Source organism: Tropicibacter alexandrii (genome assembly GCF_003667315.2).
Classification (GTDB): domain Bacteria; phylum Pseudomonadota; class Alphaproteobacteria; order Rhodobacterales; family Rhodobacteraceae; genus Tropicibacter; species Tropicibacter alexandrii.
Window position 1 is genome coordinate 1 of the sequence record NZ_RCTZ02000003.1, and the last position, 110,534, is coordinate 110,534.

General features: G+C 63.6%; 117 protein-coding genes and 1 tRNA gene (1 of these 118 running past the window's edge). 66 read left to right on the forward strand and 52 right to left on the reverse strand.

Annotated elements, in window-relative coordinates; all coding sequences use genetic code 11:
• Window positions 1-54: 54 nt before the first annotated feature.
• The 9 genes from D8Z78_RS04325 to D8Z78_RS04365 all read right to left on the reverse strand — a co-directional run bounded on the left by D8Z78_RS04325 (window position 55) and on the right by D8Z78_RS04365 (window position 4,687).
• Window positions 55-837, reverse strand: a complete 783-nt coding sequence (locus D8Z78_RS04325) for a hypothetical protein (protein ID WP_121631430.1) — start codon at window positions 835-837, stop codon at window positions 55-57.
• Window positions 830-1,108 (reverse strand): hypothetical protein, encoded by a 279-nt coding sequence (locus D8Z78_RS04330; RefSeq protein WP_121631429.1) that lies wholly within the window; start codon window positions 1,106-1,108, stop codon window positions 830-832. The genes D8Z78_RS04325 and D8Z78_RS04330 overlap by 8 nt, the downstream gene beginning before the upstream one ends.
• 285 nt (window positions 1,109-1,393) lie before the next feature.
• Window positions 1,394-1,762 carry a hypothetical protein gene (locus D8Z78_RS04335; RefSeq protein ID WP_121631428.1) on the reverse strand — a complete coding sequence of 123 codons (369 nt, stop codon included), beginning with the start codon at window positions 1,760-1,762 and terminating at the stop codon, window positions 1,394-1,396.
• A 191-nt stretch (window positions 1,763-1,953) separates the two neighbouring features.
• The gene (locus D8Z78_RS04340) at window positions 1,954-2,307 is read right to left on the reverse strand and encodes a hypothetical protein (RefSeq protein WP_128910601.1); all 354 of its coding nucleotides are present in this window, start codon (window positions 2,305-2,307) and stop codon (window positions 1,954-1,956) included.
• Window positions 2,300-2,806: a hypothetical protein gene (locus tag D8Z78_RS04345; protein WP_121631426.1), complete on the reverse strand. Its 507-nt coding sequence runs from the start codon at window positions 2,804-2,806 to the stop codon at window positions 2,300-2,302. The genes D8Z78_RS04340 and D8Z78_RS04345 overlap by 8 nt, the downstream gene beginning before the upstream one ends.
• Window positions 2,803-3,318: a hypothetical protein gene (locus D8Z78_RS04350; protein ID WP_128910602.1), complete on the reverse strand. Its 516-nt coding sequence runs from the start codon at window positions 3,316-3,318 to the stop codon at window positions 2,803-2,805. The genes D8Z78_RS04345 and D8Z78_RS04350 overlap by 4 nt, the downstream gene beginning before the upstream one ends.
• A 2-nt stretch (window positions 3,319-3,320) precedes the next feature.
• The gene (locus D8Z78_RS04355; RefSeq protein ID WP_121631424.1) at window positions 3,321-3,776 is read right to left on the reverse strand and encodes a hypothetical protein; all 456 of its coding nucleotides are present in this window, start codon (window positions 3,774-3,776) and stop codon (window positions 3,321-3,323) included.
• Window position 3,777: 1 nt separating this feature from the next.
• A complete protein-coding gene (locus D8Z78_RS04360) occupies window positions 3,778-4,338 on the reverse strand; it encodes a hypothetical protein (protein ID WP_121631423.1) in 561 nt (186 codons plus the stop codon).
• A 274-nt stretch (window positions 4,339-4,612) separates the two neighbouring features.
• Window positions 4,613-4,687, reverse strand: a tRNA-Phe gene (locus D8Z78_RS04365).
• Window positions 4,688-4,835: 148 nt separating this feature from the next.
• On the opposite strand from D8Z78_RS04365, the gene mnmH reads away from it, so the two are divergent.
• On the forward strand, window positions 4,836-5,894 hold the full coding sequence (mnmH, locus tag D8Z78_RS04370) for a tRNA 2-selenouridine(34) synthase MnmH (protein WP_121631422.1): 1,059 nt from the start codon (window positions 4,836-4,838) through the stop codon (window positions 5,892-5,894).
• Here the strand turns inward: mnmH and selD are convergent.
• Complete coding sequence (selD, locus tag D8Z78_RS04375) at window positions 5,876-8,026, reverse strand: selenide, water dikinase SelD (protein ID WP_121631421.1); 2,151 nt, start codon at window positions 8,024-8,026, stop codon at window positions 5,876-5,878. The genes mnmH and selD overlap by 19 nt on opposite strands.
• 57 nt (window positions 8,027-8,083) lie before the next feature.
• On the reverse strand, window positions 8,084-9,829 hold the full coding sequence (locus tag D8Z78_RS04380; RefSeq protein WP_121631420.1) for an alpha-amylase family glycosyl hydrolase: 1,746 nt from the start codon (window positions 9,827-9,829) through the stop codon (window positions 8,084-8,086).
• Between the two features lie 189 nt (window positions 9,830-10,018).
• On the opposite strand from D8Z78_RS04380, the gene D8Z78_RS04385 reads away from it, so the two are divergent.
• The 7 genes from D8Z78_RS04385 (at window position 10,019) to D8Z78_RS04415 (ending at window position 16,356) form a co-directional block, all read left to right on the forward strand.
• Complete coding sequence (locus D8Z78_RS04385; protein ID WP_121631419.1) at window positions 10,019-10,720, forward strand: sensor histidine kinase; 702 nt, start codon at window positions 10,019-10,021, stop codon at window positions 10,718-10,720.
• A gap of 60 nt (window positions 10,721-10,780) precedes the next feature.
• Window positions 10,781-11,218, forward strand: coding sequence for a response regulator (locus D8Z78_RS04390; protein WP_121631418.1), 438 nt, complete (start codon window positions 10,781-10,783; stop codon window positions 11,216-11,218).
• Between the two features lie 217 nt (window positions 11,219-11,435).
• Complete coding sequence (locus D8Z78_RS04395; RefSeq protein ID WP_121631417.1) at window positions 11,436-11,708, forward strand: DUF5665 domain-containing protein; 273 nt, start codon at window positions 11,436-11,438, stop codon at window positions 11,706-11,708.
• 101 nt (window positions 11,709-11,809) lie between these two features.
• On the forward strand, window positions 11,810-12,928 hold the full coding sequence (locus D8Z78_RS04400) for a calcium-binding protein (protein WP_121631416.1): 1,119 nt from the start codon (window positions 11,810-11,812) through the stop codon (window positions 12,926-12,928).
• 129 nt (window positions 12,929-13,057) lie between these two features.
• On the forward strand, window positions 13,058-13,327 hold the full coding sequence (gene rpsO / locus D8Z78_RS04405; RefSeq protein WP_121631415.1) for a 30S ribosomal protein S15: 270 nt from the start codon (window positions 13,058-13,060) through the stop codon (window positions 13,325-13,327).
• A 276-nt stretch (window positions 13,328-13,603) separates the two neighbouring features.
• Entirely contained in the window at window positions 13,604-15,745 is a 2,142-nt protein-coding gene (pnp, locus tag D8Z78_RS04410; protein WP_121631414.1) for a polyribonucleotide nucleotidyltransferase, read from the forward strand.
• A 260-nt stretch (window positions 15,746-16,005) separates the two neighbouring features.
• Window positions 16,006-16,356, forward strand: a complete 351-nt coding sequence (locus D8Z78_RS04415) for a YigZ family protein (RefSeq protein WP_121631440.1) — start codon at window positions 16,006-16,008, stop codon at window positions 16,354-16,356.
• 141 nt (window positions 16,357-16,497) lie between these two features.
• Here the strand turns inward: D8Z78_RS04415 and D8Z78_RS04420 are convergent, their stop codons facing one another.
• Entirely contained in the window at window positions 16,498-17,184 is a 687-nt protein-coding gene (locus D8Z78_RS04420) for a response regulator transcription factor (RefSeq protein WP_121631439.1), read from the reverse strand.
• A 148-nt stretch (window positions 17,185-17,332) separates the two neighbouring features.
• Here D8Z78_RS04420 and ribA point away from each other — a divergent pair, with 148 nt between their 5' ends.
• The 3 genes from ribA to D8Z78_RS04435 are packed head-to-tail and all read left to right on the forward strand — an operon-like array spanning window position 17,333 to window position 19,970.
• Window positions 17,333-18,418 (forward strand): GTP cyclohydrolase II, encoded by a 1,086-nt coding sequence (gene ribA / locus D8Z78_RS04425; protein WP_121631413.1) that lies wholly within the window; start codon window positions 17,333-17,335, stop codon window positions 18,416-18,418.
• Window positions 18,419-18,465: 47 nt separating this feature from the next.
• Window positions 18,466-19,461 (forward strand): LLM class flavin-dependent oxidoreductase, encoded by a 996-nt coding sequence (locus tag D8Z78_RS04430; protein ID WP_121631412.1) that lies wholly within the window; start codon window positions 18,466-18,468, stop codon window positions 19,459-19,461.
• Complete coding sequence (locus D8Z78_RS04435) at window positions 19,458-19,970, forward strand: L,D-transpeptidase family protein (RefSeq protein WP_121631411.1); 513 nt, start codon at window positions 19,458-19,460, stop codon at window positions 19,968-19,970. The genes D8Z78_RS04430 and D8Z78_RS04435 overlap by 4 nt, the downstream gene beginning before the upstream one ends.
• A gap of 38 nt (window positions 19,971-20,008) precedes the next feature.
• Here the strand turns inward: D8Z78_RS04435 and D8Z78_RS04440 are convergent, their stop codons facing one another.
• The 3 genes from D8Z78_RS04440 to D8Z78_RS04450 all read right to left on the reverse strand — a co-directional run bounded on the left by D8Z78_RS04440 (window position 20,009) and on the right by D8Z78_RS04450 (window position 23,082).
• The gene (locus D8Z78_RS04440) at window positions 20,009-20,653 is read right to left on the reverse strand and encodes a GntR family transcriptional regulator (RefSeq protein WP_121631410.1); all 645 of its coding nucleotides are present in this window, start codon (window positions 20,651-20,653) and stop codon (window positions 20,009-20,011) included.
• Entirely contained in the window at window positions 20,650-21,810 is a 1,161-nt protein-coding gene (gene argE / locus D8Z78_RS04445; protein WP_121631409.1) for an acetylornithine deacetylase, read from the reverse strand. The genes D8Z78_RS04440 and argE overlap by 4 nt, the downstream gene beginning before the upstream one ends.
• A gap of 75 nt (window positions 21,811-21,885) precedes the next feature.
• Entirely contained in the window at window positions 21,886-23,082 is a 1,197-nt protein-coding gene (locus tag D8Z78_RS04450; protein ID WP_121631408.1) for a M24 family metallopeptidase, read from the reverse strand.
• A gap of 534 nt (window positions 23,083-23,616) precedes the next feature.
• On the opposite strand from D8Z78_RS04450, the gene D8Z78_RS04455 reads away from it, so the two are divergent.
• From D8Z78_RS04455 to D8Z78_RS04485, 7 genes are all read left to right on the forward strand, one after another.
• Complete coding sequence (locus tag D8Z78_RS04455) at window positions 23,617-24,717, forward strand: ABC transporter ATP-binding protein (protein ID WP_121631407.1); 1,101 nt, start codon at window positions 23,617-23,619, stop codon at window positions 24,715-24,717.
• Window positions 24,718-24,827: 110 nt separating this feature from the next.
• A complete protein-coding gene (locus D8Z78_RS04460) occupies window positions 24,828-25,931 on the forward strand; it encodes an extracellular solute-binding protein (protein ID WP_121631438.1) in 1,104 nt (367 codons plus the stop codon).
• A 98-nt stretch (window positions 25,932-26,029) separates the two neighbouring features.
• Window positions 26,030-26,317 (forward strand): DUF1330 domain-containing protein, encoded by a 288-nt coding sequence (locus D8Z78_RS04465; RefSeq protein ID WP_121631406.1) that lies wholly within the window; start codon window positions 26,030-26,032, stop codon window positions 26,315-26,317.
• The gene (locus D8Z78_RS04470; protein ID WP_121631405.1) at window positions 26,318-28,006 is read left to right on the forward strand and encodes an ABC transporter permease; all 1,689 of its coding nucleotides are present in this window, start codon (window positions 26,318-26,320) and stop codon (window positions 28,004-28,006) included. It begins immediately after the preceding gene.
• Between the two features lie 5 nt (window positions 28,007-28,011).
• Window positions 28,012-29,238, forward strand: a complete 1,227-nt coding sequence (locus D8Z78_RS04475; RefSeq protein ID WP_121631404.1) for an ABC transporter permease — start codon at window positions 28,012-28,014, stop codon at window positions 29,236-29,238.
• Window positions 29,239-29,355: 117 nt separating this feature from the next.
• Complete coding sequence (locus tag D8Z78_RS04480) at window positions 29,356-30,603, forward strand: PAS domain-containing protein (protein ID WP_121631403.1); 1,248 nt, start codon at window positions 29,356-29,358, stop codon at window positions 30,601-30,603.
• Between the two features lie 26 nt (window positions 30,604-30,629).
• Window positions 30,630-31,877 (forward strand): PAS domain-containing protein, encoded by a 1,248-nt coding sequence (locus D8Z78_RS04485; protein ID WP_121631402.1) that lies wholly within the window; start codon window positions 30,630-30,632, stop codon window positions 31,875-31,877.
• Window positions 31,878-31,923: 46 nt separating this feature from the next.
• Here the strand turns inward: D8Z78_RS04485 and D8Z78_RS04490 are convergent, their stop codons facing one another.
• Complete coding sequence (locus D8Z78_RS04490; RefSeq protein WP_121631401.1) at window positions 31,924-32,796, reverse strand: branched-chain amino acid aminotransferase; 873 nt, start codon at window positions 32,794-32,796, stop codon at window positions 31,924-31,926.
• A 157-nt stretch (window positions 32,797-32,953) separates the two neighbouring features.
• On the opposite strand from D8Z78_RS04490, the gene D8Z78_RS04495 reads away from it, so the two are divergent.
• Genes D8Z78_RS04495 through dxs form a run of 6 tightly spaced genes read left to right on the forward strand, consistent with a single transcriptional unit; the run spans window position 32,954 to window position 38,170 of the window.
• On the forward strand, window positions 32,954-33,457 hold the full coding sequence (locus D8Z78_RS04495; RefSeq protein ID WP_121631400.1) for a MarR family winged helix-turn-helix transcriptional regulator: 504 nt from the start codon (window positions 32,954-32,956) through the stop codon (window positions 33,455-33,457).
• Window positions 33,454-34,155 (forward strand): response regulator, encoded by a 702-nt coding sequence (locus D8Z78_RS04500; protein ID WP_121631399.1) that lies wholly within the window; start codon window positions 33,454-33,456, stop codon window positions 34,153-34,155. Before D8Z78_RS04495 ends, D8Z78_RS04500 begins: the two co-directional genes overlap by 4 nt.
• Window positions 34,156-34,196: 41 nt before the next feature.
• A complete protein-coding gene (locus tag D8Z78_RS04505; protein ID WP_121631398.1) occupies window positions 34,197-35,117 on the forward strand; it encodes a histone deacetylase family protein in 921 nt (306 codons plus the stop codon).
• Window positions 35,114-35,356, forward strand: a complete 243-nt coding sequence (locus D8Z78_RS04510) for an exodeoxyribonuclease VII small subunit (RefSeq protein WP_121631397.1) — start codon at window positions 35,114-35,116, stop codon at window positions 35,354-35,356. Before D8Z78_RS04505 ends, D8Z78_RS04510 begins: the two co-directional genes overlap by 4 nt.
• On the forward strand, window positions 35,356-36,228 hold the full coding sequence (locus tag D8Z78_RS04515) for a polyprenyl synthetase family protein (protein ID WP_121631396.1): 873 nt from the start codon (window positions 35,356-35,358) through the stop codon (window positions 36,226-36,228). Before D8Z78_RS04510 ends, D8Z78_RS04515 begins: the two co-directional genes overlap by 1 nt.
• 16 nt (window positions 36,229-36,244) lie before the next feature.
• On the forward strand, window positions 36,245-38,170 hold the full coding sequence (gene dxs / locus D8Z78_RS04520) for a 1-deoxy-D-xylulose-5-phosphate synthase (protein WP_121631395.1): 1,926 nt from the start codon (window positions 36,245-36,247) through the stop codon (window positions 38,168-38,170).
• 28 nt (window positions 38,171-38,198) lie between these two features.
• On the opposite strand, the gene D8Z78_RS04525 is transcribed toward dxs, so the two are convergent.
• Together D8Z78_RS04525 and D8Z78_RS04530 are read right to left on the reverse strand one after the other, a co-directional pair.
• Complete coding sequence (locus D8Z78_RS04525; RefSeq protein WP_121631394.1) at window positions 38,199-38,807, reverse strand: exopolysaccharide biosynthesis protein; 609 nt, start codon at window positions 38,805-38,807, stop codon at window positions 38,199-38,201.
• Entirely contained in the window at window positions 38,791-39,663 is an 873-nt protein-coding gene (locus tag D8Z78_RS04530; RefSeq protein ID WP_121631393.1) for an SDR family oxidoreductase, read from the reverse strand. The genes D8Z78_RS04525 and D8Z78_RS04530 overlap by 17 nt, the downstream gene beginning before the upstream one ends.
• A gap of 110 nt (window positions 39,664-39,773) precedes the next feature.
• On the opposite strand from D8Z78_RS04530, the gene paaA reads away from it, so the two are divergent.
• From paaA to D8Z78_RS04565, 7 genes are all read left to right on the forward strand, one after another.
• Window positions 39,774-40,763 (forward strand): 1,2-phenylacetyl-CoA epoxidase subunit PaaA, encoded by a 990-nt coding sequence (gene paaA / locus D8Z78_RS04535; protein ID WP_121631392.1) that lies wholly within the window; start codon window positions 39,774-39,776, stop codon window positions 40,761-40,763.
• 144 nt (window positions 40,764-40,907) lie between these two features.
• Window positions 40,908-41,195, forward strand: a complete 288-nt coding sequence (gene paaB, locus D8Z78_RS04540) for a 1,2-phenylacetyl-CoA epoxidase subunit PaaB (RefSeq protein WP_121631391.1) — start codon at window positions 40,908-40,910, stop codon at window positions 41,193-41,195.
• Window positions 41,195-41,923, forward strand: coding sequence for a 1,2-phenylacetyl-CoA epoxidase subunit PaaC (paaC, locus tag D8Z78_RS04545; RefSeq protein WP_121631390.1), 729 nt, complete (start codon window positions 41,195-41,197; stop codon window positions 41,921-41,923). Before paaB ends, paaC begins: the two co-directional genes overlap by 1 nt.
• Window positions 41,917-42,399 (forward strand): 1,2-phenylacetyl-CoA epoxidase subunit PaaD, encoded by a 483-nt coding sequence (gene paaD / locus D8Z78_RS04550; RefSeq protein ID WP_121631389.1) that lies wholly within the window; start codon window positions 41,917-41,919, stop codon window positions 42,397-42,399. Before paaC ends, paaD begins: the two co-directional genes overlap by 7 nt.
• A gap of 10 nt (window positions 42,400-42,409) precedes the next feature.
• On the forward strand, window positions 42,410-43,453 hold the full coding sequence (locus D8Z78_RS04555) for a 2Fe-2S iron-sulfur cluster-binding protein (protein WP_121631388.1): 1,044 nt from the start codon (window positions 42,410-42,412) through the stop codon (window positions 43,451-43,453).
• A 93-nt stretch (window positions 43,454-43,546) separates the two neighbouring features.
• Window positions 43,547-44,011, forward strand: a complete 465-nt coding sequence (locus tag D8Z78_RS04560) for a transglycosylase SLT domain-containing protein (protein WP_206169633.1) — start codon at window positions 43,547-43,549, stop codon at window positions 44,009-44,011.
• 71 nt (window positions 44,012-44,082) lie between these two features.
• The gene (locus tag D8Z78_RS04565) at window positions 44,083-44,703 is read left to right on the forward strand and encodes a class I SAM-dependent DNA methyltransferase (protein WP_121631387.1); all 621 of its coding nucleotides are present in this window, start codon (window positions 44,083-44,085) and stop codon (window positions 44,701-44,703) included.
• Window positions 44,704-44,715: 12 nt separating this feature from the next.
• Here the strand turns inward: D8Z78_RS04565 and D8Z78_RS04570 are convergent, their stop codons facing one another.
• Entirely contained in the window at window positions 44,716-45,471 is a 756-nt protein-coding gene (locus tag D8Z78_RS04570) for a class II aldolase and adducin N-terminal domain-containing protein (RefSeq protein WP_121631386.1), read from the reverse strand.
• A gap of 131 nt (window positions 45,472-45,602) precedes the next feature.
• On the opposite strand from D8Z78_RS04570, the gene D8Z78_RS04575 reads away from it, so the two are divergent.
• Window positions 45,603-47,087: an AMP nucleosidase gene (locus D8Z78_RS04575; RefSeq protein WP_121631436.1), complete on the forward strand. Its 1,485-nt coding sequence runs from the start codon at window positions 45,603-45,605 to the stop codon at window positions 47,085-47,087.
• Window positions 47,088-47,264: 177 nt separating this feature from the next.
• On the forward strand, window positions 47,265-47,555 hold the full coding sequence (locus tag D8Z78_RS04580) for an HU family DNA-binding protein (protein ID WP_121631385.1): 291 nt from the start codon (window positions 47,265-47,267) through the stop codon (window positions 47,553-47,555).
• A 131-nt stretch (window positions 47,556-47,686) separates the two neighbouring features.
• Here the strand turns inward: D8Z78_RS04580 and D8Z78_RS04585 are convergent, their stop codons facing one another.
• From D8Z78_RS04585 to D8Z78_RS04595, 3 genes are all read right to left on the reverse strand, one after another.
• Window positions 47,687-48,865, reverse strand: a complete 1,179-nt coding sequence (locus D8Z78_RS04585) for a calcium-binding protein (protein WP_121631384.1) — start codon at window positions 48,863-48,865, stop codon at window positions 47,687-47,689.
• 129 nt (window positions 48,866-48,994) lie between these two features.
• Complete coding sequence (locus D8Z78_RS04590) at window positions 48,995-49,681, reverse strand: GNAT family N-acetyltransferase (RefSeq protein ID WP_121631383.1); 687 nt, start codon at window positions 49,679-49,681, stop codon at window positions 48,995-48,997.
• A complete protein-coding gene (locus tag D8Z78_RS04595) occupies window positions 49,678-51,066 on the reverse strand; it encodes an aminotransferase family protein (RefSeq protein ID WP_121631382.1) in 1,389 nt (462 codons plus the stop codon). The genes D8Z78_RS04590 and D8Z78_RS04595 overlap by 4 nt, the downstream gene beginning before the upstream one ends.
• Before the next feature lie 320 nt (window positions 51,067-51,386).
• On the opposite strand from D8Z78_RS04595, the gene D8Z78_RS04600 reads away from it, so the two are divergent.
• The 3 genes from D8Z78_RS04600 (at window position 51,387) to D8Z78_RS04610 (ending at window position 54,577) form a co-directional block, all read left to right on the forward strand.
• Window positions 51,387-52,385 (forward strand): taurine ABC transporter substrate-binding protein, encoded by a 999-nt coding sequence (locus tag D8Z78_RS04600; protein WP_121631381.1) that lies wholly within the window; start codon window positions 51,387-51,389, stop codon window positions 52,383-52,385.
• A 118-nt stretch (window positions 52,386-52,503) separates the two neighbouring features.
• Window positions 52,504-53,313 (forward strand): ABC transporter ATP-binding protein, encoded by an 810-nt coding sequence (locus D8Z78_RS04605; protein ID WP_121631380.1) that lies wholly within the window; start codon window positions 52,504-52,506, stop codon window positions 53,311-53,313.
• Between the two features lies 1 nt (window position 53,314).
• Entirely contained in the window at window positions 53,315-54,577 is a 1,263-nt protein-coding gene (locus D8Z78_RS04610; RefSeq protein ID WP_121631379.1) for an ABC transporter permease, read from the forward strand.
• Between the two features lie 64 nt (window positions 54,578-54,641).
• Here the strand turns inward: D8Z78_RS04610 and D8Z78_RS04615 are convergent, their stop codons facing one another.
• Window positions 54,642-55,571, reverse strand: coding sequence for a zinc-ribbon domain-containing protein (locus D8Z78_RS04615; protein ID WP_121631378.1), 930 nt, complete (start codon window positions 55,569-55,571; stop codon window positions 54,642-54,644).
• 157 nt (window positions 55,572-55,728) lie between these two features.
• Between D8Z78_RS04615 and D8Z78_RS04620 the strand changes: the two genes are divergently transcribed.
• Genes D8Z78_RS04620 through D8Z78_RS04635 form a run of 4 tightly spaced genes read left to right on the forward strand, consistent with a single transcriptional unit; the run spans window position 55,729 to window position 58,613 of the window.
• Entirely contained in the window at window positions 55,729-56,406 is a 678-nt protein-coding gene (locus tag D8Z78_RS04620; protein ID WP_121631377.1) for a cell division ATP-binding protein FtsE, read from the forward strand.
• Entirely contained in the window at window positions 56,403-57,305 is a 903-nt protein-coding gene (locus tag D8Z78_RS04625; protein WP_121631376.1) for a cell division protein FtsX, read from the forward strand. Before D8Z78_RS04620 ends, D8Z78_RS04625 begins: the two co-directional genes overlap by 4 nt.
• The gene (locus D8Z78_RS04630) at window positions 57,305-58,027 is read left to right on the forward strand and encodes a lysophospholipid acyltransferase family protein (RefSeq protein WP_121631375.1); all 723 of its coding nucleotides are present in this window, start codon (window positions 57,305-57,307) and stop codon (window positions 58,025-58,027) included. Before D8Z78_RS04625 ends, D8Z78_RS04630 begins: the two co-directional genes overlap by 1 nt.
• The gene (locus D8Z78_RS04635; protein WP_121631374.1) at window positions 58,014-58,613 is read left to right on the forward strand and encodes a pyridoxamine 5'-phosphate oxidase family protein; all 600 of its coding nucleotides are present in this window, start codon (window positions 58,014-58,016) and stop codon (window positions 58,611-58,613) included. The genes D8Z78_RS04630 and D8Z78_RS04635 overlap by 14 nt, the downstream gene beginning before the upstream one ends.
• 52 nt (window positions 58,614-58,665) lie before the next feature.
• On the opposite strand, the gene lpdA is transcribed toward D8Z78_RS04635, so the two are convergent.
• The 12 genes from lpdA to mdh all read right to left on the reverse strand — a co-directional run bounded on the left by lpdA (window position 58,666) and on the right by mdh (window position 72,215).
• On the reverse strand, window positions 58,666-60,066 hold the full coding sequence (gene lpdA, locus D8Z78_RS04640) for a dihydrolipoyl dehydrogenase (RefSeq protein WP_121631373.1): 1,401 nt from the start codon (window positions 60,064-60,066) through the stop codon (window positions 58,666-58,668).
• Between the two features lie 73 nt (window positions 60,067-60,139).
• On the reverse strand, window positions 60,140-60,535 hold the full coding sequence (locus tag D8Z78_RS04645) for an MAPEG family protein (protein ID WP_121631372.1): 396 nt from the start codon (window positions 60,533-60,535) through the stop codon (window positions 60,140-60,142).
• Window positions 60,532-61,491: a glycosyltransferase family 2 protein gene (locus D8Z78_RS04650; protein ID WP_121631371.1), complete on the reverse strand. Its 960-nt coding sequence runs from the start codon at window positions 61,489-61,491 to the stop codon at window positions 60,532-60,534. The genes D8Z78_RS04645 and D8Z78_RS04650 overlap by 4 nt, the downstream gene beginning before the upstream one ends.
• 86 nt (window positions 61,492-61,577) lie before the next feature.
• Complete coding sequence (gene odhB, locus D8Z78_RS04655; protein WP_121631370.1) at window positions 61,578-63,086, reverse strand: 2-oxoglutarate dehydrogenase complex dihydrolipoyllysine-residue succinyltransferase; 1,509 nt, start codon at window positions 63,084-63,086, stop codon at window positions 61,578-61,580.
• A gap of 4 nt (window positions 63,087-63,090) precedes the next feature.
• Window positions 63,091-66,063, reverse strand: coding sequence for a 2-oxoglutarate dehydrogenase E1 component (locus tag D8Z78_RS04660; protein ID WP_121631369.1), 2,973 nt, complete (start codon window positions 66,061-66,063; stop codon window positions 63,091-63,093).
• A 100-nt stretch (window positions 66,064-66,163) separates the two neighbouring features.
• Window positions 66,164-66,886 carry a hypothetical protein gene (locus tag D8Z78_RS04665; RefSeq protein ID WP_121631368.1) on the reverse strand — a complete coding sequence of 241 codons (723 nt, stop codon included), beginning with the start codon at window positions 66,884-66,886 and terminating at the stop codon, window positions 66,164-66,166.
• 19 nt (window positions 66,887-66,905) lie between these two features.
• A complete protein-coding gene (locus D8Z78_RS04670) occupies window positions 66,906-67,181 on the reverse strand; it encodes a hypothetical protein (protein ID WP_121631367.1) in 276 nt (91 codons plus the stop codon).
• A 61-nt stretch (window positions 67,182-67,242) separates the two neighbouring features.
• A complete protein-coding gene (locus D8Z78_RS04675; protein WP_121631366.1) occupies window positions 67,243-67,953 on the reverse strand; it encodes a sulfotransferase family protein in 711 nt (236 codons plus the stop codon).
• A 184-nt stretch (window positions 67,954-68,137) separates the two neighbouring features.
• A complete protein-coding gene (sucD, locus tag D8Z78_RS04680) occupies window positions 68,138-69,025 on the reverse strand; it encodes a succinate--CoA ligase subunit alpha (RefSeq protein ID WP_121631365.1) in 888 nt (295 codons plus the stop codon).
• A gap of 79 nt (window positions 69,026-69,104) precedes the next feature.
• On the reverse strand, window positions 69,105-69,785 hold the full coding sequence (locus tag D8Z78_RS04685; RefSeq protein ID WP_121631364.1) for a sulfotransferase family 2 domain-containing protein: 681 nt from the start codon (window positions 69,783-69,785) through the stop codon (window positions 69,105-69,107).
• Window positions 69,786-69,790: 5 nt separating this feature from the next.
• A complete protein-coding gene (gene sucC, locus D8Z78_RS04690) occupies window positions 69,791-70,984 on the reverse strand; it encodes an ADP-forming succinate--CoA ligase subunit beta (protein WP_121631363.1) in 1,194 nt (397 codons plus the stop codon).
• 268 nt (window positions 70,985-71,252) lie between these two features.
• Window positions 71,253-72,215: a malate dehydrogenase gene (gene mdh / locus D8Z78_RS04695; RefSeq protein ID WP_121631362.1), complete on the reverse strand. Its 963-nt coding sequence runs from the start codon at window positions 72,213-72,215 to the stop codon at window positions 71,253-71,255.
• Window positions 72,216-72,374: 159 nt separating this feature from the next.
• On the opposite strand from mdh, the gene D8Z78_RS04700 reads away from it, so the two are divergent.
• On the forward strand, window positions 72,375-73,130 hold the full coding sequence (locus D8Z78_RS04700; RefSeq protein WP_420824301.1) for a sulfite exporter TauE/SafE family protein: 756 nt from the start codon (window positions 72,375-72,377) through the stop codon (window positions 73,128-73,130).
• Window positions 73,131-73,190: 60 nt separating this feature from the next.
• Here the strand turns inward: D8Z78_RS04700 and D8Z78_RS04705 are convergent, their stop codons facing one another.
• Entirely contained in the window at window positions 73,191-73,511 is a 321-nt protein-coding gene (locus tag D8Z78_RS04705; RefSeq protein ID WP_240671993.1) for a hypothetical protein, read from the reverse strand.
• A 319-nt stretch (window positions 73,512-73,830) separates the two neighbouring features.
• On the opposite strand from D8Z78_RS04705, the gene D8Z78_RS04710 reads away from it, so the two are divergent.
• The 15 genes from D8Z78_RS04710 (at window position 73,831) to rpe (ending at window position 83,308) form a co-directional block, all read left to right on the forward strand.
• Complete coding sequence (locus D8Z78_RS04710; RefSeq protein ID WP_121631361.1) at window positions 73,831-74,679, forward strand: HpcH/HpaI aldolase/citrate lyase family protein; 849 nt, start codon at window positions 73,831-73,833, stop codon at window positions 74,677-74,679.
• 36 nt (window positions 74,680-74,715) lie between these two features.
• Entirely contained in the window at window positions 74,716-75,261 is a 546-nt protein-coding gene (locus tag D8Z78_RS04715) for an NnrU family protein (protein WP_121631360.1), read from the forward strand.
• Between the two features lie 16 nt (window positions 75,262-75,277).
• Window positions 75,278-75,481, forward strand: coding sequence for a DUF1737 domain-containing protein (locus D8Z78_RS04720; RefSeq protein ID WP_121631359.1), 204 nt, complete (start codon window positions 75,278-75,280; stop codon window positions 75,479-75,481).
• 2 nt (window positions 75,482-75,483) lie between these two features.
• On the forward strand, window positions 75,484-76,512 hold the full coding sequence (locus D8Z78_RS04725; RefSeq protein WP_121631358.1) for a MaoC family dehydratase: 1,029 nt from the start codon (window positions 75,484-75,486) through the stop codon (window positions 76,510-76,512).
• A gap of 129 nt (window positions 76,513-76,641) precedes the next feature.
• Entirely contained in the window at window positions 76,642-76,836 is a 195-nt protein-coding gene (locus tag D8Z78_RS04730) for a hypothetical protein (protein ID WP_206169634.1), read from the forward strand.
• A gap of 249 nt (window positions 76,837-77,085) precedes the next feature.
• Complete coding sequence (gene sdhC / locus D8Z78_RS04735; protein WP_121631356.1) at window positions 77,086-77,469, forward strand: succinate dehydrogenase, cytochrome b556 subunit; 384 nt, start codon at window positions 77,086-77,088, stop codon at window positions 77,467-77,469.
• Between the two features lie 10 nt (window positions 77,470-77,479).
• The gene (sdhD, locus tag D8Z78_RS04740) at window positions 77,480-77,851 is read left to right on the forward strand and encodes a succinate dehydrogenase, hydrophobic membrane anchor protein (protein WP_121631355.1); all 372 of its coding nucleotides are present in this window, start codon (window positions 77,480-77,482) and stop codon (window positions 77,849-77,851) included.
• Window positions 77,852-77,866: 15 nt separating this feature from the next.
• Window positions 77,867-79,669, forward strand: coding sequence for a succinate dehydrogenase flavoprotein subunit (gene sdhA, locus D8Z78_RS04745; protein WP_121631354.1), 1,803 nt, complete (start codon window positions 77,867-77,869; stop codon window positions 79,667-79,669).
• Complete coding sequence (locus D8Z78_RS04750) at window positions 79,669-79,968, forward strand: hypothetical protein (RefSeq protein ID WP_121631353.1); 300 nt, start codon at window positions 79,669-79,671, stop codon at window positions 79,966-79,968. The genes sdhA and D8Z78_RS04750 overlap by 1 nt, the downstream gene beginning before the upstream one ends.
• Complete coding sequence (locus D8Z78_RS04755; RefSeq protein WP_121631433.1) at window positions 79,968-80,285, forward strand: hypothetical protein; 318 nt, start codon at window positions 79,968-79,970, stop codon at window positions 80,283-80,285. The genes D8Z78_RS04750 and D8Z78_RS04755 overlap by 1 nt, the downstream gene beginning before the upstream one ends.
• Window positions 80,286-80,294: 9 nt before the next feature.
• Window positions 80,295-81,071 (forward strand): succinate dehydrogenase iron-sulfur subunit, encoded by a 777-nt coding sequence (locus D8Z78_RS04760; protein WP_121631352.1) that lies wholly within the window; start codon window positions 80,295-80,297, stop codon window positions 81,069-81,071.
• A gap of 176 nt (window positions 81,072-81,247) precedes the next feature.
• Window positions 81,248-81,379 carry a hypothetical protein gene (locus D8Z78_RS25195; protein WP_255446333.1) on the forward strand — a complete coding sequence of 44 codons (132 nt, stop codon included), beginning with the start codon at window positions 81,248-81,250 and terminating at the stop codon, window positions 81,377-81,379.
• A 42-nt stretch (window positions 81,380-81,421) separates the two neighbouring features.
• Window positions 81,422-81,616, forward strand: coding sequence for a hypothetical protein (locus tag D8Z78_RS04765; protein ID WP_121631351.1), 195 nt, complete (start codon window positions 81,422-81,424; stop codon window positions 81,614-81,616).
• A gap of 60 nt (window positions 81,617-81,676) precedes the next feature.
• Entirely contained in the window at window positions 81,677-82,606 is a 930-nt protein-coding gene (locus tag D8Z78_RS04770; protein WP_121631350.1) for a 2-hydroxyacid dehydrogenase, read from the forward strand.
• 24 nt (window positions 82,607-82,630) lie between these two features.
• The gene (gene rpe, locus D8Z78_RS04775) at window positions 82,631-83,308 is read left to right on the forward strand and encodes a ribulose-phosphate 3-epimerase (protein ID WP_121631349.1); all 678 of its coding nucleotides are present in this window, start codon (window positions 82,631-82,633) and stop codon (window positions 83,306-83,308) included.
• On the opposite strand, the gene D8Z78_RS04780 is transcribed toward rpe, so the two are convergent.
• Together D8Z78_RS04780 and D8Z78_RS04785 are read right to left on the reverse strand one after the other, a co-directional pair.
• Window positions 83,305-83,742, reverse strand: coding sequence for a MaoC family dehydratase (locus tag D8Z78_RS04780; RefSeq protein ID WP_121631348.1), 438 nt, complete (start codon window positions 83,740-83,742; stop codon window positions 83,305-83,307). The two genes, rpe and D8Z78_RS04780, sit on opposite strands and share 4 nt — an antisense overlap.
• Complete coding sequence (locus D8Z78_RS04785; protein WP_121631347.1) at window positions 83,732-85,360, reverse strand: long-chain fatty acid--CoA ligase; 1,629 nt, start codon at window positions 85,358-85,360, stop codon at window positions 83,732-83,734. Before D8Z78_RS04785 ends, D8Z78_RS04780 begins: the two co-directional genes overlap by 11 nt.
• A gap of 97 nt (window positions 85,361-85,457) precedes the next feature.
• Between D8Z78_RS04785 and D8Z78_RS04790 the strand changes: the two genes are divergently transcribed.
• Complete coding sequence (locus tag D8Z78_RS04790; protein ID WP_121631346.1) at window positions 85,458-86,474, forward strand: NADP-dependent oxidoreductase; 1,017 nt, start codon at window positions 85,458-85,460, stop codon at window positions 86,472-86,474.
• On the opposite strand, the gene D8Z78_RS04795 is transcribed toward D8Z78_RS04790, so the two are convergent.
• The 6 genes from D8Z78_RS04795 to D8Z78_RS04820 all read right to left on the reverse strand — a co-directional run bounded on the left by D8Z78_RS04795 (window position 86,469) and on the right by D8Z78_RS04820 (window position 92,703).
• Window positions 86,469-88,004: an ATP-dependent DNA helicase gene (locus D8Z78_RS04795; protein WP_121631345.1), complete on the reverse strand. Its 1,536-nt coding sequence runs from the start codon at window positions 88,002-88,004 to the stop codon at window positions 86,469-86,471. The genes D8Z78_RS04790 and D8Z78_RS04795 overlap by 6 nt on opposite strands.
• Window positions 88,005-88,098: 94 nt before the next feature.
• Window positions 88,099-88,737, reverse strand: coding sequence for an acyl-homoserine-lactone synthase (locus D8Z78_RS04800; RefSeq protein ID WP_121631344.1), 639 nt, complete (start codon window positions 88,735-88,737; stop codon window positions 88,099-88,101).
• Window positions 88,738-88,848: 111 nt separating this feature from the next.
• Window positions 88,849-89,583, reverse strand: a complete 735-nt coding sequence (locus D8Z78_RS04805; RefSeq protein ID WP_121631343.1) for a helix-turn-helix transcriptional regulator — start codon at window positions 89,581-89,583, stop codon at window positions 88,849-88,851.
• Window positions 89,516-89,722 (reverse strand): hypothetical protein, encoded by a 207-nt coding sequence (locus D8Z78_RS04810; RefSeq protein ID WP_121631342.1) that lies wholly within the window; start codon window positions 89,720-89,722, stop codon window positions 89,516-89,518. The genes D8Z78_RS04805 and D8Z78_RS04810 overlap by 68 nt, the downstream gene beginning before the upstream one ends.
• A 228-nt stretch (window positions 89,723-89,950) precedes the next feature.
• Complete coding sequence (gene ccrA / locus D8Z78_RS04815; protein WP_121631341.1) at window positions 89,951-91,237, reverse strand: crotonyl-CoA carboxylase/reductase; 1,287 nt, start codon at window positions 91,235-91,237, stop codon at window positions 89,951-89,953.
• A 173-nt stretch (window positions 91,238-91,410) separates the two neighbouring features.
• Window positions 91,411-92,703 carry a 1-acyl-sn-glycerol-3-phosphate acyltransferase gene (locus tag D8Z78_RS04820; protein ID WP_420824302.1) on the reverse strand — a complete coding sequence of 431 codons (1,293 nt, stop codon included), beginning with the start codon at window positions 92,701-92,703 and terminating at the stop codon, window positions 91,411-91,413.
• 241 nt (window positions 92,704-92,944) lie between these two features.
• On the opposite strand from D8Z78_RS04820, the gene D8Z78_RS04825 reads away from it, so the two are divergent.
• The 3 genes from D8Z78_RS04825 to deoD all read left to right on the forward strand — a co-directional run bounded on the left by D8Z78_RS04825 (window position 92,945) and on the right by deoD (window position 96,118).
• Window positions 92,945-94,909, forward strand: coding sequence for a protein meaA (locus D8Z78_RS04825; RefSeq protein WP_121631339.1), 1,965 nt, complete (start codon window positions 92,945-92,947; stop codon window positions 94,907-94,909).
• Between the two features lie 196 nt (window positions 94,910-95,105).
• On the forward strand, window positions 95,106-95,414 hold the full coding sequence (locus D8Z78_RS04830) for an H-NS histone family protein (protein WP_121631338.1): 309 nt from the start codon (window positions 95,106-95,108) through the stop codon (window positions 95,412-95,414).
• Window positions 95,414-96,118 (forward strand): purine-nucleoside phosphorylase, encoded by a 705-nt coding sequence (gene deoD, locus D8Z78_RS04835; RefSeq protein WP_121631337.1) that lies wholly within the window; start codon window positions 95,414-95,416, stop codon window positions 96,116-96,118. Before D8Z78_RS04830 ends, deoD begins: the two co-directional genes overlap by 1 nt.
• A 26-nt stretch (window positions 96,119-96,144) precedes the next feature.
• Here deoD and D8Z78_RS04840 read toward each other — a convergent pair whose 3' ends face one another.
• From D8Z78_RS04840 to D8Z78_RS04865, 6 genes are all read right to left on the reverse strand, one after another.
• Window positions 96,145-96,987 carry an urea carboxylase-associated family protein gene (locus tag D8Z78_RS04840; protein WP_121631336.1) on the reverse strand — a complete coding sequence of 281 codons (843 nt, stop codon included), beginning with the start codon at window positions 96,985-96,987 and terminating at the stop codon, window positions 96,145-96,147.
• Window positions 96,987-98,126, reverse strand: a complete 1,140-nt coding sequence (gene rodA, locus D8Z78_RS04845; protein ID WP_121631335.1) for a rod shape-determining protein RodA — start codon at window positions 98,124-98,126, stop codon at window positions 96,987-96,989. Before rodA ends, D8Z78_RS04840 begins: the two co-directional genes overlap by 1 nt.
• Window positions 98,123-100,066, reverse strand: a complete 1,944-nt coding sequence (mrdA, locus tag D8Z78_RS04850; protein ID WP_121631334.1) for a penicillin-binding protein 2 — start codon at window positions 100,064-100,066, stop codon at window positions 98,123-98,125. The genes rodA and mrdA overlap by 4 nt, the downstream gene beginning before the upstream one ends.
• Complete coding sequence (locus tag D8Z78_RS04855) at window positions 100,063-100,602, reverse strand: rod shape-determining protein MreD (protein WP_121631333.1); 540 nt, start codon at window positions 100,600-100,602, stop codon at window positions 100,063-100,065. Before D8Z78_RS04855 ends, mrdA begins: the two co-directional genes overlap by 4 nt.
• Entirely contained in the window at window positions 100,595-101,518 is a 924-nt protein-coding gene (mreC, locus tag D8Z78_RS04860) for a rod shape-determining protein MreC (protein WP_121631332.1), read from the reverse strand. Before mreC ends, D8Z78_RS04855 begins: the two co-directional genes overlap by 8 nt.
• A 91-nt stretch (window positions 101,519-101,609) precedes the next feature.
• Window positions 101,610-102,656 (reverse strand): rod shape-determining protein, encoded by a 1,047-nt coding sequence (locus D8Z78_RS04865; RefSeq protein ID WP_121631331.1) that lies wholly within the window; start codon window positions 102,654-102,656, stop codon window positions 101,610-101,612.
• Window positions 102,657-102,882: 226 nt separating this feature from the next.
• Between D8Z78_RS04865 and D8Z78_RS04870 the strand changes: the two genes are divergently transcribed.
• From D8Z78_RS04870 to D8Z78_RS04880, 3 genes are all read left to right on the forward strand, one after another.
• Window positions 102,883-103,284: a hypothetical protein gene (locus D8Z78_RS04870; protein ID WP_121631330.1), complete on the forward strand. Its 402-nt coding sequence runs from the start codon at window positions 102,883-102,885 to the stop codon at window positions 103,282-103,284.
• 171 nt (window positions 103,285-103,455) lie between these two features.
• Window positions 103,456-105,963, forward strand: coding sequence for a GcvT family protein (locus D8Z78_RS04875; protein WP_121631329.1), 2,508 nt, complete (start codon window positions 103,456-103,458; stop codon window positions 105,961-105,963).
• Between the two features lie 201 nt (window positions 105,964-106,164).
• The gene (locus D8Z78_RS04880; RefSeq protein WP_121631328.1) at window positions 106,165-106,614 is read left to right on the forward strand and encodes a YtoQ family protein; all 450 of its coding nucleotides are present in this window, start codon (window positions 106,165-106,167) and stop codon (window positions 106,612-106,614) included.
• 25 nt (window positions 106,615-106,639) lie between these two features.
• Here D8Z78_RS04880 and D8Z78_RS04885 read toward each other — a convergent pair whose 3' ends face one another.
• A complete protein-coding gene (locus D8Z78_RS04885; protein WP_121631327.1) occupies window positions 106,640-107,341 on the reverse strand; it encodes a glutathione S-transferase family protein in 702 nt (233 codons plus the stop codon).
• A 140-nt stretch (window positions 107,342-107,481) separates the two neighbouring features.
• Between D8Z78_RS04885 and mscL the strand changes: the two genes are divergently transcribed.
• On the forward strand, window positions 107,482-107,904 hold the full coding sequence (gene mscL, locus D8Z78_RS04890) for a large conductance mechanosensitive channel protein MscL (RefSeq protein WP_121631326.1): 423 nt from the start codon (window positions 107,482-107,484) through the stop codon (window positions 107,902-107,904).
• Window positions 107,905-108,011: 107 nt separating this feature from the next.
• Window positions 108,012-108,899 carry a cation diffusion facilitator family transporter gene (locus D8Z78_RS04895; RefSeq protein ID WP_121631325.1) on the forward strand — a complete coding sequence of 296 codons (888 nt, stop codon included), beginning with the start codon at window positions 108,012-108,014 and terminating at the stop codon, window positions 108,897-108,899.
• Window positions 108,900-109,085: 186 nt separating this feature from the next.
• Here D8Z78_RS04895 and ald read toward each other — a convergent pair whose 3' ends face one another.
• Complete coding sequence (ald, locus tag D8Z78_RS04900) at window positions 109,086-110,201, reverse strand: alanine dehydrogenase (protein WP_121631324.1); 1,116 nt, start codon at window positions 110,199-110,201, stop codon at window positions 109,086-109,088.
• Between the two features lie 150 nt (window positions 110,202-110,351).
• Here ald and D8Z78_RS04905 point away from each other — a divergent pair, with 150 nt between their 5' ends.
• Window positions 110,352-110,534, forward strand: the start of a protein-coding gene (locus tag D8Z78_RS04905; protein ID WP_121631323.1) for an Lrp/AsnC family transcriptional regulator. 276 nt of this gene lie beyond the right edge of the window; 183 of the gene's 459 nt are visible here — the first part of the coding sequence; it begins with the start codon at window positions 110,352-110,354; the stop codon falls past the right edge of the window.

The following is a 110,534-nucleotide window of genomic DNA, read 5'->3' on the forward strand; positions in this document are numbered from 1 at the left end:
AAGTGGCAAAGTTTTACTCTGCCCGCAGCAAGACTATCCCGCCACTTCCGTGGCTCACTTTTGCACTGACGTTCTCAGGGGAGGCTTTGCGACGTACAGGTCCTCCGGCGGCGCGTAATAGTACCCCGAGTTGCGGTGATAGCCGCGCTCTGAGATCAGTTCGCCCTGTCCGGTAAACATGGGCGCATGCGCTACCCCTACGAGGTCGGGCACCGGCTTATCGGGGTGAGCGTAGAGCTGCTTTACCACGTCAGTAGGAGCGCTGACGCCGAGATACGGTCCATCTCCGTTCGCCTTGCGCCAGTCCGTGATCAGGTTCAGCCGCGCCTCGAAAGTATCCCGATCCAGACGGATTGCCACACCGTCGCGAAATTCCGTCCACTCGCCCTGCCGCTCAAACAGCATGGGGTCGTGAAGGTTCTCGGTCTCCAAGCGCTTGAGGCCGTAGTTACACAGCATCTTGAAGTCATCCTCTCCGACGACGTTCGTCGTGCCACCCTTGGCCTCAGCGCGTTCGTCCGCCTTCTGGATGTGGCGAACTGCTTCGAAGAGGCCATTGAGGTAGTGCCGCGGCAGCTTCCAGCGAGTGTGGAGATTATTGATGAAGTTCTGCTCGACGTGCTTCCCCTCCTTCGCCTTAACGAGACTTGATGCCATGATCGCGAGATCAAGGGTCTTGGGAGTCGTCGTCCACTCGGTCCCACTCAACTCGGAATAGGTCTTCTTGGGGGCCTTCTGGATATCCTTCCAAGACTCGTAAGACAGGTCGTCGAGCACCTCCTTCGCACCCTTGCCGAGCTTCGAAGACGTGATCTGGATTGCCGGTGCTTCAGTCATTGATAGCCTCCCCCCAATCGGAGGCCACGGCAGCGACGACAGGATCATCGGACAGGTCTGCGAGATACCTCGCGTCCGCGTTGCCGCGCAACCAGATCGGCGAGTTTTCCTGCGTGGGGACCATGTCGGCGAGGATCACGACACGGCGTGCGAGGCGCTTGCTGCCAATGACATCTGCGAGATCATCAACGTCAATGATGGCATGTGGATAGTTTGAGATGTAGCGAGACAGCGTCTCGACAAGAATACCGTGTGCGGTATTTGAGGGCATGTTTGTGCTCCAGTTTGGACAGCGTCCAACTGGACGCTGCTAATTCGTTATTATTTCCATGGCTTGCGCCTCTCGTCGGGGGCCGTGCTTACATCGCTGAGCCAGCAGCGAACGGCGGCGTACAAAACGGTCTCTTCTTGCTGCGCGCGAATGCCCGCTTCTCGCGATGACCGAATAGAACGCGATGGTCGAATTATGTGCGCTATATTACTACGCTGTCAATCCCCTTTGGGTTTTAGCACATGACCCACCCCGCGTTGACAATTAGTGCCCCTTACGAATACATTATGCAGCCAGAGCGGCAGCAAGAGAGTACAGCCCATCATCACCGCCACGGCGGTCGATCTCGTTGTTCCATGCGTTGATCTTAGCGAGCCGCCCCGCGTAGCTTTCAGTGGTGTCTTCGTAATACTCAACAAGCTCACGAAGCCCAGTTCGCGGGTCCCACCAGCGACTTTCCTTCGGAATCGCGCGCATTTCCTCCGCGATCACCTCTTCGAGGTCGGTCCTATTTCGATACGGTCGGGGGTCCGACTTGCCATGCTGCGCCATGATGTAGCAGCGCGCCTCGCCGCCTACCGGCTGCGGCAGGTCGCCTTCGCCCTGCTGTGAACGGAAGATCATATCTGCGCCGATCTTAAACACACTCGCCATTTTTGCCTCGTCTTTGTGCTCTTTTCGCGCATTATATCACAAGGATAATTTTGCTCCTAATCACCACGGTAACTTGACGTATGTGAGTCAATCGACTACACTGTCTATATCGTTAATCCTTCGGGCGGCGCTCCACCGCCTCGTCGGAATTTCATGGCTGAAGACCCACCGTTCGCGGTGGGTCTTTTCTGTTAAAGAGGGCGGTGGATGTCGACGAGGCTGACCAATGCGTCGCCCAGATCGGCGAGGTCAGCCACCTTCGACAGCGGCCAAACCCCGCGCCGCCACACCCAATCCCCGCTCTTGTTGAGGGCAAAGCCCGCCGCGGTGAGGACCTTCTGAGTCAACACTTCATCCTCATCGAGGTGGCGCTTGAACCAGTCAAAATCGGCGCGGAACCCGCCAGCCGCGGACCATCGCTTCTGGCGCGTGATGATGCCGCGCAGGACGGAAGCAGCTTCGTAAACGAGCGCATTGTCGTTCCGGACGCGCTCGCCATTATTGTTCTTGGTGATGGGCAGTCGGCCCATGATGTGGCTATTCATTCTTTGCTCCAGTGAGCTGACGGAGGTCAGCCTGTTCTGCTTCATTGAGGCCGCGGTAGCGGCGCAGGATTTCGTACCAGTCGCGCAAATCAAGCACGTCTCCGTCCGGCGCGAGGATATGATCGCGCTGGCGCTGGTAGTCGCCCTCGCGCCAGTCGCCTGAGAGCGCCTCGACGTGATGCTGAATCCGCTCCTCGCGTCCGGGCATGACGTCGCGCATGATGTTCAAAAAGTTGTCGCGCATCTGATCCAGCTCGGGATCGCGGCGCGGGGTGATGTTCTTGTTTACCTCGGCAGGATTCTCGGCAGCGTATGCGGAGATCGCCTGCGAGAGCCGCACGCAGGTCTTGGATGCGGTTTCAGCTTCGGATACAGCGAGGCGCACGATGGACGGGTCCTTGTCCGCGCGCGCGACCTTCATCAGCTCTTCGAGGGCTGACAGAGAGCCAAGGAGCACGTCCAGCATGTGCTTCACCTCAGGAAGCGAAAGAGCGCTCATCCCAGCACCTCCTTCAAGCTGACCTTGGCCTTCGGGGTCTCGAACCGCCCCTGCTGATCGGCCTTGGTCATGTTGTCGCGATGTGTAAACGTCCGGCCCGCCAAGGACCCCAAAGCGCCGCGTGCAGCGGTGGCTTCGCGAGCGAGACCTTCGAGGCGGCACAGCTCCACCAGCTCGGCGATGGCCTCCATGGTGCGCTCGGTCGCGGCGATGAAGCCCTCGAAGATTCCCTCTTCGGAGGCGAAAGTGCGACCCCGTTCTTCGCGCAACCAGCGAATGCGCCGCTTGACCTGTTCCTTGTCGGCGATGCGCTTCCCAGACTGGATCGGGGTGGCGAGCTTGTCGCCATTGGGGTGCGCGCGCTTGATCGCCGAGGCATAGGTGGCCCCCGATGCTACGAGCTGCGCGAACTTTTCATGCTTGCCGTCAGGCAGCTCCCAGCTCCCGTCGTAGTCGCCGGGGACGCCGCGCGCGAGGTAGCCCTCGGGGAGGGCTGCGGTCTTCTTAGCCACGGTCAAATCCAGCCGCGCTGGCGCGCGACAGCGATACGCTGCTGCGGGTTAAGTGACGACAGGAGGGCCTCCCGCTCGTTCATCGTCAGGCTGTCATTGGTATCCTGCCGCGGCTTGTCGAGGCCACGCTCGCGGGCGTAGTTCATCCGCTCGATGCGCGACATGTTCTTAGTGTCCTCGGCGATGCGGTTCGCTTCTGCGACCTTCACCTGTGCAGCGATCAGCTTGTTCGTGACCGCAGGGACGTCCTGCAGCTCCTTCATCGCCGATGCGAGGTCCAGCTCGACCTCCCCGCCGCTGAGAACGTGATCGCGAACGGCGGCGAGGCCGATGATCGCATCCGGCTCGACGGCGACGCCGGTCTGCGCCTCGAAGGCCTGTCCGATTGCGGAGATCGACTGACGGAAGCGCTCGTTGTCTTCGTCCGAAAGGTGGGTGAGGATATTTTCGATGCTCATTTTATGCTGCTACCTGTGCAAGATTGGGGACGTTGACGATGCAGAAAGCGCGGGACCACGACGCCCAGCCTTCGAGCGTCGGAAGTTCAGAGCGGTCACCGGTCAAAACGTAGCGAATGATCGCCGGATGTCGGGCGAGGCGGTCCATGTAGAGGTCGGGCGAAAAGCCGCAGGCCACGGCGGTGTACCTGAATGCTGCGCGCATCTCGGCGAGTCGCTCATTCTCTGCGTCCGTCAGGACGTTCAGGAGCGGCGACGCACCTTCGCAGTACATATCATCCTGCATCGCCTCCAAGCGGCGCTCAGCGTCGATCTGAACCAGCGAGGCCAGCTCATCACCATAGAGGCCGCGCGGGCGCACACTCTTGGGGCCGGTATCGGCGGACGACCCATTTCCCCCGCGCAGCCGCGCGACGACGTCGTCGAGACGATAGAAGATGACCTTCTTGTCGGTGATGTGAGGTGGATGTCCTTCCGGATGGTTCTTGAACCACCGAACCAGCGTCTGCGGCGAGACGCCAAGGACAGCCCGGATGTCGGGGCCGGAGATCGTATAGTGCATGGAGGTGAAGGTTCTTTCTGCTCGTTTGTCGGAACTATAACCGATCTGGAGCAAAAAAGCGAATCACCAACGGTCACGGTTCACACATTATGATGTGTGTCAAGAGAAATTCAGCTCGCAGCCATTCGTCCGCGAGGACGGATGCTTGAAGCTGAATTCAAAGATTCGACGTGGAGCGGGACTCCATCGAGACAAAAATGGTCCATAAACTGGACCCTGCTCGGTGACATAAGTCGCCTAAGCTCTTGATACTTATGTAGTATTTCAGAAAAAGTGGTGCCCGGGGGCGGAATCGAACCACCGACACGAGGATTTTCAATCCACTGCTCTACCCCTGAGCTACCCGGGCACGGGAGAAGGCATCGCCTTCGGGTAGGGCGCGGTCTAAACGAGCCGAAATCCGGTGGCAAGAGGATTTTTCGCCTCTTTTCAACTTTCTTCACCTGCGTCGACGGCAACTCTTTTACAGCCTCACGATCCAAGCTAAGCGGAACCGCATGGCCCTTTCCTTGTCCTCCCTCACGCAGATCCTCGACCATGGTTTCGACACCGTGATCGATGTGCGCAGCCCGGCCGAATTCGCCGAGGATCACGTCCCCGGCGCCATCAACCTGCCGGTGCTCGACAACGAAGAACGCGCTCGGGTCGGCACCATGTATAAGCAGCAAAGCCCGTTCCTCGCGCGGAAACTCGGTGCGGCTCTGGTCTTTCGCAACGCGGCCGATCATATCGCCGGGCCGCTGGCCCATCATGAGGGCGGTTGGCGGCCACTGGTCTATTGCTGGCGCGGTGGTCAAAGGTCAGGGTCCTTTGCATGGATGCTCAGGGAAATCGGCTGGCGGTCCGAGCTGATCGAGGGCGGCTACCGGACCTATCGGCGGCTGGTGACGCGCGCGCTGTATGATGACCCGCTGCCGTTTCAATTCGTGCAACTTGGCGGTTATACCGGCACGGCCAAGACCCAACTTCTGCCGCTTCTGTCAAAGCGCGGCGTGCAAGTGATCGATCTGGAAGGGTTGGCGCGGCATCGGGGCTCTCTGTTGGGGGACATGCCGGGTGGGCAACCCAGCCAGAAGGGGTTCGAGACGGCGCTTGTGCAGGCCTTGCACGGGCTCGACCCGGCGCGCCCCGTTCTGGTCGAGGCCGAAAGCAGCAAGATCGGCGGGCTGAACCTGCCGCCCTCGCTGTGGGACGGGATGAAGGCCGCGCCCTGGGTCGAGGTGGCCGCGCCGTTGGAGGCACGGGCGCGATACCTGTCCGAAGCCTATGCGGATATTCTGGCCGACCATGATGTCCTGACCGAGAAGCTGGCGCCGTTGCGGTATCACCGGGGGCATGCCTTGGTCGATCACTGGCAGGATTTGATGGCCGGGGGGGATATGGTGGCGCTGTGCCGGTCGCTTGCGGCGGATCACTACGATCCGGCTTATGACAAGTCGATGCAGGCGGTGGCCCCGCAGGTGCTGGCACGGGTCGAGGCACCGGGCCTCGGGCAGGCCGAACTGGAGGCGCTGGCGGACCGGGTGGCAGAGGTGGTTCAGACCACGTCGATCTGATCCGGGTTGGCAGTGATCTGGCCGATGATGGCGGCGTCGAAGCCGCTCGCGGTCAGGGTATCAAGCAGCGCATGGGCATCCCCGGGCACGGCGGCCAGCAGGCCGCCCGCGGTTTGCGGATCGAAGAGCAGATCGTTCACGCGCGACTCTGGCAGGTCCGGCAGGGCCGCGCGGTTGTCGGGGTAGATGGTCGAGCGGATGCCCTGTTCGGACAGGGGTAGCGCACCGGGCATGAGCGGAATTTCCGACAGGTCGAGGCGCGCGCCGACACCGGAGGCCCGGCAGATATTGCGCAAATGGCCGAGCAATCCGAACCCGGTGACATCGGTCATGGCATGGGCCTCCGCCAGCAGGCGGGCGGCGGGGCCTTGGGGCTGGCACATCAGGCTCAGCGCGGCTTCCACCCACTCCCCCCGGGCGCGACCGGCCATTTCGGCAGCCATGACCACGCCCGAGCCGATGGGTTTGGTCAGGATCAGCGCATCGCCGGGCTTTGCGCCGGACAGGGAAATCGGCTCGCGCGCGCACAACCCGGTCAGGGTGAATCCGATGGTCAGCTCGGCGCCCAGCGTGCTGTGGCCGCCGACGATCTGCGCGCCGGCCTCGGCCATGACCTCTTGCGCGGTGGCCATGATCTCGGCCATCTGGCGTTCGGCCAAGGCGCGCGATTGCGGCGGCAGGATGAGGTTGACGGTGGCGGCTTGTGGGTCTGCCCCCATGGCCCAGATGTCGCCCAACGCATGCAGGGCGGTGATGCGCGTCATCACCACCGGGTCCAGCACCATGGCGCGCAAATGGTCGGTGGTCATCACCTGTCGCGCGCCGCCGGTCTTCAGGTAGGCGGCATCGTCGCCGGGCAGGGTGACCACGTCATCGCGGGTCGCGGTGACGCAGGAAATCGCGCGGGCCAGCGCGCCTTGGCCCAGCTTTGACCCGCAGCCGCCGCACATCGGTTTCGGTCCGATGGCCTCGATCATCCCGGCGGCGTGGTCGGCGGGCAGGGCGGGGGTGGCCATCTGGGGCAGGTGGCGGAACTGGTCCATGAATTTCTGGTCGATATGGTTCTTCCACTGCCAGAGCCACGCGCCCGACAGCGCCACCCCGTAGCGATCCACCAGCGCGCGTTTCCCGCCAAGGGAGACTAGTTTCAGGTAATCCTCCTGCGCTGTGTAAGGTTTCATCGCGCCTTTGCCGGACAGCGCCGCGCGCAGGTTGTGCAACAGGATCGGGGCCTGACGGACGGCATAGACCCCGGCCTTGGGGCGGGGCTGGTCGGTCATATGGGCGCAGTCCCCCACCGCGAAGATCGCTGGGTCCGAGGTCAGCAAGTGTTTGTCGACATTGATGAAACCATCGGTCTGCGCCAGCGCCAGATCGGCGACCCAAGGGTGTGGCCGCGTGCCAGCGGCACCGCAGATGAATCCGGCCTCGATGGTCTGGTCTTGCAGGACGACCCGACCATCTTCGATCCGCGCGACCTGAGCGCCTTCGATCAGGTCGATGCCGTAGGCCGCCATGGCGGCGCGCAGCTTGCGCGCGGCGGGTTTGCGCAGCGCGGTCAGGGCGCTGTCACGTTCGAGCACGGTGATGCGCGCCGCGCGCCCGCGTTGCCCCAAGGCATGGGCGAAGGCGAGCGCGATCTCACAGCCCGCCACACCGCCGCCGATCACCGCCACGCTGGCCGGGCCGGTGCCGGTGCGATAGGACTCCCAAGCCGAAGCAAAGGGCGCCAGAGGTTTGACCGGCACCGCGTGCTCGGCAAAGCCGGGCAGGGCGGGCATCCGGCTGTGGATGCCGATATCGATCGAGGCGTAGTCATAGGCGATGGGCGGACGGCCCGGCACATGCACCTGTTTCGCCTGAACGTCGATCCCGGTGACCGAGCCCTGCACGACCCGCGCGCCCGCAAAGCGCGCCAGTTTCACCAGATCGATATCCAGCGCGGCGCGGTCGTAGTGCCCCGCCAGATGCCCCGGCAACATGCCGGAATACGGCGCGGTGGGGCCGGGGTTGATGACCGTGATCCGCACGCCAGGCAGCGGCGTCATCCCCCACATGCGCAGCACCAGCGCATGCGTATGGCCGCCACCGATCAGGACGAGGTCTTGGGTATCGGGCAGGGGCATGTGCATCGGCGGACTCCTTTACCCCGGCTCTAGCACGGCCCGCGCGAAACGCCCATGCGACGCTCAGCGCCGGTTGGTGATCCAGCGGCACTGGTAGGGGGCCAGTGTCACGCCATCCTCTTCGGGGTGCATCGCCTCGCCCGAGAGCAGGTCATACCAGTCCTCGTCGGCGATCAGATTCAGCGCGCGCGGCGGCAGGTCGACCGTCTCGGCCGACACGTTGTGCAGGGCAAAGATCGACTGGCTGCGATCCGGCGATTGCCGCCATATGCCAAAGACCCGATCATCGAGGTTCAGCGTGAAGTTCACCGCGCTGGGGTGAAAGGCGGGCTGTTTCGCGCGCAGTTTCAGGCGGTCCGACAGAGCGGTGAGCACGATGGATTGGTCGCTGTCCGGGTCGGCCAGAAGGGCGTTCAACTCGGGGTAGTCCCAGCGATGGCGGTTGATGGCGCGGTTCATGCCGCGCCGTGCCACACCCTCGTGATCGTTGGGCGTGGCCAGCATGGCGTGAATGTAGAAGGCCGGGACCCCTTCGAGCGACATGACGATGGTCTGCGAGGCCAGCATCCGCGCGATCTGGTGATCATCCGTCCCCTGATAGGTCCGCGCCATGGCGGAGAACCACGTGGTGTTCAGCTCGTACACGGCGGTCCCGCCCCCCGGCAGGGCGCGCATCGAGGCAAGGCCTCCGGCCTCCTGCACCGTCTGGATCACCTTGGCGATCTGGTCGTCGGGCAAGAGCCCCTCGGCGGGGCGCATACCAACGCCATCGTGCGAGGCGGTGAAGTTCAGATAGGTGCAGCCCTGCGGCGCGGGCGGCATGGCGCGCGACCAGTTGGACAGATGCCGCGCTTCGCCCGACATCATTGCATGCAGGATCAGCGGCGGCAGGGGGAAGTTGTAGATCCAATGCGCCTCGTTGCACTGTCCGAAATAGGACAGGTTTTCGGCCTTGGGCACGTTCGTCTCGGTCAGCAGGATCACGGGTTCTGTCGCGAAATCCGTCAGCACGCGGAGCAGTTGGATGATCGCGTGGGTCTCCGGCAGGTGGATCGACGGGGTCCCCACTACCTTCCAGATGAAGGCCACCGCATCCAGCCGGATGATCCGCACGCCCATATCCACGTGCAGGCGGATGATGCGCAGGATCTCCAGCAGCACCTCGGGGTTGCGGAAATCCAGATCGACCTGATCGTGGCTGAAGGTACACCAGACATGGCGCTTGCCGTTCACCGTCTCGATTTCCTGCAACAAGGGCGTGGTGCGCGGGCGGACGACGGCGCTCAGGTCGTCGTCTGGCGAGGCCTCGAAGAAGAACTTGTCGTAGGGTTCCTGACCTTGCCGGTAGGCGTTGAACCATGTGCCTTGGGATGAGACATGGTTGAGCACGAGATCCGACATCAGGTGGAAATCCTCGCCGATGCGGGTGATGTCGGGCCAATCTCCGAGGGAAGGGTTGACCTTGCGATAATCCGTCACGGCAAAGCCGTCATCCGAGGTGAACGGAAAGAAGGGCAGGATGTGCACACCGTTCACCACGCCCGCCATCCGGGTGTTCAGGAAATCTCGCAACAGGTCGAGCGGCTTGTAGACCCCGTCGCGCAAACTGTCGCCATAGGTGATGAGCACCGAATCCTTTTGCGACCACAGCACCGCCTCGGCGCGGCGGGCGCGCGCGCGCGGGTGGCGCCCCTCGGGCCAGAAGGCGCGCAGGACCTCGTCGGTCAAGGCATCCGGGTCACGGTCGAGATAAATGCGCTGCAACAGGTCCCGCAGGCGGTGACGGAGCTTTACGGCGATTTTCGGCATGGTGCGTTCGTTCCTGATCCCTCCTTGGTAGCTACACCGTCATCGGGCGCGTCGAAACCCATCTGCCTGATTTGCCGTCCTCTTTGCGTCGAATTGCCGATAATTTAGGCAGGCCCTGCGGGCGTGTCGCGTTGCGCGGCGGCGAGAGCGGCTTAAGTTCAGGACAAGCCGTTGTCATCAAGGTGCCCGATGGATCGAGACAGCCCCGAGACATGGGATAGAGAAACCCTCTTGCGCGTCACGCGCCGCGCGATCCACGACCTCGCGGAACCGGTGCGCGGGATGTCGACCGTTCTTGCGATGATCCAAGACCCCGAGATGCCAGAGGACGAGCGTCGGGACTTGCTGGACTTGGCGGGCGTTGCCGCGACGCGGGCGACGGACCTGCTGGCCGGCCTACGGCGCCTCGTGGCCGCGTTGGAGGACCCGCTCGACTGCGGGCCGGTGGACCTTGCGCCGCTATGTGCCACGGTCTGGAGCGATGTCGGCGGCGGCACTGGCGACCTGTCGTGCGATGTCGATCTGCGCGTGCAAGCCGATGCGAGGGCCTTGGCGCAGGTGCTGGCCGAACTGTTCCGCAACGTGCTTGCCCACGGGGGCGGGTGCGCGCATGTGACGGCCCACGCGGAGGACGGGTGGGGCGTGATCCTCGTGCGTGACCGCGGGCCGGGTCTCGACCACGATCAGGCGCAGGCGGTCTTTGCCCCGTTTCACCGGCTGCGGCCCAAATCCGAGATCGAGGGGGCGGGGCTGGGGCTGAGCGTGGCGCGCGCGCTGGTGACGCGCATGGGCGGCCAGATACGGATCATCGCGACAGACGAGGGCGGCGGTGTTCGGGTGGACCTGCCGCTGCCGGGCGCCGCAATTGGTGACGACCGAGGCCAAAATTAACCGTCCATTAAGGGTAACAAAGTATTACGCGGAACGCGTGGCCATAAAATGGAGTAGGGTATGCGGGTCTTGCTGTTGGAAGATGACGGGATCGACGCAAAGTTCATTGATCGGAGCATCCGGCGCGCCTTTCCCGAGGCACAGGTCGATCTTGCCGCCACGGCAGAGGCCGCGCTTGCGCTGATCACCGGGCTGCCGCAGGGCAGCTATGATTTCATCCTCGTCGACCAGCACCTTCCCGGACAGGCGGGCGCCGACTTCGTGCGGCAGATCCAGCAGTTGGGGTTGCGTGGCAAGGCGGTGACCGTGATGATGACCGGCGACCTGTCCGAGCAGGCGCGGTCTGCGGCGCTGGCCTGCGACTTCGACACCTTCATCGGCAAGCCGGTGCAGGTGTCCCGCTTGACCGAAATCCTGTCCGGGCGCGGCATCTACTGGGAAAACACCGATATTCCCAAGGACCTCGGGCTGTATCGAGAGTTGCGCAAGCAGGCATGACCCGGCCGTCCGGCCCGGGAAAATCCAAGGCATTCGAGACATTTCATCCGGTCCGGAGCACCCTTCCGTGGGCCGATGCCAATTGCCCCCGTCAATTGCGCGCTTTCGGGGCGCGGCTCGGGGCACTGGCCCTACCGACAGGCCGAGATGGTTGACCGTGGCGCTGGACGACGTAAGTCAATACCTGCGCAAAGGACATTTCGTAAAGGGGCAGGGTATGGCAAGCGAACAGGAATTGAGCCGCGAAATCAATCGTCTGGCCGACGAGGTCGCAACCCTGAACAAGCACCGCTTCGTACGGTTGCACAACCGGCCCGGGCGGATGGTGATGTTCCAGTTTGCGCGCGGTCTGGCCTTTGGGCTGGGCACCGCGATCGGCGCGACCGCGCTGGTGTCGCTGGTCGCCTTGGTGCTGGCTCAGTTCGAATTCGTCCCCTATCTGGGCGATCTGGCGGGGCGCATCATCCAGGAAATCCAAGAGTCGAATTGACCCCGGAGCAGCAAGATTCGTTAACCTAATCCGGGCAATTCATTTGCTCGGCGCAGGGCGATCTGAGATAGTCGCCGGGTCTTACTGGATGGTGTGGACACATGTTTTTTCTGACGGGCTTGCTGGGCATGATGGCGCTTGGATCGGTTGCGATCCTGGGCACGACCGTCGCCGAGGACGACATGGACGAACCCGGTGAAGACGGGGTGGGGCAGTCGGGGTCCGATTACTTCGACGACGCCGAGGCGGACCCATCCGATGACACCTCGCTCTTTGCGCGACTGGGTCTGACGGACGACACGGATGACAGTCCGGACGAGACGGTCTCGCCCGAGCCCAGCCCAGACGACGAAACTGCCTTGCAGGACCCGGAGGATGGGCCTTTCTACGCACCGGAACCGGGGCTGACCGAGGTCGGCGGACCGGACGACGACACGCTCGACGGGACGGAGGCCACGGATTTCCTTGGTGGTGGCGATGGGGACGACGTGGTGTCGGGGGCGGGCGGCTCGGATGAACTGACCGGCGGTTCGGGCCTCGACACGCTGGACGGCGGCGATGGCGACGACACGTTGCACGGCGAGTCGGGCAATGACTCGCTGCGCGGGGCTGGCGGTGCCGATACGCTTTACGGCTACGATGGCAATGACGTTCTTGACGGCGGTGAGGGCCGGGATTCCCTCGAAGGCGGGCTTGGCAACGACTTTGCAAGCGGCGGCGGCGAGGCGGATGCTCTGCATGGGCGCGAGGGGGCAGATACGCTGATCGGCGGTCACGGGGCCGACACCCTGTTCGGGGGGTGGGACAACGATCTGCTGATCGGGGTCGAACGCGACGACGACGGCGTTGACCGGGACGTGGCCGATTATCTCAACGGTGGCGATGGCGATGACATGATCGTTGCGGGCAACGGCGATGTCGTCGGCGGCGGCAATGGCAGCGATACGCTGGTCCTCGGGGACTGGATCACCGACCAATCCGCGGAACTCTGGGACTTCGACGCGGCAGAGGACCAGATCGTGATCGTGTTCGATGACAGCGATACGGAGGCCGATCCGGACCTGACCATTCGTATCTCCGAGGCCGATCCGGCCCTGTCCGAGATCGTCGTCGACGGGCAGGTGTTGGGCACTGTCGCCACAGCGCATGCGCCATCGCCTGACATGATCGTGCTCGTTGGCGAAAGCGTCGCGGGTAGCCTGCAGATGGGCACCTTCTAGGCTTTATCCCTTTTCAAATCCGCCCGAATCGCGTATGGGCGCACATCCGCACTCGCGGACTTCTCCAAGGGCCTTGCTGGACGACATCCCGGCTTGCGCCATAACCCCTTTTCTCGAAAGGAGACCCCGATGTCGATCACTGCGGAAGAAAAGAACCGCCTGATGAAGGAATTCGCAACCAAGGAAGGCGACACCGGTTCGCCCGAAATTCAGGTTGCCATTCTGACCTCGCGCATTTCCACCCTGACCGAGCACTTCAAGACCCACAAGAAGGACAACCACTCGCGTCGTGGCCTTCTGAAGCTGGTTGCTCAGCGCCGCAAGCTGCTGGACTACCTGAAGGGCAAGGAAGAGGCCCGTTACCAGGACCTGATCAAGCGTCTGGGCATCCGCCGCTAAGGTGTGATGGACCCCGTCGAGGGACGGACGCCCGCTTGCCAGACCGGCAGGCGGGCGTTTTCTTTTGCTTCGACCCGGCCAAACGGCGGCTTTTCGGTGCGTCGAACCGCAGGCAATGCTTTCCAAACGCCTTGAAAACCTGTATGGCGCAGGCACATCTGAGACGTGACGCCCGGACCCCGGCGCATGACATGATTGAGAGGGGTCGGCGGCAATGGGGCCGCCATTTGGATCGGAGGACCGGCAGGGGCCGGAGCGCCTCCAAGAGGATACATGATGTTCAAAGAAGTGAAGAAGACGATGCAGTGGGGCGAGGAAACGCTCACACTGGAAACGGGCAAGGTTGCCCGTCAGGCCGATGGTTCCGTGATCGCCACGCTGGGCGAGACCTCGGTCATGGCGAACGTGACGTTCGCCAAGCAGCAAAAAGAAGGCCAGGACTTCTTTCCGCTGACCGTCCACTACCAGGAAAAATACTATGCCGCGGGCAAGGTGCCCGGCGGTTTCTTCAAGCGTGAAGCCCGCCCGACCGAGAAGGAAACGCTGACCGCGCGCCTGATCGACCGTCCCATTCGCCCGCTCTTCGTGCCCGGCTTCAAGAACGAAGTTCTGGTGATGTGCACCGTGCTGAGCCACGATCTGGTCAACGATCCCGACATCGTCGCGATGATCGCCGCATCCGCTGCGCTGACCATTTCCGGCGCGCCCTTCATGGGCCCGATCGCCGGTGCGCGCGTTGGTTTCGAGGATGGCGAATACGTCCTGAACCCGACCGTCGAAGACATGGACCAGCTGCGCAACAACCCCGAGCAGCGTCTGGACCTCGTCGTCGCGGGCACCAAGGACGCCGTGATGATGGTGGAATCCGAGGCCTATGAGCTGACCGAGGACGAGATGCTGGGCGCGGTTCTGTTCGCGCATGAGCAGATCCAGCCGGTCATCGACCTGATCATCGATCTGGCCGAAGAGTCCGCCAAGGAACCCTTCGACTTCACCCCGCCGGATTACTCTGACCTCTACGCTGCCGTGAAGGCCGCCGGTGAGGACAAGATGAAGGCCGCCTACGCGATCACCGACAAGCAGGAACGCGTTGCCGCGGTTTCCGCCGCCAAGGAAGGGATCAAGGCGGCGCTGACCGAAGAGCAGCTGGCCGACACCAATCTCGGCTCGGCCCTGAAAAAGCTGGAATCGACCGTTCTGCGCTCGGACGTGGTCAAGAACAAGCGCCGCATCGACGGTCGCGCGCTGGATCAGGTCCGCCCGATCGTGTGCGAAACCGGCCTGCTGCCGCGGACCCACGGTTCGGCCCTGTTCACCCGGGGCGAGACCCAAGGTCTGGTCGTGACCACGCTGGGCACCGGCGACGATGAGCAGATCATCGACGCGCTGCACGGCAACTACCGCTCGAACTTCCTGCTGCACTACAACTTCCCCCCGTATTCGGTGGGTGAGGTTGGCCGCGTGGGCAGCCCGGGCCGTCGTGAAATCGGTCACGGTAAACTCGCTTGGCGCGCGCTTCAGGCGGTTCTGCCGGCGGCGACCGACTTCCCCTACACGATCCGCGTCGTGTCCGAGATCACCGAGTCGAACGGTTCGTCCTCGATGGCGTCGGTCTGCGGTGGCTCGCTGTCGATGATGGATGCGGGCGTTCCGCTCAAGGCGCCGGTGGCCGGTGTGGCCATGGGTCTGGTGCTGGAAGACGATGGCGACTATGCCGTTCTGACCGACATCCTTGGCGACGAGGATCACCTCGGCGACATGGACTTCAAGGTGGCTGGCACCGAGAAGGGCATCACCTCGCTGCAGATGGATATCAAGGTCGCAGGCATCACGCCCGAGATCATGAAGACCGCGCTGGCTCAGGCCAAGGAAGGCCGTCTACATATCCTCGGCGAGATGGGCAAGGCCCTGTCCTCGGCCGGTGAATTCAGCGTCCACGCGCCGCGCATCGAGACCATGCAGATCCCGACCGACAAGATCCGCGAAGTGATCGGCTCGGGCGGCAAGGTGATCCGCGAGATCGTCGAACTGTCGGGTGCCAAGGTCGACATCAACGATGACGGCATCATCAAGATCGCCAGCCCGAACGGCGAAGCCATTCAGAAGGCCTATGACATGATCTATTCGATCGTGGCAGAGCCGGAAGAAGGCCAGATCTACAAGGGCAAGGTCGTGAAGATCGTCGATTTCGGCGCCTTCGTGAACTTCTTTGGCAAGCGCGACGGTCTGGTGCACGTGTCCCAGATCGAGAACCGCCGCCTGAACCATCCGTCGGATGTGCTGAAGGAAGGGCAGGAAGTCTATGTCAAGCTGCTGGGCTTCGACGACCGCGGCAAGGTGCGCCTTGCAATGAAGATGGTCGATCAGGAGACCGGCAAGGAACTGGAAAAAGAAGCCAAGGAAGAGACCGCCGAATAATCGGTCGCACCTTTGCAAATCGACAGGAGGGCGCCTTTCGGGGCGCCCTTTTCTTTTTGGCGCCAGCGGAAATTGCGTGGAAAATTAGGACTTTGTTTACATGTTTCTGCCAAGCTCGAAGCCGGCAATGGAACATCAAAGGCACGGTACTTCGCCGACTCACGGGATGCCCCGCTTTGGGCCTTGGCATGGGGATGTCAGGGCCCAATTCCATGTCTGACCTGTTGCGACCCGGCGGAGCTGGGGGTAAGCAGGTGGGCGTGCTGATCTTCGAGAATATCATATCCGACCGGGGGTCGCGTTACGCGGTGTCCGGTGGCGCCTGCGCCAATGCCGATGACGCGGCCGCTTTCCTCAAAGCCTTGAAGCGGAAAAAGAAATTCGCCAAGGCCACCCATAACACATGGGCTTGCCTGACAGCGGATGGCCCGTTGAAAAACGATGACGGCGAAAGCGGCGCGGGCATGGTGATCCTGCGGATGCTGGAACGCGACGACGTACGAGACGAGATCGTCGTGGTCACCCGCTGGTATGGCGGCAAGCATCTGGGCGGCGACCGGTTTCGCCACGTGCAGGACGCCGTACGGTACTATCTCGACAACCGCCAATAAAAATGCCGGGCACAGGGCCCGGCCAGTCCAACAGGGAGGTTGCGCTTGATCACCCGCAAGCGCGCCCGGGTCGTCTCTATGATCGACGTTTAAAGGTGATGACGCAATGCGACTTTGATCTGTGTCAAACGCATGCATCTTTCATGCGACCAGCCGATAGCCACCTGATTCCGTCACCAAAAGCCGTGCGTTCGAGGGATCGGGCTCGATCTTCTGGCGCAGGCGGTAGATGTGGGTTTCCAGCGTGTGGGTCGTGACCCCGGCATTGTAGCCCCAGACCTCGTGCAGCAGCGTATCGCGCGGCACCACGCCCTCGGTCGAGCGGTAGAGGAACTTGAGGATGTTCGTCTCTTTCTCGGTCAGGCGGATCTTGCGGTCATCCTCAGTGATCAGCATCTTCATCGAGGGTTTGAACGTGTAAGGACCGACGGTAAACACCGCGTCCTCGGACTGCTCGTGCTGCCGCAATTGGGCACGGATACGCGCGAGAAGGACCGGGAACTTGAAGGGCTTGGTGACATAGTCATTCGCCCCTGCATCAAGGCCAAGGATCGTGTCCGCATCGCTGTCATGCCCGGTCAGCATGATGATCGGCGCCTTGATCCCCTGCTTTCGCATCAGGCGGCACAGTTCGCGCCCGTCAGTGTCGGGCAGGCCGACATCGAGAATGATCAGGTCGTAGATCTGTTCCTTGGACCGGGACATCGCGCTGGCGCCGCTTTCGGCCTCGAAGACCTCGAAATCCTCGGTCATGACCAATTGCTCGGCCAGCGCCTCGCGCAGGTCGTCGTCGTCATCGACAAGCAGGATGTTTCTCAGCTGTGCCATGAAAGCGCACTCCTCGTGTTGCCTTTTCGTCGAGATGTGGACATTTTGCGCCTTGGGCAAGAAATGCTGCATCCCGCTCACGGTCTCGTGTCCTGTAGAGCGAATTGTTACAGCAATTGCAGAGATTTGGAATGAGAAGGGGCGCGTCGTGGGCCTGAAGGCTGATCTGAACGAGACGCTCGCACGGGCACGTGGCGACCTGCGCATGGGCGTGCCGGTGGTGCTGGCGGACGCAGCCGGGCGTTGCGTCCTGATGGCGGGCGCAGAAACGGTGGCGCCCGATCGCATGACCCTGATGGCCGACCTCGACGATCTTGTGCTGGTTCTGACCGCACGCCGGGCCACGACCCTGAAGGCGATCGCCTATGATGGCGACCTTGCGCGCATCGCGGTGCCCGAGGGCGCGGGTCTGGGCTGGGTGCGGCAATTGGCGGACCCGGCGGATGATCTGGACTATCCGATGAAAGGGCCGCTCCGTGCGCTGCGCGGGGGCGAGCCTGCGTTGGAGCGGCTGGCTTTGGCCCTGTGCAAGGCGGCGCGGCTGTTGCCCGCCGCGTTGGTCGTCGAGGTTGCGCCGGGCTTTGCGGCGCAGCACGGGCTGATCGAGGTCGCCGCCGCCGAGGCTGCACCGCGCATGGCCGAGCTTCCGCCGCTGGATCACGTGGTTTCGGCCAAGGTCCCCTTGCGCGCGGCCGAAGACGCGCGGCTGCACATCTTTCGCCCCGAGGACGGCTCGGACGAGCATTACGCCATCGAGATCGGACGCCCGGACCGGGACGCGCCGGTTCTGGCGCGGCTGCATTCGGCCTGTTTTACCGGCGACCTGCTGGGATCGCTGAAATGTGACTGCGGCCCACAGTTGAACGCGGCGCTTGCCCAGATGGGGCAGGAGGGGGCGGGCGTGCTGCTATACCTGAACCAAGAGGGGCGCGGGATCGGGCTGGCCAACAAGATGCGGGCCTATGCCTTGCAGGATCAGGGGTTTGACACGGTCGAAGCCAATCATAGATTGGGGTTCGAGGATGACGAACGGGACTTTCGCCTTGGCGCGCAGATACTGGGTGAGCTTGGCTTCGGCGCGGTGCGCTTGATGACGAACAACCCCGCGAAGATCGCGATGATGGAACGCAGCGGTGTCACGGTTTCGGAGCGCGTGCCTCTGAAGGTCGGCGAGACGCCTTACAATGCGCGCTATCTTGCGGTGAAGGCTGCGAAGTCCGGTCACATGCTTTGAAGAGTAGGATGGGTGATCACCCATCCTACACAGGGTCAAGGGGAAACATGCGCTATTCACTGCTCGATCTGGCGCCCGTGCGCGAAGGCGCCGATGCGGCGGACGCCTTTCGCAACACCGGCGATCTCGCCGTGCATGCCGAGCGTTGGGGTTACCATCGCTACTGGCTGGCCGAACATCACAACATGCCGGGCATTGCCTCGGCCGCGACGCCGGTTCTGATCGGCCACGTGGCTGGCTTGACCCGGACCATGCGGGTTGGCGCGGGCGGCATCATGCTGCCCAACCACGCGCCGCTGGCCGTGGCCGAGACCTTTGGCACCTTGGCAACGCTTTATCCCGGTCGCATTGATTTGGGCCTTGGGCGCGCGCCGGGCGGGGACGGGGCCGTGATGCAGGCGCTGGGCGTGCATCCCAGCCGGTCCGAGCGGTTTCACGAAGAGGTGGCAGACCTGCGCGACATGTTCGGCCCGCCGAACCCCGACCGCGCCGTCCGCGCCCTGCCGGGCGAGGGGACGGGTGTGCCGCTGTATATCCTCGGCTCGTCCTTGCACGGGGCGCAGGTTGCGGCGCTGCTCGGGCTGCCCTATGCGTTTGCGTCGCATTTCGCCCCGGCGGCGTTGGAGCAGGCGCTGGCCGTCTACCGCCGCTATTACCAGCCGTCCGAGGCACATCCAAAGCCACATGCGATGATGGCCATCAACGTCTTTGCCGCCGATACCGAGGCCGAGGCGCATTACGTCCGCACAAGCCAGCAGCAGGCGTTCTACAGGCTCCGCAGCAATCAGCGCGGCAAGTTGCCGCCGCCGGTCGCAGATCTGGACAGTGTCATCCCGGCCGCTTGGCAATCCGCCGTCGAGGACAGCCTGCGCGTGACGGCCGTCGGCACTGCAGGGCAGGTTGCAACGCAGATCAACGACTTCGTGGCACAGTATCGTCCCGACGAAATCATCCTGACCGGCAACATCTACGATCATGCCGCCCGGCTGCGCTCGTTCGAGATCGCGGCAGAGGTGATGCAGGGCGTGGCGCAGGCGGCATGAGCGGTCGCGACATGGCCCTGACGCCGCTGGGCCTGAGGTTCGCCGGTCGACTTTGGCCCTGCACCATCGGGCGCGGCGGTGTATCGACGCGCAAGCGCGAAGGGGATGGCGCGACCCCGGCCGGCATCCATGCGATCACCGGCTGCCTTTATCGTCCGGATCGGACGGTGCGGCCCGTGCCATGGGCCGTTCCGATCCGCCCGGGCGATCTATGGTCCGACGATCCGACCCATGCGGATTACAACCTCATGGTGAGGTCGCCCTATCCGCATTCGCATGAGCGGTTGCGACGGGCCGACCCCCTCTATGATCTTGTGCTATTGACTGACTGGAATTGGCCGCAAGCCGTGCGCGGGCGGGGGTCGGCCATTTTTCTGCACCGCTGGCGCAGGCCGGGTTTTCCGACCGAAGGCTGCATCGCCTTCGCGCCTGACGACCTGCACAGCATCGTGCGCCGGATCACCCCGGCAACGCGCCTGATCGTCCCTGCAACCATGTCGCGCACCTGAGTCGTGTGCGTAGGCCGGGGCTGGGCCCCGGCGCCCCTTCAGGCATAAAGCCGCGCCATGCTCATCGAGATATGCGCGCGCCGGATCAGGGCCGCCGCCTGCACATCGCCCGCCGCAAGCGCCGTTCGGGTCTGGTGCAACTCCTCGACGAAGGTCTCGCATTCCGCGGCAAGGTCCATGCGGGGAATGGATTGCAGCCAGATCCGCGCGGTTCGGAAATACAGCCGCTCTGACGCCTCGCGCAGCGCACGATTGCCGGTCAGCGACAGGCCAAAGGCGAAATACTCCATGTTCAGCCGGGCAAAGCCGCGCGGGCTGGGATGCCGGGCCAGATCCTCGGCCCGCAGGATGAAGCTTTCGAGGTCCGACCGCGTCTCATCCGTGACGGGCAGGGGGGACAAAACACCTGCCAGCCCGGCCAGTTCCAGCCGCAGGGCATAGACCTCGCGCAGTTCCTCGGGGTCGACATCGGTGACGAGCGTGCCGACGCCATGGCGGCTTTCGACCAGCCCCTCGTCCTCCAATCGCGCCAGAACCCGGCGCAAGGGCGTGCGCGACGTGCCGAACTCGGCGGCGAGCGCCTCTTCGGACAGGCGCGTGCCCGGCGGTGCATCCAGCAGGCAGATGCGTTCACGCAACTCTTGATACAGCCGTTGAAACCGCGCTGCGGCCTCGGTGGTCATGCGGCGAGGTTTCCGGCCAGCCCGTGCAGCATGTCGATGCAGGCCTTCAGTTCCGAGCGGGCGATGAACTCATCGGGCTTGTGCGCCTGTGCGATCGAACCGGGGCCACACACCACGGTCGATGTGCCAAGCCCTTGGAACAACCCGGCTTCGGTGCCGAACGGCACCAGTTCGCAGGCGTTCTGCCCGGTCAGACGACGCACAAGGTCGCGCGCCTCGTTATGTTCCATCGGCTCCAGTCCCACGACCTCGCCGATCACGTCGGTCTGGATGTCGGCCTTCGGGTAGACCGAGCGCATGGCGGGCAAAAGGGTGTCGGCGACGAAGCTGTTGATATGCGCCTTGACGAAATCCGCATCGTCCCACGCGACGGGGCGCATTTCCCATTCCACCTCGGCGCGGCCGGGGATCACGTTATGCGCGACGCCACCGGCCAGACGGCCGATGTTCACGGTGGTCCATGGCGGATCGAAGCGGGAATTGGCGGGCGTGCGCGCCTTCAGCTCTTCTTCCAGTTCCATCAGGCGGGCGACGTAGCGGACGGCGTATTTCACCGCGTTCACGCCACGATCGGGGGCTGACCCGTGGCCTTCCAGCCCGGTGAAGCGCGCGGTGTATTCGCAGCAGCCCTTGTGGCCCTCGATGATGCGCATCTCTGTCGGCTCGCCGATGATCGCCATCGTCGGGCGGATGCCGCGCTTTTCCAGTTCCGGCACCAACGCGCGCGCGCCGAGGCAGCCGACCTCTTCGTCGTGGGTAAAGCAGAAATGCACCGGGCGGCGCAGGTTCATGTTGGCGAACTGCGGACCCATGGCCAGACAGGCGGCGATGAAGCCCTTCATATCGCACGTGCCGCGCCCGAAAAGCTTGTCGTTCTCTTCCCACATGCCGAACGGGTCGCGGCTCCACGGCTGTTCCTCGACCGGCACGACGTCGGAATGGCCCGACAGCAGCACGCCGCCATCGGTGGCCGGGCCAAAGGTCGCCCAGAGGTTCGCCTTGCGCCCGGTTTCGTCGTGGAACAGATCGACGCGCGCGCCAAAGCCTTCGAGCCAGTTGGCCATATAGGCCATCATGTCGAGGTTGCTGTCGGTCGACACGGTCGGAAAGGCGATCAGGTCGCGCAGCAGCGTTTCGGTCTGTTTCAGCGAGGTCATACAGGCATACCTAACGTCGAAAGGGTGGGTTTGCAGGGGGCGCACGACAATCGTGATCGCGCGCCCCGGCTTGGATCAGGTCTTGACGAACATCTTGCGCGGGCGGTCGCAGAAGCATTCTGCCGCGCCATTTTCGGTGATGAGGATCGATTCCGTGATCTCCATCCCCCAATCCGACATCCACAGGCCCGGCATGAAATGGAAGGTCATGCCCGGTTGCAGCACGGTTTCGTCCTCGGCGCGCAAAGACACGGTGCGCTCGCCCCAGTCGGGCGGGTAGGACAGGCCGATCGGATAGCCGCAGCGCGCGCCGCGTTCGATCCCGGCGCGCTCCAGCGGGGCGGCAAGGGCCTGCGCGATATCGCAGGCGCGGTTCCCGGCGCGGGCGACTTCGAGGCCCGCCTCCAAGCCCTCGACCAGCGCGTTTTCGGCGGCGCGGAAGATTTCCGGCGGCTCGCCCAGAAAGATCGTCCGGCAGAACGGCGCGTGGTAGCGGCGATAGCAACCCGAAATTTCAAAGAACGTCGCCTCGCCCTTGTTGAAGGGGCGGCCATCCCATGTCAGGTGCGGCGCGGCGGCGTCGGACCCGGAGGGCAGCAGCGGCACGATGGCGGCGTAATCACCCCAATGGCCATCCGCGCCCATGATCGCGTCATGCTGGATCTGCGCGACCACTTCGTTCTTGGCCACGCCCGGCTCGACCTTTTCCAACAGCATGTCGACGATCTTTTCCGAGATCTTCGCCGCGCGCCGCATGAAGGTGATTTCCTCGGCGGATTTGATGCCGCGCTGCCAGTTCACAAGTGCTGTGGCGTCGATCAGCTCGATCCCCGGCGCGGCCTCTTTCAGGGCCAGATACGCCTTGGCGGAGAAATAGTAGTTCTCCATCTCGACACCCAGACGCGGGGCCTCGAACCCCATGCCCTTCAGGCGCAGGACGAGGTCCTCCATCGGGTGCTTTTCGGGGTTCTGGACATAGGTGTCCTCGTAACCCATGACGCGCTCGTCGCCCATCCAGACGGTGCGCAGCGCGCCGTTGGTGTCCTGATTGCGGCCCCACCAGCTGGGATCGCGGTCGTGGAAGACCAGCACGCCCTGATGGACGTAGAAGGACCAGCCGTCATAGCCGGTGAGCCACGCCATGTTGGACGGGTCCGTGACCAGCAGCACCTCGATGCCCTTGGCGTCCATCGCGGCGCGGGTCAGATTGAGGCGGCGCATATACTCGGCCTCGGTAAAGGGGATGTCCTTGTCGAAACGGTGCTGACGCATCGCTGTCTCCGTGAAATAGGGGAGGGCCGTTCGGGGCGGCTGTGAGTCCAGATAGACAGTTGTGCACATCTATGGCTGTCGAAAAGCGACATGACCGGTCTCATAGGGACATCGTGGCTGTATTTTTGGGCGCCATGGCCGCCGCTGTGCACATCAATGCGGCGCGCAGGCACCATGCGGATCGCAGGGCCGGTGGCCTGCGCCGATTCTCCGGGGGCTGGAAATCGGCGAGATCGGCCTGCGCGCATAGGTAGAACAGCATATGACGCTGGGGCGAGTCGGCACTGCCAACCCGCCGCTTCGATCTGGATTGAGTGAAAAATAGGCGCTTTTCCAAAAGGTCAAATTCCCGAACGGCGCTTTTTCATGACGCAAATGTTCGGCGAAGTGCCGATTTTCTGCCCGGTCCACCCTTAGTCGCACAAAGGACAAGCATTTTTTCGGCATAGCAGTTGCAACCTGATGCGGTTGTCGGTTTAGTTTGTGCCCAGACAAGCGGTGCCAAAACCGCGAGCAACAAACAGGGAGCCTGCTTTGGCCGAGACGGACACCGGCGACGCGTTTGTCGCCTTTGAGCGCGTGCAGAAGAGCTATGACGGCGAGACACTGGTCGTCAAAGATCTCAACCTGACCATGCCGAAAGGCGAATTCCTGACGATGCTAGGGCCGTCCGGATCTGGTAAGACAACCTGCCTGATGATGCTTGCGGGCTTCGAGACCGCCACGCATGGCGAGATCAAGATCGGCGGCGTCAGCATCAACAACATTCCGCCCCACAAGCGCGGCATCGGCATGGTCTTTCAAAACTATGCCCTGTTCCCGCACATGACGGTGGCAGAGAACCTCGCCTTCCCGCTGGAAGTCCGCAAGCTGGGCAAGTCCGAGCGCGAGAAGAAGGTCAAGCGCGCCTTGGACATGGTGCAGATGGGCGCCTTTGGCGGCCGCCGTCCGGCGCAGCTTTCTGGTGGTCAGCAGCAGCGGATCGCACTCGCCCGCGCGCTGGTCTTCGAGCCCGAGCTGGTCTTGATGGACGAACCGCTGGGCGCGCTGGACAAGCAGCTGCGCGAACACATGCAGTTCGAGATCACCCGCCTTGCGCATGATCTGGGCATCACCACCGTTTACGTGACGCACGACCAGACCGAGGCGCTGACCATGTCGGACCGCGTCGCGGTGTTCGACGATGGCCGCATCCAGCAGCTCGATCCGCCGGATACGCTGTACGAAGAGCCCAAGAATAGCTTTGTCGCGCAGTTCATCGGCGAGAACAACACGCTGGAAGGCGTGGTGACGGAGATCAAGGGCGATACCTGCATGGTCAAGCTGGACGATGGACAGGTGATCGACGCCAAGCCGGTCAACGTGTCCAAGGTCGGCGACCGCACGCTGGTCTCGATCCGCCCCGAGCGCGTCGAGATCAACAAGGAGCGCCTGCAAGAGGGCGCGCATACCTTGAAGGCCGAAGTTCTGGAATTCGTCTACATGGGCGATATCTTCAGGACACGGCTGCGGGTCGCGGGCAACGATGACTTCGTCATCAAGACGCGGAACGCGCCGGATCAGGTGCGCCTGAAGCCCGGAACCCAGATCGATATCGGATGGCTGCCCTCCGACTGCCGCGCGCTGGACGCCTGACACTCGAATTCCTTGCACCCCCTTTATGGGCGGTGCAGGGTCACGACGAGGGGTCGGCTGACACCCGGATCCGGCCTCCGCACTCAAACGGGTAACTAGGGAGTATGAATATGAAACTCACCAAGACTCTTCTTGCGACCACGGCGCTGACTGTTGCAGCAGGTGCCGCAGTGGCAGAGAGCCATGGCAACATGGCGAACAGCATGACGCTCGTGTCCTGGGGCGGTGCTTACCAGTCCTCGCAGGATAACGCCTATGTGAAGCCTTACGTCGAGATGCATCCCGACGTGTCGGTCTCCTGGGACGAAAGCTCGGCCGAGGCCGTGGCCAAGCTGCGCGCCATGAACGAAGCCGGCAACATCACTTGGGACCTCGTGGACGTGGTGGCTTCCGACGCCATCCGCCTGTGTGACGAAGGTCTGGCGATGGAAATCGACCATGACGAGATGCTGGCGCCGGGCGATGACGGTTCGGACGCGTCCGACGACTTCGGCGACCTGATCGTCTCCGACTGCTACATCCCGCAGATCGTCTACTCGACCACCTTCGGCTACCGCACCGACATGGTTCCGGAAGGCGTCGATGCGCCGTCCGACATCTGCTCGGTCTTCGACCTGGAAACCTATCCGGGCAAGCGCGCGCTGGAAAAGCGCCCGATCAACAACATGGAATGGGCTCTGCTCTGCGATGGTGTTGAAAAGGCCGACGTCTATGACGTGCTGGAGACCGAAGAAGGTCAGGACCGCGCGCTGGCGAAGCTGGACACCATCAAGGATCAGGTCGTCTGGTGGAATGCCGGCGCCGACACGCCGCAGCTGCTGGCCGATGGCGAGGTCTTCATGGGTTCGACCTATAACGGTCGTCTGTACTCGGCCATCGTCGAGCAGGATCAGCCGATCGGCATGATGTGGGACGCGCAGGTGTTCGACCTTGACGGCTGGATCATCCCCGCCGGTCTGCCCGAGGATCGTCTGGCGCGCGTGATGGACTTCGTCCGCTTCGCAACCGACACCCAGCGTCTGGCCGATCAGGCCAAGTACATCTCCTACGGTCCGGCGCGTGCCTCTTCGGCACCGAAGGTTCCCGAAGACATGAAGATGCACATGCCGACCGACCCGGCCAACGCGGAGAACACGTTCCTCTACAACTACGAGTTCTGGGCTGACTATCGCGACGATATCGACGCGAAGTTCCAGGCCTGGCTGGCGCAGTAATCCAAACGGGGGCGGGGGTCAGCCCCGCCCTACGCTTTATTCCGATCCGTGGCGGATGTCAGTGACAGGCCGCCGCGGATTCACCGTAGGGAAACGGCATGCCCAAGGGCTATATCATCGGACATATCACCGTCACCGACCCGGACGCCTACCAGGAGTATATCGATCGCGATACGCCGATCCTTCTGGGCCTTGGGGGCAAGTTCATCGTCCGGGGGGGACAGGCACAGGTGATGGAGGGCGAGACCCTGCAACGTCACGTGGTGATCGAGTTTCCCAGCTACGACGCGGCCTTGGCCGCCTATAATGATCCGAATTATCAGGAAGTCGCCGAGATCCGCCGCCGCACCGCGGACAGCGTGATCCTGGTTGTCGAGGGGACATAAATGAGCGACGCATCCAACGACCCCGCCCAGATGGAAGGGCCGACGCCCGAAAAGGGCCTCGCCGCCGCAGAAAAGACGGGGCCGATGCTGGCCGCCGATGGCACACCGCTGAAACGCAGCCTTGCGCGCGCCCTGCGCCGTCAGAAGATCCGCGCGCTGATGCTGATCGCGCCGCTGCTGCTGTTTGTCCTTGTGACGTTCATCGCGCCGATCCTCGACATGCTGTTCCGCTCGGTCGAGAACCAGATCGTGTCCGAGACCCTGCCGCGCACCGTCGTGGTGCTGGAAGACTGGGATGGCACGTCCGGAGAGTTGCCCGGCGACCCGGTGTTTCGCGCGGCATATGAGGACATCTTCCTTGCGGCGGAATACAAGCTGCACACCCGACTGGGCACGCGCCTCAATTATGAGTTGACCGGCGTGTCCTCGCTGTTCCGTAAATCTGGCCGTGGGCTGGATGATATCGGCGAAGTCTATCAGGACCAGTTCGAGGACCTGAACGAGAACTGGGACGAGGGCCTGTTCTGGGCCGAACTGATGGGGTCGGACAGCTGGCTTGCGGATGCGCAAGGCTGGCAGGAGGGGCAGCCGCTGCCCGAATTCGAACTGCGCGAGGGCATGGCCGACCTGCTGCCCCGCACCTCTGCCGCCTATCAGGACTTTGCGCGCTTCACCCGTGTCGAAGACGAGGAAAACCTGATTGACGAAGAGCCTTGGACGCTGGTCCATACCGCTCTGTACGAAGACCTCTCTGCCGGTGACGTGTCTGGCTATTCCGGCCCGCACGCGGCGGAATTGCAGGCCGCGGCCGACCTGGTTGCTTCGCCCGATTTCGAGACCGCCGATATCCGCGCCGTCTTCGAGGAGATCGACGAGGACTGGCTGGACATCGAGGTTTGGCAGACGATCAAGACCTATTCGCCGAATTACACCTCGGGTTACTTCCTGAACGCCGTCGACATGCAGAAGACCCCCGAAGGTCCGGCCCTGCGCGACGAGGACGAACGCATCTACGGCCTGCTGTTCAAGCGCACGCTGTTCATGTCGATGGTCATCACCTTCAGCTGTATCGCGCTGGCCTATCCGATCGCCTACCTGCTGGCGACGCTGCCGTCGCGCACCGCCAACCTGCTGATGATCCTCGTGCTGCTGCCCTTCTGGACGTCGCTTCTGGTGCGGACGAGCGCTTGGAAGGTGATGCTGCAACAGCAGGGTGTCATCAACGACGTGCTGGTCTGGATCGGGCTTGTGGACGATGCGAACCGATTGGTCATGATCAACAACCAGTTCGGTACGATCGTGGCGATGACCCACATCCTGCTGCCCTTCATGATCCTGCCGATGTATTCGGTCATGGCGACGATCCCGCCCAGCTATGTGCGCGCGGCCAAGTCGATGGGGGCGACAAACTTCACCGCCTTCCGTCGGGTCTATTTCCCGCAATCCATTCCGGGCATCGGCGCGGGTTCGATCCTCGTGTTCATCCTGTCGATCGGCTACTACATCACGCCGGAAATCGTCGGCGGCACCACGGGCACGTTCATTTCGAACCGGATCGCCTATCACATCTCGTCCTCGCTCAACTGGGGCCTTGCGGCCGCGCTGGGGACGATCCTGCTGGCGGTCGTGCTGCTCCTTTACTGGGCCTATGACAAGATCGTCGGCATCGACAACGTGAAGCTGGGGTAAGAGACATGGCTGTTCTGACTGCAAAAAAGAAAATGCCGCTAAGCTTTACCCTGCCCGTGGTGGGGGCCTTCGGGGCCTTTGCCGGGATATTCGTCGGGGCGTCGGTCTTTGGATCGTCTCTGCTGGGGATCGTGGTTGGCTTCGTCATCGCCGCCGCGCTGGCCTTTGTCGGTGTCGGGATCATGGGCGAGGCGCAGGAAAAGCCGACCCGCTGGGGGATCGCGGCGCTGATGGCGATCGGCGGCTTCCTTGCCGGCGGTGTCATGGGGCTGATCGTCGGCGGGCTGTTCGGCTGGTTCTTTGGCTGGGTGATCTATTGGATCGGTTACCGGCGCTACCGCATGCCGCTGGTGCCCTACCTGACCGCGGGGCAGGTGCTGTGGCATTACGGGTTCCGGGTGCTGTGCGGGGCGATCTTCGTCTTTCTGATCACGCCGATCATCGTGGTCATGCCGCTGTCGTTCAACGCCGAGGACTTCTTTACCTTCACGCCGGAAATGCTGCGGCTCGATCCCGAAGGCTACAGCCTGAAGCATTACCGGGACTTCCTGACCAATTCGGAATGGACCAGCGCGGTCTGGAACTCGATCACCATCGCGATCCCGGCGACCATCGTGTCGGTCAGCCTTGGGACCTTGGCGGCCATCGGCCTGAGCCAATCCCACGTGCCGGGCAAGCGGGCCATCATGGCGATCCTGATCTCGCCGATGATCGTGCCGCTGATCATTTCCGCCACGGGGATGTATTTCTTCTACTCGAACCCCTACATCCCGACGCCGTTCGGCAAGATCGAGCTTCCGTTTACCCTGACGGGGACGTGGGTGGGCATCGTTCTGGCGCATGCCGTGCTGGGCATTCCCTTCGTCATCATCACCGTGACGGCAACGCTGGTGGGCTTTGACCGCTCGCTGACCCGCGCCGCGGCGAATATGGGGGCCGATCCGGTGACGACCTTCTTCAAGGTGCAGATGCCGCTGATCCTGCCGGGGGTGATCTCGGGTGGCCTGTTCGCCTTCATCACGTCTTTCGACGAGGTGGTCGTCGTGATCTTCGTCGGCTCGGCCGAGTTGCAGACGCTGCCATGGCAGATGTTCACCGGTCTGCGCGAACAGATCAGCCCGACGATCCTTGCGGCGGCGACGATCCTTGTCGGCATCTCCATCGCGCTGCTGACGACGGTGGAAATCCTGCGGCGCCGGTCCGAACGCCTGCGCGGGATGAGCCCGGGCTGATAGGGCAATCGATTTAAAATCGACTTAAAACCGGCGGTCATGGCTGCCGGTTTTTCATTTTTTGACAACTGTGTTCCGTCATCTTCGGCCCATCGGCATCATGCAAGGAGTGGGTGGATGAGCCAGCATGACGACTCCCTCGTAGCGCAGGCGCGTAGCCTGACGGGCGAGGTCCCCTTTGAACCGGGTGAGATCTTTTATTCGCGCACCGACAAGCGCGGTGTCATCATCGAGGGGAACCGCACCTTCCGCCGTGTTTCGGGCTATGGCTGGAGCGAACTCAAGGGCGCTCCGCACAAGCTGGTGCGGCACCCGGACATGCCCAAGGGTGTGTTCAGCCTGTTCTGGCAACGTCTGCAGGCGGGCAAACGCATGGTGGCCTATGTCAAGAACCGCTCGAAGGACGGGCGGTATTACTGGGTTCTCGCCCTGACATGGCCCATCGAGGAAGGGTATCTTTCCGTTCGGATCAAGCCGACATCGGACCTGTTCGCCAAGGTGCAGGCCCTTTATGCCGACCTGCGCGAGGCGGAAAAGACCAAGGGGCTGTTGCCCGAGCAAAGCGCCGAACTCCTGCTCAAGCGCATCGGCGAGATGGGCTATCGCGACTATGAAAGCTTCATGGCGGATGCCCTGACCGCCGAGGTCAAGGCGCTGAAACGTCTGACCGGCGAGGCGCTGTCGCCAGTCGAAAAGCGCTTTTTCGCGATGGATGAGACGATTGGCGAATTGAATGCCGAGATCGACTCGCTCGTCGGTGTCATCCATTCGATCCGGACGGTGCCGATGAATATGCGCATTCTGGCCTCGCGGCTGGAAAATGCCGGGGGGCCGATCAGCGCCATCTCCGTGAACTACAGCCAGATGCTCGAAGAGATGTCGACCTGGGTTCAGAAATTCGTCGACGGCCCGGACAGCACCTACGCGCGCATCCATGCGGCGATCATGAATGGGCAGTTCCTTGTCTGCGCCTCGTCTGTCCAAAGCCGGATGTCGACCCAGTTCGCACAGGATCTCGAAGGGATCGCAGACGCCACGCGCCTGTTGGAAGACAAGGGAACGCTGGAGCGCGAGGCAGAGCGGTACCAAGCCGCCGCGCGGGACTCGCTCAAGCTCGTCGATACCGAGATGCGCCGCCTTGGCCGCTCCGTGCTCGATATGAAACGCTACGTGACCGGCCTCAGCTCGACCCGGATGATGTGCAAGATCGAAAGCGCGGCCCTCGCCCATGAGGGCAAGTCCTTGGCCGGGATCGTCGAGCAGCTGGACCAGTGTCAAAAGGACATCGAGCGCAGCCTTGCGAAAGTGGTGGAACTGAATTCGGTCATCCAGACGAATTCCTCGATGCTGGGGACCTTGCTGTGAGGGGCGTGCGATGAGGAGGGGCTGCAATGACTGACATGACGTCGAATTTCAGCCTTGCGACAGGCGCGTCGGCCAACGAGGCCACGTTTCAGCTGTCGGAACTTTTCTATTCCCGCACGGATCGGCGCGGGGTCATCGCCGCGGGGAACACGGTGTTCCAGCGGGTGGCCGGCTTCGACTGGGACGAGATGCTGGGCGCGCCGCACAAGATCATCCGGCACCCGGACATGCCCAAGGGGGTGTTCCAGCTGCTCTGGGACAATATCCTCGCCGGTCGGGCAACGGGCGCGTATGTCAAGAACCGGGCCAAGTCCGGGCGCTATTACTGGGTTTTCGCGCTTGTGGTGCCGATCGAGGGTGGTTTCATCTCGACCCGGATGAAGCCGAGCACGCCGATCTTCGACACGGTGCAAGAGCTGTACAAGGACCTGCTGGAGGCAGAGGCTCGCGACAGGCTGAGCCCGTCCGACAGCGCCCGCATCCTGCTGGAGCGCGTGCGCGACTTAGGCTTTGCCAATTACGAAACCTTCCAGAGCCACGCGCTTGCAACCGAATACGCAGCGCGCAACAAGGCGCTGGGGAGGACCGGCGAAACCCTGCAACGCCGTTTCGTCGAGATGGGTCAGGCGATCATGCAGGTGCAGGTCGAAACCTCGGAACTGACCGAGGCGTTCAAGTCGATCCGCACCGTCCCGATGAACATGCGCATCATCGCCTCGCGGCTGGAAAATGCCGGGGGACCCATCAGCGCGATTTCGGTGAACTACAGCCAGATGCTTGAAGAAATGTCGACTTGGGTCGATACCTTTGTCGATGGCGACAACTGCGTCTTTGCCCGCATCCGCGATGCCATCCTGCGCGGCCAGTTCCTGAGCTTTGCCGAAGCGCTGCAGTGCGAAATGCACCGTCTCTTCGAGGATACCGACGGGGACTATCCCGAACGTATCGACATCGCCCGCGAAAGCCGCGAACTCAAGGCGCTTGGCCAGCAGTTCAGCCGGGAAATGACCCAGTCGCTGGAACATGTCGAAGCCGAGGCCAAGCGGTTCGCGCGGTCTGTTCTGGACATGAAGCGTTACGTGACCGGGCTCAGTTCGACGCGGATGATGTGCAAGATCGAAAGCGCGGCTCTGGGGGATAGCGGGACGGCCCTCGCGGGGATCGTCGAACAACTCGACACCTGTCAGACGGATATCGAGAAGCGTCTGGCCCGGATCGTCGAGCTGAACTCCGTCATCCAGTCAAATACGGCGATGCTGCGCACGCTGATCTGAGCCATCGGCAAATGTCGGGCGGGGCTGATCCCCGCCCATTTTTGGATCAGCTGCGGACCAGCTTTTCATAGCTTTCGGCGATGTCGCGCGTCAGCGCGCCGACCTCGAAGGTGTAGTCGCCGATCTGGCCGACAGGGGTCACCTCGGCGGCGGTGCCGGTCAGCCAGCACTGTTCGAACCCTTCCAGCTCTTCCGGCATAATGTGGCGTTCATGCACGGTGATGCCCTTTTCCTTCAGCATCCGGATGACGGTCTGACGGGTCAGCCCGTTCAGGAAGCAATCGGGCTTGGGCGTGTGGACCTCGCCATCCTTCACGAAGAAGATGTTGGCGCCGGTGCATTCCGCGACGTAGCCGCGATAATCCATGAACAGCGCATCCGAACAGCCCTTGGCCTCGGCCTCGTGCTTGGAATGGGTGCAGATCATGTAAAGGCCGGCGGCCTTGGCATGCACGGGGATGGTTTCGGGCGAGGGGCGCTTCCACTTGGCGATGTCGATCTTCGCGCCCTTGAACTTGGCGTCTCCATAATAGTTGCCCCAAGCCCAAACGGCGATGGCGAGGCGAACCGGGTTGCGTGCCGAAGCGACACCCATATCGGGACCGGCCCCGCGCCATGCGACAGCGCGCACATAGGCGTCGGTCAGGCCGTTGGCCTCCAGCGTGGCTTTCTTCGCCGCTTCGATTTCATCGACGGTGTAGGGGATCTGGAAGCCCAGCTCACCGGCAGAGAAATGCAGCCGCTCCGAATGCTCGCGCGACAGGAAAATCTTGCCGTTATAGGCGCGCTCGCCCTCGAAGACGGACGAGGCATAGTGCAGCGCATGGGTCAGGACATGCACCTGCGCCGACCGCCATTCGACCAGTTGGCCATCCATCCAGATCTTGCCGTCGCGGTCGTCATATGATCCATCAGCCATCGCAGTTCTCCTCAGGGCGATTTTCACTTGTTGCGCCAGACAGGTCCGAAACGGACATAATGTTGCGCCAAAACTGAGATTCTCTACCAATCCTCACTTGGAATGTCAACAAGACTGACTTAAACTGCCGAAAAAGGCGACAAGGGGCACGAGGTCGATGGCCGAAAGCCAGAATTTGCAAGGCGAGACGCTGCTATATCTCACGGATGAGCAGTTGCGGCAGGGAATCGAGGCCATGTTCTTTGCCTATCGCGGGTTCACCGACGATCCCGACCGCATCCTTGCCGGGCTCAGCTATGGGCGCGCCCACCATCGCGCGCTGCATTTCATCAATTGCGCGCCGGGCACCACGGTCAACAATTTGCTCAGTATTCTGGGGGTGACCAAGCAATCTCTGAACCGTGTCTTGCGTACATTGGTCGAGGATGGTCTGGTCGAAAGCCGGGTCGGGCGAAACGACAAGCGCGAACGGCATCTCTATCTGACCGAGGCCGGCGCTGCGCTGGAGCGCGACCTGTCGGATGCGCAACGCGCCCGCATGCGCGCGGCCTATCGACAGGCCGGGCCGGAGGCGGTCGCAGGCTTCCGCAAGGTACTGGAGGCGATGATGGATCCGGACATGCGCCGGGCCTATCAGAAACTGAGGGAGGGACGAGGATGAGCGATGCCGATGCGCATCTGTTGATCGTCGATGACGACGAGCGGATCCGGGGCCTTCTGCAGAAGTTCCTGATCCGGAACGGGTTTCTGGTCAGCGCCGCGCGGGATGCGGCGCATGCGCGGCGTATTCTCGCGGGGCTCGACTTTGACCTGATCGTGCTCGACGTGATGATGCCGGGCGAGGACGGGGTCAGCCTGACCGCGGGCATCCGCGAGACGCGGACCACGCCGATCCTGCTGCTGACCGCCCGGGCCGAAACCGAGGACCGGATCAAGGGGCTGGAAGCGGGGGCGGACGATTACCTCGCCAAGCCGTTCGAGCCAAAGGAACTGCTGCTCCGGATCAACGCCATCCTCCGCCGCATGCCGGAAACCAAACCGGAGGAAAGCGCACCCAAGCTGTTGACCCTTGGCGACATCCGCTATGACATCGAGCGCGGCGAGATGTGGCAGGGCGAGGACATGATCCGCCTGACGGCCACCGAGGCGCAGCTGATGCGGATTTTCTCCAGCCGACCGGGCGTGGCACTCAGCCGCACGGAATTGGTCGAGGAGTTGGGGCGCGACAAGGGGCAGGCGCAGGAGCGCGCCGTCGATGTGCAGATCACCCGCCTGCGCCGCAAGCTGGAGGCGGACCCGAAACAGCCACGCTATCTTCAGACGGTGCGCGGTGCCGGATACATGCTGGCACCGGATTGAACACAGCCACGATTTTTCAGGGAAAATCGGAAGGGGGAGCCATGACAACCGCATTGATCACACATGCCGACGGGTTGGAGCACCGCACGCCCGAGGGCCACCCGGAACGGGTCGCGCGTCTGGAACATGTCTTGCATGCGCTGGCCGGGCTGGATTTGAAGCGCGAAAGCGCGCCCGAAGCCGGGGATGACCTGCTGCGGCTTTGCCATCCGCAGCGCTATATCGACCGGATCGTCGCGGCAGAACCCGCCGAGGGCATCCATCAGCTGGACGCCGATACGTGGATGTCACCGGGCTCGGTCCGGGCGGCAAGGCGCGCGGCGGGCGGGGCGGCGTTGGCCGTCGATCTGGTGCTGGATGGCGCGGTCGGCAATGCCTTTTGCGCGACGCGCCCGCCGGGCCACCATGCCGAGCGCGAGACCCCGATGGGCTTTTGCCTGTTCGGCACGGCGGCTTTGGCGGCGAAACACGCGCTGGAGCGTGGGCTGGACCGTGTGGCCGTCGTCGATTTCGACGTGCATCATGGCAATGGCACGCAGGACCTGCTGTGGGACGAGGCGCGCGCGCTGTTCATAGGCAGCCACCAGATGCCGCTCTGGCCCGGAACGGGCAGCGCGGAGGAGCGCGGCGCCCATGACAACGTGGTCAACATGCCCTTGCCGCCCGACTCGGGCGGGGCCGAGATGCGCGCGGCGTGGAGCGCGGCGTTCGACCGGCTGCGGGCCTTCAGGCCAGAGCTGATCGTGATCTCGGCCGGGTTCGACGCCCATGCGGATGACCCTCTGGCGCAGCTGAACTGGCAGGTTGAGGATTTCGTCTGGGTGACGCGCGGGCTGTGCGATGTCGCGGCGGATATCTGCGGGGGCAAGGTGGTCTCGACTTTGGAGGGCGGCTATGATTTGTCCGCGCTCAGCGCCAGCGCAAAGGCGCATGTCGAGACATTGATGGAGGCCAGCGCATGAGCGAGACACCGGTTGACGAGATGAGCTTTGAACAGGCCATGGCCGAGCTGGAACGCGTCGTCGGCGCGCTGGAGCGCGGCGATGTGGCGCTGGAGGAGTCGATCAAGCTGTACGAACGCGGGGCCGAGTTGCGCAAGCGTTGCGAGGCCAAGCTGAAAGAGGCCGAGGAAAAGGTTCACGCGATCACGCTGGACGCCGAGGGCAACCCGACGGGCACGAAGCCGGTCGAGGGGCTCTGATGCAGTTTCCCGACGGGCTGGCGGCTGCCGCGCGGGCCGTCGAGGCGCATTTTCAACGTATACTTGATGCATACAATCCGCTGCCGGTCGTCGAGGCCATGGGCTATGCCGCCTCGGGTGGCAAGCGGCTGCGGGCTTATCTCGTGCTCGAAAGCGCGCGTATACATGATGTCGACCCTGTGCATGCAATATGGCCAGCCACGGCGATCGAGGCCATTCACGCCTATTCGCTGGTCCATGACGACTTGCCATGCATGGATGATGACGACCTGCGCCGGGGTCTGCCCACCCTCCACCGGAAATGGGACGAGGCGACAGCCGTTCTGGCAGGTGATGCCCTGCAAACGCTGGGCTTCGAACTGTGCCTTGACCCCTCGGGACATCCGCAGGCAGGCGTGCGCGCCGATCTTGCGCTGAGCCTTGCCCGCGCCGCTGGCGCGCGCGGGATGGTGCTGGGGCAGGCGCTGGACATGGCTGCCGAAGCCGCCGACGGCCCGCTGACGCTCGACCAGATCACCGCGTTGCAGGCGGGCAAGACGGGTGCGCTGATCACGTGGTCCGCGCAGGCGGGCGCGCGGCTGGCGCAGGCGGATATCGCGCCCCTGACGGCCTATGCCGATGCGGTGGGGCTGGCCTTTCAGATCTGGGACGATGTGCTGGATGTCGAGGGGGATGCCGCCACCGTCGGCAAGGCCGTGGGCAAGGATGCGGGCCGCGGCAAGGCGACTTTTGTCAGCCTGCTGGGCCTCGAAGAGGCAAAACGACGCGCTGCACATCTCGTGCACGAAGCCTGCACAGCCCTAGATGTATACGGTGACAAGGCTGATGGCTTGCGGGACTGCGCCCGTTTCGTTATCTCGCGCGACAGCTAATTTCGAAAGGACCGACATGTCCGACAGGCCCGCAACGCCGCTTTTGGACCGGGTGAACAGCCCGGCCGACCTGAAGCATTTCTCCGATGCCGAGCTTCTGCGTCTGGCGGATGAATTGCGCGCAGAGACGATATCAGCCGTGTCCGAGACCGGCGGGCATCTGGGCGCCGGGCTGGGGGTGGTTGAACTTACCGTGGCCTTGCACAGCGTCTTTGACACCCCGCGTGACAAGATCATCTGGGACGTCAGCCACCAGTGCTATCCGCACAAAATCCTAACCGGGCGGCGCGACCGCATGCGGACCCTGCGCCAGAAGGACGGTCTGTCGGGCTTCACGAAGCGGTCCGAGTCGCCCTATGACCCGTTCGGCGCGGCGCATTCCAGCACCTCGATCAGCGCGGCGCTGGGCTTTGCCGTGGCGCGCGATCTGGGCGGCAATTGCGACACCGGCCATGGCGATGCGATCGCGGTGATCGGTGATGGCGCGATGAGCGCGGGCATGGCCTTCGAGGCCTTGAACAATGCGGGCCATCTGAAAAAGCGCCTGATCGTCATCCTGAACGACAACGAGATGAGCATCGCGCCGCCCACCGGCGCGCTGTCCTCCTACCTGTCGCGGCTTTATGCCGAGGCGCCCTTTCAGGATTTCAAGGCTGCCGCCAAGGGCGCGGTGTCGATGCTGCCCGAACCCTTCCGCGAGGGCGCCAAGCGCGCGAAGGAGATGCTCAAGGGCATGACCGTGGGCGGCACCTTGTTCGAGGAGTTGGGCTTCAGCTATCTCGGTCCCATCGACGGGCATGATCTGGGACAATTGCTGCCGATCCTGCGCACCGTGCGCCAGCGCGCGACCGGGCCGATCCTGATCCACGCCCTGACGAAAAAGGGCAAGGGCTACAGCCATGCCGAACACGCCCCCGACAAGGGCCACGCGCGGGCAAAGTTCGACGTGGTCACCGGCAAGCAGAAGAAGGCGCCGTCGAACGCGCCGTCCTATACCCGGGTCTTTGCCGATGCGCTGATGGCGGAGGCCGCCGACGATCCCATGGTCTGCGCGGTGACGGCGGCGATGCCCGACGGCACGGGGCTGGACCTCTTTGCCGAACGGTATCCCTCGCGCTGTTTCGACGTGGGCATTGCCGAGCAGCATGGCGTGACCTTCTGCGCCGGTCTGGCCGCGGGCGGGCTGAAACCGTTTTGCGCAATGTATTCGACCTTCCTGCAACGCGGCTATGATCAGGTCGTGCATGATGTGGCGATCCAGCGCCTGCCGGTGCGCTTTGCCATCGACCGCGCGGGCTTGGTCGGGGCCGATGGCGCGACCCATGCCGGGTCGTTCGACGTGGCCTATCTGGCGAACCTGCCCGGGTTCGTGGTGATGGCAGCCGCCGATGAGGCGGAACTGAAACACATGGTGGCGACGGCTGTCGCGCATGACGCGGGGCCGATTGCCTTCCGCTACCCGCGCGGCGAGGGCGAGGGCGTCGAGATGCCCGCCCGCGGCATCCCGCTGGAGATCGGCAAGGGCCGGATGATCCAAGAGGGCAGCCGCGTCGCGATCCTCTCCTTCGGCACCCGTCTGGGCGAGGTGATGAAGGCGTCCGAGGCGCTTGGCGCGCGTGGCATCACGCCGACTGTGGCGGATGCGCGCTTTGCCAAGCCGCTGGACCGGGACTTGATCCTGAAGCTGGCCGCCGGTCACGATGCGCTGATCACTGTCGAAGAAGGGGCCGTCGGGGGCTTTGGCTCGCATGTGGCGCAGTTGCTGGCCGAGGAAGGCGTGTTTGACCACGGGTTGAAGTATCGGTCGATGGTGCTACCGGATATCTTCATCGACCAGTCTTCGCCCAAGGACATGTACGACACGGCGGCGATGAATGCCGAGCATATCGAGGCCAAAGTGCTTGATGTGCTGGGTGTGGGTGTTCTGGACAAGCGCGCCTGAGGTAGGATGGGTGATCACCCATCCTACTTTAGATCAGCCCCGACCAAATCGTCAGCAGGATCAGGTAGATCGCCGCGCCTTGCAGATAGCCGGCCAGCAGGTACGCCCCGTCGCGGGTCATCAGCCCGAACATCATCATCGACACGGCCCCCGCGCCGAATGACGTGACAAACGGCAAGAGCTCCAGCACGGGCCAACCGATCGCCAGTACGATCACGCTCAAATAGGTCAGCGGTTGCGCGGCTTTGGAACTGAGCGGCCGCCATCTCGGGCGCGAAAACCGATCCATCCAGGAGGATGGCCTTGCCAGCCAATCAAGCGCCTTGCTCATCCGCCGACTCGACACCGAGCGGCGCATCAGAAAGCCCGGAAGCCACAGGTGTTTGCGCCCGAACAGCGCCTGCGCCGCGATCAGGGTGATCAGCAGCCCACCCAAGGTGGGCACGCTGGGGATGCCGGATAGCGGCGACACCAGCAACACGGCCGGGACAAGGATCACCGCCGGAAAGGAGCGCCCGCCGACCCGTTCGACCATGTCGTGGACGGACATCTGGTCCTGACTCTCATGCGGGCGCAGGGCGTCGAGCAGTTCGGTCAACGAACCGGGCGAGGGCCTGTCCTCAGGCTCGGTCGTCATCTGCGGCTTGCTCCTGCGCCAGCAGCGCGGCAAGGCCGCTGCGGTAATCCGGGTAGGTCAGGGTCAGGCCCAGTTCACGCTTGATCCGCGCATTCGAGACGCGCTTGCTTTCGGCGTAGAAGCTGCGGGCCATCGGCGTGAAATCGGCCTCCTCAAAGGGGATCGCGGGCGGTACGGGCAGGCCCAGCAACCGGGCGCCATATGCGATCACGTCTTGCGGCGGCGCGGGGTCGTCGTCGCACAGGTTGTAGATCGCACCGGGGCGGGGGGCCTTGATCGAGGCCTCCAACGCCTGCGCGATGTCCTCCACATGGATGCGCGAAAACACTTGGCCGCCCTTGATGATGCGCCGCGCCGTCCCGTTGCGAAGCTTGGAAAAGGGGCCGCGGCCGGGGCCGTAGATCCCGGCAAGGCGAAAGATGTGCAGCGGCAGATCGGTGATCGCCTGCCACTGGGCCTCGGCCTCGGCGCGGGCCTTGCCGCGCTTCGTCGACGGGGCGAGGGGGGTGGTCTCATCGACCCAGCCGCCTTGGTGGTCGCCGTAAACGCCGGTGGTCGAGAGGTAGCCCGCCCATGTCAGCTCCGGCGCACGGGCGGAGATGGCATCGCCCACCAGCGCCAGCGAGGGGTCGCCGTCCTGCGGACCGGCCGAGACCAGCACATGGCTGGCATCCGCGAGGGCCTCGGTCACGGCCTCGGGCTGCCATAGCACCGGCGTGACCCCTTGCGCGCGCAGCGATTCGGCCTTCGCCGGATCGCGTGTGGTGCCCAGAACGGTCCAGCCTTGCGGCAACAGGCGGCGGGCCAGCGCCTGCGCGCAATAGCCATGTCCCAGAGATAACAGCGTGTTTTCCATGCGCTATAGGTGGCGCTGCGCCTCGTGAAAGGCAAGCGTTACAAAAAGTTCTTTTCTGTATGCCTTTCGTAACATATACTGCCGGTGCAGGTTCACGGAGGAGAAGACGCATGTATTCCCAAGGACTGATCGGCGCGGACAGCCGGACCGAGGAAACGCCAGAGTTTCTGGAGCGTTTTCAGGCGCGTATCGATGCCGAGGAAAAGATCGAGCCGAATGACGCGATGCCAGAAGGCTATCGCCGCACGCTGGTGCGCCAGATCGGTCAGCACGCCCATTCCGAGATCGTCGGTATGCTGCCCGAGGGCAACTGGATCACCCGCGCGCCGTCCCTGCGCCGCAAGGCCGCGCTGCTGGCCAAGGTGCAGGACGAGGGCGGGCACGGGCTTTACCTCTATTCCGCCGCCGAGACGCTGGGTGTCTCGCGCGAGCAGATGACCGAGGAATTGCTGTCGGGCAAGGCCAAGTATTCCTCGATCTTCAACTATCCCACGCTGTCCTGGGCCGATATCGGCATCATCGGCTGGCTTGTCGATGGCGCGGCGATCATGAACCAGATCCCGCTGTGCCGCTGTTCCTTTGGGCCGTATGCCCGCGCGATGATCCGGGTTTGCAAGGAGGAGTCGTTCCACCAGCGGCAGGGCTATGAGATCGTCATGACCTTGGCGCGCGGGACAGACGCGCAGCGCGAGATGGTTCAGGATGCCCTGAACCGCTGGTGGTGGCCGTCGATCATGATGTTCGGACCGCATGACAGCGACAGCCAGCATTCGGATCAGAACATGGCGTGGAAGATCAAGCGCTTCTCCAATGACGAGCTGCGGCAGAAATTCATCGACGCGACCGTGCCGCAGGCGGAGTATCTAGGCCTGACGATCCCCGACCCGGACCTGACATGGAACGAGGAGAAGGGTGGCTATGACCACGGGCCGATCGACTGGGACGAGTTCTGGCGCGTGGTGAAAGGCCATGGCCCGATGGCGCGCGACCGGATCAAGGCGCGGCGTAAGGCTTGGGACGACGGCGCTTGGGTGCGCGAGGCGGCCTTGGCCCATGCGGAGAAGCGTCGGGCGCGCAAGCAGACGATGGCCGCGGAATAGGGTTTCGCCCCGGGCTGCGCCCGGGCCGACCCGCGCGGGCTGCGCCCGCGTTGCGCGCCTGCGGCGCGATGGGGGCTCTGCCCCCCAAACCCCCGCGGTATTTCGGGCCAGAAGAAGCAGGGCCCTTTCGAGACTTTTGGAGGAATGAACATGGCCGAGACGCCGCTTTGGGAAGTTTTCATTCGGCCCCGCAACGGGTTGTCGCACAAGCATGTGGGCTCGATCCACGCCGCCGACGAGGTGCTGGCCGTGCAGGCGGCGCGCGATGTCTATACGCGGCGGGGTGAGGGGACCTCGATCTGGGTGGTCCGGTCGGCGGATATCGTGGCGTCGGACCCGGATCAGGCGGCGGAGAATTTCGAGCCGACGGCGGGAAAGGTGTATCGCCACCCGACCTTCTACGAGATTCCCGAGGAAGTGGGGCATATGTGATGGCCCTTTTCGACGCAATTCTGGAACTGGCGGACGATCATCTGGTCTTGGGGCACCGGCTGTCGGAATGGTGCGGCCATGCGCCGATGCTGGAGGAAGACCTCGCCATGCCGAACATGGCGCTGGACCTGATCGGCACGGCACGGACGCTGTATGACCATGCGGGCAAGCTGGAAGGGGCCGGGCGCGACGAGGATGCGCTGGCCTATACGCGCGGCGAGCGGGAGTATCGCAACCTGCTGCTGGTCGAACGCCCCAATGAGGATTTCGCCCACACCATGCTGCGGCAACTGTATTTTGCCGCCTTCATGGAGCCCTATTGGCAGGCCTGTCTGGACCACGAGGATGAGGTGGTGCGCGGCGTCGCGGGCAAGGCGATCAAGGAGATGGCCTATCACATCCGCCATGCGGGCGAATGGGTGATCCGGCTGGGTGACGGCACCGAGGAGAGCGCGCGGCGGATGCGCGAAGCGGTCGATGCGCTGCACCTGTATACCGGCGAGTTGTTTGAGGAGGGTGCCGCCGAGGGGGTCTTGCCCGCGCGGGCGGCGATGCGGCCTGTTTGGGAGGACACCGTGGGGCGCATCTTTGCCGAGGCCGGGTTGGACATGCCCGAGGGCGCGATTGCGCTGTCCGGCGGGCGGCGCGGTGAGCATGGTGAGGGGCTGGGCCACTTGCTGGCCGAGATGCAGTCGCTGCACCGGGCGCATATCGGCGCGACATGGTAGTCTTGGACGATACCCGCGCCTGGGAGGCGGCGGCCTCGGTCCCCGACCCGGAGGTGCCCTGCGTCAGCGTGGCCGAACTGGGCATCCTGCGCTGGGTCCGGATGGAGGGTGGCGTGGCCGTGGCCGGTGTGACGCCGACCTATTCGGGCTGCCCGGCGACCTTGGCGATCGAGTTGGCGATCGAGACGGCGCTGCTGGAGGCGGGCTTCGAGGCGCGGATCGAGCGGGTCTTGTCGCCCGCATGGACGACCGACTGGATCACCGACGCGGGGCGCGAGAAGCTGCGCGCCTACGGGATCGCCCCGCCGGTCGCGGGCGCGGGCAAGGCGGCCCTGTTCGACAGTCCGACCGTCTGCTGCCCGCGTTGCGGCAGCGAAAACACCATGAAGATCAGCGAGTTCGGCTCGACCGCGTGCAAGGCGCACTACCAGTGCAAGGCCTGCGCGGAGCCGTTCGACTATTTCAAATGCATCTGAGGAGGGGCGCATGTTCCACCAGTTGACCATTTCCGAAGTCCGGCCCGAAGGCGATGGCGCCGTGGCCGTGTCCTTTGACGTGCCGGAGACCGCGCGCGAGGCGTTTGCCTTTGCGCCGGGGCAGTACCTGACCTTGCGGGCCGATGTGGATGGCGCGGATCTGCGCCGGTCCTATTCCATCGCGACCGCGCCGGGGCGCGGCCTGACCGTAGGCATCAAGCGCGTCGAAGGCGGGGTGTTTTCGACCTTTGCGCAGTCGCTGAAGGTCGGGGACGCGATTCAGGTCATGCCGCCCGAGGGGCGCTTTACCTGCAAGGGCGAGGGCCGCGTGGTGCTGGTCGCCGCCGGGTCCGGCGTGACGCCGATGGTGGCGATTGCCGCCGAGCGGCTGGCGGCGGGGGCCGAGGTGACGCTGGTCTATGGCAACCGCAATTCCGGCTCTATCATGTTCCGCGAGGCGTTGGAGCAGTTGAAGGACCGGTATCTGGAGCGCTTCACCCTGATCCATGTGCTGTCGCGAGAGCCGCAGGATGTGGACCTGCTGAACGGGCGGGTCTCGGGCGCGAAGCTGCTGGAATTGGCCAAGGCCGGTGCGATCGATCTGGCCGGGGCCGAGGGGGTCTTTCTGTGTGGTCCGGGCGAGATGATCGAGGATGTGGCGCAGGCGTTGGAGGGGCTCGTTCCGCCCGAGCGCGTGCATTTCGAGCGCTTCTATACCGAGGATGGCCCGCGTCCGGCGCGCTCGGCTGCGGCGGAGAAAGCCGCCGAGGCCGGGGTGCAGGTCGAGGTCGTTCTGGACGGCGCACGGCGCAGCTTTGCCTTCGAGGCGCAGGATGACAACGTCGTCGATGCGGCGGCGCGGGCCGGGCTGGAACTGCCCTATAGCTGCAAGGGCGGCATGTGCTGCACCTGCCGCTGCAAGGTGGCCGGGGGCGCGGCAGAGATGGCGGTGAATTACTCGCTGGAGCCGTGGGAACTGGAGGCGGGTTTCATCCTTGCGTGTCAGGCGCGCCCGGTGTCGGACAGCCTTGTGCTGGATTTCGACGAAAGCTGACCACTGGGCGGGGTTTTGCCGAGCGATGCTGGCGGGACTCCCCTTTGGCGGGGCGATGGGGCATTGGAACGGCAGTTTGCCGGAGATGGCCCCATGTTGACACGTCGTTCGATGATCCTGTCCTGCCTTGCGGTGGCGGCCTGTACGGCCCAGCCGGAGCCGGAACCGGTGCGGATCGATCCGCCGCTTTACCCGAACGAGACGCCGGAATTGCGGGCGATCCTGAACAAGTGGGCGGATCACTATGAATTGCCGCGCCGATTGGTACACCGTCTGGCCATTCGCGAAAGCACGCATCGCCCTTGGGCGCGGAATGGGCCCTATTGGGGCTTGTTCCAGATCCTGCCTGCCACGGCGCGGACGATGGGCTTTTCCGGTCGGAACGAGGATCTTCTGGATGCGGATACCAACGCGAAATACGCGCTCAAGTATCTGCGCGGGGCCTATTTGGTCGCCAAGGGGAACGAGGACGCGGCGATCATGTGGTATGCCAAGGGCTATTACTACGAGGCCAAGCGGCAAGGTCTGCTGGTCGAGACCGGGCTGCGTCCGGGGTGAGATCGGGTAGGATGGGTTTAACCCATCCTACTTTGAATTGCACCCCTCGGCGCGGGTGCTACTGTTGATCCATGACGGATTTGGACAGCGCCTACGGGCTTGAAACCCCCGACGACAATCTCAGGCTCTATCGCGATTGGGCGCAGAGCTATGATCAGGATTTTGCCGAAGGTATGGACTATGTCCTGCCCTTGCGTGTGGCCGAGGCGTTTCGCGCGGCGGGTGGTCACGGGCCGGTGCTGGACCTCGGGGCAGGCACGGGGCTGTGCGGCGTCGCGCTGAAGGCGCTGGGCTTCGACGCGGTCGATGCCTGCGACCTGTCGCAGGAGATGCTGGACGTGGCCGCGGAAAAGGGCGCCTATCGGCGCCTGTTCACTGGCAACATGCTTGAAACCCTGCCTGTCGAGGACGCCACCTATGGCGGCATCGTCAGTTCCGGGACCTTCACGCATGGACATGTGGGGCCGGAGGCGCTGGGCGAGGTGCTGCGCGTCGTGGCCCCGGGCGCGGTCATCGCCCTGTCGATCAATGCGGAACATTGGGTGGCGCAGGGCTATGATTCGGCATTTGACGCGCTGGGCGCGCAGATCACGGACCTGACGGTGCGAGAGCAGCGCATCTACGGCGACGCAGCGACCGGCCCGCATGCCGGGGACCTGAGCCGCGTCACCACGTTCCGCAAGGGCGCCTGATCCCGCCCGGCATCAGGTCGCGTAATTCGAGCCCTCTTCGTCAAGGATCGCCTGAAGTTCCGCGAGGTGGCGGATGTCCTGTTCGGGATAGGTCTCGATTTCATGCGCGGTCTTTTCGGCCACATCATCGGGCAGCACGTCCAGCGGCTGGCCGGTTTGCAGCGCCATGATGTAATTCTGCGCCGCGCGTTCGAAATAGAACATCCGGTTGAAGGTCTCGGCCACGGTGTCGCCGATCACCATGACGCCGTGATTGCCCATGATCAGGGTCTTGACCTTGGGGTCCTGGAGCAATTCGGCGCAGCGCGCGCCTTCTTCCTCGAAGGCCAGCCCGCCGTAATTGTCGTCGATCGCCACGCGGTTGAAGAACATCGCGGCGTTCTGGTCGATCGGGGGCAGGCGCTTGTCCTTGAGGCTGGCCAGCACCGTGGCATAGGGCGAATGCACATGCATGGCACAGCGCGCATGGGCGCAGGCCCGGTGCAGCCCGCCATGCAGCCCCCATGCGGTCGGGTCGGGCGCGCCGGGGCGGTTCAGCGTCTCGGGGTCGTTGGCATCCACCACGATCAGGTCCGACGCCTTGATCCGGGAAAAATGCATCTGGTTGGGGTTCATCAGGAACTTCGTCCCGTCGTCATTGATCGCCAGCGAAAAATGGTTGGCGACGGCTTCGTGCATGTTCAGGCGAACGGTCCAGCGAAACGCCGCGGCGAGGTCGACGCGTTCCTGCCAGAAATCGAGGTTGGCACGGGTTTGAGGTGCGGTCATTGTGGCCTCCTTTTCGTTGCGGCCATTGGGACGGCTGCGGGCCTGACTGTCAAGCGACGCGAGGGACGTCTTGAACCGGTTACAGAAGGCTGGCAGGCTGGCGCAATAACAAGAAAAGAAAGGGTATGTTCATGCAGGATCAGGCAGGTCAGTTGGAAGTCGTCTCGCCGCGGGTGCCGGGGGCGGAGTTGTACGATGACCCGAAGGCCGCCGTGGCGCGGCTGTGCGAGCTCTACGATGCAGCGGCGGAGTTCCTGCGCGATACCTTTCTGGCGGCCATGGAGAGCGGCCATCCCGGCGTGCGCTACCGCGCTTATTACCCGGAAATCCGGCTGGCGACGACCAGCTATTCCAAGACCGACAGCCGGTTGAGCTTTGGCCATGTGACCGCGCCGGGGATCTATGCGACGACGGTGACGCGGCCGAAGATGTTCCGTTCCTACCTCGAACAGCAGCTTGGGCTGTTGCTGCACAACCATCAGGTCAAGGTGCAGATCGGGCTTTCGGATACGCCGATGCCGGTGCATTTCGCCGTGGCGAATTACCCGCATATCACCGTCCCGCAAGAGGGCGCGGGCAGCTTTACCCTGCGCGATGTGTTTGACGTGCCGGATCTGGACAGCACCAATGACGACATCGTCAATGGCGTGGCCGAGGCCGGGCCTTTGGGCGAACGCCCGCTGGCGCCCTTCACCGCGCAGCGCGTGGATTACAGCCTTGCCCGTCTGGCGCATTATACGGCGACCGATCCGGAGCATTTCCAGAACCACGTCCTGTTCACCAACTACCAGTTCTATGTCTCGGAATTCGAGGCCTATGCCCGCGCGCAACTGGCCGATCCCGAGAGCGGCTATACCGGCTTCGTCAGCACCGGGAATGTCGAGATCACCGATGCGACGACGCCCATCCCGCATCCCGAGCGCATGCCGCAGATGCCGACCTACCACCTCAAGCGCGAGGGCGGGGGCGGCATCACGCTGGTCAATATCGGCGTGGGGCCGTCCAACGCCAAGACCGCGACCGACCATATCGCCGTGTTGCGCCCGCATGCCTGGCTGATGGTCGGGCATTGCGCGGGCCTGCGCAATTCCCAGTCTCTGGGGGATTTCGTGCTGGCCCATGCCTATCTGCGCGAGGACAAGGTGCTGGATGACGACCTGCCGGTCTGGGTGCCGATCCCGGCGCTGGCGGAAATCCAGATCGCGCTGGAAGAGGCGGTGGCGCTGGAAACCCAGCTCAAGGGCTATGACCTGAAACGGGTGATGCGGACGGGCACGGTGGCCAGCGTCGACAATCGCAACTGGGAACTGCGCGAGATGACCGGCCCGGTGCAGCGCCTGTCGCAGTCGCGGGCCATCGCGCTGGACATGGAATCGGCGACGATCGCGGCGAACGGGTTTCGCTTTCGGGTGCCATACGGAACGCTCTTGTGCGTCAGCGACAAGCCGCTGCATGGCGAACTGAAATTGCCCGGGATGGCCTCGGATTTCTACAAGACGCAGGTCGCCCGGCACCTGATGATCGGGATTCGCGCCATGGAGGCCTTGCGGGAGATGCCGCTGGAGCGTATCCACAGCCGGAAGTTGCGCAGTTTCGAGGAAACCGCGTTCCTGTGACGTCGCGAAACCGGCCTGAATGGGCCACAAAATGCCTGTTTCGTTGGGGTTTCGGCCCACGAATTATTGTGTTCCCTGTCTAGATGCTGTTTTATCCGCGCTCAGGGGCCCAACAGACCGGGCAGTGAAGGCGCGCCACGAAATTAGATGTGTGGCGCTCGCAAAGGAGACCATGAAATGGCGAATAAACCGATGACGAAGACTCAGCTGGTCGCAGCGCTGGCCGAAAAGATGGACGCGGACAAGAAGACCGCGAATGCGGCTCTGGACGGGCTGATCGAGATCATCACCTCCGAAGTGTCGGGTGGTGGTGCCGTGACCCTGCCGGGCGTCGGCAAGATCTACTGCAAAGAGCGCCCCGAGCGCATGGTGCGCAACCCCGCCACCGGCGAGCAGTTCAAGAAGGAAGCCGACAAGCAGGTCAAGATGACCATCGCCAAGGCGCTGAAGGACAGCGTGAACGGCTGATCCCTTCGATGGATTTGACTGAAAGGGTCGCGTTTCGCGGCCCTTTTTGTTTCTTGGGATGGGGCGGACGCTGTTCTCGGCTACGCCTCGAAGACGCCCCGCCCACCATCCCTTGGGCTGTTGCGCCCGGATTACAGCAGAAAGTCGTCCGCTGTCGGGGTGATCGATCCATCCAGTAGCAATTCGCCATCTGCCGTGCCATCGCCGTCCTGGTCGATCTGCACCAAGGTCCAGGCGCCAACCGTGCTGGCCCGGACTTCGGCTGCCGTTCCGGAGAACGCGGCCGACCCGATGAAGTCATAGTGCCCCTGATTGCCGACCGTGCCCCCCCTGGGTGCCTGTAGGTCGAGCGAGATCAGGTCCGTGCCCTGTTCAAAATCGCGGATGACCGATCGGTCGCTGCCGGTCTCAAGCGATTGCCAGACGAACACGTCCCGTTCGCCATCGCCGAGACCGTCCACATCGGCACCGAAGATCACGTCGCGACCAGCCCCGAATTCTATGATGTCGCGACCGGCGCCGCCGATCAGGGTATCGGCGTCTGCAAAGCTGGAGATCGTGTCATTCCCGGCCCCGCCCAGGACGCGCAGGTCGCCGTCGCCTTCGGCCCGGATGAGGTCGTCGCCTGCCCCGGCCAGAAAGGTGACGCGGTCGCCCGATGCAATCTGTGCCGATAGAGTGTCGTCTCCGCCAAGCGCGATCACCGTGTCCGATCCACCGGATAGTTCGAAGCTGTTATCCTGCCCCGAGCCGATGAAGACGTCGTCAAAGCGGCTGTCGCGGATGTTCTCGAAACCACTTGCTACGAGTGTTCCGGATCCCAAGGCTTGCGGACCTGCGTCGACCAAGGAAATGGACACGCCAGATTGCGCGCGGACGAAATCGAGCGTGTCGCTGCCCGCACCGCCTTGGACTGTATCGTGTCCGCCGACGGCGGTATACCGGTCGTCGCCGTCGCCCATGTCTATCAGGCTCATCGACCGGGTGGTGCCGTGAAACTGGTCGTCGCCGCCGCCGAAATCGATGGTGTTCTGTCCGGCAGCCTGCTCGACGAAGGTCCTGCCGTCGCCGAATGCAAGCGTGGTATTGCCCGGATTGTCAACGACACGGGTAATGCCATCTCCGGTCAAGGTGAACTCGGCTACGTCGCTGCCCAAGATGAACGTGTCGACCCTGAAGAGGTCTCCGGGGGCCAGATTACCGTCGACGGTCAATTGGTCGGTAAAAACGTAATAGCTTTCATTCGTCAGGTCGGACGAATCGGTGATGACCACGTCGCCGGGTAGGGCAGAGTCGAGTGCGGCTTGCAAGTTATTGAAATCTTGGGGAATGTTAAAAGTCGGCATAGCGGTTCAACCTTTCTCTTAATCCAATGAGAAAAGGCTGGCATGAACCACCCCGTCGATTGAAGGGTGTGGCTGAAGATCACCCAGTTTTGCCTAAAAATCGATCAAGCGACTAATTTGCTTGCCGGTTCCGGTGAAATTGCCATCCGCAAGCCAGCGTTCGAAGCGGGACTTCAAGTCAGGCCATTCGCTATCGAGGATGGAATACCATGCCGTGTCACGGTTGCGACCCTTGTAGACCAGCGCCTGTCGGAACGTGCCTTCGTATTGGAAGCCCAGCCGTTCCGCAGCGCGGCGCGAGGGGGCGTTCAGGGCGTCGCATTTCCATTCGTACCGCCGGTAGCTCAGATCGTCGAACACATGGCGCATCAGCAGATATTGCGCCTCCGTTGCGGCGCGGGTGCCTTGCAGGGCGGGGGAATAGTGGATGAAGCCGACCTCGATGCTTGCCGCCTGCGGATTGATCCGCAGCAGCGACAGGAAGCCAAGTGGCTGACCCTTCACCATCAGCGTGTAGAACAGCGGGTCGCGGCTTTGTGCGTGGCGCGCGGTACGGGCCTGCGCATCGGCGAGGTCGCGATAGGGCGTTTCCTCGCCCAGATAGGTCCAGCCCGCCGGGTCGGTGAACGCACTGAAAAAGCCCGGGGCATGGTCCGGCGACAGCGGCACCAGCGTGACATGCGCTCCGGTCAGAACCCGGTGATCCGGGATCGGGCGGGGCAGGGGCAGATCGACGGGCAACCCGATGGGTTGCCCGTGCTCATTCAAACGGTGGCTCATCCAAAGACGCGGGTCAGGGCCCCGTCGACCGCCGAGATGATCTGATCGATGTCGTCCTTGGTGGCGATCAGCGCCGGGCTGAAGCACAGCGTGTTGTTGTAGCCGGGGACCGAGCGGTTGGTGACGCCGATGATGACGCCCTGCGCCATGCAGTCGGCGGTCACGGCCTGCGCGCGCTTTTCGTCCATCGGCTGACGGGTTTCCCGGTCGCTGACCAGTTCGGCCCCAAGGAACAGACCCTTGCCGCGCACCTGACCGATGACCGCGTGCTTGTCCTGCAGCGCGCCCAGTTGGTCGAGCATGTAGTCGCCCATGGCGGTGGTGTTGTCGAGCAGGCCCTCTTCTTCGATGATGGCCATGTTTTCCAGCGCGGCGGCGGGGCCAGCGGTGCAACCGCCAAAGGTGGAGATGTCGCGGAAATAGTTCAGCGGGTCCTCCGCATCGTCCTTGAACAGGTCAAAGACGCGCTCGTTCGTGACGCAGCAGGCAATCGCCGCATAGCCCGAGGCGACGCCCTTGGCCATCGTGACGAAATCCGGCTCGACGCCGTAATGCTGGTAGCCGAACCACGTGCCGGTACGACCGACGCCGCAGACGACCTCGTCGATATGCAGCAGGATGTCGTATTTGCGGCAGATCTCCTGCACGCGCTGCCAGTAGCCCGCAGGCGGCACGATCACGCCGCCACCGGCGGTGACGGGTTCCAGACACAGCGCGCCCACGGTGTCGGGGCCTTCGCGCAGGATGACCCGTTCGATCTGGTCGGCGGCCCATTCGCCGTAGTTCTCGACCGGCGCGCCCTGATCGCCCGAGCGGTATTCAAGGCAATGCGGCACGGCGACGAAACCGGGGGCAAAGGGGCCATACTGCGCGTTGCGCTGCTCCTGCCCGCCCGCCGAGAGGCAGCCGATGGTGGTGCCGTGATAGTCGCGGTCGCGGAACAGGATCTTGTGCTTCTTGCCGCCATAGCGCTTATGCGCGATCTGGCGGACCATCTTGAAGGCCTTCTCGTTCGCCTCGGAGCCGGAATTCGTGTAGTAGACGCGGGACATGCCCGGCATCTTGGAAATCAGCTTTTCCGAGAACAGCGCACCGGGGACAGACCCGGCGGACCCTGCGAAATAGGGCAGGCGCACCAGTTGGTCATAGACCGCCTTGGCGATGCGCTCGCGGCCATAGCCCACGTTGACCGTCCAGACGCCGCCGGACACGGCATCGAGATGCTCCTTGCCCGCCTGATTCCAGACGCGCATACCCTTGCCTTCGATGATGATGTTCGGGTCCTTGGACTCGAACTGCTTGTGCTGGATCAGGTGGTGCCAGACATGAGCCTTATCGGCCTCGACCACGCGGGTCAGATCGTTTTGGCTATAGGTGCCGTCCATGGCTTTGCTCCTGCAATAGGTCGGATGCGATGATAGTAGCACATGCGCCGGAATTTCGAGCAGCGGATAGGGCCAGAAACGTCATCCCTATATGTCCAGACTGTCGGTGACGCAAAGGCATCTGACCGCCGTCAAAGCACTATTCTTGCGTTTGTCCAAGGGCTTGTGCCCCGGAATGGCGCGGTGCCCGGTGCGGGCGTGCGAGCCGGTGTGGCTGCGTTGCGGGAAAAACCGTTGATCCAATGCCTGTTTTCCGGTCGGATCAAGGCAGGATGCCCGGAACGAGGCATCACACCACAGACAACACGGGAGCCGAAGGTATGACGATCAGGACGAAAATGACGGGCGCAGCGGCGCTGGCGCTGGTGGCGGGCATGGCGCAGGCGGGCAGCCATGGGGGCGAGATCACCGTGGCCTATTTCCTCGAATGGCCGATGCCGTTCGAATACGCCAAGGCCGAAGGCATGTATGACGAGGCGATGGGCGTCACGGTGAACTGGGTCAGCTTCGACACCGGCACCGCGATGAGTGCGGCGATGGCCTCGGGCGATGTGCATCTGAGCGTGTCACAGGGCGTGCCGCCTTTCGTCGTGGCGACCAGCGCCGGGCAGGATCTTCAGATCCTCGACGTCGCGGTCAGCTATTCCGACAATGACAACTGCGTCGTGCGCGAAGACCTCGAAATCGACAAGGACAGCGCGGGCGAGCTGGCGGGCAAGAAGGTCGCCGTGCCGCTAGGCACCGCCGCGCATTACGGGTTCCTCAAGCAGATGAGCCATTTCGGCGTCGACATCTCGACCATGGAAATCGTCGACATGGCGCCGCCGGATGGTGCGGCGGCGATTGCGCAAGGCTCCGTTGACATGGCCTGCGGCTGGGGCGGTAGCTTGCGCCGTATGAAAGAGCACGGCAACGTGCTGCTGACCGGTGCCGAAAAGGAAGAACTGGGCATTCTGGTCTTCGACGTGACCTCCGGCCCGGCGGGCTGGGTGGCCGAGAATTCTGACTTGGTCACCGCCTTCCTCAAGGTGACCGCCGAGGCGAACGCCATGTGGGCCGATGAGGCCAACCATGAAAAGATGCTGCCGGTGATCGCCAAGGATGCGGGCATGGATCTGGAAGCCACGCGCGCGACGATCTCGACCTTTGTCTTCCCGACGGTCGAGGACCAACTGTCGGCCAAATGGCTGGGCGGCGGCGCGCAGGAGTTCATGAAGGGCGTGGCGGATGTGTTCGTCGAGGCCGGGTCGATCGACGCGGCGCTGGACAGCTATGCCGATAACGTCAACACCGGGCCGCTGACGGCAGCCGCCGAGTGACCTGCCCGCCCGGGGGCGCGACCTTTCCCCCGGGCGGCCAAAAATCTTCGAAGATCTTTGCAAGGCTCTTCCAAGGGCCTTGCAAGCCCGGATCGTGCGGGAAGGACGACTTCAAGACATGACGACACGTGGATTAACCATCGAAAACCTCTCGATGCGGTTCGATCTGCCGAATGGCGGCTCGGTGCAGGCGCTCAAGGATGTCTCTTTGCATCTGGGCGAGGGCGAATTGCTCAGCGTGCTCGGGCCCTCGGGCTGCGGCAAGACGACTTTGCTGAACATCGTGGCCGGTTTTCTGGCCCCGACCGAGGGGCGGCTGGTGCTCAATGGCCACCCGGTCAAGGGGCCGGACGCCGAACGCGGCATGGTGTTTCAGCAGGGTGCGCTGTTCGAATGGATGGATGTGCGCGCCAATGTCAGCTTTGGTCCCCGCATGGCGGGACGCAGCGAACGGGACTGGGCCGAACATGTGGACCACCTGCTGGACGTGGTCGGGCTGCGGGATTTCAAATCCAAGGCGGTCTACGAGCTGTCCGGCGGCATGCAGCAGCGCGTGGCTTTGGCGCGCTGTCTGGCCAATGATCCCGACGTGATCCTGATGGACGAACCGCTCGGCGCGCTGGACGCGCTGACCCGGGAAAAGATGCAAAGCCTCGTGCTGAAGCTGTGGAAAGAGACCGGCAAGACGATCATCCTGATCACCCACTCGGTCGAAGAGGCGCTGCTGTTGGGCGAGCGTCTGCTGGTGATGGCGCCGCGTCCGGGACGTATACACAAGGAATACAGGCTGCCCTTTGCCGATCTGGGTGTCGGGCAGGACCTGCGCGAGGTCAAGAAGCACCCGGACTTTGCCGTCAAACGCGAGGAAATCCTGTCGATGATCTGGGACATGGAAGAAGAAATCATGGGCCGGGCAGAGGAGGCCTGAGATGATCGTATTCCTGTTGTATGCAGTTATTTTCGTCGTCTCCTTTGTCGTCGTGAAGTTCGTGGCGACCAAGGCCGCGACCGATTTCACCTCGCTCAAGACGGTGACCTTTGGCGACGAAAGCGCGGTGCGGCCGAACCGGATCGCCAGCGTCATCTCCGTCCTGACGATCTTTCTCCTGTGGGGGGCGTTCACCGGGTCAAAACTGGTGCCGGGCTTCCTTCATGCGCCGGGGCCATTCATGGGGGATGCGGTCTTCACCTACACTGCCGAGGCGGATGGCCAGCGCGACGATGCCACCGTGACGGTGCGGGTCTTCGAGGTCGGCACCGATGTCGATGCACCCGAGGTCGAGCCGGGCGATGGCTGGGCCAAGAATGACAGCGACACGGTCGGCGCGTGGCGGTCTGGCCTGATCCGGGTGGATCGGAACGACGAGTTGGGCCGCGACGACGGCCACACCGTGGTTGCCGTGAACGGCCAACCGATCGCGCCGGGCGGGTCCGTGCAGACGGAATTCGGTCGGGTCGGCATGTCGCCCAAGGGTACGCTGAATTTCGAGCCAGCCAAGGGCTGGCAGATGGAGCCGATCTGGCTACCGCCCCCCGAAGCGGTCTGGTCCCGTCTGAACGAAATCGCCAGCGATGGGTATCGTGACAGCACCCTGTGGGAGCATCTGGGCTGGTCCCTGTTCCGGGTGATCGTCGGCTTCGCATTCGGTGCGCTGGTGGGCATTCCGCTGGGCTACGCGATGGGGCTGAGCAACTGGTTCCGAGGCTGGTTCGACCCGATCGTCGAGTTCATGCGCCCGGTGCCGCCCTTGGCCCTGATCCCGCTGGTGATCATCTGGGCGGGCATCGGCGAGACCGGCAAGATCATCCTGCTGTTCCTCGCGGCGCTGTGGATCATGGCCATCGCGGCCCGCGCGGGCGTGTCGGGCGTGGCCATTTCAAAGGTGCACGCGGCCTATTCGCTGGGCGCGAGCAAATGGCAGATCATGCGCCATGTCATCGTGCCGAACTCGCTGCCGGAGATCTTCACCGGTGCGCGTGTGGCGATGGGGGTCTGCTGGGGCACGGTCGTCGCGGCCGAACTGGTGGCCGCCGAAAAGGGGGCGGGCATGATGATCATGGTCGCGTCGAAGTTTCAGCTGACCGATATCGTGATCATGGGGATCATCCTGATCGGGGTGATCGGCTTTGGCATCGATATCCTGATGCGGCTGGCCGAAAAGGCGCTGGTGCCTTGGAAGGGGCGCGTCTGATCCCGAAGGCGCGCGGGGCGCATCGGCCCCGCGCTACGACCCGGCGTGTCTGTCCGCCAAGGGGTTAGTCCGCCGAACGCGCCTCGCTGCTCATGCCATCGAGGGATTGCAGCAAGGCGCCGATTTGTGCGTCGAGCCAGATGCGCCCGGCATCGACCTGCGCCACATAGGCATCGAGCAGCGGAGAGACCTGCGGGACGGTCCCCTTGATCTGCGGAGCATAGGCGTAAATGGCCATGCACAGGGCGGCCAGCACGACAACCATGAAAAAGCCCCGCGCAAAGCCGCCGCCGCTCTCGGTCTTGCCCGGGCGTTCGCGTGCCGCGGCGAGCCTGTCTTCTGCTGTGGGGTCCGGGCGCAACTCGCTGCCGCGCAGCGTCTGGTTGATTTCGTCCACATCCGGCAGAAGGTCGCGCCGAGACCCTGCGGCTGCGGCGGCGGCGGCGGCCTCGGCGGCGGCGCGACCGGGATCCTCGGGCGGTTCGACCTCGGTGGGGCGGGGGGTGGCGGGACGCGGGGCATCACCCTCGGGATCCTCGCCGCGCAGGCGTGCCATGCGCTCGCGCGCCTCGCGGGCGCGGCGGGCCTGTTCGTCCTCGTCCGGCTCGGCCAAGCCCAACTCTGGCTGGGTCTCAAGTGTCTCGGCCTGCCGCCTGCGCACTTCGAGGTCGCGTTCCTCGGCGAACAAGGCGGCCATCTGCGGATCGATCTGACGGCGCGGGGTCAAATCTGCCTGTTCCGCAGGATCGACCGCCGCCGGTGCTGGTTCGGGGGTGGGATCCGGCTGCGCCGTATGGGCGGCGTCATCCTCGGGTGTCCAGTCGCGATCCGGCAGCGGCTCGTTCAGCTCTTCGGCCAGATCGGGATCGTCGTCGGGATGCCGCTGATACCAAGTATGCCCGCAACTGGAGCATTGCACGTCGCGCCCGCCCTCCGGGATCACGTCCACGGGCACCTCGTATTGTGCCCCGCAATTCGGGCAGATCAGCCGCATCCTGCTCACGTCGTACTCCTCGCCATCCCCAAGGCTTGTTTTCCACATTAAGCTGCACGAAACACGGCGGAAAGTCCAATTCATAACCGAGCCGGACGTTGCATGCGGGCCTCGGGTCGGGCAAAACGGTGACAGGTAAAACAGGGGCGGGCAGGCCGTGATCGAGCTGGACAATGTGGCCTATTCCTACAGCGGGGATGCGCTTCTGACGGACATGTCGCTGCAACTGGCGCCGGGGGCGTTCCACTTTCTCACCGGACCGTCGGGCGCGGGCAAGACCACCTTTCTGAAACTGTGCTATGGCGCTTTGAAGCCGACCGGCGGACGGGTTCGGATCTTTGATCATGACGTGACCGATATGAGCCGCGACGACGTTGCGATGGCGCGGCGGCGGATCGGGGTGGTGCATCAGGATTGCCAGTTCCTAGATCATCTGCCGGTGGCCGAGAATGTCGCCCTGCCTTTGACCGTGTCCGGGCAGGCCTCGCCGGATCAGGTCGACAACCTCAACGAATTGATGGCTTGGGTTGGCCTGTCGGAGAAATACGACGCGCTGCCACCGGAATTGTCGGGGGGCGAACGGCAACGTGCGGCGCTGGCGCGCGCCCTGATCCTGTCGCCGGATGTCATCCTTGCGGATGAGCCGACGGGAAATGTCGACTGGGAGATGTCGCAGCGTCTTTTGCGCCTGCTGGTCGAATTGAATAAGATGGGCAAGACGGTGATGATCGCGACCCATGACCTGATGCTGATCCGGGCCGCGAAATCCATGGTGCCCGCGCGCATCCTGCGGATCGCGAACCGGACGCTGCAAGCGGCGGGGGCGGATCTGTGAAGCTTCTGGATCAGGCGCGCGCCCTGTTGGCGCAGGATGCGGGCGCGGATCGCGTGGTGCCGCCGACCGGGTTCACTGCGCGGCTGACCGTGCTCACCAGTGCGGCGATGGCCTTTCTGACGATCTTTGCGCTGGCGCTGTCGCTGGCCTCGGGCCGGCTGGCCACCACATGGGGCGAGGAACTGGCGCGCGAGTCGACGCTGCGCATCTCGGCCCCGGCGGACCAGATGGACGCGCAGACGGCGGCGGCGTTGCGCGTGCTGGAACAGACACCGGGCGTCGCCTCTGCCCGGGCGCTGTCGGTCGAGGAACAGCAGGCGCTGCTGGAGCCGTGGTTCGGCCCCGACCTGCCGGTCGAGAGCCTGCCGGTGCCGCAACTGATCGCGGTGATCGAAGGGCCCGAGGGCTATGACAGCGAGGGCCTGCGCCTGCGCCTTCAGGCCGAAGTGCCCGGCGCGGTGCTGGACGAACACACGCGCTGGCGGCGCCCCTTGGCGGCGGCGGCCTCGCGGTTGAAGCTGCTGGGCTGGGTGTCGATCCTGCTGATCGGCGGGGCGACGGCAGGCATGGTGACATTGGCGGCAAACGCGGCGCTGGCCGCGAATGCGCAGGTCATCGCGGTGCTGCGCCTCGTGGGCGCGACGGATGGCTATATCGCGCGCGCCTTCGTGCGGCGCTTTACCATGCGGACCTTGATCGGCGCGGGGGCGGGCACGTTGCTGGGCGTCGTGGCGCTGTTCATCATGCCGGGCGGTGAGGCTGCCGGTGGCTTCCTGACGGGCCTTCGCTTTCAGGGCTGGCACTGGGTCTTGCCGATGATCGTTCCGCCTTTGGCGGCGCTCGTGGCCTTTGTCGCGACGGAACTGGCGGCGCGCCGCGTCTTGGGAGGGTTGGCCTGATGCAATGGCTGAAATCGCTGGTCTTTGTCATTCAGAACGCTGTGGCCATGCTGGTGCTGGGCATCGTCTTTCTGCCTTGGGCGCTGGTTTCGCCGCGCGGGGCGCGGGCGGCCTGCCGGTCATATACCGTCTGGGTGCGCTGGACGGCGCGCTGGATGATCGGCCTGAAAACCGAGGTGCGCGGGCCTGTGCCGCAGGACGAAGTCCTGATTGCCGCCAAACACCAATCCTTTCTCGACATCATGATGATCTTTGGCGAATGCCCCTCGGCCAAGTTCATCATGAAGCGCGAGCTGCTCTGGACGCCGGTCATCGGCCTTTATGCGTGGCGCGTGGGCTGTGTGCCGGTGCATCGTGGCAAGCGCGGGCAGGCCATCGCCAAGATGCTGGAAGATGTCGAAAAGGGCGCCGCCGATCCCGGCCAGCTGATCATCTATCCGCAAGGCACGCGGGTCGCGCCCGGGGTGGTCAAGCCCTACAAGGTCGGCGCGGCGCTGCTGTATGAGCAGACCGGCCAGCCCTGCGTGCCGGCGGCGACGAACTGCGGGGTGTTCTGGCCGCGCAGCGGTATCCTGCGCAAGCCGGGCCTTGCGGTGGTCGAGTTCCTGCCACGGATCGAACCCGGACTGGAACGCGAGGCCTTTCTGAGACGACTGGAGGACGAGGTCGAGGCGGCCTCGAACGCATTGCTGACAGAGGCGGGTTTCGATGCGCAAGCTTGATCTGGAGGCGCTGACCGCGCTCTACGAGGCGCCGGTTCCCTTGTCGCTGGACAAGGTCGCAAACCGTCTGACGCCGTTGTATACGCAATGGATACAGGGCAGCCGCTTCTGTATCCTCTCGACTGTCGGTCGAGAGGGCGTGCACGGCTCGCCGCGTGGCGACGATGGCCCGGTTGTGCGTGTGGCCGATGACCAGACCCTGATGATGCCGGATTGGTGGGGCAATAACCGATTGGATTGCCTCAAGGATATCGTGACGGACGGGCGCGTGGCGGTTTTGTTCCTCGTGCCCGGTTCGACAACGACCGTCCGGGTCAACGGGACGGCGTTTCTGACGGATGACGCGACGCTGCGTGACAGCTTTGCCCGCAAGGACAAACTGCCCAAGACGGTGATCGTGATCGATGTGCACGAAGTGTATACGCAATGTGCCAAGGCGCTGCTGCGTTCGGGCCTGTGGTCGCGCAACGACCGCGACAGCGTCCCCACGGTTGGCCAGATCATGGCCGAGATGACCGATGGCCGCGAGGGTGGCCCGGATTACGACGCAAACTACGTGGAAAGAGCCAAGCCGCGTATGTGGTGATCCAACGCAAACAGGCCCCCGATCGGGGGCCTGTTCGTGTCCTGCATACGGGTCAGGCGTGGATCGCGCCGTCGCCGCAGGCCAGCGCCGCCTCGCGCACCGCCTCGGAAAAGGTCGGGTGGGCGTGGCAGGTCAGCGCGATATCCTCGGCCGAGGCGCCGAATTCCATGCCGACGCAGATCTCGTGGATCAGGTCGCCCGCCGCCGGGCCGATGATATGCGCACCAAGGATGCGGTCGGTCTCCTTGTCGGCCAGAAGCTTGACGAAGCCCTCGCCCTGAAACACGGCCTTCGCCCGGCCATTGCCCATGAACGAGAACTTGCCGACCTTGTAGGCGCGGCCCTCTTCCTTGAGTTGTTCCTCGGTCTTGCCGACGCTCGCCACCTCGGGCGCTGTGTAGATCACGCCCGGGATCACGCCGTAGTTGACGTGGCCATGCTTGCCCGCGATCACCTCGGCGGCGGCCATGCCCTCGTCCTCGGCCTTGTGGGCCAGCATCGGCCCTTCGATGGCGTCGCCGATGGCGTAGATGCCTTTGACGCTGGTGCGCCAATGGTCGTCGGTGGCGATCTGGCCGCGCTTGGTCATCTCGACCCCGAGCGCCTCTAGACCCAAGCCGTCAACGAACGGACGCCGCCCGGTGGCGCACAGCACCACATCGGCCTGCGCCTCGTTCTCGCTGTCATCCTTGCGCGATTTGTAGGTCACGGTGGCCTTGCCGCCCTTGACCGTCACGGCCTGCACGGCGGCGTTCAGAGTGAATTTCAGCCCCTGCTTTTGCAGCAGTTTCTGGAACTGACGCGAGACCTCGGAGTCCATGCCCGGGGTGATGTGGTCGAGGAATTCGATCACCTCGACCTCGGCGCCGAGACGCGCATAGACAGAGCCCATCTCAAGCCCGATCACGCCTGCGCCGATCACGATCATCTTTTTCGGGACCTTGGGCAGGGCGAGCGCGCCGGTGCTGTCCACCACGATGCCCTTGTCATTGTCGACGGTCACATCGGCACCGGGCACGGGCGAGGGTTCGGAGCCGGACGCGATGATGATGTTCTTGGCGTCATAGGTCTCGTCGCCGACCTTGACCTTGCCCGCCTCGGGGATCGACGCCCAGCCCTTGATCCAGTCGACCTTGTTCTTCTTGAACAGGAATTCGATGCCCTTGGTGTTCTGGCCGATTACGTCATCCTTGTAGGACAGCATCTGCTTCCAATCGACCGACGGGGCCTTGCCCTTGAGACCCATCTTGGCAAAGTTGTGCTCGGCCTCGTGCAACTGGTGGCTGGCATGCAGCAGCGCCTTGGACGGGATGCAGCCGACGTTCAGGCAGGTGCCGCCGAGCGTTTCGCGGCCTTCGACACAGGCGGTCTTGAGACCAAGCTGGGCGCAGCGGATGGCGGCGACATAGCCGCCGGGGCCCGCGCCGATGACGATGACGTCATATTGGGACATTTCGGTTCCTTTCCTTTGGCCGGTGCCCGGCCATCAACACGTTTTGGCCCGGAGGGCCGGGTTTGCGGGCTGATCAGACCGGCCAGAGGGCCTTGATCAGGATGAAGACGGTTGCCAGAAATCCGACGAACCAGATCAGCGAGCGCCACGGCGCCCAGCCCAGCACATAGGCCGGGACATAGAGAACCCGCGCGATGAGGAACAGCAGCGAGGCCAGCGCGGTCAGCTCGTTGGCCTTGTCGGCAAAGGTGACGACCAGCGTGCCGATGGCAAAGAGGATGAGCGCCTCGAACTGGTTGTTCATGGTGCGCTGCCAGCGCCCGGCATACCCGGTCAGCTGGCGCGGTTCGTCGCGCGGAGAGGCGGCATATTTGCTGCCCACCTGTTTTTGCGCGGTGACGGAATAGGCGAAGAAGATCAACACCTGCAACAGCGCCGCGAGGGTCAGCATGGTCAATTCGGGTGTCATGCGGTGGCCTTTCCCCGCGTCCACAGGGCGCGGTTTTCCGGTGTCAGGATCTGGGTGCGGCGGTCCATGAACCAAGCGTGACAGGCCTGTTCAGCCTCTGCAAGAGCAGGCGAGCGGCGCCATTCCTCGAGACGCACGCGCAGGCGCGGTGCTTGCAGCAGAAGGCTGTGTTCATCCACGTCATTGCGGTTGGCCTGCCGGTGCCAATGGCTGCCGAGATGGTATTTGGTGCTGTCCTTGCCCTGTCCGTCGCCGCGGTCGTTCTTCATCAGAAAGACGTCCTCTGACTTCACCGCGTAGTGGAACAGGAAGGCGGTCGTGACCTCGCAGGCTTTGCCAAGCGGGCGAAACCGGGCGGATTTGGGTTGGTACAAGGTGGCGTTGCGCAGTTTCTTGCCATCGGGCGAGCGCACTTGCGGGTCATCGACCAAGGGCTCCAGCGGGTTGTGATCGGTGGCACGGGCAAAGCTGGCCACTTTAAACAGGCATTTGAACTTGGTCTCGCCCGGCTCAAGCCCGGGGGCGGCGCGGATGTTGCGTTCGACCACCAGATCGCCGGGGGTCCAGTCGGTGACGCCCGTATCGCCCATGGGCAGCCACGGGATCGGGATCACGTCGGCGTCATGGGTGCGGTTCAACAGGTCGGTCACATCGCCCTCGGGCAGAAATAGGAATTCGTCGCTGTCGATGTGCAGGACATGGGTGATGCCCTCGGCCCGGCAAAGCCGTAACACATGGTCCATTCCAAGGTCCTGCGGCGAGCCGCCCTTGGGCACGGTCTGGCGGATATGGGTGCACAGCCCCATCTCCTGCGCCACGTCCAGCAGCGCGTCCGAGCCATCGGTGCAGTCATTGGTCACGACAATCACCCGGTCAAACATGCCGTGGTGATAGGCGAGCCATTCCAGCACGAAGATCCCTTCGTTGCGCATGCAGGAGGCGAGGGCGGTGGTCACAAATCACATCCGGAATTGCCGCTGCCGACCACAAGAAACTGGTGCGACACATGGTAGGGCGGGGCTGTGCCCCGCCCCCCTGTTCATTACAGATCCATCAACAGGCGACGGGGATCTTCCAGCGCCTCTTTCACACGGACAAGGAACGTCACCGCGCCTTTGCCGTCGACGATGCGGTGATCGTAGGACAGGGCGAGGTACATCATCGGGCGGATCTTGATCTCGCCGTTGATGACCATCGGACGGTCCTGGATCTTGTGCATGCCAAGGATACCGGATTGCGGGGGGTTCAAGATCGGCGAGGACATGAGCGAGCCATAGACGCCACCGTTCGAGATGGTAAAGGTGCCGCCCTGCATTTCCGCCATGGACAGCTTGCCGTCACGGGCGCGCTTGCCCTTTTCGTTGATCGCCTTTTCGATTTCCGCAAAGGACATCGCATCCGCGTCACGGATCACCGGCACGACCAGACCCTGCGGGGTGCCCGCCGCGATGCCCATATGGACGAAGTTCTTGTAGACGATGTCGGTGCCGTCGATCTCGGCATTGACCTCGGGGACCTCCTTCAGCGCGTGGCAGCAGGCCTTGGTGAAGAAGGACATGAAGCCCAGACGCACGCCGTGCTTCTTCTCGAACAGGTCCTTGTATTCGCTGCGCAGCGCCATGACCTCGGTCATGTCCACCTCGTTATAGGTGGTCAGGATCGCGGCGGTGTTCTGCGCGTCCTTCAGGCGGCGGGCGATGGTCTGGCGCAGGCGGGTCATCTTGACCCGTTCCTCGCGGGCGGCGTCATCGGCACTGACGGGCGCGCGCGGGGCCGAGGCCGCGGGCGCGGGGGCAGACGGCTGCGACGCCGCCTTCACCGCGGCGGCCACGTCGGCCTTGGTGGCGCGACCATCCTTGCCCGAGCCGGTGACCTGATCGCGGGAAATGCCCGCTTCGGCCATGGCTTTCTCGGCGGCGGGGCCGTCCTTGATGTCCTTGCCCGGGCCGCCATTGCCGGCGGGCGGCGTTTCGTACTGGGTGTCCTTCGGGGCCGAGGCTGCGGCGCCCTCGCCAGCCGAGATCACCGCCAGCTTGGCATTGGCCTGCACGGTGTCGCCCTCGTTTGCGACGATCTCGGTCAGGGTGCCCGCCGCCGGGGCAGGGACCTCGACCGAGACCTTGTCGGTTTCCAACTCGCACAGCATTTCGTCCTGCGTAACGCTGTCGCCGACCTTCTTGAACCAGGTCGAGACGGTGGCCTCGGACACGGATTCACCCAGCGTCGGCACCATCACGTCGACGGACGCACCGCCCGAAGCGGGCTTGGGCGCCTCTTCCTTCGGCGCTTCGGCCTTTTTCGGGGCGGGAGCGCTGTCGCCTTCGGAGATATTGGCGAGCAGGGCATCGACGCCCACGGTGTCGCCCTCGTTCGCGACGATGTCGGACAGGGTTCCGGCGACGGGCGAGGGGACCTCGACCGTGACCTTGTCTGTTTCCAGCTCGCAGAGCATTTCGTCAACCGCGACGCTGTCGCCCGGCTTCTTGAACCAGGTCGCCACGGTGGCCTCGGTCACGGATTCGCCCAAGGTGGGGACGCGTACTTCGGTCATGTTTTCAGTCCTTTACGATCGTCAGCGCTTCGTCCACGAGCGCCATTTGCTGTGCTTTGTGCTGGCTGGCCAGACCCGTCGCCGGGCTGGCCGAAGTGGCGCGACCGACATAGACCGGCCGCTTGTGGGTGGCGTTGATGCGCCCCAGCACCCATTCGATATTCGGCTCGATGAAGGTCCAGGCGCCCTGGTTCTTGGGCTCTTCCTGGCACCAGATCATCTCGGCCTGCTTGAAGCGTTCCAACTCCTTCACGAGGCTCAGCGCCGGGAAGGGGTAGAACTGTTCGATCCGCAGGAGATAGACATCGTCGATCCCGCGCGCGTCTCGTTCCTCGAGCAGGTCGAAATAGACCTTGCCGGAGCACATGACCACGCGCTTGATCTTGTCATCGCTGACCAGCTGCGTGTCGGAATTGCCGTGCTGCGCATCGTCCCACAAAACGCGGTGGAAGGACGAGCCTTCGGTGAAATCCGCCAGTTCCGAGACGCAGAGCTTGTGACGCAGAAGCGATTTCGGCGTCATCAGCATCAGCGGCTTGCGGTAGGAGCGATGCAACTGGCGGCGCAGGATGTGGAAATAGTTCGCGGGCGTCGAGCAGTTCGCCACGATCCAGTTGTCCTGACCACACATCTGCAAGAAGCGTTCCAAACGCGCCGAGGAGTGTTCCGGCCCCTGACCCTCGAAGCCGTGCGGCATCAGGCAGACGAGGCCGGACATGCGCAACCACTTGGATTCGCCCGAGGAAATGAACTGGTCGAACATGATCTGCGCGCCATTGGCGAAGTCGCCGAACTGCGCTTCCCACAGGGTCAGGGCGTTCGGTTCGGCCAGCGAATAGCCGTATTCGAAACCCAGCACCGCGTATTCCGACAGGGCGCTGTCGATCACCTCGTAGCGGGCCTGCCCCTCGCGGATGTTGTTCAGCGGGTAGTAGCGCTCTTCGGTTTCCTGATCGATGAAGGCCGAGTGGCGTTGGCTGAACGTGCCGCGGGTGCTGTCCTGCCCGGCCAGACGGATCGGGTAGCCCTCAAGCTGCAACGAGCCAAAGGCCAGCGCCTCGCCCGTGGCCCAATCAAAGCCCTTGCCGGTCTCGAACATCTGCGCGCGCGCTTCGACGAGGCGACCCACGGTCTTGTGCAGCGGGAAGCCATCCGGAATGCGGGTCAGCGCGGTGCCGATCTCGCGCGCGGTGTCCTCGGCGATTGCCGTCTTGCCGCGCTGGTACTTGCCCTGCTTCTGCCGATCCAGATGCGACCAGCGGCCATCCAGCCAGTCGGCCTTGTTCGGCTTGTAGGTCTTACCGGCCTCGAATTCCTCGTTCAGGTGGGCCTGAAACGCGGCTTTCATATCCTCGATCTCGCCCTCGGGGATCAGGCCGTCCTTGACAAGCCGTTCCGTATACAGCGTCAGCGTGGTCTTCTGCTTCTTGATCTTGTTGTACATCACCGGGTTGGTGAACATGGGCTCGTCGCCCTCGTTGTGACCAAAACGGCGATAGCAGAACATGTCGATCACGACGTCCTTGCCGAACTTCTGGCGGAACTCGGTCGCGACCTTGGCGGCGTGGACCACGGCCTCGGGGTCGTCACCGTTGACGTGGAAGATCGGTGCCTCGACCACCAGCGCGTTGTCGGTGGGGTAGGGCGAAGAGCGCGAGAAGTGCGGCGCGGTGGTGAAGCCGATCTGGTTGTTCACCACGATATGCATGGTGCCGCCGGTGCGGTGCCCGCGCAGACCGGACAGGGCGAAACATTCCGCGACAACACCCTGACCGGCAAAGGCCGCGTCGCCGTGCAGCAGGATCGGCATGACCTGCGTGCGGTTGGTGTCGTGCATCTGGTCCTGCTTGGCGCGGACTTTGCCCAGAACCACCGGGTTCACCGCCTCGAGGTGCGAGGGGTTGGCGGTCAGCGACAGGTGGACGGTGTTGCCGTCGAATTCGCGGTCCGACGAAGCGCCGAGGTGATATTTCACGTCGCCCGAGCCGTCGACATCCTCGGGCTTGAAGCTGCCCCCCTGGAATTCGTTGAAGATCGCCTTGTAGGGCTTGTTCATCACGTTCGCCAGCACGGACAGACGGCCACGGTGCGGCATGCCGATGACGATTTCCTTGATGCCAAGATTGCCGCCACGCTTGATGATCTGTTCCATCGCGGGGATCAGGCTTTCGCCGCCGTCCAGACCGAAACGCTTGGTGCCCATGTACTTGACATGCAGGAACTTTTCAAAGCCCTCGGCCTCGACCATCTTGTTCAGGATGGCCTTGCGCCCCTCGCGGGTGAACTGGATTTCCTTGCCGAAACCCTCGATCCGTTCCTTCAGCCACGCGGATTGTTCCGGGTCCGAAATGTGCATGTATTGCAGCGCGAAGGTGCCGCAATAGGTGCGCTTGATGATCGACAGGATCTCGCGCAGCGAGGCGATCTGCAGGCCCAGAACGTTGTCGATGAAGATCGGCCGATCCATGTCGGCCTCGGTGAAGCCGTAGGATTTCGGGTCCAGTTCCGGGTGGTTCGACGTGTCGCGCAGACCCAGCGGGTCGAGATCGGCGGCAAGGTGGCCGCGAATACGGTAGGCGCGGATGATCATCAGCGCGCGGATGCTGTCGAGAACGGCGCGCTGGATGGCGCTGTCGGAAACTTCGATCCCCTTGGCGGCGGCCTGTTCCTTGATCTTCTTGCCTGCGCCCTTGGCCTCGGCGGGAACGGCGGGCATCGGCCATTCGCCGGTCAGCGCAGCGGTCAGGTCATCGCTGGGGGCGGGGGGCCAGTCTGCGCGCGCCCAGCTGGGACCCTGCGCCTCGGCCTTCACGTCCATGTCCGCATCGCCCAGTTGGGCGAAGAAGTCCTGCCACGCGGCATCTACGGCATTGGGATCGTTGGCATAGCGGGCATACATCTGTTCGAGGTATTCCGCGTTATGCCCCTGCATGAAGCTGGAGGCGTGGAAAAGGTCGTTGGGGCTTTGGTCGTTCATTCTGTCGTACCTCCACAGAAATTGGGACGATATTCTTTGCCAGACGCTGGCCGGGGCGCGCGTGAAATCGGTCCGGTCTGGCTGGATCTGGTGTGTCGGGTCATGGGTCGGTGTCCGGGTTTCGGTCGTCTGTCAGCTCAACCTTGTAGACGTGTTCCAGATCCGACCAACGTGGGCCCAAAGGCGCGTCTGCGGAAATGGCGATGATATGCGCACGGAATGTCCCGGACTTGTCCCCCCGGAATTCCCGGGCAAACGGCGAGGGCCGGTCGCCGACATAGGCGATGACGCTTGCAAAATCCGTCTCGAAGGGTTTCGGCATTTCGGGAATGCGAAACAGCCCGGTTGTTCCGGTGTAATCGCGCGTCAGGGCAATCACGCAACCGCGCATCACCATGTCGATCTTGCCGGTCAGGAACGGCCCGCGCGCGTGCTGCACCAGAACCCCCATGGCACTCTCATGCCACAAGGCTGTCTGCGATTCAGAGAAACCCGGCGGCGCTTCGAAAGGCTCGTCAAAGCGGCCCTCTTCCAGCAGGGGGATCAAGGGCGTGCCCATTCGACGGTCCGAGGACAAGCTTCGGTCCAGGGCGGCTGCATTGTCCAATATGCGGGTCTGCTCGGCAGTGGCCGGGACAAAGCCCAGATCGGTCAGCGCCGCCACGCGGTCCTGTTGCGCGACAGACATGTCCTGACACAGGTTGAATGCCTCGGCGACCTGCGCCTGCGCCTGAGGCGCCGCACTGGCAACCGCCAGCAGCACGCCGCTCAGCGCCCGGATCGCGCACCGGAGGGTCGGAAGACAATGCTGAAGGTGGAGCATGCGGCTACCTCTGCTCGGATCAGTTCAGACAGGGCGCGTCAGGGTGCTGACAGGCGATGTCGTCGTAGTAGGTGGTCACCTTCGGGCGCGCGTCCCAATGGCGGGCGTTTTCTTCGGCGATGATCGACGGCGCGGTGTTCGGGTCGGCCAATGCCTCTTTCGAGCGGTGTTGCGGGATGACGAACCATTGGCCATCCATCTCGGCCAGCGTCATTTGCGCGCTTCGGCCCCAGCCGCACCCCGCGACCAGCGAGACAATGCCCAGTCCCAGGGCGATCCGTATAGCGTTCGTCATGCCATCCCCTCCTTTGGCAAATCGTTGCGGGCAGCTGGCCCGCCACGGGTTTCGATCCGCATCATTCCGGCACCTCGCGCGAATAGCCGCCCGCACGGAACATCCAGTCCAGGCGGTCGCGCACGATGTCGGCGGTTTCGTCATCATACCATTCCGTCAGCGGCAGGACGCGGGCCTTGTTGCCCGACGATTTGGTCACCGGCAGCGATGTCCGGCTGCTCTCCAGCCCCAGCCGCTCCGTCAGCCGGGCCAGATCGGGTCCAAGACGCTCGGCATGCAGCACCGTGTCCGGCACGAATTTGTCGCGCCGCAACCAGCCGCGGACGAACACGATCTTGCGGTCGTCGCTGACATTGCCGTCGCGCACGGATTTGCGGAACCGTGGGATCAATTGGTCGGGATGATCCGAAAGCGTCTGCCCGCGATTGCGCCAGAAGAACCCGGACAGGACTTTGGCAAAGGGATTGCGCACCACGGTGATCTTCTCGTACCGGCGCCAGACCTTTGGTGGCAACTGCGCCTTGAGGTCTTCGGCGGCGTGATGGGAATACCACGTGTCCCGAACCGCGCCGGGGGGCGGCGGGGCGGACCGACCGGTTCGGCCGAGGCGCTGCCCGACGATGCCGTGATCGCTGATGATCGCCTCTCCCCATTCCTCGACCGGCGTGCCGGGGGGGGTGCAGAAAGGCTGTAGATACATCTCGACCGAAGTCCCCGCCGTCTTGCGCGTCTTGAGAAAGATGAAGCGGTGGTCGTGGCTGACAAGGGTCATGCGCGCACCTCCCGGCAAAACGCCGCCCACCGCAGCGCGGGGCGCTGCGCGGGGTCTGCCTTGGCGGTTGCACGTGGGACCGGCACGGTCTGTCCTTTGTCAGAAAGGTTGGAAAGCGGGGTCACCCTCTCTCCAACCCATTGAGATTTGGTATCCGGGCCCCTTTGACGGGGCCCGAGGGGCCTCAGCCCAGTTCGATGGCCTTCATCACGGCCTCGCCCAGCGTGGCGGGGCTGTCGGCGACGACGATCCCGGCCTCTTGCATGGCCGCGATCTTGTCCTCGGCGCCGCCCTTGCCACCGGCGACGATCGCGCCCGCGTGGCCCATGCGGCGTCCCGGAGGCGCGGTGCGCCCGGCGATGAACCCGGCGGTCGGCTTCCAGCGGCCCTTCTTGCGCTCGTTGGCGAGGAAGTCGGCGGCTTCTTCTTCGGCGGAGCCACCGATTTCGCCGATCATGATGATCGACTGGGTTTCGTCATCCGACAGGAACATGTCGAGCACGTCGATATGCTCGGTGCCCTTGATCGGGTCGCCGCCGATACCCACGGCGGAGGACTGGCCCAGACCCATATCGGTGGTCTGCTTGACCGCCTCGTAGGTCAGGGTGCCCGAACGGGACACGACACCGACGCTGCCGCGCTTGTGGATATGGCCGGGCATGATGCCGATCTTGCAGGCATCGGGGGTGATGACACCGGGGCAGTTCGGGCCGATCAGGCGGGATTTCGACCCTTCGAGCGCGCGCTTGACCTTCATCATGTCGAGCACCGGGATGCCCTCGGTGATGCAGACGATCAGCTCCATCTCGGCGTCGATGGCTTCGAGGATCGAGTCCGCGGCGAAGGGCGGCGGCACGTAGATCACGGTGGCGTTGGCTTCGGTCACGTGCTTGGCCTCGTGGACCGAGTTGAAGACCGGCAGGTCAAGGTGGGTCGAGCCACCTTTGCCGGGGGTGACGCCGCCGACCATCTTGGTGCCATAGGCGATGGCCTGTTCGGAGTGGAACGTCCCCTGCGAGCCGGTCAGGCCCTGACAGATGACTTTGGTGTTTTCGTCTACTAGGATGGCCATGTGTCGGCTCCTTCTCAGTCTTGCGATACGGCGGGATCGGCCTGCGACCGAACCCGGATGTGTGTCTGTTGCGCGGCGCTCATGCCCCGACCTGCGGAGGCGCGAAGCCGAAGTCGCGGATTTCGGCGGCATATACCTCCGAGATCCGGTCGATGGTCCGCTGTGTGAATTGCGGCTTCGGTGTCTTCATCGCCGTCGAGTTCAGTTCATGCCCCAATTGGATCGGGGGCAGGCCGAGATCTTGGGCAACCTGATGCAACCCCTCGTCCAGCGCGTCGAAGTGTACGATCCGGTCCATGGCAAGGCTGCCGTCGAACCGGGTCAGCCAATGATGGACGGGCCGCAATTCGCGCGTCCCGGCCTGCTCCTGCACGAACCGGTCGAAATCCGGCAAACGCTCGCCGTCCTTCAGCATACGCGCGTCGCGGGCCAAGCCCATGTACCAGGACCGCACCCGGTGCCACGGATCACGCACAACCGTCCACTTGTAGTAGTCGCGGAACTGTTGTGCCGTCACCGTGCGCCCGTTGCGGGGGTTTGGGGTCGGGTTGCGCTTCAGGCTGCGTCTCGCGACGAGGCGCAGGTTCTCGCGGGAGCGGAAGGCCGCCACGGACAAGGGCCGCTCAAGATCGCGGATCGTCCGATGGTCCTGCATGTTCCACCCCTCGTACTCATCGTGATGGCCAAAGTATTTTTCGATACTCGTGCCGGCACATTTCACGATGTGTATGAAGATGAACCTGTGCTCGTGCGAGACCATGACCGTCAGCCTTTCACAGCCTTCACGATCTTTTCGGCCCCGTCGCTGAGGTTGTCGGCGGCGATGACGTTCAGGCCCGAATTGTTGATGATGGCCTTGCCTTCCTCGACATTCGTGCCTTCCAGACGGACGACCAGCGGCACCTGAAGGCCCACTTCCTTGACAGCCGCAACCACACCCTCGGCGATCACGTCGCAGCGCATGATGCCGCCGAAGATGTTCACGAGGATGCCTTTGACGTTCTTGTCAGAGGTGATGATCTTGAACGCCTCGGTAACCTTTTCCTTGGTCGCGCCACCGCCCACGTCGAGGAAGTTGGCGGGCTCGGCGCCGTACAGCTTGATGATGTCCATCGTCGCCATGGCAAGGCCCGCGCCGTTGACCATGCAGCCGATTTCACCGTCGAGCGCGATGTAGTTCAGGTCGTACTTGGACGCGGCGAGTTCCTTGGGGTCCTCTTCCGTCTCGTCGCGCAGCTCGGCGATGTCGGGCTGGCGATAGATCGCGTTGCCGTCGAAACCGACCTTGGCGTCCAGAACCTTGAGGTCGCCGCCGGGCATGACGATCAGCGGGTTGATCTCCAGCATCTCCATGTCCTTCTCAAGGAAGGCCTTGTAGAGGATGCCCATCAGCTTGACGCATTGCTTGACTGCCGCGCCTTCCAGACCCAGCGAGAAGGCGATGCGGCGACCGTGGAAGGGCTGGTAGCCGGTGGCGGGATCGACGGAGAAGGACAGGATCTTTTCCGGGGTCGAGGCTGCGACCTCTTCGATGTCCATGCCGCCCTCGGTCGAGCAGACGAAGGACACGCGGGACGACACCCGGTCGACCAGCAGGGCGAGGTAGAGTTCACGCTCGATATCCGAGCCGTCCTCGATATAGATGCGGTTGACCTGCTTGCCGGCCGGGCCGGTCTGGTGGGTCACGAGGGTCTTGCCCAGCATCTTTTTGGCTTCTTCGGCGGCTTCTTCCACCGACTTCGCCAGACGCACACCGCCCTTTTCACCAGCCTCGGCCTCCTTGAAGGAGCCCTTGCCGCGGCCACCGGCATGGATCTGCGCCTTGACGACCCAGAGCGGGCCGTTCAGCTGGCTTGCCGCGTCCTTGGCATCGGCCGCCTTGAGGACGGCGCGGCCATCGGACACCGGCGCACCGTAAGAGCGCAGAAGAGCCTTGGCCTGATATTCGTGGATATTCATGGGTCGTAAACCCCCGTTTTGCTGCGGTTTGGCAAAGGGTCTACGCCTGTTTCGCGCGGCACGGGAACTGTTTTCTTGCCGCAAATGCGAAAAACCCGCGCTTTTCCGGGTTTTGTGATCACACTTTTGCGACGTGTGATCACAAGCAACTTTTTGTTAGCGATAGTAGTCTGCCGCTGTCGGATTCGCACCGTGATGCGTCGCAGGCCACCTTAACGAAAAAGCCCCGGCACGGGGACCGGGGCTTTTGCTGTGCGTCTTGACGGGATCAGGCGAGCGAGCCGTCGATGCCCTTGCAGGCCTCGACCAGACCTTTGACCGCGTTCACCGAGGTGTCGAACATCTCTTGCTCTTCCTTGTTGAGCTTGATGTTCATGATGCGCTCGATGCCGCCAGCGCCGATCACGGTGGGCACGCCCACATACATGTCCTTCACGCCCAGATCGCCATCGCAATAGGCGGCGCAGGGCAGAACGCGCTTCTGGTCTTTCAGGTAGGCTTCGGCCATTTCGATGGCAGAGGTCGCGGGCGCGTAGAAGGCCGAACCGGTCTTCAGCAGGCCGACGATCTCGGCGCCGCCATCACGGGTGCGCTGCACGATCGCGTCCATCTTGTCCTGCGTGGTCCAGCCCATCTCGATCAGGTCGGGCAGGGGCACACCGGCGACAGTGGAGTAGCGCACCGACGGCACCATCGTGTCGCCATGGCCACCCAGAACGAACGCGGTCACGTCCTTCATCGAGACGTTGAATTCCTCGGCGAGGAAGTGGCGGAAGCGGGCCGAATCGAGCACGCCCGCCATGCCGCAGACCTTGTTCGCGGGAAGGCCCGAGAACTTCTGCAGCGCCCAGACCATCGCGTCGAGCGGGTTGGTGATGCAGATCACGAACGCGTCGGGCGCGTTGGCGGCGATGCCTTCGCCAACCGACTTCATCACCTTGAGGTTGATGCCCAGCAGGTCATCGCGGCTCATGCCCGGCTTGCGCGGCACACCGGCGGTGACGATGCAGACATCGGCACCGGCGATGTCGGCATAGTCCTGCGTGCCCTTCAGCTTGGCGTCAAAGCCTTCGCTGGGGCCGGATTCGGCGATGTCCAGCGCCTTGCCTTCGGGCGTGCCCTCGGCGATGTCGAACAGGACGACGTCGCCCAGTTCCTTCATTGCAGCAAGGTGGGCAAGCGTGCCACCGATCTGTCCCGCGCCGATCAGGGCGATCTTGGGTCTGGCCATGGATTTCTCTCCGGTCCTTCGTGAATTTGGACGAGTGGCTACGCCTTTACGCTGCTTCGCGCAAGAGTGCTGCGCTGCGGCGCGTTTACCCGTTAGGGCTATCGCTTTATCTTTCAGCGGGATAAACGAGGGGTTAACTGTAGTTGGAAGGAGACCGGCGTGGAGCTTTTTTCCCTGCCCGTCTTTACCATGGCCGTTCCGGCGGTCGTCTTCGCGGGTATTTCCAAGGGGGGCTTCGGGTCCGGCGTGGCCTTTGCCAGCGCCGCGATTCTGGCCTTGGTGATCGATCCGGGGATGGCGCTGGGGCTGATGCTGCCGCTCTTGATGCTGATCGATGTGGCCAGCCTTCCGGCGTATTGGCGCAAGTGGGACTGGCCTGCCGCGCGGGTGCTGCTGATCGGAGGAGTGCCGGGCACGCTGCTGGGGGCGCTGTTCTATGCCTGGGCCGATCCGGACGCGATCCGGCTGATCATCGGCACGGTGGCCGTCGCCTTCGTGCTGTGGCAGGCGGCGGTGCAGCGCGGCGTCGTGCGGCTTGGGACGCAGCATTTCGGGCCGCGCGTGGGGCTGGGGGCCGGGCTGGCGCTGGGGTTCACCAGCTTCGTCAGCCATGCGGGCGGCCCGGCGGCGGCGATCTTCCTGCTGGGGCAGGGGCTGTCGAAGACGCGCTTTCAAGCCACGACCGTGCTGGTCTTCTGGGCCGTGAACCTGTTGAAATGCGGGTTCTACGCGGGCATGGACATCTTCACGAAAGAGAGCCTGCTGATGAATGTCGCCTTGGCGCCATTTGCCGTGTTCGGCGCTTGGCTGGGCATCCGCGCCCATCAGTACGTGTCTGAAAAAGTCTTCTTCTCAATCACTTATGTTGCCCTGTTTGCGACCGGGCTGCGTCTGATCTGGGTTGCCTTGACATAGGGGAGCCGCATTGCGGAACAGGCTGCCACGATCTTCGATGAAGACCGTCTCCCCCTCAGGTCATGCATCGTCCCCCTTGGGCGGCAGGGCCTCGGCAAGTTCCTCGAAGGCCTGACCGGACGCCACGAGGCATGTCATGCCGTTCGCCATCGTCACGGTGATGGTCCAAGAACCGCCTTCGACATTGGCGAACACTTCCATCACGGCATTGTTCGAACCAAGGCCCATGCTTTGACGGCTTTCACCGTATTTCGTGGCGAGACGGTCGACAACCTGATCGCGGGGGGCGCAGTGTTGCAGGTTCTGCGCATGGACATGGGTGGCGGCGCCCAGCAGCAGACCGGCCGACAGGATGCCCAGTTTCATCATTTTCTCAGTCATAACTTCACCTTTCGGCTAGATCCCGGCGATGGGGCGGCTTTGCCGCCTGCCGGTATCGGTTGGGTCCCCTCAGATCCCGGGCGTCGGCCCTGACCGTCCCGCCCCGGCCGCTTTTCGGCCTGCAAACAGCTTCCGTCTTCAGCCCCTTAAATGAGGTTAACGCTGCGCGCGGTCGTTCGAATGCGAGCGAATTTTGCCGATCCTCCTGCCCATTCCGCAGGCAATTGCTGCAATGCGGCAGAAACCCCTTGCCATTTTCCGCAAAAAATGGCCTGTCTCGCGCAACAATATTACTCAACGCATCACGCAGGAGAGTCTCATGGACATGGCTGCCCGCCCGTATCGTTCGGTTCTGTATATTCCCGCTTCCAAGGAGCGTGCCTTGGAAAAGGCCCGTGGATTGCCCGTCGATGCGATCATCTTCGATCTCGAAGACGCCGTCGCGCCGGGCGAAAAACTGGCCGCGCGTGAGACGTTGAAAGCGGCCTTGCAGACCTCTTACGGCAAGCGCACCCGCATCGTGCGGATCAACGGGCTCGACACCGAATGGGGCGAGGCCGATGCCAAGGCCGCCGATGCCATGGATTGCGACGCGGTGCTGCTGCCCAAGGTCGAAAGCGCAGCCCAGCTCGACAAACTGGCTGCGCTGACCGACAAACCGCTTTGGGCGATGATGGAAACCCCGCGCGGCATGCTGAACGCTGCCGAGATTGCCGCCCATCCGCGTCTGAAGGGCTTCGTCATGGGCACAAACGATCTGGCCAAGGAGCTGAACAGTCGGTTCCGCGCCGACCGTTTGCCGATGCTGCCGGGGATCGGACTGTGCCTGCTGGCCGCCAAGGCAGAGGGCGTCGTGATCGTCGATGGCGTCTATAACGCCTTCAAGGATGATGACGGCCTGCGCGCCGAATGTGAACAGGGCCGCGACATGGGCATGGATGGCAAGACGCTGATCCATCCGGCGCAGGTGGACATCGCGAATGAGTGCTTCGCCCCATCCGAGGCCGATATCGAACTGGCAAAGCGCCAGATCGCCGCCTTCGAAGAGACGGTGGCGCAGGGCGGCGGCGTGGCCGTGGTCGACGGCAAGATCGTCGAGAACCTGCATGTCGACACTGCGCAAAAGCTGCTGGCCAAGGCTGAAACCATTGCGGCCATGGCGGAATAAGCCCTAACTGGCGCCGGGACATAAAGGGAGACGGACATGGGACTTCTCATTCTCGGCGTTGCGCTCTGGTGGGGCGGACATTTCTTCAAGCGCGTGGCGCCGGGCGCGCGTGCGAATATGGGCGACAAGGGGAAGGGCGTGATCGCGCTGGTGCTTGCCGCCTCGATCCTGCTGATGATCTTTGGCTACCGCATGGCCGATGGTGCATTCTTCTGGGGTCGGCACCCGGCAACCGTCGGCATCAACAACCTGCTGATGATCGCGGCGCTGTACTTCATGTCGCCCGGTCCGCGCAAAGGGGCGCTGTTCCACAAGATGCGCCACCCGATGCTGACGGGCTTCTTGCTCTGGACCGTCGCGCACCTGCTGGTGAACGGCGACACGCCGTCCTTTGTTCTGTTCGGGGGGCTGGGCCTGTGGGCGATTGCCGAGATGGTCGTGATCAACCGCGCCGAGCCGGACTGGACGCCGCACGCGAAGGGCAGCATCAAGAAGGACGCGATCTTTGTCGCAGCCTCGGTCGTGCTGCTGGTGGTGATCGGCTTTGTCCATACATGGCTTGGCTACCCAGCCTTCGGCTAACCCACGGGAGAGACACATGAAACTCTATCGCTTCCTCTCCGAGGACGACACTTCTGCCTTTTGCCACAAGGTCACTGACGCGCTCAACAAGGGCTGGGCGCTGCATGGCGATCCGACCTATGCCTTCGACGCTGCCAATGGCGTCATGCGCTGCGGTCAGGCCGTGGTGAAAGAGGTCGAGGGCACCTACACACCCGACGTGAAACTGGGAGAACAGTAAAAATGGCAAAGACCAATCCGGGCCGCTTTTTCGAAGACTATACCATCGGTCAGACCATCGACCATGCCGTGCCCCGGACGGTCTCTGGCGGGGAGAGGGCGCTGTATCACGCGCTCTACCCCGCGCGCCATGCGCTGTATTCCTCGGACCAGTTCGCGCAATCCTGCGGGCTGGCCGCCTCGCCGATCGACGATCTGGCGGCGTTCCACGTGGTCTTTGGCAAGACCGTGCCGGATGTGTCGCTGAACGCGGTGGCAAATCTGGGTTATGCCGAGGGGCGCTGGTTGCTGCCTGTGTTCCCCGGCGACACCTTGCGCTCGACCTCCGAAGTCATTGGCCTGAAACAGAACTCCAACGGCAAAACCGGCGTCGTCTATGTCCGCACGCGCGGTCTGAACCAGCGCGACGAGGTGGTTATGGAGTACTGCCGCTGGGTGATGGTGCGCAAGAACGACCTCGACGCGCCCGCGCCCGAGACGGTCCTGCCCGATCTGAAAAAGGCGCTGTCGGTCGATGATCTGGTGATCCCCGAGGGCTTGGATTTCTCGAACTACGATTTCACGCTGGCCGGGGAGCCGCACCGCTGGGGCGATTACGAGATCGGCGAGCAGATCGACCATGTGGACGGCGTCACCATCGAGGAAGCCGAGCATATGATCGCCACGCGCCTCTGGCAGAACACCGCCAAGGTGCATTTCGACCTGAGCTTCCGTCCCGAGGGCCGTCTGATCTATGGCGGGCATGTGATTTCGATGGCGCGGGCGCTGTCCTTCAACGGGCTGGCCAATGCCCAGATGATCGTGGGCCTGAACGGCGGCGCGCATGCGAACCCGTGTTTCGCGGGGGATACCGTCAAGGCTTGGACAGAGGTGCTGGACAAGGCCGAGACCAGCGCCCCCGGCGTCGGCGCGATCCGCTTGCGGCTGGTTGCGTCCAAGGGCGGTGCGCCGTTTGCCTACAAGGGCGAGGACGGGCGCTATGATCCTAGCGTCCTGCTGGATCTGGATTATTGGGCGTTGATGCCGATGTGATCCGGGCCGGGGCCGCCGATGACGCGGCCCCGCGCGGAAACGAATCTTTGCTCCCGCCTTTACTTTTTGTTTACGCTTCTTCGCGGAACGAGGATGGACCTGGGACAAAAGGGGGGCGACATGACTGTCATGCCCATCGCCAAGACGTGCGTCGATGTACTTGAAACGCCAAAGGACCAAGTGCCGGAGATGATCCGGGCTTTGATCCGAAAACGGGCCTTCTCTCCGCTGATGCAACGGATCAACAGTCGCTTGCGTGCCGATGATCCGGCGCTTCGCGCACGCGCGCAGGCTGCTCTGGCGCATTTGGGCTTCCCCGACTGACAGCATCGCCCGATGGTGCAAGCGGCGCTTTGCCCGCTGTTTCCGACAGAATCTGTCATGTACGCCATTGCATACCGTTAGCGCTTAAGCTTTCAGCAAGATGTGATCACGCCTCGCCAAGGTGTGATCACAAAATAGAAGATTTCTGCGAATTGCGCCAAAAAACCGCGCCTTTACAGGCGTGGCACAGGTGACAGGCGCGCAAAAAGCGATAAAACACGAGGCAACGGAACCGAAAGGACATCTGATATGGCCGACGTGAACCGGGGCAACCGCCCGCTGTCCCCGCATCTCCAAGTTTATCGCCCGCAACTGACCTCGATCACCTCGATCCTCACCCGCATCACCGGCAACGCCTTGCTGGTCGCGGCGCTGATGACCGTCTGGTGGTTTCTGGCGGCTGCGACCTCGGAAGAGTATTTCCAGTTCGCCAATGGCTTCGTGACCTCGTGGTTCGGCGATCTGGTGATGTTCCTGTCGGTCTGGGCGCTGTGGTACCACACGCTGGCTGGCATCCGGCACCTGATCTGGGACAATGCCATGATGCTGGAAATCGACCGCGCCGAGATGCTGGGCTGGCTGGTCGTCATCGGCTCCGGCCTGCTGACCATCTTCACCGTGATCGTTGTCTGAGGGGGCTGACATGGCATATCTGACCGACCGCAAGCGCGCCGTGGGCCGTGGCGCCTCCAAGACCGGCACCGGGCATTTCTGGGCGATGAAGAAGTCGTCCGTTGCGCTTCTGCTGCTGATCCCGTTCTTCGTCTTCACCTTCGGCAGCGCCCTTGGCGGCACGTACGAGGAAATCCTTGCCTATTACAGCCGTCCCTGGCCTGCGCTGATCGCGGCCCTGACGATCCTGGTGGGCTTTCACCACTTCAACATGGGCGTGCAGGTCCTGATCGAGGATTACGTCCACGGTCTGGCGTCGAAAATCGCGATCCTGCTGATGACCTGCCTGTCCTACGGGGCGGCCGCTGTCGGCATCTTCGCCATCGCCAAGCTCGCGCTCTAAGAACAGGTAAGTAAAATGGCTGCATACGAATACGAGACGCATGATTATGACGTCGTGGTCGTCGGTGCCGGCGGCGCGGGTCTGCGCGCCACGCTGGGCATGGCCGAGCAGGGTCTGCGCACTGCCTGCGTGACCAAGGTCTTCCCGACGCGTTCGCACACCGTCGCGGCGCAAGGCGGCATCGCCGCCTCGCTGTCGAACATGGGCCCGGACAACTGGCAGTGGCATATGTATGACACCGTCAAAGGCTCGGACTGGCTCGGCGACACCGACGCTATGGAATACCTCGCCCGCGAGGCGCCCAAGGCCGTGTACGAACTGGAACATTACGGTGTTCCGTTCTCGCGCACCGAAGAGGGCAAGATCTACCAGCGCCCCTTCGGCGGCCACACCACCGAATTCGGCGAAGGCCCGCCGGTGCAGCGCACCTGCGCCGCCGCCGACCGCACCGGCCACGCCATCCTGCACACGCTCTATGGCCAGTCGCTCAAGCAGCGGGCCGAATTCTACATCGAATATTTCGCCATCGACCTGCTGATGGAAGATGGCGAGTGCAAGGGCGTCCTGTGCTGGAAGCTTGATGACGGCACCTTCCACGTCTTCAACGCCAAGATGGTCGTGCTGGCCACGGGTGGCTATGGCCGTGCCTATTTCTCGGCAACGTCCGCCCATACCTGCACCGGCGACGGCGGCGGCATGGTGGCGCGGGCGGGCCTCCCGCTTCAGGATATGGAGTTCGTGCAGTTCCACCCGACCGGTATCTACGGCTCGGGCTGCCTGATCACCGAAGGCGCGCGCGGCGAGGGCGGTTACCTGACCAACTCCGAGGGCGAGCGTTTCATGGAACGCTACGCGCCCACCTACAAGGACCTCGCGCCGCGTGACTATGTCAGCCGCTCGATGACCATGGAAATCCGCGAAGGGCGCGGCGTCGGCAAGGACGGGGATCACATCCACCTGAACCTGTCTCACCTGCCTGCCGAGGCGCTCGCGGAACGCCTGCCGGGCATCTCGGAATCGGCCAAGATCTTTGCCGGCGTCGACGTGACCAAGGAACCGATCCCGGTTCTGCCCACGGTGCATTACAACATGGGCGGCATCCCGACCAACTATTGGGGCGAGGTGCTGAACCCGACCAAGGACGATCCGACCGCCATCGTGCCGGGCCTCATGGCCGTGGGCGAGGCGGGCTGCGCGTCGGTGCATGGGGCGAACCGTCTGGGCTCGAACTCGCTGATCGACCTCGTGGTCTTTGGCCGCGCCGCCGCGATCCGTGCCGGCAAGGTCGTCGATCCGTCGACCAGCGTGCCCAAGGCGCCTGTCAGCGAAATCGACAAGGCCTTTGACCGGTTCGACGGGCTGCGCAATGCCAAGGGCAACGTCGCCACCGCGGAACTGCGTCTGGAAATGCAGAAGACCATGCAGCGTGACGCCGCCGTCTTCCGCACCGCCAAGACGATGGCCGAAGGTGTCGAGGCGATGACCGCCATTGCGGGCAAGATGGATGACATCAAGGTCACCGACACCTCGCTGGTCTGGAACTCCGACCTGATGGAAACGCTTGAGCTGACCAACCTCATGCCCAACGCGCTGGCCACCATCGTCGGGGCCGAGGCCCGCAAGGAAAGCCGCGGCGCGCATGCGCACGAGGACTACACCGAGCGGGATGATGAGAACTGGCGCGTCCATACCGTTGCGCGGGTCGCTGGAAACAGCGTCGATCTGAGCTATCGTCCTGTTATCGTTGATCCGCTCACGACCGAGGACGAGGGCGGCATCAGCCTCAAGACAATCGCACCCAAGGCGAGGACATTCTGATGCGCATCGTGGCACTTCTGACGGCAATTTTGGTTGCAACCGCAACTCCGCTTCTGGCCAATGGCCAAGGCTACGGGGTGCAGGAGTGTCACGCCTACGCAAACAGTCTCGCCTATACGGGGGCGAAAAGCTATTCGGCACAATATACTGCGGCCTACCAGGCCTGCATGGACCAGCGCGCCGACTACGCTGCCGCCCAACCGAATTTCCGGCAACCGCGCGGGCACAATGTCACCGTTGGCTATTGCCCGCCCAACGCGCCCTTCATGTATCGAGGAACGTTGTATTGCCGGAACTGATGCGCAAACGACCGGTCGCCTTGCTGCTCTGCCTGTCCGTGGCGGCCTGCTCGCCGCAGGCGCAGGACCAGATCGCGCGCAATGCGGCCCGGTCCGCCATTACGCCCGTGGTGCAGGACCGGTTTCCCGGCGTCCCGTTGCAGCCGGCCATCGACTGCATCATCGACAATGCGAACGCGGCCCAGATCAATGCGCTGGCCGCCGACGCGGTGCTTGGGGCAACCGAAAGCACCGCGCAGATCGTCACCGACATCGTCTCGAAACCCGAGACCCTAACCTGCTTGGCGGCCGAGGGCCTGCCGGCGCTGCTGCGATAGGAGCGAGCCATGGTTCAATTCACTCTCCCCAAGAATTCGAAGATCCGTACAGGCAAGACTTGGCCCAAGCCGTCTGGCGGCAATGTCCGCAAATTCCAGATTTATCGCTGGAACCCGGATGACGGTCAGAACCCCCGTGTCGATACCTATTTCGTCGATATGGATGACTGCGGGCCGATGGTTCTGGATGCGCTGATCAAGATCAAGAACGAGATCGACCCGACCCTGACCTTCCGCCGGTCCTGCCGCGAGGGGATCTGTGGCTCTTGCGCGATGAATATCGACGGGATCAACACGCTGGCCTGTATCTATGGCCTCGACGAGATCGACGGCGACGTGAAGATCTACCCGCTGCCCCACATGCCGGTGGTCAAGGACCTGATCCCCGACCTGACGCATTTCTATGCCCAGCACGCCTCGATCATGCCGTGGTTGGAGACCAAGACCAATCGCCCGGCCAAGGAATGGCGTCAGTCCATCGAGGACCGCAAGAAGCTGGACGGTCTGTATGAATGCGTGATGTGCGCGTCCTGTTCGACGGCGTGCCCGTCCTACTGGTGGAATGGTGACCGCTACCTTGGACCGGCCGCGCTGTTGCACGCCTATCGCTGGATCATCGATTCGCGCGACGAGGCGACGGGCGAGCGTCTGGATCAGCTTGAGGATCCGTTCAAGCTGTATCGCTGCCACACGATCATGAACTGCGCCAAGACCTGCCCCAAGGGTCTGAACCCGGCCAAGGCAATCGCCGAGATCAAGAAGATGATGGTCGAGCGCACGATCTGATCATTGGTCTCTTGTGTGGAATGCAAATGCGGGCCCTCGGGTCCGCATTTTTCGTTGACGTTGCGTCGTCATGCGTCATCTGCAACCCGATCTTGCGCTCTTTCGGGGAAGTCAGCCCGCCCCCGTCGGCATATCTCTTGCGCACGGGAGGACGCCGCAATCGAAAGGGCAACCCCATGAAAGAGCAGCAGAAAACACCGGCCGAATTGGCGCTTGAGGCCTTGGAGCAGGCTTGGGCCTATTTCACCCCCGAGCCGCGCAAACCCAGCGAAAGCCCGGTCTACGAGGACCTGCCACTGGCAGCCTGACGCGGCATTGATGCTGCGTGTCAGACGCGATAGGCCGGGGGCATGATCTATGTCGCCGGCCTTTTGATTGCCTTCATCCTGATCGCGGTGTTCTCCAACCCGGCGACGCGGGCCTGTCGCTGGCGCGAATACCGTCAGGGGGACAGCGTCCGCTGGCACTGCATCCAATGTGGGGCAGAGGTCTACAAGCCGTTGGGGCAAAAGCCGAAATCCTGCTTTCGGAACGATCGAGCCTAGGCGCTTTGCAAATCATCCGGGCCTTTGTCATGCTGCGGTGCAAATCACGCAGGATGCCAGATGATCAACATTCTTTTCGCCGCCCATGCCGACCGATGGGCCCAGTATGAACAGCCTCTGACCACCGCGCTGGATGCGCTGGAACTGGACTATACCCTATCGACGGAGTTCGCTCCGGAAGAGGTGGATTACATCGTCTACGCGCCGAATTCCGACGTGCAGGACTTCGGCCCCTATACCCGGTTGAAGGCCGTCCTGAACCTTTGGGCCGGGGTCGAGGGGGTTGTTGGGAATGAGACGTTGACCGTCCCGCTCGCTCGCATGGTCGATGAAGAGGGCCTGACCCAAGGCATGGTCGAATGGGTGACGGGCCATGTGCTGCGCCACCATCTCGGGATGGATGCGCATATCGTCAACCCGGATCATCGCTGGCACCCGGAGGCGCCGCCGCTGTCGCGGGACAGGCCGGTCACGATCCTCGGGCTTGGGACTCTTGGTCTGGCATGTGGCAAGGCCTTGGCAATGCTGGGCTTTCCTGTCACCGGCTGGTCGCGCACGGCGAAGGAGACCGCCTTCCCATGCTTTTCCGGCGATGACGGTCTCCATGCGGCGCTCGATGGCGCGCAGATCGTCGTGCTGCTCTTGCCGGACACCCCGGCGACCCATGACATCCTTGATGCCGAGGCGATTGCGCGGATGGCTCCGGGCGCCGTCGTGCTGAACCCCGGGCGTGGTCCACTGATCGACGAACAGGCGCTGTTCGATGCGCTCGACAGCGGGCACCTGTCCCATGCCACGCTGGACACCTTCCGCGTCGAGCCTTTGCCGGGCGAGCATCCCTTTTGGCACCACCCCAAGGTCACGGTCACGCCGCATATCGCATCCGAGACGCGGCCCGACAGCGCCGCGCGGGTCATCGCCGAAAACATTCGTCGCGGCGAGGCAGGTGCGCCCTTTCTGCATCTTGTCGATCGCGCCGCCGGTTATTAAGCGGGTGTCAAAAGGAGACGCGCCATGACCTTCGACCGCAGCGTGAAAATCGCCCCGTCCATCCTCTCTGCCGACTTCGCCGATTTCGGGCGCGAGATTCAGGCCGTCGAGGTGCAAGGTGCGGACTGGATCCATGTGGATGTGATGGACGGGCATTTCGTGCCCAACCTCACCTTCGGCCCGCCCGCCGTGAAGGCGTTCCGCAAGCACGTCAAAACCTTCATGGATGTGCATCTGATGATCTCGCCGGTCGATCAATATATCGAGGCCTATGCCGAGGCAGGCACCGACATGTTGACCGCGCATGTGGAGGCCGGCGCGCATCCGCACCGCACCCTGCAGGCGATCAAGGCCGCCGGGATGCAGGCGGGCATCGCGCTGAACCCCGGCACGCCCGCCGAGGCCGTGCGCGAGCTGCTGCCGCTTGCCGACATGGTGCTGGTCATGACCGTGAACCCCGGCTTTGGCGGGCAGAAGTTCATCGACATGACAGCCAAGATCCGCACCATCCGCGACTGGATCGGCGACCGCCCGATCCATATTCAGGTCGATGGCGGTGTCGATCCGAACACCGCGCCCTTGGTGGTGAACGCGGGCGCGGATGTCCTGGTGGCGGGCTCTGCCGTGTTCCGCGGCGGGTCCGTCGAAAACCCCGCGCCCTATGGCGAGAACATGCGCGCGATCCGCGCCGCGCTGGCCTAGGCCAGATAGAGGCGCGTGATCCAGTTGGCGGCGAGGGCGGGGCGATCCGCGCCCTCGATCTCGATCAACACGTCCCAATGCACGTCGAGATGGGTGTCGAACTCGTCCACCGAGGCGACGGTGAACACGCCGCGAATGCGGCTGCCCACCATCACCGGTGACACGAACCTGATCCGGTCGAACCCGTAATTCACGCTGGAGGCCACGCCCGCCAGCCCCTCGGTCACGTGATAGGACATGGCCGAGAGCATCGACAGCGTCAGGAACCCATGGGCGATGCAGCCGCCAAATGGCGTCTGCGCCGCGCGCTCGGGATCGAGATGGATGAACTGCCAGTCCTCGGTGGCGTCGGCAAAGGCCTGCACCCGCTTCGCGTCCATCTCGAACCACGGAGTTTCGCGCGGGGGCAGGGCCCGCAGGTCTTCAGCCAGCATCGGGCAACACGTGATCGGCAAACCGTTCGCGCAAGGTCAGCTTGGACACCTTGCCCGTGGCGGTCAGCGGCAATTCGTCGACAAAGACCATGTCATCGGGCAATTGCCACTTGGCGAAATGCTCCAGCATCATGTCGTGGATTTCCCCCAAGGTCGGCTTGTCCTCTTTCGGCACGACAACCAAAAGGGGACGTTCGTCCCATTTCGGATGGGGCAGGGCAATCACCGCGCAATTGGCGACCTTGGGATGCGCCATGGCGATGTTTTCCAGATCGATGGAGGAAATCCACTCTCCCCCGGACTTGATCAGGTCCTTGGCGCGATCCTGAATATACAGGAAACCATGCGGGTCGATGCTGGCCACGTCGCCGGTGCCGAACCAGCCTTCGGCATCCATCGCGGCCTCGGACGCTTCGGGGTTGTTGAAATAGCCGGAGATGATGGCATTGCCGCGCACATACAATTCGCCCACGGCCTTGCCGTCATGCGGCAGGCGTGCGCCGTGTTCGTCGACGATCTTGAGATCGACGCCAAAGATGCGGCGGCCTTGCTTGCACTTGCGGTCGATCTTTTCCTTGAGGTCGAGACCGTCCATCGAGGCGGATAGCTGGCCGTGGGTGCCGACCGGGCTCATTTCCGTCATGCCCCAAGCGTGGCAGACATCGATGCCAAGCTTTTCGAAGCCCTCGATCATGCTGCGTGGCGCGGCAGAGCCGCCGATCACCACCTGATCCAGCGCCGCCGGGGCCTGACCGCGCGTCCCGATCTCGGCGCGCAAGCCCAGCCAGACGGTGGGCACACCCCAAGAGGCCGTGACCTGCTCTGCCTCCATCAGGTCCCAAAGCGAGGCGCCGTCCAGCTTGCCCCCGGGCATGACCAGCGACGCGCCGACGATCGGCGCCGCATAGGGCAGGCCCCATGAATTGACGTGGAACATCGGCACCACGGGCAGGATGCGCGCGCCTTCGTGCAGCGAGCGCGGGATGGTCAGGGCCAGTTGCATCGCATGCAGGACGGTGGACCGATGGGAATAAAGCGCCCCCTTGGGGTTGCCCGTCGTGCCGGAGGTATAGCACAGCGCCGCCGCATCGTTTTCATCCATCACCGGCCAGTCATAGTCGGTGGATTGCCCGTCCAGCAGCTCTTCGTAGCAGAGGAAGTCGACCTTGCTCTCGGGCATATGCGCGCGATCCGTCATCAGGATCAGCCGCAACCCGTCCGGCAGATGCTCGGCCAAGGCCTCGATCAGCGGCACGAAGGTCAGGTCGACACAAAGCGCCCGGTCGCCCGCATGCTGGATGATATACAGCATCTGTTCGGCAGACAGGCGCGGGTTGATCGTATGGCAGACCGCGCCCATGCCCGAAACCGCGTAATACAGTTCGAAATGGCGGTAGCCATTCCAGGCCAGCGTGGCGACCCGGTCGCCCGGGGCAATGCCGATCCCGGCGAGCCCATGCGCCAGTTGCGCCGCGCGCTGATAGGCCTCGGCATAGGTTTCGCGGTGGATGTCGCCTTCGGTCCGCACCGAGACGATGCCTGCCCCCGGGTGCGCCTCTGCGGCGTAGCGCAGGATCTCGATGATCCTGAGCGGTATGTGCATCATCATGCCTTGCATCTGGCCCTCCCTTGCCGTCCGCCGTTCTGCGCCTAGAGTGATCCGCGAAAGCCCGGTTCTGCAACCGCTTTTCGACACATTGCCGCAAGGAGACGTCATGACAGATCAAATGACCCGCATCACGCTGGCCCGCAGGCCGGACGGGCTGCCGGTTCCCGAGGATTTCGCCTTTGAAACCCAGCCTTTGCCCAAGCCGGGTGCGGGTGAGGTTCTGGTCGAGGTGACGTGGCTCTCGCTCGATCCGTATATGCGCGGGCGGATGAACGCCGTGGCCAGCTATGCGCCCTACGTCGAACTGGGCGAGGTCATGGTCGGGCAGGGCGTGGGCCGTGTTCTGGCCTCTGGCGATGACGGCTTTGCGCCCGGCGACGTGGTCACGGGCATGACCGGTTGGGCCAGCCACGCGCTGTTGCCTGCGGGTGATCTGCGCAAGCTTGACGGCGATTTGCCGGAAAGCACCGCGTTGGGCGTGCTGGGCATGCCGGGCTTCACCGCTTGGGCGGGCCTGCGCGCCTATGGCCGTCCGAAATCCGGCGAGACCTTGGTGGTCGCCGCGGCGACCGGCCCGGTCGGGTCCATGGTCGGGCAACTGGCCAAGGCCGCAGGGCTGCGCACCGTGGCGATTGCCGGGGGCGCAGAGAAATGCGCGCTGGCGGTGGACAAGTTCGGCTTCGACGCGTCGATCGATCACAAGGCGCATGAGGATGCCTCGTCGCTGCGCAAGGCCTTGGCCGAGGTCGCGCCGGATGGTGTCGATATCTATTGGGAAAACGTGGGCGGCAAGGTGCTGGAGGCGGTCGTGCCGCTGATGAATGTCGCGGGCCGCATTCCGGTTTGTGGCACCATCGCGTGGTACAGCGCCACGCCCGAAGGGCCAAACACCTTGCCCATGGTCTGGCGATCAATCCTGACCAAGCGGCTGTCGGTCAATGGCTTGATCATCTTCGACCATTGGGACGACTACCCCACATTCCTGAACGAGGTGACGCCGATGGTGGCCGGGGACAAGATCGCCTACGAGGAGGACGTGACCGATGGGCTCGACAACATGCCTCAGGCCTTCATCGACATGTTGCAAGGTGGCATGACCGGCAAGACCTTGATTCGGCTATAGGTCCATCTGCGGATCGGCGCTCAGCTCCAGCGGGGCAGGGGCGCCGCCCAGATCGTCGATCCGCAGGGGCCCGGACGGTCGGGACAAGCGATTGCGCACGATCCAATAGAGCCGGGATTGCGCCCGCGTGATCGCAACATAAGCCAGCCGTTTCCAAAGCGGCTGGCCCGCTTCGGTCCGGCCCATGCGCGCGGCGGCATAGAGATCGGGGGCGAACACCTGCACCGCATCCCATTGCGAGCCTTGCGCCTTGTGGATCGTGACGGCCGCGCCGTGCAGAAAGGTCGCCCCCATACGCGCCGCGAAGGGGATGAACGGCTCTTCCTCGTCGGGTTTCTCGATCTTCACGATGGAGGCGGCCGAGACCTGCGGCTCGATCGCGCCGACCACGTGGAGGCGGGAAAAGCCCGGTTTGCGCCCCGGTCCAAGATAGATGACCTGCGCGCCCTTGATCAGGCCGCGTGCCTCCAGATCAAGGCGTTTCTTGCGGTGTTTCAAGGGCAGTTCGATGCCGTCGCAGATCAGCGGCTCGCCTTCCAGCAGGCTGTCCATCGGCGCCCCATGCACCGCGCGAAAGGCGTTGATCAGCCGGATTCGCGTGGCATTGCGCCAGACCAGAACGGGCGAGCGCGCCATCAGGTCGACCTCGACGCGCTGCCCCCAGACGACGCGGTCGTCCTTGCGGGCGGCTTCCTCGATCAGGCGTTCGAAATCCTCGAAGCCGATCTGCGGATCGGCCAGAGCGTGGGCGAGGTCGAGAATCGGGTTGTCCGCCTCCTGCCGGTGGATGCGGCTCAGCTCCATCTTCTTCTCTGCGGGCAGGTGGTCGAACACCATCTTGCCCGACTGGTTTACCGGGGCCAGCTGCGCCGGGTCGCCAAAGATCACCAGCGTCGGAAAGATCTCCTGTAGGTCCTCGAACTGGCGGTCGTCCAACATGGACGCCTCGTCGACAAACCCGATATCCAGTTCTTCCTCGCGCCGTTTCCAGCCGGTGATGAAATCGCTGCCGCGCAGGCCCGCCGCCGCGAGGGCCGCCGGAATCGACTTGTGCACCTCGTAACTGGCCTGCGCGCGGGCCAGTGCCTCGGGCGTGAGCTCCTCGATCTCGGGCGCCTCTTCGTTGCCCATCAACCATTCGGCCAGCTTTTCGTATTCCGGGTCGTAGACCGGGGTGTAGAGGATTCGGTGGATCGTGGTGGCGGGCACGCCGCGCATGCGCAGCACCGAGGCAGCCTTGTTCGTCGGCGCAAGAATGGCCAGAGTGCGCGTGTCGCGCTGGCGTTTGCCCTCGTAATCGCCAGAGACGATCTCGACCCCGGCATTTTGCAGCGCCTTGACCAGTTCTGACAGGAGCATGGTCTTGCCGCTGCCCGCCTTGCCCATCAGGGCCATCACGGTGCCGGGGCGGTCCTGCGGCGGCTGAGTGAATCCGTCTTCGATATCCACGCCATGAGCACGCAGCAATTCGGCCACGCGGTCATGGGCTACGGCCTGATCGTCGGAGAATTGCAGCACGGGAAGGTTCATGCGCGGCACCCTATCCTTGCGGCGGGGCGGGCGCTAGAGTGCAAAGCAAAAGCGCGCGCCGACGGGGCGCGCGCCTTTTGGGACGTAACAGGGCTCAGGCGGCGATCTGGTCGCTCAACTCGACGCGCCCGCCAAAGGACAGCTCGAACCAGCGCTTGGACATTTCCGGGGTGATGCCGGCGCTCTTGGAAACCGAAGCCTGCGCTTCCGGTGTGAATTCCCACAGGCCGACGCTGATCTGCTCGCGGCCCGTGCCTTCGCTGCCGAGCACTTCGGGCGACGAGCCGATGCGGCGATAGATGCGGACCATGCGGGCATCGAAGACGCCGACATAGTGTTCGACACCGAATTCCTGCATGACCTCACCCCCGGCCAGCATCAGGGCGGCGGCGACGCCGGGCGTGGCACCGCGGGACAGGCAGAACCGGGTGCATTCCCAGATCAGCGGCGACTGGATGCGCACGCCATCGGTCAGGTGGATGAAATGATCGTTGACCATGGTCTTGCCTACGGTGGGCAGCAGGCGCATGGAGCCGCCATGGGTGCCGTCGGCATTTTCCCAGATCACGTAGAGCGGGTTTTCGTCATCGTATTCGTCACGCTCATAGCCTTGGGCATCGACGGTGACGGCCCAGCCGAGGCGGGTCTTGAACTGGTCGGCGCGGTCCAGGAACATGGAACGGGCCAGTTTCGGAAACTTGTGCTGGTCTTCGGCGTAAACGTAGCGGATCATGTTGCTCATCCTCGTGAGTGTGTTGCTCTGAGGACGACTTTCACCGTCAGTGGTTAACGGATTTCAGCAATTGCGTACGCATGGTAAAGACGCGCTTCACGAAAGCGCATCCTATACGACGATCAAACCCCGGCTCAGCGCCCGAGCCACCGCATGGGTGGTGTTCATCGCGCCAAGTTTGAACCGGGCGCTTTCCACGTAAACCCGCAAGGTATGTTCGGAAATCGACAGCGTATCGGCGGCTTGGGCCCTTGAATATCCGATCGCCAAAAGCGTCATCGCCTCGATTTCCCGTGGGGACAGCTGTTGTGCGGGTTCCGGTGTGCGACCGGGTTCGAATTCCAGTGCTTTCTGATTGAAGTAGTGAGCAACGAGGATCAGATCGCGTCGGTTCGTCTCGGTGAATTCCTCCCATTCGGCGTCGCTGCAATTGTGGCTTAGCGAAAACAGGGCAAATTGGCCGTTCGGACCACGGATCGGGATGGAAAACCCTTGATTCCCGATTCCGTGTTCGATGGCATCCTTCATCAGGGCGCGGGCGGATTTCGAGGACCAGTCCAATCGCTTCCAGTTGACCGGGTGAAACCGCTGGTAACACCCCTGGATGACCGGATCGATCCGCAAGTACCCCTTTTCGACATATCGGTTGACCCATTCGAGGTCGTAGGTCCCGCAGCCATATTGTTCGCCGCTGCTGTTGACCCAGTGATAGATGATATGATCGACACCGTATTGATCGCGCAGTTCCTCGATGAGGATCTGGAGATCATCCAGCCCGTTAGCGGATTCCAACCGCTCGATCAGCCCGTCCAACCGCGGCGCGTTTCCCAAGAAGCCCAATGCCATTTCCTTCGGCAAGGGACGCAATCTCCACCTGTGCCACCAGCGAGGCATCGTCGAGCTGGGTGGCCAGCGACGGCATGCCGTTCGCGCGTGCAAACGTCTTCAGGTCGGTCAGTACGTCCAAAATCCAGTCATGTCCCATAACAAGCCTCATCAGTAGAAGGTTAATGATCGATTAAGACAACTCTACCACTGCCGGGTTCGTCGCGAAATTCACGGGATTCTACTCCCCAGAAACTGCGAGGCCGGGTCGCGGCAAGATCCTGATAACACTAAAGATGTAAACAAAACGAGAACGCCCGCGAAGCTTTTTCAGCGATTCGCGGGCGTTCGGACGGTTTTTGACGCCTCTTTCGAGGCGCCCTTTGGTTTACTTGCGGGCTTCGAGCGCGTCCTCGAACGTGCGCAGGCCGGCCTTCGGCGACTGGACCAGCACGGCCATGTTGCCGGGCTTGTGCTCGTTGCGCATCATCTTGGTGTGCGACTGCGGGATTTCGTCCCACGGGAACACTTCGGACATGCAGGGGTCCAGACGACGCTCGCACATCAGGCGGTTTGCGCTTGCGGCCTGCTTGAGGTTCGCAAAGTGCGAGCCCTGCAGACGCTTCTGGTGCATCCACATGTAGCGCACATCAAAGGTGCAGTTGAAACCGGAGGTGCCAGCGCAGATCACCACGATGCCGCCCTTCTTGACCACCAGCGTGGACACGGGGAAGGTGGCCTCGCCCGGGTGTTCGAACACCATGTCGACGCTGACGCCTTTGCCGGTGATCTCCCAGATCGCCTTGCCGAACTTGCGGGCCTCTTTCAGCCATTCGTTATACTCGGGCGAGTTCACGACGGGCAGCTGCCCCCAGCAATTGAAGTCCTTGCGGTTGATGACGCCCTTTGCACCCTGCGCCAGCACGAAGTCGCGCTTGGATTCGTCGGAAATCACCCCGATCGCATTGGCCCCGGCGGTGTTCGCCAGCTGGATCGCGTAGGAGCCCAAGCCCCCCGACGCGCCCCAGACCAGCACGTTCTGGCCGGGCTTGAGTTCGTGCGGGTGGTGGCCGAACAGCATCCGGTAGGCGGTGGCCAGCGTCAGCGTGTAGCAGGCGGCCTCTTCCCAGGTCAGGTGCTTGGGGCGCGGCATCAGCTGCTGGGCCTGCACCTTGGTGAACTGCGCGAAAGAGCCGTCGCCGGTCTCATAACCCCAGATCCGCTGCGTGGGCGAGAACATCGGGTCGCCGCCATTGCATTCCTCGTCGTCGCCATCGTCCTGATTGCAATGGATGACGACCTCGTCCCCGACTTTCCAGTTCTTGACCTTGTTGCCGACCTTCCAGACAATGCCCGACGCGTCGGACCCGGCAATGTGGTAGTCCTGACCATGCACGTCGAAGGGGCTGATCGGAACGCCCTTGCCAGCCCAGACGCCATTGTAGTTGACGCCTGCCGCCATCACCAGAACCAGCACTTCGTGGCTGTCGATCTCCCATGTGTCGACCACTTCCTTCTGGAAGGACTGCTCGGGGTCGCCATGGCGTTCACGGCGGATCGCCCATGCGTACATCTTCTTCGGCACGTAGCCGAGGGGCGGCATTTCGCCAATCTCGTAGAGGTCTTTTTCCGGCGCGTCGTACTGGGCGATGCCCGTTGCGGTGTCCAGTGCCATGGTCGGCCTCCTTCAGGTCCGTTCGTTAACATATCTCGATACTGCAGCGCAGAATCGTGCGGCGCTTTCCAGTGAGATACGTGTCTGCGCGCAACATTGCAACACATTGATTGATGTTTTTGAAATTTTATAACCGAGCGGTTGCAGCAAATCCTTTGCGCATGCGGCAAACATTAACCGAGATGGCGGATCGAATTGGCGTAGAAATCCGCAAGCTCGCGGCCGTGATCGGTGATCCGGTGCGGTTCGCCGGGCGTGACGATGCCGCGCGCGATAAGCGGGCGCAGGCCCGCGCGCACGGTCTCTTCGGGGGTGTCGCAGTGACGCGCTGCGGCTGTGACCAACTCTGCGACGCTGCGCGGTCCCGCCTGCAAAAGCCTTGCCACCAGCGGCACGGGCAGGATCGGAACGATGCCGGCGATCTGCGTCATTAACAGGTCCGCAAGCGCCTCTGGCCTGTGTGCAAGCTCGGGTACGTCAGCCAGCGACACCGGGGTGCCGAAACAAACGGCAGCCGTGCCAAAGCGCCGAAAGCGTCCGGTGATGCGCTGCCAGACCTGTTTCAGGGTCGCGATCGTGACATGGGTGATCGATGCGTCGAACCGGCGCGTGCCCGACTTGTGGGCGTTGACGAGGACCTTGTCCTCCAGCACCCGGTCGTAGTTCAACGCCACGGGGACAAAGACGATCTCGCGCTCGGTCTTGTCCAGACCGTCCAGCATATAGGACAAGAGCCCCAGTTTGGGCGGCTGCAACGCGCCATCGAGGCTGAGCCCACCTTCGGGAAAGATCGCCTGCGTGACGCCGCCATTGGTGGCCATCTGCACATAGCGCCGCAATATCTGGCGATACAGCGCGTTGCGGGATTTGCGGCGGATGAAATAGGCGCCCATGGCCCGGATCAGCCGCGACAGGGGCCAGACCTGCGCCCATTCGCCCACCGCATAGGACAAGGCCGACCGATCGGCGGCAAGATGGGTGATCAACACGTAATCCATGTTGGAGCGGTGGTTCATGACGAAGATCACGGTCGCCTCCGGGTCGATCGCGGCCAATCGCTCGGGCGCCTGATGGTGCAGTTCGACATGATACAGCGCGTTGGACAGCAGCCGTGCGCCGCGCACCCCCCAACCGAAATACGCCAGCGCGGAAAAGCTGGGCACGATCTCGCGGGCGTAGCGGCGGGCGCGCTCAAAGACCACGTCCTCGCGTTCGCCGGTTTCGCGGGCTTGGTCGACGATCGCTTGTGTGACGTCCGGATGGTAGCACAGCCTCTGGATCAGGTCGTAGCGCCGCAGCAGCTTGAACGGCTCGATGGGGCGTTGCAGGCGGGTGTTCAGGCGGGCCACCGCGCGTTCCATCCGGCGACGAAAGAACCAACGCACCGAGGGGAACAGGAAGTGCGAGGCAAAGGTGACCGTCGCAAACAGGACGATCAACACGAACAGCCAAAGGGGAAGTGTCACCGGGTTCGTCATTCGGCCATTAACCCCGATGGACATTCCTTGCACAACCCATGCACATCCGAAGCACATAAAGACGCAGGCGCGGGGGCAGGGCGCTTTGCCCTCCTCCCCGGGGCGGGGAGCGGCTATGCTGCATCTGCTCTGCCGCGACGCGGCGAATTGACAGAGTCATAATATTTCGCATACACCATGCTAAACGCAACAAGATTGCATTTCCGATTCACGCCTGACGGAGGCCCCGATGACCGAGACCACCCGCGACCGCCCCTGGTTGATCCGCACCTATGCTGGCCACTCGACGGCCGAGAAATCGAACGCGCTGTATCGGTCGAACTTGGCCAAGGGGCAGACGGGCCTGTCCGTCGCCTTCGACCTGCCGACCCAGACGGGGTATGACAGCGACCATGTGCTGTCCAAAGGCGAGGTCGGCAAGGTCGGCGTGCCGGTCTGCCATCTGGGCGATATGCGCACCCTGTTTCAGGACATTCCGCTGGAGCAGATGAACACCTCGATGACGATCAACGCCACCGCACCGTGGCTGCTGGCGCTGTATATCGCCGTGGCCGAGGAGCAGGGGGCGGATGTCTCGAAATTGCAAGGCACCGTGCAGAACGACCTGATCAAGGAATACCTCAGCCGCGGCACCTATATCTGCCCGCCGAAACCGTCGCTGAAGATGATCGGGGACGTGGCCGAGTATTGCTATACGCATGTGCCGAAATGGAACCCGATGAATGTGTGTTCCTACCATCTGCAAGAGGCAGGCGCCACGCCGGAACAGGAACTGGCCTTTGCGCTGGCCACGGCGATTGCCGTTCTGGACGAGTTGAAACCTCGGGTGCCCGACGCGGATTTCCCGGCCCTGTGCGGGCGCATTTCCTTCTTCGTGAATGCGGGGATTCGCTTCGTCACCGAGATGTGCAAGATGCGCGCCTTTGTCGATCTGTGGGACGAGATTCTGAAGGAGCGGTATGGCGTCGATGAGGCGAAATATCGTCGCTTCCGCTACGGGGTGCAAGTAAACTCCCTTGGCCTGACCGAGCAGCAGCCGGAAAACAACGTCTACCGCATCTTGATCGAGGCTTTGGCAGTGACCCTGTCGAAAAACGCCCGCGCCCGTGCCGTGCAGTTGCCCGCCTGGAACGAGGCGCTGGGCCTGCCGCGCCCGTGGGACCAGCAATGGTCGATGCGCATGCAGCAGATTCTGGCCTATGAAACCGACCTGCTGGAATATGACGACCTGTTCGACAACAACCCGGCGGTGGATCGCAAGGTCGCTGAATTGAAAGAGGGCGCGCGGGCGGAATTGGCGAATATCGACAGCATGGGCGGTGCGATTGGGGCCATCGACTATATGAAGGCGCGGCTGGTCGATTCCAATGCCGAGCGCGTCGGCAAGGTCGAGCGTGGCGAGACCATCGTCGTCGGCGTCAACCGCTGGACCGAAACCGAACCCAGCCCGCTGATGGGCGAGGATGGCGGCATCATGACCGTCGACCCGTCGGTCGAACTCGATCAGGTGACGCGGCTGGAAGCATGGCGCGCCGAGCGGGATCAGGCGGCGGTGGATGCGGCCTTGGCGGCGCTGCGCGAAGCCTCGGCCAAGGGCGAGAACGTGATGCCTGCCTCGATCGCCTGCGCGAAGGCGGGGGTGACGACGGGCGAATGGGCGGCGCAGATGCGCTCCGTGCATGGCGAATATCGCGGCCCGACCGGCGTGTCGAAATCGGTCAGCAACAAGACCGAGGGGCTGGATGACCTGCGCGCCGCTGTCGACGCGGTCAGCGACCGTCTGGGACGGCGCTTGCGCTTTCTCGTCGGCAAGCCGGGGCTGGACGGGCATTCCAACGGCGCCGAACAGATCGCCTATCGCGCCCGTGATTGCGGCATGGAGATCGATTACGAGGGCATCCGCCTGACCCCCGAACAGATCGTCGAAGCGGCCCGGGACGGCGCCCATGTCGTCGGCCTGTCGATCCTGTCGGGCTCGCATATCCCGCTGGTCGAGGAAACCATGCGCCGCATGCGCGAGGCCGGTTTGGGGCATATTCCCGTTACCGTCGGTGGCATCATCCCCGAGGATGACGCGGAAAGGTTGCGGGCAATGGGCGTCGCGCGCGTCTATACGCCGAAAGATTTCGAGCTGAACACCATCATGCAAGACATTGTCCAATTGGTGGATCAGCAATCGGTTGCTGCGGAATAATTCGAAAGATCAATCGGATAGGGCAAGGGCGTCGGCAAAAGCCGGCGCCCTTTTCAATCTTGGATTGTTAAGACTTGTTAACTATTAATTGACGATTGTCGGGTCTGATTTTCTTTGCGCCGCAGAATGACACAAAATATATCTTGTGATTATACCTTGGACGCGGGAAATAGCGGAAATAGGCTTGGAGAAGACGATGAATATTGATTTTGATAACCTCTCGCGCGAGGAACTGTCGCAACTGATCGCCAATGCACAAAAGGCGCTGAAAACCGTGGATGCCCGCCGCAAGGCAGAGGCCAAGCGCGCAGCGGAATTGGCGGCAAAGGAATATGGCTTCTCTCTGGATGAGGTCATGGAAGCCGGTGCCAAGGGCAGCAAGGGCGCCCCGAAATACGCAAACCCGGCAGACCCGTCGCAGACTTGGACAGGTCGCGGTCGCAAACCCAATTGGGTGATCGAAGCACTGGAGTCCGGCAAATCTCTGGACGACCTGGCGCTCTGATGACGGTCCATATCGGCGCGAAACCCGGGGATATTGCTGAAACGGTGCTGTTGCCGGGTGACCCTTTGCGGGCGGAATGGGCGGCGCAGACGTTTTTGCAGGACGCTGTCTGCGTCAATCGCGTCCGCGGCATGCTGGCTTACACCGGGACATGGAAAGGCAATCGCGTGACGATTCACGGCTCGGGCATGGGGATGCCGAGCCTGTCGATCTACGTGAATGAATTGATCCGTGATTTCGGGGCCAAGACGTTGATCCGCATCGGATCTTGCGGCGGAATGCAGGAGAAGGTCAAAGTGCGGGACGTGATCCTTGCAATGACCTCTTCGACCGTGGGCACGCCGTCATCCAGCATCTTCCGCGAATTGAATTTCGCGCCCAATGCCGATTTCGGATTGTTGCGCGCGGCGGTGGCTGCGGCGGAAAAAGGAAATGCGCCTTTCCATGTGGGCGGCATCTATTCCTCGGATACGTTCTATGACGAGCGCAAGGATCTGAATGAGCAGATGGTGCGGCACGGTATTCTCGGCGTCGAGATGGAGACGGCCGAGCTGTATATCCTCGCCGCGCGCTACGGCGTACGGGCGCTGGCGGTGCTGACCGTTTCGGATCACCTGCTCACCGGCGAGGCCTTGCCCTCCGAGGATCGCGAGCGGTCCTTTGGCGACATGGTCGAGATTGCCTTGGAGGCGGCGTTTGCCTGAAAAGTGGGGCGGGGTATGACCCCGCCCTACAGGCCGTGGCTGCGGTCGTAGCCGTTGCGCTGTGGCGGCTGCCAATTGCCCAGCATCGCCGAATCCGGGGTCAGGATGTCGACCTGAAGCGGATGACAGGCGGCCGTGTCGGAACTGTGCTCGGACGAGCAGTCGCCACCGGGGCAGGCGCTGAGCGCGCCCAGCAGATCGATTTCCGCAAAGACTGTCAGGTGATCGCCGGGCCGCACCGGGCTGGCCTTCATGAAATATTGCCCCGTGTCGCGCGTGAACCCGGTACACATGAAGACGTTGAGAACGTCATGCACGTGCGGTTCCGCATCGTGCAGAGGCAGGCCTGTGGCTGTGCTCAGCGCGCGCGTCAGGTTCGAATGGCAACAGTGGTGATATTGGCTCCCCGACAGGAGATTGCCGGTATAGGGGTCGCAGCGCGTCCCGATCACGTCATGCACAGAGCCGCCGTAGGGGTCGATCCCGTACCAGTCCAGCGTGTCCTCGACGATGGTTGCCATCGGGCGCAAATGCGGGAAGGCCGACCACAGCCGTTCGCCGGTTGTGACATGCGTGCCATGCAGGGCGCGGGTCTTGCCGGAATAGAACCGTTCGGACAGGTCGTGCGCGTTCCACAGGTTCAGGTCGCCGACCTGCGGCCCCTCGACCGAGGTGATCCGGAAAAAGCTGCCCGCCGGCACGCGAAAGGCGCAGGCGTCGCGCGGGGCGGCCAGAACCGTCTCGCTGACCCGCGCCGTATCCAGAGCGGCCGCATAAAGCGCCATATCCGGCACGGGCAGGGTGTCATTCGGGTAGCAGATCACCGGCGCGATGGCGCGGCGTTCGGCGGCGTCCTTGGGTTCTGTCATCAGCGGGGCCTGTGGATATGGGCGCTTTGGACGAGGCCAAAGGCGAGCATGAGAACGAGCATCGCCGAGCCGCCATAGCTGACCAGCGGCAGCGGCACACCGACGACGGGGGCGAGGCCCATCACCATCGACATGTTCACGGCAAAGAACAAGAAGAAGGTCAGCCCGATGCCAAGGATCAGCAGCGACGAGAACCTGTCCTTGTTCTGCACCGCCGAGATGATGCAGAAGACGAGGATCAGCACGTAAAGGATCAGCAGCGACACGCCTCCGACAAAGCCGAATTCCTCGGCCAGTGTGTTGAAGATGAAGTCGGTATGCTTTTCCGGCAGGAAGTTCAGGCGCGATTGCGTGCCTTGCATGAAGCCGCGCCCGGTCCAGCCGCCCGAGCCCATGGCGATCTTGGCCTGCGTGATGTGATATCCGGCGCCGAGCGGGTCGGTGGTCGGGTCCAGAAACGTATCGATGCGGCGAAACTGGTAGTCCTCGATCAGCTGCCAATCGGTGCCGCGCGATTGGAACACCGCCCAGATCGTCCCGACACCGGCGCTGATCACGGTGGCGAAATAGGCCCAATGCACGCCCGCGAGGAACATCATCAACCCGCCTGCGATCATCAGCAACAGCGCCGTGCCAAGGTCCGGCTGCGCCAGCGTCAGGAAAGTTGGCAACAGGATGATCAGCACCGGCAGGATCACCCAAAGCGGGCGCGAGACCTTGTTGTTGGGCAGCCAGTCGTAATAGGCGGCGAGGAACATCACCAAGGCGATCTTCATCAGCTCCGACGGTTGCAGCCGCATGAAGCCGAGATCGATCCAGCGTTGCGCCCCCATGCCCACGGAGCCGAAGAATTCGACCATGACCAGCAGGCCGAGGCCTGTCATGTAGAATACGAGGCTCATGGTGCGCCAGAACCAGATCGGCACCATGGCGACGGCGAACATCACCGCGAGCCCCAGCGCGTAGCGCTTCATCTGGGGTTCGGCCCATGGGCTCCAGCTGCCACCCGCGACCGAGTAGAGCATCAGGAAACCGATGCCCGCCACCGCGCTCAGCAGCACGACCAGCGGCCAGTTCAGGTACAGGATCTTGCGCCAGCCCGACGGGACCGTCTTGACCGAATATTCAAGCCAAGTCATGCGCGGCTCGACACTTCGGCCTGACGGGCCTCGCGTTCGCGGGCCAGACGTTCCTGCTGGGCCTCGATGCGGCGGCGGTCCTTGGTCGGGTAGGCGTCGAGCGGCGGATCCTCTCCGTACAGCGCCTGAAGCACCACGTCCCGCGCAATCGGGGCCGCCGCGGTCGAGCCGCCGCCGCCATGTTCGACCACGACCGACACGGCGATCTTCGGGTCGTCCCAAGGCGCAAAGGCCACGAACAGCGCGTGGTCACGCCGGTTCCACGGCAGGTCGGCGTTCGAGGTCACGCCGCGCGCGCGCTCGGCGGCGGTGATGTTGCGAACCTGGCTGGTGCCGGTTTTGCCCGCCATGCGCATGGATTCGGCGATGATGCGGCTGCCATAGGCCGTGCCGCGCCGGTTGTTGGACACCGCAAACATCGCCCGCCGCAATTGCAGCAGGTGATTGGGGTTGAAGCCCATATCCGCGCCAGCCTGCGACGGGGTTTCCAGCCCGTCGATGCTTTTGATCAGGCGCGGCGTGATCGAGCGTCCGGTCGCCAGACGGGCCGACATGATCGCAAGCTGCAGGGGGGAGCTGAGCACGAACCCCTGTCCGATCGAGGCGTTGACGCTGTCGCCGATCACCCAGTCCGCGCCGCGTTCGCGCCGCTTCCAGTCCTTGTCGGGGATCAGCCCCGAGGTCACGGCGGACATCGGCACGTTATGCGACTCGCCCAGCCCCAGACGGCGGGCGGTTTCGGCGATCCGCTCGATCCCGACCTTGAGCGCGAGATCGTAGTAATAGACGTCGCAGCTTTCCCGCAGCGACTGTTCGAGGTTCATATGCCCGTGGCCCGCGCTTTTCCAGCAGTGGAAGCGGCGACCGCCGACCTCCAGATGGCCCGGGCACCAGACGGTTTCGTCCGGAGCGACCAGCCCGGCATCCATCGCCGCCAGCGCGGTGACCATCTTGAAGGTCGAGCCGGGCGGGTAGGCGTCCTGTACCGTCTTCGAGGCCAGTGGGCGGTGGTCGTTGTCCCGCAAAAAGGCGTAATCGGCCACGGAAATCCCGCGCACGAACTTGTTCGGGTCATAAGACGGCGCCGAGGCGACGGCGAGCAAGTCCCCGTGGGTGGTATCCATCACCACGACCGAGGCGCTTTCCTCGCCCAGCCGCGCCTTGACATAGTCCTGCAGATCGCTGTCCAGCGTCAGCTGGATATCGGCCCCGGCCTCGCCCTCGCGGCGGCCGAGTTCGCGCATGACGCGACCGACGGCGTTGACCTCAAGCTGCTTGGTGCCAGCGGTGCCGCGCAGGATTTCCTCGTGCTTGGCTTCGACGCCGACCTTGCCGATCTGGAATCGCGGGATGCGCAGGATCGGCGGCGGGTCCTCGTAGCGGGACAGGTCGCGTTCGGAAACCGGGCCGACATAGCCCGCCACATGGGCGAAAAGGTCGCCGCGCGGATAGACCCGGCTGAGGCCGACCTCGGTCTTGACGCCGGGCAGGGCGGGGGCGTTCACGGCGACGCGGCTGATATCCTCCCAGCTGACACGATCGGCGATCGTGACCGGGATGAAGGGACGGGTCTTGGCCATTTCCTCGATGGCACGGTTCAGGTCGCTTTCGTCCAGTTCGACAAGCTGGCTGAGGCGTCCGATGACCCTGTCGACATCGTCGGCATCCTCGCGCACCATGACGATGCGATAGGTCGGTTCATTATCCGCAATGATCGCGCCGTTGCGGTCGAAAAGCCGCCCGCGTGCGGGGGGCAGCAACTCGAACTTGATGCGGTTTTCCTCGGCCAGCAGGCGGAATTCATCGGCCTGATCGACCTGCACGTAGCGCATGCGCAGCGCCAAGGCGCCGGCAAAGGCCAGCTGTGCAGAGCCCAGCAGCAGGCCGCGCCGCGAAATGCGGACGGCGCTTTCATGGGTTTCACGAGGGCTGCGTCTCATAATCTGCGTCCGGGTTGTTCAAATTCGCCTCGGGCTTTCCTGCGGATGCCGAAGGCCATGTAGCTGATCGCGGCCACCACCGGGTAGACGGCCACGGTCAGCCCGTATTGCATCAATGCCATGAAAAAGGTTCCCGGCGCCACGATCAAGAGCCCAAGGATCACGCGATAGAGAGCGGTGATGAGCAATAAAGTGCCGGCCACGGTCAGCCACTCGGCGACGAAGGTGTTCTCGCGCAGGTGGCGGGCCTTGCCCTTGAGCCATTCCGCCGACAGCAGCGCCAGCCCGGCCCACAGCCCCGGCGGGCGTTGCAGCAGCAGGTCGGCCATCAGCATCACCAAGGCGATCAGCATGGCGGGGACGTAGGCCGGACGGCGCAGCGCCCATGCAAAGGTCAGCGCGACCAGCACGTCGGGCCCCGCGATGCGCGCAGGCGTCAGCCTCAGCGGCAGGAGGTGGACGAAGACGATCAGCAGCGCCAGCCCGACATAGGTCAGGCGCATCGCCCAAAGCTTGCCCGGGCGCAGCTCAGCCATCGGTTTCCGGCTCCGGCTCGCTGGCCGTATCCGGGGCCGGCCCGGCATCGGGCAGGTCCTCGGGCAGGATCAACCCGGCGGGGTTGTCGACCCGGCGCGCGCCGTGATCTCGCAGCACGCGCAGGAATTCGAGGCGCTCGTAATCGGCGGCAAGGCGCACGCGCAGACGCCCGCCCGGGTCCTCTGCGACCTGACCGATCAGCAATCCTGGGGGGAAGACCTCGCCATCGCCGGTCGTCACGATCCGGTCGCCGGGGCGCACGAGGTCGGGGTTTTCGAGGAAATCGATGGGCGGGGCCGAGGTGTTGTCGCCGACGATCAGCGCGCGCTGGCCCGAGGGTTGGATTTCCGCCGGGATGCGGCTGGTGGCATCGGTCAGCAGGATCACCCGGCTGGTGTTGCGCCCCACACCCGAGACGCGCCCGACAAGGCCGATCCCGTCCATTGTTGCCCAGCCGTCAACGATCCCGTCGCGGGAGCCAACATTGATCAGAACGGATTGACGGAAAGGGCTGCCGGAATCGGCCAGCACCACGGCGGTGATATAGGTCAGGCGCGGGTCGAGCCGGACATTGTTCAGGTCGCGCAGCCGGGCGTTTTCCTGCTCCAGCTGCAGTGCCGCCTCTTTCCACGCGGTCATCTGGCGCAGTTCGCGGCGCAGCTCGTCGTTCTGCTCGGCCAGTTGACGATAGCTTTGGAAGTCGCGGAACAGGCGCACGGTGCCGTTGACCGGGGCCATGGCCCAATCCATGCGCGGCACGACCTGATCGACCACCTGCGCACGGAACCGTTCGACGCGTGGGCTGTCGATCCGCCAGAGCAGGAACAGGCCGAACAGGCACAGGGCAAGGATCACCAGAAGCAGGCGCTTCAGCGGTGTGGCGAAATCCTCTGAATTGTTGCTGTTGCTGGCCAATCGGTCCTCTCGAACAGAAGAGACGGGGGTTGGCGGAGTTTATGCCAAGCAGGCTGACGGTCAAAGGGGCCGTGGCAGCGGCCCCTTGATGTCAGCTGTCGTAGTCGATGGCGTGGCGAAGTTGCTTTTCGTATTCCAGCGCCTTTCCGGTGCCAAGCGCCACGCAGTTCAGCGACTCGTCGGCGATCGACACGGCGAGGCCGGTCTGTTCGCGCAGCGCGAGGTCGAGATCGCCCAGCAGCGCGCCGCCGCCGGTCAGCATGACGCCCCGGTCGACGATGTCGGCAGCCAGATCCGGCGGGGTCGCTTCGAGCGCGGTCATCACCGCCTCGCAGATCGCCTGAACGGGTTCCGAAAGCGCCTCGGCCACTTGAGCCTGGCTGATCTCGGTTTCCTTGGGCACGCCATTGAGCAGGTCGCGTCCACGGATTTGCATCGACGAGCCCCGGCCATCGTCGGGCATGCGGGCGGTGCCGATCGAGGTCTTGATCCGCTCGGCGGTGGATTCGCCGACCAGAAGGTTTTGCTGGCGGCGCAGGTAGTTGATGATCGCCTCGTCCATGCGGTCGCCGCCGACGCGGACGGAGCGGGCATAGACGATGTCGCCCAGCGACAGGACGGCGACCTCGGTCGTGCCGCCGCCGATATCGACGACCATGTTGCCGGTCGGGTCGGTGATGGGCATGCCCGCACCGATGGCCGCCGCGATGGGTTCGGCGATCAACCCGGCCTTGCGCGCGCCTGCGGACAGGACCGAGTTGCGGATCGCGCGCTTTTCAACGGGGGTGGCACCGTGGGGCACGCAGACGATCACCTTGGGCTTGGAGAAGGTCGAGCGGCGGTGCACCTTGCGGATGAATTCCTTGATCATCTCTTCGGCGGCGACGAAATCGGCGATCACGCCTTCGCGCATGGGGCGGATCGCCTCGATGCTGCCGGGGGTGCGGCCCAGCATCAGCTTGGCGTCCTCGCCCACGGCCAGCACTTTTTTCTGGCCGTCCTTGATGTGATAGGCGACCACCGAGGGTTCCGATAGGACGACGCCCTTGCCCTTGACGTAGACCAGCGTGTTCGCGGTCCCGAGGTCGATGGCCATGTCCGATGAGAACATGCCCATAAGTCTGTCCATTCCAAACATTGCGTCTGCCCCATTGCCTGTGAAACCCGCGACTCTGTGGAGCCCGGGCGCTCGTCCTTATAGGAGCGGCTGTCTGAAACGAAAAGGGTGGCAAACGGGCAAATCAGCGGGGAATCGCCGCATCCGCCTGTGCGCGGGATCACCCATGCGCGGGGAATTCCGTTGACAGGTCGGGTGGGGCGGGCGGAGCATGTGGGAATTGCCTGTCACAAGAAGGAATTGCACGATGCGCTTTGTTTCGGGATGTCTGGCCGGGCTGCTTGCAGCGAGTTCGGCGCTCGCGGATTCGTGTTGGGATCACAACGGGTCGGTGATGCGGTTGACCGATGCGGGGGCGGCGCGGACGTTTCTCTACGAGCAGCCACGCCAGAGCCTGTGGGGGACCGGGATACAGCCGGGCGTTTGGCTGTTCAGCGGCACCAAGAGCGGCGATTGGTACAGCGGGACGGCGCGGGTGTTTTCCTCGGCCTGCCCGGGTAACCCGTTGGAATACTGGGTCGAGGGCCCGGTCTTGCAGAACCCTCTGAGGGTGCAGGTGACGGGCCGCCGCGAAGTGCATCAGAACTGTCAGCCGACCGGGCGCTGGACCGAGGACGTGCTGGTGTTCACCTACATGTACAATTGCTAGGGCGGGCCTTCCGGACGCCCCGACTTCGCCGCCCTTTCGGGCGCTCAGCGGCCCGCCCTCCAAGCCGCGCCCCGGTGCAAGTCGTTTTTCAGCGACACTAGGTCGGGCCGGAACGGTGGTGTGTCGTGGCGCGCGGTATGCGTCACGCAACACGTTCGGGAGACCTGATCCATGAAGACCACTGTCAAAGCCCTTGTCGTCGGTGGCGGCGCCGTCGGCACCTCGATTGCCTACCACCTCGCCAAGGCGGGTTGGGACGATGTCATGCTGCTGGAGCGTGACGAGCTGACCTCCGGCTCGACATGGCATGCGGCTGGCCTGCTGCCGCTGTTCAACATGTCCTATGCGACAACCCACATCCACAAGTACTCGGTCGATTTCTACAAGACGCTCGAGGAAGAGACCGGCCTGAACGCCGGGTTCGCCGTGGTCGGCAACCTGCGCATGGCGCAGACGCAAGAGCGTATGGACGAGTACATGCTGTACGCGTCCACTGCCGAGACCTGCGACGTGAAATACGAGTGGCTGAGCCCGGAGCAGATCAAGGAGCGCTGGCCGCTGATCGAGACGAGCGATCTGAAGGGCGCGATCTACCACACCGAGGACGGCTACATTAACCCCGCCGACGTGACGCAGGCGATGGCCAAGGGCGCGCGCCAGCGCGGTGTCGAGATCGTGCGCAAGATGCAGGCCGATGCCTTCCACTGGACCGGCACGCATTGGGAAGTCACCTGCACCAAGATGGTGGAAAAGGGTGGCAACCTGATCCCGTCCGACGAGCAGGTCGTCATCACCGCCGAGCATGTCGTCACCGCGAGCGGAAACCACGCGCAGCGCACTGCCAAGCTGCTGGGCATCAAGATGCCCGCGATCCCGGTCGAGCACACGTTCATCGTCATGGATCAGGACCCCGAGCTGGTCAAATGGCGCGCCGCCGGCAACCCCGAGCACCCGGTCGTGCGCGATGCCGACAACGAATCCTATGCCCGCGAAGAGCGTGGCGGCTGGATTCTGGGCATCTATGAGCATGGCGCGCCCGCGCGCTTTGAATATGGCGTGCCGGACAGCTTCCGCGCTGATCTGTTTCCGCTGGATCTGGACCGGATCGCCGATCAATACATGGCGATGGCCGAGCGCGTCCCGTCCTGTGCGGAAAGCGGCCTGAAGGACGATTTCAACGGCCCGATCTGCTACACCCCCGACGGCAACCCGCTGGTTGGCCCGGCACCGGGTCTGCGCAACATGTGGCTGGCCGAGGGCTTCTCTTTCGGGATCACCGCTGCGGGCGGCACGGGCTACTACCTTGCCCAGATGATGGTGAACGGCGAGGCCGAGATCGACATGGCCTCGCTCGACCCCAAGCGCTATTCGTCCAACTGGATGACCACCGAATTCGCCGCGCGCAAGAACGAAGAGTGCTACAGCCACGTCTACATCCTGCACCACCCCGACGAAGAGCGCGAAGCCTGCCGTCCGCTGCGCACCGCCCCGGCCTATGACCGTCAAAAGGCGCGCGGCGCGCAGTTCGGTTTCGTCAACGGTTGGGAACGCCCGAACTATTACGGCCCCGTCGGCGCGCCCGAGACCTTCGACCATGACGCGCGGTCGTTCCGTCGCGGTGGCTGGTGGCAATATGCGGTCGAAGAGGCGAAGGCGATCCGCGAGGGCGTCGGCCTGATCGACGCGACCGCGTTTTCCAAGCATGTCGTCAAGGGCCCCGGCGCGACCGCGTTCCTCGACTGGTTCACCTGCAACAAGCTGCCGAAGGTCGGGCGCATCAACCTGACCTACGCGCTGACCGTGGCCGGTACGACCCGCACCGAATACACCATCGTCCGCAATGGCGAGAACCATTACTACCTCGTCTCGGCTGGCGCCTGGACGGAGTATGACGCCGACTTCCTGCGCAAGGCGGCCGAGGACAAGATGGAGGAGTTCGGCTATATCGAGATCCAGGACGTCACGACCCAGTGGGGCGTCTTTGCCATCGCCGGGCCGAAGTCGCGAGACGTCCTGAAATCGGTCATCAAGGATGCCGATCCCGAGACGGCGCTGTCGAACAAGCGCTTCCCGTGGCTGTCCGCGCGCCAGATCGAACTGGGCATGTGCCCGGTCAACGCGATCCGCGTGGCCTATACGGGCGAGCTGGGCTGGGAACTGCACCATCCGATCGAGATGCAGAACTACCTGTTCGACCTACTGGAAAAGGCCGGTGAGCCCTATGGCATGAAACTGGTCGGCGCGCGCGCCCAGAACTGGCTGCGTCAGGAGAAATCCTATCGCGCCTTCGGCAACGAGTTGGGCCGCGATGCGACCCCCGCCGAGGCCGATCTGCCGCGCTTCATCGACCTGTCCAAGGACTTCCACGGCAAGGAGGCCATGGAAGCCACGGGCATCCGGTCGAAGTGCTGCACGCTGCTGATCGACGGACCGGCCGATGCCGATCCGTGGGGCCGCGAGGTGTTGTATACGCCCGAGGGCGAGCGCGTGGGTCGTCTGACCTCGGGGGGCTATTCGGTGGCCTTCGAGAAGTCGATCGGCATGGGCTATGTCAAGCCCGAGCTGGCCGTGGAAGGCACCAAGCTGAAGGTCAAGATCCTCGACCAACTGTGGGACGCCGTGGTCACCTGCGACAGCCCCTACGACCCCAAGAACGAGACGATCCGCAAGGACGGCTGACGCCTGACGGCGTGCGAGAGGCTCTGCCTCTCGCGCTCTCCGAGGTATTTCGGGACCAAAGAAGACAGGGGCGGGGTGTGCAATGCGCCCCGCCTTTTGCCATGCGGGCGCGGGCAATTGTCCCGGTCAATGCGGTCGGCGCGGGTTGCCTTCCGGGCCGTGGCCGCTAGGGTCCGATCCAGCGGAAGAAGGAGCAGCGGCATGGGGCTGAACGTATATCTCTCGGGCGAAATTCACAGCGACTGGCGGGAGCGGATCATCGAAGGCGCGCAGGGTCTGGACGTGACCTTCAACGCGCCGGTGACCGATCATGCGGCGTCTGACGATTGCGGCGTGGCGATCCTTGGGGCGGAGACGGACAAGTTCTGGCATGACCGCAAGGGCGCGCAGGTCAACGCGATCCGCACCCGCAAGGGGATCGCGGATGCGGATGTGGTCGTGGTGCGGTTTGGCGAGAAATACAAGCAGTGGAACGCGGCCTTCGATGCGGGGATGGCCGCCGCCATGGGCAAATCGGTCATCACCCTGCATCCCGAAGAGCACGACCACGCCTTGAAGGAGGTCGATGCGGCGGCGCTCGCCGTGGCCCGCACGCCGGATCAGGTCGTGCAGGTTCTACGTTACGTGCTGACCGGGGCGCTGCCGTCCTGACACGGGGGGCGGCCCCCGCACCGGGTCAGGTGTCGCGCGCGGGAATGGACTTGCCGCGTTGCACGGCGGGTCTGTCCATGAAGCGGGCGAGATAGGCGTTGACCCTTGGGTAGTCCGACCAGCCCACGGCCTCGTGCGCCCCGTAGTATTCGAGCATCGCCAGCCAGGGACACAGGGCGATATCGGCGATGGAATAGGGACCTGCGATCCAGTCCCGATCGCCCAGAGACGTTTCCAGCACGGTCAGCAGCCGCCGCGTTTCGTTGACGTATCGGTCCCGGGGCAGGGGGTCCTCGACCTTGGACCCGGCAAACTTGTAGAAAAACCCAAGCTGTCCGAACATCGGGCCGACCCCGCCCATCTGGAACATCAGCCATTGGGTGATGGTGTGCCGCTCGCCCGGCGTGTTGCCCAGAAGCGCGCCGGATTTCTCGGCGAGATACAGCAGGATCGCGCCGCTTTCGAACAGGGCCAGCGGTGTGCCGTCGGGGCCGTTCGGATCGATGAGGGCGGGGATCTTGTTGTTGGGATTGAGCGACAGGAATTCCGGGCTTTTGACATCGTCGTCGGACAGGGTCACGAGATGCGGCTCGTAGGGCAGGCCGGTTTCTTCGAGCATGATCGAGGCCTTGACGCCGTTGGGCGTCGGATAGCTGTAAAGCTGGATGCGGTTCGGGTGCCGGGCCGGCCAGCGGCGGGTGATGGGAAAATCGTCTGGGAAGGTCATTTGGGTCCTTTCAGGAGACGGGGGAAAGGTAAGCCGGGTTTCCCGGTTTCAAAGGGGCGGCTCTGTGCAAAGACGCAAACGTGTTGTTAACTCTTGATGGGCCCGGTGGGGGCTCGTGTCTGAAGAAAAGGGCTTGGGACGTGATTCAGGAATTCAAGGATTTCATTGCCAAGGGCAATGTGATGGACATGGCGGTGGGTATCATCGTCGGGGCGGCCTTCACGGCGATCGTCTCGTCGCTGGTGGGGGATCTGATCAATCCGATCATCGCGCTGTTCACCGGCGGGATCGATTTCTCGGGCTGGTTCTATGCGCTGGACGGCAATGACTACGCGTCGCTTTCGGCGGCCGAAGAGGCGGGCGCGCCGGTCTTTGCGGTGGGGCGTTTTGTCATGGCTGTCGTGAATTTCTTCATCATCGCCTTCGTCGTCTTCATGCTTGTGAAGATGGTCAACCGGGTCAAGGCGGCGGCGGAAAAGCCCGACGATGTGGCCCCCGAGGTGCCCACGGGGCCCTCGCAGCTGGATGTGCTGCTGGAAATCCGCGATGCGCTGAAGAAGTGACGCATCGCATAGGAGGGGGGTAAACCCATCCTCTTTGACAGGCGCCCGGGTTGCCTAACCGGGCGCCTTTTGGCTATCAGGGCGCGGCATGAGCTGCCGAGGGACGCATGACCAGAACCGAGAAACTCGCCCTCGGCAGCGTGGCTGTCGGAACATTGGTTCTTGGAATCAAGACCCTCGCCTGGGCCATGACCGGGTCGGTGGCCCTGCTTTCGGACGCGGCAGAGAGCATCGTCAACGTGGCCACTGCGGTGGCGGCATTTCTGGCGGTGCGGTTGGCGGCGCGGCCAGCGGATGACGACCACCCGTTCGGCCATCACAAGGCGGAATATTTCAGCGCGGTGCTCGAAGGCGTGCTGATCGTCGTCGCGGCGGTCTTCATCCTCAACGAGGCGTGGCAGGGCCTGCGGGCGCCGCAGATGCTGGATGCGCCGTGGCAGGGGCTGGGGGTCAACCTTCTGGCCAGCGTGGTGAATGCGGTCTGGTGCTGGGTGCTGTTGCGGGCGGCGCGGCGCTATCGCTCGCCCGCCTTGCAGGCGGATGGCAAGCACCTTTTGTCCGACGTGGTGTCGTCGGTCGGGGTGACCATCGGTGTCGTCGCCGCCGTGCTGACCGGCTGGGCTTGGCTCGATCCTGCGCTTGCGGCGGTGGTCGCCCTCAACATCTTGTGGTCAGGCTGGACGGTGGTGCGCTCTTCGGTCGGTGGCTTGATGGATGAGAGCGTGCCGGACAGCGACCTTTCGGCGATGCGCGAAGTGATCTCGACCAATGCCTATGGCGCGGTCGAGGCACATGACCTGCGGGCGCGACACGCGGGCAGCGCGACATTCGTTGAGTTCCATTTGGTGGTGCCTGGAGAGATGACCGTCGAGGCCGCGCACGAGATCTGCGACCGGCTCGAAGAGGCGCTGAAAGCGGAGATTCTCGGGGCGCGGGTGACGATCCATGTGGAGCCGGACCACAAAGCCAAGCATACCGGGATCGTGGTGCTTTGAGACGAACGGGAAGGGGGCTCTGCCCCCGGCGCTGACGCGCCGCCCCCGCGGTATTTCGGGCCAGAAGAAACCTGCACGGTGGAAATAACCAACGACGCGGCACCTCGGGCGCAAGGGGATGCGCAAGACCCAGGGTGCCGCGCCGCGATGTGCCCCCGTGGAAGGGTCGGGGGCACAGGGACGGATTTACGCCGCCAGCTTGGACGGGGCTGTGTAGGCGAGGTTCAGCGCCTTGGACACGGCCTCGTAGGTGATCTGGCCGGCATGGACATTGAGCCCGTTCATCAGGTGGGGATCGTCGGCGCAGGCCTGCTTCCACCCTTTGTCGGCGAGCGCCAGCATGAAGGGCATGGTCGCGTTCCCAAGCGCCAGCGTCGAGGTGCGGGCCACTGCGCCGGGCATGTTGGCGACGCAGTAGTGCACGATGCCGTCGACCTCGTAGATCGGGTCCTGATGGGTCGTGGCGCGCGAGGTCTCGAAGCAGCCGCCTTGGTCGATGGCGACGTCGACGATCACCGCGCCGGGCTTCATCGTGGACAGTTGCGCGCGGCTGACCAGTTTGGGCGCGGCGGCACCGGGGATCAGCACTGCGCCGATGACCATGTCGGCCTCTGCCACCATCTCGGCGGTGTTCGCGCCCGAGGCGTAGCGGGTCTTGAAGACCGAACCGAAGGCATCGTCGAGATAGCGCATGCGCGGCAGCGAGCGATCCAGAACGGTGACATCCGCGCCCATCCCGGCAGCGATGCGCGCCGCATGGGTGCCGACGACGCCGCCGCCGATCACGGCCACCTTGGCTGGGCCGACACCGGGCACGCCGCCCATCAGCACGCCACGCCCGCCATTGGCCTTTTGCAGCGACCACGCGCCCATCTGGGGCGCAAGGCGACCGGCAACCTCGGACATGGGCGCGAGCAGCGGCAGGCCGCCGCGATCGTCGGTGACGGTCTCATAGGCGATGCAAGTGGCGCCCGAGGCCATCAGGTCGCGGGTCTGCTCGGGGTCCGGGGCAAGGTGCAGGTAGGTGAACAGCAACTGGCCCTCGCGGAGCATCTTGCGTTCGACCGCTTGCGGTTCCTTGACCTTCACGACCATGTCGGCGGTGGCAAAGATTTCCTCGGCACTGTCGACGATCTTGGCACCGGCAGCCTCGTAGGCGGCATCGTCAAAGCCAGCGCCCAGACCTGCGCCCTTCTGGATCAGCACGTCATGGCCATGGGTCACGGCCTCTTGTGCCGCGTTCGGCGTGACACCGACGCGGAATTCCTGCGGCTTGATTTCGGTGGGGCATCCGATCTTCATTGCGTGTCCTCCTCCAAGGGGATGTTCGCGATTTACTGCGACAGGATGACACGGGATGCTTGCAATAGGCTCCGAGACTGCGGCACAGTTCGACAGTCGCGCGCACGATCCTTCGACGCGCAAACGCTTTGACCGGAGGATTCTTCGCATATGGTGCTGGACGAGACAGATAAGCGTATCTTGCGGGTGCTTCAGCGCAAGGGCCGGATTTCCAACGCGGATCTGTCAGAACAGGTGAACCTGTCGCCGTCGGCCTGTCATCGGCGGGTGCAGCGGCTCGAAGAGGCAGGATATGTGCGCGATTACGTGGCGCTTTTGGATGCGCGAAAGCTC

Bases quoted from the DNA above. Each gene is read 5' to 3' on its own strand.
- dxs (WP_121631395.1), top strand. From the start codon at position 36,245: ATGTCCGACAGGCCCGCAACGCCGCTTTTGGACCGGGTGAACAGCCCG.
- D8Z78_RS04430 (WP_121631412.1), top strand. From the start codon at position 18,466: ATGCGCTATTCACTGCTCGATCTGGCGCCCGTGCGCGAAGGCGCCGAT.
- D8Z78_RS04780 (WP_121631348.1), bottom strand. From the start codon at position 83,742: ATGCTGGCTGAAGACCTGCGGGCCCTGCCCCCGCGCGAAACTCCGTGG.
- D8Z78_RS04325 (WP_121631430.1), bottom strand. From the start codon at position 837: ATGACTGAAGCACCGGCAATCCAGATCACGTCTTCGAAGCTCGGCAAG.
- lpdA (WP_121631373.1), bottom strand. From the start codon at position 60,066: ATGTCCCAATATGACGTCATCGTCATCGGCGCGGGCCCCGGCGGCTAT.
- D8Z78_RS04610 (WP_121631379.1), top strand. From the start codon at position 53,315: ATGATCGTATTCCTGTTGTATGCAGTTATTTTCGTCGTCTCCTTTGTC.
- D8Z78_RS04670 (WP_121631367.1), bottom strand. From the start codon at position 67,181: ATGACGAACGCTATACGGATCGCCCTGGGACTGGGCATTGTCTCGCTG.
- argE (WP_121631409.1), bottom strand. From the start codon at position 21,810: ATGACCTCGCTGAAACAGACCGAAACGCTGCTGCGCGACCTGATCGCC.
- ald (WP_121631324.1), bottom strand. From the start codon at position 110,201: ATGAAGATCGGATGCCCCACCGAAATCAAGCCGCAGGAATTCCGCGTC.
- D8Z78_RS04645 (WP_121631372.1), bottom strand. From the start codon at position 60,535: ATGACACCCGAATTGACCATGCTGACCCTCGCGGCGCTGTTGCAGGTG.
- D8Z78_RS04525 (WP_121631394.1), bottom strand. From the start codon at position 38,807: ATGACGACCGAGCCTGAGGACAGGCCCTCGCCCGGTTCGTTGACCGAA.
- D8Z78_RS04465 (WP_121631406.1), top strand. From the start codon at position 26,030: ATGCCCAAGGGCTATATCATCGGACATATCACCGTCACCGACCCGGAC.
- D8Z78_RS04760 (WP_121631352.1), top strand. From the start codon at position 80,295: ATGGTTCAATTCACTCTCCCCAAGAATTCGAAGATCCGTACAGGCAAG.
- D8Z78_RS04615 (WP_121631378.1), bottom strand. From the start codon at position 55,571: ATGCGGCTGATCTGCCCGAATTGCGGGGCACAATACGAGGTGCCCGTG.
- D8Z78_RS04825 (WP_121631339.1), top strand. From the start codon at position 92,945: ATGACCGAGACCACCCGCGACCGCCCCTGGTTGATCCGCACCTATGCT.
- paaD (WP_121631389.1), top strand. From the start codon at position 41,917: ATGGTAGTCTTGGACGATACCCGCGCCTGGGAGGCGGCGGCCTCGGTC.
- D8Z78_RS04505 (WP_121631398.1), top strand. From the start codon at position 34,197: ATGACAACCGCATTGATCACACATGCCGACGGGTTGGAGCACCGCACG.
- D8Z78_RS04895 (WP_121631325.1), top strand. From the start codon at position 108,012: ATGACCAGAACCGAGAAACTCGCCCTCGGCAGCGTGGCTGTCGGAACA.
- D8Z78_RS04810 (WP_121631342.1), bottom strand. From the start codon at position 89,722: ATGGGACATGACTGGATTTTGGACGTACTGACCGACCTGAAGACGTTT.
- D8Z78_RS04590 (WP_121631383.1), bottom strand. From the start codon at position 49,681: ATGAGCCACCGTTTGAATGAGCACGGGCAACCCATCGGGTTGCCCGTC.
- D8Z78_RS04560 (WP_206169633.1), top strand. From the start codon at position 43,547: ATGTTGACACGTCGTTCGATGATCCTGTCCTGCCTTGCGGTGGCGGCC.
- D8Z78_RS04750 (WP_121631353.1), top strand. From the start codon at position 79,669: ATGCGCATCGTGGCACTTCTGACGGCAATTTTGGTTGCAACCGCAACT.
- odhB (WP_121631370.1), bottom strand. From the start codon at position 63,086: ATGACCGAAGTACGCGTCCCCACCTTGGGCGAATCCGTGACCGAGGCC.
- D8Z78_RS04475 (WP_121631404.1), top strand. From the start codon at position 28,012: ATGGCTGTTCTGACTGCAAAAAAGAAAATGCCGCTAAGCTTTACCCTG.
- D8Z78_RS04665 (WP_121631368.1), bottom strand. From the start codon at position 66,886: ATGCTCCACCTTCAGCATTGTCTTCCGACCCTCCGGTGCGCGATCCGG.
- mdh (WP_121631362.1), bottom strand. From the start codon at position 72,215: ATGGCCAGACCCAAGATCGCCCTGATCGGCGCGGGACAGATCGGTGGC.
- D8Z78_RS04575 (WP_121631436.1), top strand. From the start codon at position 45,603: ATGCAGGATCAGGCAGGTCAGTTGGAAGTCGTCTCGCCGCGGGTGCCG.
- D8Z78_RS04715 (WP_121631360.1), top strand. From the start codon at position 74,716: ATGGGACTTCTCATTCTCGGCGTTGCGCTCTGGTGGGGCGGACATTTC.
- paaC (WP_121631390.1), top strand. From the start codon at position 41,195: ATGGCCCTTTTCGACGCAATTCTGGAACTGGCGGACGATCATCTGGTC.
- rpe (WP_121631349.1), top strand. From the start codon at position 82,631: ATGACCTTCGACCGCAGCGTGAAAATCGCCCCGTCCATCCTCTCTGCC.
- D8Z78_RS04630 (WP_121631375.1), top strand. From the start codon at position 57,305: ATGCAATGGCTGAAATCGCTGGTCTTTGTCATTCAGAACGCTGTGGCC.
- D8Z78_RS04755 (WP_121631433.1), top strand. From the start codon at position 79,968: ATGCGCAAACGACCGGTCGCCTTGCTGCTCTGCCTGTCCGTGGCGGCC.
- D8Z78_RS04335 (WP_121631428.1), bottom strand. From the start codon at position 1,762: ATGGCGAGTGTGTTTAAGATCGGCGCAGATATGATCTTCCGTTCACAG.
- D8Z78_RS04470 (WP_121631405.1), top strand. From the start codon at position 26,318: ATGAGCGACGCATCCAACGACCCCGCCCAGATGGAAGGGCCGACGCCC.
- D8Z78_RS04705 (WP_240671993.1), bottom strand. From the start codon at position 73,511: ATGACTGAGAAAATGATGAAACTGGGCATCCTGTCGGCCGGTCTGCTG.
- pnp (WP_121631414.1), top strand. From the start codon at position 13,604: ATGTTCAAAGAAGTGAAGAAGACGATGCAGTGGGGCGAGGAAACGCTC.
- D8Z78_RS04765 (WP_121631351.1), top strand. From the start codon at position 81,422: ATGATCTATGTCGCCGGCCTTTTGATTGCCTTCATCCTGATCGCGGTG.
- D8Z78_RS04330 (WP_121631429.1), bottom strand. From the start codon at position 1,108: ATGCCCTCAAATACCGCACACGGTATTCTTGTCGAGACGCTGTCTCGC.
- D8Z78_RS04555 (WP_121631388.1), top strand. From the start codon at position 42,410: ATGTTCCACCAGTTGACCATTTCCGAAGTCCGGCCCGAAGGCGATGGC.
- D8Z78_RS04515 (WP_121631396.1), top strand. From the start codon at position 35,356: ATGCAGTTTCCCGACGGGCTGGCGGCTGCCGCGCGGGCCGTCGAGGCG.
- D8Z78_RS04865 (WP_121631331.1), bottom strand. From the start codon at position 102,656: ATGTTTGGAATGGACAGACTTATGGGCATGTTCTCATCGGACATGGCC.
- D8Z78_RS04435 (WP_121631411.1), top strand. From the start codon at position 19,458: ATGAGCGGTCGCGACATGGCCCTGACGCCGCTGGGCCTGAGGTTCGCC.
- selD (WP_121631421.1), bottom strand. From the start codon at position 8,026: ATGCACATGCCCCTGCCCGATACCCAAGACCTCGTCCTGATCGGTGGC.
- paaB (WP_121631391.1), top strand. From the start codon at position 40,908: ATGAACATGGCCGAGACGCCGCTTTGGGAAGTTTTCATTCGGCCCCGC.
- deoD (WP_121631337.1), top strand. From the start codon at position 95,414: ATGACGGTCCATATCGGCGCGAAACCCGGGGATATTGCTGAAACGGTG.
- D8Z78_RS04730 (WP_206169634.1), top strand. From the start codon at position 76,642: ATGCCCATCGCCAAGACGTGCGTCGATGTACTTGAAACGCCAAAGGAC.
- D8Z78_RS04485 (WP_121631402.1), top strand. From the start codon at position 30,630: ATGACTGACATGACGTCGAATTTCAGCCTTGCGACAGGCGCGTCGGCC.
- D8Z78_RS04800 (WP_121631344.1), bottom strand. From the start codon at position 88,737: ATGATCCGCTACGTTTACGCCGAAGACCAGCACAAGTTTCCGAAACTG.
- D8Z78_RS04595 (WP_121631382.1), bottom strand. From the start codon at position 51,066: ATGGACGGCACCTATAGCCAAAACGATCTGACCCGCGTGGTCGAGGCC.
- D8Z78_RS04795 (WP_121631345.1), bottom strand. From the start codon at position 88,004: ATGAACCTTCCCGTGCTGCAATTCTCCGACGATCAGGCCGTAGCCCAT.
- D8Z78_RS04770 (WP_121631350.1), top strand. From the start codon at position 81,677: ATGATCAACATTCTTTTCGCCGCCCATGCCGACCGATGGGCCCAGTAT.
- D8Z78_RS04830 (WP_121631338.1), top strand. From the start codon at position 95,106: ATGAATATTGATTTTGATAACCTCTCGCGCGAGGAACTGTCGCAACTG.
- D8Z78_RS04720 (WP_121631359.1), top strand. From the start codon at position 75,278: ATGAAACTCTATCGCTTCCTCTCCGAGGACGACACTTCTGCCTTTTGC.
- D8Z78_RS04360 (WP_121631423.1), bottom strand. From the start codon at position 4,338: ATGCACTATACGATCTCCGGCCCCGACATCCGGGCTGTCCTTGGCGTC.
- D8Z78_RS04840 (WP_121631336.1), bottom strand. From the start codon at position 96,987: ATGACAGAACCCAAGGACGCCGCCGAACGCCGCGCCATCGCGCCGGTG.
- rodA (WP_121631335.1), bottom strand. From the start codon at position 98,126: ATGACTTGGCTTGAATATTCGGTCAAGACGGTCCCGTCGGGCTGGCGC.
- D8Z78_RS04570 (WP_121631386.1), bottom strand. From the start codon at position 45,471: ATGACCGCACCTCAAACCCGTGCCAACCTCGATTTCTGGCAGGAACGC.
- D8Z78_RS04605 (WP_121631380.1), top strand. From the start codon at position 52,504: ATGACGACACGTGGATTAACCATCGAAAACCTCTCGATGCGGTTCGAT.
- D8Z78_RS04510 (WP_121631397.1), top strand. From the start codon at position 35,114: ATGAGCGAGACACCGGTTGACGAGATGAGCTTTGAACAGGCCATGGCC.
- D8Z78_RS04635 (WP_121631374.1), top strand. From the start codon at position 58,014: ATGCGCAAGCTTGATCTGGAGGCGCTGACCGCGCTCTACGAGGCGCCG.
- D8Z78_RS04450 (WP_121631408.1), bottom strand. From the start codon at position 23,082: ATGCGTCAGCACCGTTTCGACAAGGACATCCCCTTTACCGAGGCCGAG.
- D8Z78_RS04395 (WP_121631417.1), top strand. From the start codon at position 11,436: ATGGCAAGCGAACAGGAATTGAGCCGCGAAATCAATCGTCTGGCCGAC.
- D8Z78_RS04710 (WP_121631361.1), top strand. From the start codon at position 73,831: ATGGACATGGCTGCCCGCCCGTATCGTTCGGTTCTGTATATTCCCGCT.
- ccrA (WP_121631341.1), bottom strand. From the start codon at position 91,237: ATGGCACTGGACACCGCAACGGGCATCGCCCAGTACGACGCGCCGGAA.
- D8Z78_RS04440 (WP_121631410.1), bottom strand. From the start codon at position 20,653: ATGACCACCGAGGCCGCAGCGCGGTTTCAACGGCTGTATCAAGAGTTG.
- sucC (WP_121631363.1), bottom strand. From the start codon at position 70,984: ATGAATATCCACGAATATCAGGCCAAGGCTCTTCTGCGCTCTTACGGT.
- D8Z78_RS04355 (WP_121631424.1), bottom strand. From the start codon at position 3,776: ATGAGCATCGAAAATATCCTCACCCACCTTTCGGACGAAGACAACGAG.
- D8Z78_RS04490 (WP_121631401.1), bottom strand. From the start codon at position 32,796: ATGGCTGATGGATCATATGACGACCGCGACGGCAAGATCTGGATGGAT.
- D8Z78_RS04565 (WP_121631387.1), top strand. From the start codon at position 44,083: ATGACGGATTTGGACAGCGCCTACGGGCTTGAAACCCCCGACGACAAT.
- sucD (WP_121631365.1), bottom strand. From the start codon at position 69,025: ATGGCCATCCTAGTAGACGAAAACACCAAAGTCATCTGTCAGGGCCTG.
- mrdA (WP_121631334.1), bottom strand. From the start codon at position 100,066: ATGAGACGCAGCCCTCGTGAAACCCATGAAAGCGCCGTCCGCATTTCG.
- D8Z78_RS04340 (WP_128910601.1), bottom strand. From the start codon at position 2,307: ATGAATAGCCACATCATGGGCCGACTGCCCATCACCAAGAACAATAAT.
- sdhD (WP_121631355.1), top strand. From the start codon at position 77,480: ATGGCATATCTGACCGACCGCAAGCGCGCCGTGGGCCGTGGCGCCTCC.
- D8Z78_RS04530 (WP_121631393.1), bottom strand. From the start codon at position 39,663: ATGGAAAACACGCTGTTATCTCTGGGACATGGCTATTGCGCGCAGGCG.
- D8Z78_RS04675 (WP_121631366.1), bottom strand. From the start codon at position 67,953: ATGACCCTTGTCAGCCACGACCACCGCTTCATCTTTCTCAAGACGCGC.
- paaA (WP_121631392.1), top strand. From the start codon at position 39,774: ATGTATTCCCAAGGACTGATCGGCGCGGACAGCCGGACCGAGGAAACG.
- D8Z78_RS04790 (WP_121631346.1), top strand. From the start codon at position 85,458: ATGACAGATCAAATGACCCGCATCACGCTGGCCCGCAGGCCGGACGGG.
- mnmH (WP_121631422.1), top strand. From the start codon at position 4,836: ATGGCCCTTTCCTTGTCCTCCCTCACGCAGATCCTCGACCATGGTTTC.
- sdhC (WP_121631356.1), top strand. From the start codon at position 77,086: ATGGCCGACGTGAACCGGGGCAACCGCCCGCTGTCCCCGCATCTCCAA.
- D8Z78_RS04385 (WP_121631419.1), top strand. From the start codon at position 10,019: ATGGATCGAGACAGCCCCGAGACATGGGATAGAGAAACCCTCTTGCGC.
- D8Z78_RS04460 (WP_121631438.1), top strand. From the start codon at position 24,828: ATGAAACTCACCAAGACTCTTCTTGCGACCACGGCGCTGACTGTTGCA.
- D8Z78_RS04785 (WP_121631347.1), bottom strand. From the start codon at position 85,360: ATGCAAGGCATGATGATGCACATACCGCTCAGGATCATCGAGATCCTG.
- D8Z78_RS04805 (WP_121631343.1), bottom strand. From the start codon at position 89,583: ATGGCATTGGGCTTCTTGGGAAACGCGCCGCGGTTGGACGGGCTGATC.
- D8Z78_RS04400 (WP_121631416.1), top strand. From the start codon at position 11,810: ATGTTTTTTCTGACGGGCTTGCTGGGCATGATGGCGCTTGGATCGGTT.
- D8Z78_RS04875 (WP_121631329.1), top strand. From the start codon at position 103,456: ATGAAGACCACTGTCAAAGCCCTTGTCGTCGGTGGCGGCGCCGTCGGC.
- D8Z78_RS04480 (WP_121631403.1), top strand. From the start codon at position 29,356: ATGAGCCAGCATGACGACTCCCTCGTAGCGCAGGCGCGTAGCCTGACG.
- rpsO (WP_121631415.1), top strand. From the start codon at position 13,058: ATGTCGATCACTGCGGAAGAAAAGAACCGCCTGATGAAGGAATTCGCA.
- D8Z78_RS04380 (WP_121631420.1), bottom strand. From the start codon at position 9,829: ATGCCGAAAATCGCCGTAAAGCTCCGTCACCGCCTGCGGGACCTGTTG.
- D8Z78_RS04885 (WP_121631327.1), bottom strand. From the start codon at position 107,341: ATGACCTTCCCAGACGATTTTCCCATCACCCGCCGCTGGCCGGCCCGG.
- D8Z78_RS04880 (WP_121631328.1), top strand. From the start codon at position 106,165: ATGGGGCTGAACGTATATCTCTCGGGCGAAATTCACAGCGACTGGCGG.
- D8Z78_RS04685 (WP_121631364.1), bottom strand. From the start codon at position 69,785: ATGGTCTCGCACGAGCACAGGTTCATCTTCATACACATCGTGAAATGT.
- D8Z78_RS04600 (WP_121631381.1), top strand. From the start codon at position 51,387: ATGACGATCAGGACGAAAATGACGGGCGCAGCGGCGCTGGCGCTGGTG.
- D8Z78_RS04500 (WP_121631399.1), top strand. From the start codon at position 33,454: ATGAGCGATGCCGATGCGCATCTGTTGATCGTCGATGACGACGAGCGG.
- sdhA (WP_121631354.1), top strand. From the start codon at position 77,867: ATGGCTGCATACGAATACGAGACGCATGATTATGACGTCGTGGTCGTC.
- D8Z78_RS04420 (WP_121631439.1), bottom strand. From the start codon at position 17,184: ATGGCACAGCTGAGAAACATCCTGCTTGTCGATGACGACGACGACCTG.
- D8Z78_RS04855 (WP_121631333.1), bottom strand. From the start codon at position 100,602: ATGGCTGAGCTGCGCCCGGGCAAGCTTTGGGCGATGCGCCTGACCTAT.
- D8Z78_RS04390 (WP_121631418.1), top strand. From the start codon at position 10,781: ATGCGGGTCTTGCTGTTGGAAGATGACGGGATCGACGCAAAGTTCATT.
- D8Z78_RS04870 (WP_121631330.1), top strand. From the start codon at position 102,883: ATGCGCTTTGTTTCGGGATGTCTGGCCGGGCTGCTTGCAGCGAGTTCG.
- D8Z78_RS04580 (WP_121631385.1), top strand. From the start codon at position 47,265: ATGGCGAATAAACCGATGACGAAGACTCAGCTGGTCGCAGCGCTGGCC.
- D8Z78_RS04345 (WP_121631426.1), bottom strand. From the start codon at position 2,806: ATGAGCGCTCTTTCGCTTCCTGAGGTGAAGCACATGCTGGACGTGCTC.
- D8Z78_RS04660 (WP_121631369.1), bottom strand. From the start codon at position 66,063: ATGAACGACCAAAGCCCCAACGACCTTTTCCACGCCTCCAGCTTCATG.
- D8Z78_RS04495 (WP_121631400.1), top strand. From the start codon at position 32,954: ATGGCCGAAAGCCAGAATTTGCAAGGCGAGACGCTGCTATATCTCACG.
- D8Z78_RS04725 (WP_121631358.1), top strand. From the start codon at position 75,484: ATGGCAAAGACCAATCCGGGCCGCTTTTTCGAAGACTATACCATCGGT.
- D8Z78_RS25195 (WP_255446333.1), top strand. From the start codon at position 81,248: ATGAAAGAGCAGCAGAAAACACCGGCCGAATTGGCGCTTGAGGCCTTG.